The organism is Sphingobacterium sp. UBA7625 (assembly GCF_002484085.1).
Classification (GTDB): domain Bacteria; phylum Bacteroidota; class Bacteroidia; order Sphingobacteriales; family Sphingobacteriaceae; genus Sphingobacterium; species Sphingobacterium athyrii.
Genome location: NZ_DLJD01000003.1, coordinates 1 through 115,343, shown reverse-complemented (window position 1 = coordinate 115,343; position 115,343 = coordinate 1). Strand labels below are relative to the sequence as shown.

At 39.7% G+C, this 115,343-nt stretch carries 102 protein-coding genes and 1 pseudogene (1 of these 103 running past the window's edge); 57 read left to right on the top strand and 46 right to left on the bottom strand.

All coding sequences use genetic code 11. From position 1 onward, the window contains the following. The 15 genes and pseudogenes from B4G94_RS00625 to B4G94_RS00555 form a co-directional block, all read left to right on the top strand. Nucleotides 1-41: the final stretch of a GNAT family N-acetyltransferase gene (locus B4G94_RS00625; protein ID WP_286856527.1), read on the top strand. Its footprint begins 1,471 nt before the window's first position; only the last 41 of its 1,512 coding nucleotides appear in the window; the start codon falls outside the window, past its left edge; its stop codon occupies nt 39-41. Between the two features lie 26 nt (nt 42-67). Then, entirely contained in the window at nt 68-610 is a 543-nt protein-coding gene (locus B4G94_RS00620; RefSeq protein ID WP_286856526.1) for a SidA/IucD/PvdA family monooxygenase, read from the top strand. An 11-nt stretch (nt 611-621) separates the two neighbouring features. Next, nucleotides 622-1,440: pseudogene (locus B4G94_RS00615) on the top strand (SidA/IucD/PvdA family monooxygenase); the annotation flags it as partial. Nucleotides 1,441-1,451: 11 nt separating this feature from the next. Beyond that, a complete protein-coding gene (locus B4G94_RS00610) occupies nt 1,452-2,849 on the top strand; it encodes an MATE family efflux transporter (protein ID WP_286856524.1) in 1,398 nt (465 codons plus the stop codon). A 7-nt stretch (nt 2,850-2,856) separates the two neighbouring features. Further along, on the top strand, nt 2,857-3,096 hold the full coding sequence (locus tag B4G94_RS00605; RefSeq protein ID WP_286856523.1) for an acyl carrier protein: 240 nt from the start codon (nt 2,857-2,859) through the stop codon (nt 3,094-3,096). Between the two features lie 13 nt (nt 3,097-3,109). Then, nucleotides 3,110-4,519, top strand: a complete 1,410-nt coding sequence (locus tag B4G94_RS00600; RefSeq protein ID WP_286856522.1) for an AMP-binding protein — start codon at nt 3,110-3,112, stop codon at nt 4,517-4,519. 519 nt (nt 4,520-5,038) lie between these two features. Further along, complete coding sequence (locus tag B4G94_RS00595; protein ID WP_286856521.1) at nt 5,039-5,629, top strand: RNA polymerase sigma-70 factor; 591 nt, start codon at nt 5,039-5,041, stop codon at nt 5,627-5,629. An 89-nt stretch (nt 5,630-5,718) separates the two neighbouring features. Further along, nucleotides 5,719-6,945 (top strand): FecR family protein, encoded by a 1,227-nt coding sequence (locus tag B4G94_RS00590; RefSeq protein ID WP_286856520.1) that lies wholly within the window; start codon nt 5,719-5,721, stop codon nt 6,943-6,945. Between the two features lie 251 nt (nt 6,946-7,196). After that, entirely contained in the window at nt 7,197-10,730 is a 3,534-nt protein-coding gene (locus B4G94_RS00585) for a SusC/RagA family TonB-linked outer membrane protein (RefSeq protein WP_286856519.1), read from the top strand. An 11-nt stretch (nt 10,731-10,741) separates the two neighbouring features. Then, a complete protein-coding gene (locus B4G94_RS00580) occupies nt 10,742-12,121 on the top strand; it encodes a RagB/SusD family nutrient uptake outer membrane protein (protein WP_286856518.1) in 1,380 nt (459 codons plus the stop codon). A gap of 130 nt (nt 12,122-12,251) precedes the next feature. Further along, on the top strand, nt 12,252-13,196 hold the full coding sequence (locus B4G94_RS00575) for an ABC transporter ATP-binding protein (protein ID WP_286856517.1): 945 nt from the start codon (nt 12,252-12,254) through the stop codon (nt 13,194-13,196). Nucleotides 13,197-13,208: 12 nt separating this feature from the next. Continuing rightward, nucleotides 13,209-15,506 (top strand): Gldg family protein, encoded by a 2,298-nt coding sequence (locus tag B4G94_RS00570; protein ID WP_286856516.1) that lies wholly within the window; start codon nt 13,209-13,211, stop codon nt 15,504-15,506. Nucleotides 15,507-15,508: 2 nt separating this feature from the next. Continuing rightward, nucleotides 15,509-16,846: a MutS-related protein gene (locus tag B4G94_RS00565; RefSeq protein ID WP_104381384.1), complete on the top strand. Its 1,338-nt coding sequence runs from the start codon at nt 15,509-15,511 to the stop codon at nt 16,844-16,846. After that, on the top strand, nt 16,843-18,192 hold the full coding sequence (locus B4G94_RS00560) for a MutS-related protein (protein ID WP_286856515.1): 1,350 nt from the start codon (nt 16,843-16,845) through the stop codon (nt 18,190-18,192). The genes B4G94_RS00565 and B4G94_RS00560 overlap by 4 nt, the downstream gene beginning before the upstream one ends. Nucleotides 18,193-18,195: 3 nt before the next feature. Beyond that, nucleotides 18,196-21,030 (top strand): M16 family metallopeptidase, encoded by a 2,835-nt coding sequence (locus B4G94_RS00555; RefSeq protein WP_286856514.1) that lies wholly within the window; start codon nt 18,196-18,198, stop codon nt 21,028-21,030. A 109-nt stretch (nt 21,031-21,139) separates the two neighbouring features. Here B4G94_RS00555 and B4G94_RS00550 read toward each other — a convergent pair whose 3' ends face one another. After that, on the bottom strand, nt 21,140-22,357 hold the full coding sequence (locus B4G94_RS00550; protein ID WP_286856513.1) for a hypothetical protein: 1,218 nt from the start codon (nt 22,355-22,357) through the stop codon (nt 21,140-21,142). Nucleotides 22,358-22,757: 400 nt separating this feature from the next. Between B4G94_RS00550 and B4G94_RS00545 the strand changes: the two genes are divergently transcribed. The 9 genes from B4G94_RS00545 (at nt 22,758) to B4G94_RS00505 (ending at nt 29,441) form a co-directional block, all read left to right on the top strand. Next, complete coding sequence (locus B4G94_RS00545; RefSeq protein WP_286856512.1) at nt 22,758-23,615, top strand: AraC family transcriptional regulator; 858 nt, start codon at nt 22,758-22,760, stop codon at nt 23,613-23,615. Between the two features lie 419 nt (nt 23,616-24,034). Next, on the top strand, nt 24,035-24,295 hold the full coding sequence (locus B4G94_RS00540) for a hypothetical protein (protein WP_286856511.1): 261 nt from the start codon (nt 24,035-24,037) through the stop codon (nt 24,293-24,295). 24 nt (nt 24,296-24,319) lie between these two features. Then, on the top strand, nt 24,320-24,898 hold the full coding sequence (locus B4G94_RS00535; protein ID WP_286856510.1) for a Crp/Fnr family transcriptional regulator: 579 nt from the start codon (nt 24,320-24,322) through the stop codon (nt 24,896-24,898). A gap of 115 nt (nt 24,899-25,013) precedes the next feature. Further along, nucleotides 25,014-25,871 (top strand): SDR family oxidoreductase, encoded by an 858-nt coding sequence (locus tag B4G94_RS00530; RefSeq protein ID WP_286856509.1) that lies wholly within the window; start codon nt 25,014-25,016, stop codon nt 25,869-25,871. Nucleotides 25,872-26,080: 209 nt separating this feature from the next. After that, nucleotides 26,081-27,088, top strand: coding sequence for a VOC family protein (locus tag B4G94_RS00525; protein ID WP_286856508.1), 1,008 nt, complete (start codon nt 26,081-26,083; stop codon nt 27,086-27,088). Between the two features lie 132 nt (nt 27,089-27,220). After that, on the top strand, nt 27,221-27,664 hold the full coding sequence (locus B4G94_RS00520; RefSeq protein WP_286856507.1) for a nuclear transport factor 2 family protein: 444 nt from the start codon (nt 27,221-27,223) through the stop codon (nt 27,662-27,664). 67 nt (nt 27,665-27,731) lie between these two features. Next, complete coding sequence (locus tag B4G94_RS00515; protein WP_286856506.1) at nt 27,732-28,364, top strand: NAD(P)H-dependent oxidoreductase; 633 nt, start codon at nt 27,732-27,734, stop codon at nt 28,362-28,364. Between the two features lie 23 nt (nt 28,365-28,387). Beyond that, a complete protein-coding gene (locus B4G94_RS00510) occupies nt 28,388-28,765 on the top strand; it encodes a putative quinol monooxygenase (protein ID WP_286856505.1) in 378 nt (125 codons plus the stop codon). Between the two features lie 151 nt (nt 28,766-28,916). Further along, the gene (locus B4G94_RS00505) at nt 28,917-29,441 is read left to right on the top strand and encodes a TetR/AcrR family transcriptional regulator (RefSeq protein ID WP_286856504.1); all 525 of its coding nucleotides are present in this window, start codon (nt 28,917-28,919) and stop codon (nt 29,439-29,441) included. 109 nt (nt 29,442-29,550) lie between these two features. On the opposite strand, the gene B4G94_RS00500 is transcribed toward B4G94_RS00505, so the two are convergent. The 5 genes from B4G94_RS00500 to B4G94_RS00480 form a co-directional block, all read right to left on the bottom strand. Beyond that, nucleotides 29,551-29,964 carry a nuclear transport factor 2 family protein gene (locus tag B4G94_RS00500; protein ID WP_286856503.1) on the bottom strand — a complete coding sequence of 138 codons (414 nt, stop codon included), beginning with the start codon at nt 29,962-29,964 and terminating at the stop codon, nt 29,551-29,553. A gap of 344 nt (nt 29,965-30,308) precedes the next feature. Continuing rightward, nucleotides 30,309-31,199 (bottom strand): helix-turn-helix domain-containing protein, encoded by an 891-nt coding sequence (locus B4G94_RS00495; RefSeq protein ID WP_286856502.1) that lies wholly within the window; start codon nt 31,197-31,199, stop codon nt 30,309-30,311. Between the two features lie 39 nt (nt 31,200-31,238). Beyond that, entirely contained in the window at nt 31,239-32,063 is an 825-nt protein-coding gene (locus B4G94_RS00490) for an SDR family NAD(P)-dependent oxidoreductase (protein ID WP_286856501.1), read from the bottom strand. Between the two features lie 158 nt (nt 32,064-32,221). After that, complete coding sequence (locus B4G94_RS00485) at nt 32,222-32,911, bottom strand: LytR/AlgR family response regulator transcription factor (RefSeq protein WP_286856500.1); 690 nt, start codon at nt 32,909-32,911, stop codon at nt 32,222-32,224. Then, nucleotides 32,908-33,717, bottom strand: a complete 810-nt coding sequence (locus B4G94_RS00480; RefSeq protein ID WP_286856499.1) for a sensor histidine kinase — start codon at nt 33,715-33,717, stop codon at nt 32,908-32,910. The genes B4G94_RS00485 and B4G94_RS00480 overlap by 4 nt, the downstream gene beginning before the upstream one ends. A 130-nt stretch (nt 33,718-33,847) precedes the next feature. On the opposite strand from B4G94_RS00480, the gene B4G94_RS00475 reads away from it, so the two are divergent. From B4G94_RS00475 to B4G94_RS00455, 5 genes are all read left to right on the top strand, one after another. Next, on the top strand, nt 33,848-34,249 hold the full coding sequence (locus B4G94_RS00475; protein WP_286856498.1) for an ATP-binding cassette domain-containing protein: 402 nt from the start codon (nt 33,848-33,850) through the stop codon (nt 34,247-34,249). Between the two features lie 317 nt (nt 34,250-34,566). Next, nucleotides 34,567-35,124 (top strand): YeeE/YedE family protein, encoded by a 558-nt coding sequence (locus B4G94_RS00470; RefSeq protein ID WP_286856497.1) that lies wholly within the window; start codon nt 34,567-34,569, stop codon nt 35,122-35,124. A 242-nt stretch (nt 35,125-35,366) separates the two neighbouring features. Then, the gene (locus tag B4G94_RS00465) at nt 35,367-35,780 is read left to right on the top strand and encodes a DUF6691 family protein (protein ID WP_286856496.1); all 414 of its coding nucleotides are present in this window, start codon (nt 35,367-35,369) and stop codon (nt 35,778-35,780) included. A gap of 12 nt (nt 35,781-35,792) precedes the next feature. Beyond that, a complete protein-coding gene (locus tag B4G94_RS00460) occupies nt 35,793-36,422 on the top strand; it encodes a Crp/Fnr family transcriptional regulator (protein WP_286856495.1) in 630 nt (209 codons plus the stop codon). Between the two features lie 160 nt (nt 36,423-36,582). Next, entirely contained in the window at nt 36,583-37,965 is a 1,383-nt protein-coding gene (locus B4G94_RS00455) for an MBL fold metallo-hydrolase (RefSeq protein ID WP_286856494.1), read from the top strand. A gap of 60 nt (nt 37,966-38,025) precedes the next feature. Here B4G94_RS00455 and B4G94_RS00450 read toward each other — a convergent pair whose 3' ends face one another. From B4G94_RS00450 to B4G94_RS00425, 6 genes are all read right to left on the bottom strand, one after another. Further along, on the bottom strand, nt 38,026-38,205 hold the full coding sequence (locus B4G94_RS00450; protein WP_286856493.1) for a hypothetical protein: 180 nt from the start codon (nt 38,203-38,205) through the stop codon (nt 38,026-38,028). Beyond that, a complete protein-coding gene (locus B4G94_RS00445; RefSeq protein WP_286856492.1) occupies nt 38,186-38,422 on the bottom strand; it encodes a hypothetical protein in 237 nt (78 codons plus the stop codon). The genes B4G94_RS00450 and B4G94_RS00445 overlap by 20 nt, the downstream gene beginning before the upstream one ends. Before the next feature lie 438 nt (nt 38,423-38,860). Continuing rightward, nucleotides 38,861-39,265: a DUF5675 family protein gene (locus tag B4G94_RS00440; RefSeq protein WP_286856491.1), complete on the bottom strand. Its 405-nt coding sequence runs from the start codon at nt 39,263-39,265 to the stop codon at nt 38,861-38,863. A gap of 1 nt (nt 39,266) precedes the next feature. Next, the gene (locus B4G94_RS00435) at nt 39,267-39,911 is read right to left on the bottom strand and encodes a DUF6266 family protein (protein WP_286856490.1); all 645 of its coding nucleotides are present in this window, start codon (nt 39,909-39,911) and stop codon (nt 39,267-39,269) included. A gap of 615 nt (nt 39,912-40,526) precedes the next feature. Continuing rightward, nucleotides 40,527-40,973 carry a helix-turn-helix transcriptional regulator gene (locus tag B4G94_RS00430; protein ID WP_286856489.1) on the bottom strand — a complete coding sequence of 149 codons (447 nt, stop codon included), beginning with the start codon at nt 40,971-40,973 and terminating at the stop codon, nt 40,527-40,529. Beyond that, the gene (locus tag B4G94_RS00425; RefSeq protein ID WP_286856488.1) at nt 40,936-42,129 is read right to left on the bottom strand and encodes a hypothetical protein; all 1,194 of its coding nucleotides are present in this window, start codon (nt 42,127-42,129) and stop codon (nt 40,936-40,938) included. Before B4G94_RS00425 ends, B4G94_RS00430 begins: the two co-directional genes overlap by 38 nt. A 274-nt stretch (nt 42,130-42,403) precedes the next feature. On the opposite strand from B4G94_RS00425, the gene B4G94_RS00420 reads away from it, so the two are divergent. The 3 genes from B4G94_RS00420 (at nt 42,404) to B4G94_RS00410 (ending at nt 44,582) form a co-directional block, all read left to right on the top strand. Further along, nucleotides 42,404-42,805 (top strand): hypothetical protein, encoded by a 402-nt coding sequence (locus B4G94_RS00420; protein WP_286856487.1) that lies wholly within the window; start codon nt 42,404-42,406, stop codon nt 42,803-42,805. A 50-nt stretch (nt 42,806-42,855) separates the two neighbouring features. Further along, nucleotides 42,856-43,866: a helix-turn-helix domain-containing protein gene (locus tag B4G94_RS00415; RefSeq protein ID WP_286856486.1), complete on the top strand. Its 1,011-nt coding sequence runs from the start codon at nt 42,856-42,858 to the stop codon at nt 43,864-43,866. A 494-nt stretch (nt 43,867-44,360) separates the two neighbouring features. Next, nucleotides 44,361-44,582, top strand: a complete 222-nt coding sequence (locus B4G94_RS00410) for a hypothetical protein (protein WP_145328470.1) — start codon at nt 44,361-44,363, stop codon at nt 44,580-44,582. Nucleotides 44,583-44,637: 55 nt separating this feature from the next. Here the strand turns inward: B4G94_RS00410 and B4G94_RS00405 are convergent, their stop codons facing one another. The 4 genes from B4G94_RS00405 to B4G94_RS00390 form a co-directional block, all read right to left on the bottom strand. After that, nucleotides 44,638-45,840 carry a TlpA family protein disulfide reductase gene (locus tag B4G94_RS00405; protein WP_286856485.1) on the bottom strand — a complete coding sequence of 401 codons (1,203 nt, stop codon included), beginning with the start codon at nt 45,838-45,840 and terminating at the stop codon, nt 44,638-44,640. Further along, entirely contained in the window at nt 45,841-47,127 is a 1,287-nt protein-coding gene (locus tag B4G94_RS00400) for a RagB/SusD family nutrient uptake outer membrane protein (protein ID WP_286856484.1), read from the bottom strand. 99 nt (nt 47,128-47,226) lie between these two features. After that, the gene (locus tag B4G94_RS00395) at nt 47,227-50,706 is read right to left on the bottom strand and encodes a SusC/RagA family TonB-linked outer membrane protein (RefSeq protein ID WP_286856483.1); all 3,480 of its coding nucleotides are present in this window, start codon (nt 50,704-50,706) and stop codon (nt 47,227-47,229) included. A gap of 15 nt (nt 50,707-50,721) precedes the next feature. Further along, nucleotides 50,722-51,096 (bottom strand): hypothetical protein, encoded by a 375-nt coding sequence (locus B4G94_RS00390; protein ID WP_286856482.1) that lies wholly within the window; start codon nt 51,094-51,096, stop codon nt 50,722-50,724. 957 nt (nt 51,097-52,053) lie between these two features. On the opposite strand from B4G94_RS00390, the gene B4G94_RS00385 reads away from it, so the two are divergent. From B4G94_RS00385 to B4G94_RS00345, 9 genes are all read left to right on the top strand, one after another. Then, complete coding sequence (locus tag B4G94_RS00385) at nt 52,054-52,629, top strand: hypothetical protein (protein WP_286856481.1); 576 nt, start codon at nt 52,054-52,056, stop codon at nt 52,627-52,629. Nucleotides 52,630-52,737: 108 nt separating this feature from the next. Next, a complete protein-coding gene (locus B4G94_RS00380; RefSeq protein WP_286856480.1) occupies nt 52,738-53,598 on the top strand; it encodes a hypothetical protein in 861 nt (286 codons plus the stop codon). 4 nt (nt 53,599-53,602) lie between these two features. Then, nucleotides 53,603-54,832: a DGQHR domain-containing protein gene (locus tag B4G94_RS00375; RefSeq protein ID WP_286856479.1), complete on the top strand. Its 1,230-nt coding sequence runs from the start codon at nt 53,603-53,605 to the stop codon at nt 54,830-54,832. After that, nucleotides 54,786-56,576, top strand: coding sequence for a DNA phosphorothioation-dependent restriction protein DptF (gene dptF / locus B4G94_RS00370; RefSeq protein WP_286856478.1), 1,791 nt, complete (start codon nt 54,786-54,788; stop codon nt 56,574-56,576). Before B4G94_RS00375 ends, dptF begins: the two co-directional genes overlap by 47 nt. Before the next feature lie 7 nt (nt 56,577-56,583). Next, on the top strand, nt 56,584-58,020 hold the full coding sequence (gene dptG / locus B4G94_RS00365; protein ID WP_286856477.1) for a DNA phosphorothioation-dependent restriction protein DptG: 1,437 nt from the start codon (nt 56,584-56,586) through the stop codon (nt 58,018-58,020). Beyond that, complete coding sequence (gene dptH / locus B4G94_RS00360; protein ID WP_286856476.1) at nt 58,001-63,211, top strand: DNA phosphorothioation-dependent restriction protein DptH; 5,211 nt, start codon at nt 58,001-58,003, stop codon at nt 63,209-63,211. Before dptG ends, dptH begins: the two co-directional genes overlap by 20 nt. A 61-nt stretch (nt 63,212-63,272) precedes the next feature. Next, on the top strand, nt 63,273-64,634 hold the full coding sequence (dndC, locus tag B4G94_RS00355) for a DNA phosphorothioation system sulfurtransferase DndC (RefSeq protein ID WP_286856475.1): 1,362 nt from the start codon (nt 63,273-63,275) through the stop codon (nt 64,632-64,634). After that, nucleotides 64,621-66,696, top strand: coding sequence for an AAA family ATPase (locus B4G94_RS00350; protein WP_286856473.1), 2,076 nt, complete (start codon nt 64,621-64,623; stop codon nt 66,694-66,696). The genes dndC and B4G94_RS00350 overlap by 14 nt, the downstream gene beginning before the upstream one ends. Further along, nucleotides 66,689-67,069 carry a DndE family protein gene (locus B4G94_RS00345; RefSeq protein WP_286856472.1) on the top strand — a complete coding sequence of 127 codons (381 nt, stop codon included), beginning with the start codon at nt 66,689-66,691 and terminating at the stop codon, nt 67,067-67,069. The genes B4G94_RS00350 and B4G94_RS00345 overlap by 8 nt, the downstream gene beginning before the upstream one ends. 17 nt (nt 67,070-67,086) lie before the next feature. Here the strand turns inward: B4G94_RS00345 and B4G94_RS00340 are convergent, their stop codons facing one another. From B4G94_RS00340 to B4G94_RS00325, 4 genes are all read right to left on the bottom strand, one after another. Then, on the bottom strand, nt 67,087-68,253 hold the full coding sequence (locus B4G94_RS00340) for a cysteine desulfurase family protein (RefSeq protein WP_286856471.1): 1,167 nt from the start codon (nt 68,251-68,253) through the stop codon (nt 67,087-67,089). Nucleotides 68,254-68,388: 135 nt separating this feature from the next. Continuing rightward, entirely contained in the window at nt 68,389-69,054 is a 666-nt protein-coding gene (locus B4G94_RS00335; protein ID WP_286856469.1) for a hypothetical protein, read from the bottom strand. A gap of 370 nt (nt 69,055-69,424) precedes the next feature. Continuing rightward, nucleotides 69,425-71,524, bottom strand: coding sequence for a glycosyl hydrolase family 28-related protein (locus tag B4G94_RS00330; protein ID WP_286856467.1), 2,100 nt, complete (start codon nt 71,522-71,524; stop codon nt 69,425-69,427). Between the two features lie 257 nt (nt 71,525-71,781). Then, nucleotides 71,782-73,503: a hypothetical protein gene (locus tag B4G94_RS00325; protein WP_286856465.1), complete on the bottom strand. Its 1,722-nt coding sequence runs from the start codon at nt 73,501-73,503 to the stop codon at nt 71,782-71,784. An 80-nt stretch (nt 73,504-73,583) separates the two neighbouring features. Between B4G94_RS00325 and B4G94_RS00320 the strand changes: the two genes are divergently transcribed. Together B4G94_RS00320 and B4G94_RS00315 are read left to right on the top strand one after the other, a co-directional pair. Then, nucleotides 73,584-73,847 carry a hypothetical protein gene (locus B4G94_RS00320; RefSeq protein WP_286856464.1) on the top strand — a complete coding sequence of 88 codons (264 nt, stop codon included), beginning with the start codon at nt 73,584-73,586 and terminating at the stop codon, nt 73,845-73,847. A gap of 165 nt (nt 73,848-74,012) precedes the next feature. Further along, complete coding sequence (locus B4G94_RS00315; RefSeq protein WP_286856462.1) at nt 74,013-74,408, top strand: (deoxy)nucleoside triphosphate pyrophosphohydrolase; 396 nt, start codon at nt 74,013-74,015, stop codon at nt 74,406-74,408. A gap of 237 nt (nt 74,409-74,645) precedes the next feature. On the opposite strand, the gene B4G94_RS00310 is transcribed toward B4G94_RS00315, so the two are convergent. The 4 genes from B4G94_RS00310 to B4G94_RS00295 form a co-directional block, all read right to left on the bottom strand. Further along, nucleotides 74,646-74,987, bottom strand: coding sequence for a hypothetical protein (locus tag B4G94_RS00310; RefSeq protein WP_286856461.1), 342 nt, complete (start codon nt 74,985-74,987; stop codon nt 74,646-74,648). Nucleotides 74,988-75,171: 184 nt separating this feature from the next. Continuing rightward, the gene (locus B4G94_RS00305) at nt 75,172-75,921 is read right to left on the bottom strand and encodes an SDR family NAD(P)-dependent oxidoreductase (RefSeq protein ID WP_286856459.1); all 750 of its coding nucleotides are present in this window, start codon (nt 75,919-75,921) and stop codon (nt 75,172-75,174) included. A 66-nt stretch (nt 75,922-75,987) separates the two neighbouring features. Continuing rightward, nucleotides 75,988-76,434, bottom strand: a complete 447-nt coding sequence (locus tag B4G94_RS00300) for a nuclear transport factor 2 family protein (protein WP_286856458.1) — start codon at nt 76,432-76,434, stop codon at nt 75,988-75,990. Between the two features lie 17 nt (nt 76,435-76,451). After that, entirely contained in the window at nt 76,452-77,411 is a 960-nt protein-coding gene (locus tag B4G94_RS00295; protein ID WP_286856457.1) for an NADP-dependent oxidoreductase, read from the bottom strand. 183 nt (nt 77,412-77,594) lie between these two features. Between B4G94_RS00295 and B4G94_RS00290 the strand changes: the two genes are divergently transcribed. After that, entirely contained in the window at nt 77,595-77,975 is a 381-nt protein-coding gene (locus B4G94_RS00290) for a winged helix-turn-helix transcriptional regulator (RefSeq protein ID WP_108633473.1), read from the top strand. Between the two features lie 193 nt (nt 77,976-78,168). Beyond that, nucleotides 78,169-78,543, top strand: coding sequence for an HIT family protein (locus B4G94_RS00285; RefSeq protein ID WP_286856456.1), 375 nt, complete (start codon nt 78,169-78,171; stop codon nt 78,541-78,543). A gap of 346 nt (nt 78,544-78,889) precedes the next feature. Here the strand turns inward: B4G94_RS00285 and B4G94_RS00280 are convergent, their stop codons facing one another. From B4G94_RS00280 to B4G94_RS00255, 6 genes are all read right to left on the bottom strand, one after another. Further along, complete coding sequence (locus tag B4G94_RS00280) at nt 78,890-79,351, bottom strand: hypothetical protein (RefSeq protein ID WP_286856455.1); 462 nt, start codon at nt 79,349-79,351, stop codon at nt 78,890-78,892. Between the two features lie 254 nt (nt 79,352-79,605). Beyond that, nucleotides 79,606-81,531 carry an AAA family ATPase gene (locus B4G94_RS00275; protein WP_286856453.1) on the bottom strand — a complete coding sequence of 642 codons (1,926 nt, stop codon included), beginning with the start codon at nt 81,529-81,531 and terminating at the stop codon, nt 79,606-79,608. Continuing rightward, nucleotides 81,521-82,048 (bottom strand): ABC-three component system middle component 5, encoded by a 528-nt coding sequence (locus B4G94_RS00270; RefSeq protein WP_286856452.1) that lies wholly within the window; start codon nt 82,046-82,048, stop codon nt 81,521-81,523. The genes B4G94_RS00275 and B4G94_RS00270 overlap by 11 nt, the downstream gene beginning before the upstream one ends. Then, entirely contained in the window at nt 82,036-82,611 is a 576-nt protein-coding gene (locus tag B4G94_RS00265; RefSeq protein WP_286856449.1) for an ABC-three component system protein, read from the bottom strand. The genes B4G94_RS00270 and B4G94_RS00265 overlap by 13 nt, the downstream gene beginning before the upstream one ends. Continuing rightward, on the bottom strand, nt 82,611-82,799 hold the full coding sequence (locus B4G94_RS00260) for a hypothetical protein (RefSeq protein WP_286856448.1): 189 nt from the start codon (nt 82,797-82,799) through the stop codon (nt 82,611-82,613). Before B4G94_RS00260 ends, B4G94_RS00265 begins: the two co-directional genes overlap by 1 nt. 18 nt (nt 82,800-82,817) lie before the next feature. Next, nucleotides 82,818-83,420, bottom strand: coding sequence for a Mu transposase domain-containing protein (locus B4G94_RS00255; protein ID WP_286856447.1), 603 nt, complete (start codon nt 83,418-83,420; stop codon nt 82,818-82,820). A gap of 446 nt (nt 83,421-83,866) precedes the next feature. Here B4G94_RS00255 and B4G94_RS00250 point away from each other — a divergent pair, with 446 nt between their 5' ends. The 7 genes from B4G94_RS00250 to B4G94_RS00220 all read left to right on the top strand — a co-directional run bounded on the left by B4G94_RS00250 (nt 83,867) and on the right by B4G94_RS00220 (nt 96,202). Next, nucleotides 83,867-86,710 (top strand): SNF2-related protein, encoded by a 2,844-nt coding sequence (locus B4G94_RS00250; protein WP_286856446.1) that lies wholly within the window; start codon nt 83,867-83,869, stop codon nt 86,708-86,710. 8 nt (nt 86,711-86,718) lie between these two features. Continuing rightward, nucleotides 86,719-89,667, top strand: coding sequence for a DNA methyltransferase (locus tag B4G94_RS00245; protein WP_286856445.1), 2,949 nt, complete (start codon nt 86,719-86,721; stop codon nt 89,665-89,667). Between the two features lie 35 nt (nt 89,668-89,702). Continuing rightward, entirely contained in the window at nt 89,703-90,224 is a 522-nt protein-coding gene (locus tag B4G94_RS00240; RefSeq protein ID WP_286856444.1) for a hypothetical protein, read from the top strand. Nucleotide 90,225: 1 nt separating this feature from the next. After that, nucleotides 90,226-90,663 (top strand): helix-turn-helix transcriptional regulator, encoded by a 438-nt coding sequence (locus B4G94_RS00235; protein ID WP_286856442.1) that lies wholly within the window; start codon nt 90,226-90,228, stop codon nt 90,661-90,663. A 1-nt stretch (nt 90,664) separates the two neighbouring features. Beyond that, entirely contained in the window at nt 90,665-91,096 is a 432-nt protein-coding gene (locus B4G94_RS00230; protein ID WP_286856440.1) for a hypothetical protein, read from the top strand. 6 nt (nt 91,097-91,102) lie between these two features. Next, a complete protein-coding gene (locus B4G94_RS00225; protein ID WP_286856439.1) occupies nt 91,103-94,309 on the top strand; it encodes a DEAD/DEAH box helicase family protein in 3,207 nt (1,068 codons plus the stop codon). 345 nt (nt 94,310-94,654) lie between these two features. Continuing rightward, nucleotides 94,655-96,202, top strand: coding sequence for a reverse transcriptase domain-containing protein (locus B4G94_RS00220; protein ID WP_286856437.1), 1,548 nt, complete (start codon nt 94,655-94,657; stop codon nt 96,200-96,202). Between the two features lie 535 nt (nt 96,203-96,737). Here B4G94_RS00220 and B4G94_RS00215 read toward each other — a convergent pair. The 13 genes from B4G94_RS00215 to dinB all read right to left on the bottom strand — a co-directional run bounded on the left by B4G94_RS00215 (nt 96,738) and on the right by dinB (nt 109,921). Beyond that, nucleotides 96,738-97,055 (bottom strand): C-terminal helicase domain-containing protein, encoded by a 318-nt coding sequence (locus B4G94_RS00215; protein WP_286856436.1) that lies wholly within the window; start codon nt 97,053-97,055, stop codon nt 96,738-96,740. 216 nt (nt 97,056-97,271) lie between these two features. After that, the gene (locus tag B4G94_RS00210; RefSeq protein WP_286856435.1) at nt 97,272-98,318 is read right to left on the bottom strand and encodes a putative phage abortive infection protein; all 1,047 of its coding nucleotides are present in this window, start codon (nt 98,316-98,318) and stop codon (nt 97,272-97,274) included. 96 nt (nt 98,319-98,414) lie between these two features. Beyond that, nucleotides 98,415-99,227, bottom strand: a complete 813-nt coding sequence (locus tag B4G94_RS00205) for a hypothetical protein (protein WP_286856433.1) — start codon at nt 99,225-99,227, stop codon at nt 98,415-98,417. A gap of 480 nt (nt 99,228-99,707) precedes the next feature. Next, nucleotides 99,708-101,483 (bottom strand): right-handed parallel beta-helix repeat-containing protein, encoded by a 1,776-nt coding sequence (locus B4G94_RS00200; RefSeq protein ID WP_286856432.1) that lies wholly within the window; start codon nt 101,481-101,483, stop codon nt 99,708-99,710. Between the two features lie 290 nt (nt 101,484-101,773). Continuing rightward, complete coding sequence (locus tag B4G94_RS00195; protein ID WP_286856431.1) at nt 101,774-102,967, bottom strand: phospholipase D-like domain-containing protein; 1,194 nt, start codon at nt 102,965-102,967, stop codon at nt 101,774-101,776. Between the two features lie 172 nt (nt 102,968-103,139). After that, nucleotides 103,140-103,361, bottom strand: a complete 222-nt coding sequence (locus B4G94_RS00190; protein WP_286856430.1) for a hypothetical protein — start codon at nt 103,359-103,361, stop codon at nt 103,140-103,142. Next, the gene (locus B4G94_RS00185) at nt 103,336-104,022 is read right to left on the bottom strand and encodes a hypothetical protein (protein WP_286856428.1); all 687 of its coding nucleotides are present in this window, start codon (nt 104,020-104,022) and stop codon (nt 103,336-103,338) included. Before B4G94_RS00185 ends, B4G94_RS00190 begins: the two co-directional genes overlap by 26 nt. Nucleotides 104,023-104,083: 61 nt before the next feature. After that, entirely contained in the window at nt 104,084-104,470 is a 387-nt protein-coding gene (locus B4G94_RS00180) for a hypothetical protein (RefSeq protein WP_286856427.1), read from the bottom strand. Between the two features lie 11 nt (nt 104,471-104,481). Then, nucleotides 104,482-105,279 carry an SOS response-associated peptidase gene (locus tag B4G94_RS00175; protein WP_286856425.1) on the bottom strand — a complete coding sequence of 266 codons (798 nt, stop codon included), beginning with the start codon at nt 105,277-105,279 and terminating at the stop codon, nt 104,482-104,484. A gap of 112 nt (nt 105,280-105,391) precedes the next feature. Beyond that, nucleotides 105,392-105,865 (bottom strand): hypothetical protein, encoded by a 474-nt coding sequence (locus B4G94_RS00170; RefSeq protein WP_286856424.1) that lies wholly within the window; start codon nt 105,863-105,865, stop codon nt 105,392-105,394. Between the two features lie 19 nt (nt 105,866-105,884). Further along, complete coding sequence (locus B4G94_RS00165; protein ID WP_286856423.1) at nt 105,885-106,718, bottom strand: hypothetical protein; 834 nt, start codon at nt 106,716-106,718, stop codon at nt 105,885-105,887. A 76-nt stretch (nt 106,719-106,794) separates the two neighbouring features. Continuing rightward, nucleotides 106,795-108,759, bottom strand: a complete 1,965-nt coding sequence (locus B4G94_RS00160; protein ID WP_286856422.1) for a PHP domain-containing protein — start codon at nt 108,757-108,759, stop codon at nt 106,795-106,797. Beyond that, nucleotides 108,740-109,921, bottom strand: coding sequence for a DNA polymerase IV (dinB, locus tag B4G94_RS00155; protein ID WP_286856420.1), 1,182 nt, complete (start codon nt 109,919-109,921; stop codon nt 108,740-108,742). Before dinB ends, B4G94_RS00160 begins: the two co-directional genes overlap by 20 nt. Nucleotides 109,922-110,126: 205 nt before the next feature. Here dinB and B4G94_RS00150 point away from each other — a divergent pair, with 205 nt between their 5' ends. The 5 genes from B4G94_RS00150 (at nt 110,127) to B4G94_RS00130 (ending at nt 112,986) form a co-directional block, all read left to right on the top strand. Then, complete coding sequence (locus B4G94_RS00150; RefSeq protein ID WP_286856419.1) at nt 110,127-110,366, top strand: hypothetical protein; 240 nt, start codon at nt 110,127-110,129, stop codon at nt 110,364-110,366. A gap of 130 nt (nt 110,367-110,496) precedes the next feature. Next, nucleotides 110,497-110,892: a (deoxy)nucleoside triphosphate pyrophosphohydrolase gene (locus B4G94_RS00145; RefSeq protein WP_286856746.1), complete on the top strand. Its 396-nt coding sequence runs from the start codon at nt 110,497-110,499 to the stop codon at nt 110,890-110,892. A 276-nt stretch (nt 110,893-111,168) separates the two neighbouring features. Next, nucleotides 111,169-111,606: a RidA family protein gene (locus B4G94_RS00140; RefSeq protein WP_286856418.1), complete on the top strand. Its 438-nt coding sequence runs from the start codon at nt 111,169-111,171 to the stop codon at nt 111,604-111,606. 441 nt (nt 111,607-112,047) lie between these two features. Further along, nucleotides 112,048-112,365 (top strand): carboxymuconolactone decarboxylase family protein, encoded by a 318-nt coding sequence (locus B4G94_RS00135; RefSeq protein ID WP_286856416.1) that lies wholly within the window; start codon nt 112,048-112,050, stop codon nt 112,363-112,365. Then, complete coding sequence (locus tag B4G94_RS00130; protein WP_286856414.1) at nt 112,366-112,986, top strand: DNA alkylation repair protein; 621 nt, start codon at nt 112,366-112,368, stop codon at nt 112,984-112,986. Between the two features lie 15 nt (nt 112,987-113,001). Here B4G94_RS00130 and B4G94_RS00125 read toward each other — a convergent pair whose 3' ends face one another. The 3 genes from B4G94_RS00125 to B4G94_RS00115 are packed head-to-tail and all read right to left on the bottom strand — an operon-like array spanning nt 113,002 to nt 115,003. Then, complete coding sequence (locus B4G94_RS00125; RefSeq protein ID WP_286856413.1) at nt 113,002-113,829, bottom strand: hypothetical protein; 828 nt, start codon at nt 113,827-113,829, stop codon at nt 113,002-113,004. Nucleotides 113,830-113,843: 14 nt separating this feature from the next. Then, on the bottom strand, nt 113,844-114,662 hold the full coding sequence (locus B4G94_RS00120) for a hypothetical protein (protein WP_286856411.1): 819 nt from the start codon (nt 114,660-114,662) through the stop codon (nt 113,844-113,846). Nucleotides 114,663-114,676: 14 nt separating this feature from the next. After that, the gene (locus B4G94_RS00115) at nt 114,677-115,003 is read right to left on the bottom strand and encodes a hypothetical protein (RefSeq protein ID WP_286856410.1); all 327 of its coding nucleotides are present in this window, start codon (nt 115,001-115,003) and stop codon (nt 114,677-114,679) included. Nucleotides 115,004-115,343: the final 340 nt, after the last annotated feature.

Sequence of the window (115,343 nt, the reverse complement as noted above, 5' to 3'; positions counted from 1 at the left end):
AACTCACACAAACCTATTCGGAAGCGACTGAAATCTATTAAGGAAATAACTTACAAAAAGACAAAAAATGGATAACAACACAAATGATACCTATGATTTTATTGGCATTGGCATCGGTCCTTTCAATCTGGGACTCGCGGCATTGACACACCCCATAGCAGACTGTAAAGCCATCTTCTTTGATCGCACCGAGCAGTTTAACTGGCATCTGGGCCTGATGCTCGACGATGCCACCTTACAGGTCCCCTTTATGGCCGACCTGGTGACCATGGCCGACCCCAGCAGTCCCTATTCCTTCCTCAACTACCTGAAACAGAGCGGGCGGATCTACAAGTTTTATATCCGCGAGAACTTTTTTATTTTGCGTCGCGAGTACAACAGCTACTGTAAATGGGTTGCCGACCAGCTGGAGCAGTGCAAATTCGGCCACGAGGTATTGGATATCGTTTATCTTGATCCGAACTACCAAGTCACGGTGCTGAATAAAAGTACGCAGGAGATCAGCCACTATATCACCCGAAAAATCGTATTGGGAACAGGCACATCCCCCTTTTTGCCAGGTTTCATCAAGAACCGTGATCTGGCCAACGTGATCCATACCGCAGCTTAGNNTACCTCTATCGCAAGGAGGAGCTGTTGCAGCAGCGTTCCGTCACCATTGTCGGTTCGGGACAGAGTGCTGCCGAAATAGTCCGCGACCTTCTGCCCCATACCCGCGATGGTCTACAGCTCAACTGGGTGACACGTTCGGACCGCTTCTTCCCCTTGGAAAATCATGCCCGGCTTACCCTGGAAATGACCTCGCCGGAGTACGTGGACTATTTCTATTCACTGAACGACCAAAAGCGCGATCAACTGCTGAAAGAACAAAGCATCCTCTATAAGGGGATCAATTACGATCTGATCAATGAGATTTTCAACACACTTTATACCATGGAAACTGCCGATGGGCAAGTGAATGTGAAACTGATTGCCAACAGCGAACTGCAGGATCTGCAGACCGCTGCCGACGGCAGCTATCAGCTCCATTTTGTACAGAAAGAACAAGAAGACAGCTATGTTATCCCAACCGATTTTGTGATTATGGCTACCGGTTACAAATACCAAGAACCCGCTTTTCTGCGCAATATACAGGAGCGCATTGCACGCACATCCAAGGGTACCTTTCAGGTGGCACGCAATTATGCCATTGACAAGCATCAGCAGGAAATTTTTGTGCAGAATGCCGAGCTCCAGACACATGGTATTGCCACACCCGACCTCGGTATGGGTGCCTACCGCAACTCCTATATCCTTCGGGAAATCCTCGGGCGCAGCGTCTATCCCGTGGAGCAGGCCATTGCCTTTCAGTCCTTCGGAACGACAGCCTTGTCAGCAGCAGCGCTGAAAAAAGACGACAGTAGCGCCGTATTTGCAGATCCACAGATTGAAAAAGCTTAATCCGATCAGGTATGCTACTCAAAATTAAAGCCTTTGTGCAGCTGTTCTGGATTGCCCTGCAGGGAACAGAGCAAAACTTCACGCGGGGAAACGTCAACCGGGCAGCCTTCCTGCTGGCCATTCCGACGATGCTGGAGCTCAGCCTGGAGTCCCTTTTTGTCATTGTCGACCTGCTCTTTGTCAGCAGCCTGGGGGAAAAGGCCATTACCATCGTGGGCATCAATAATTCGGTGCTGATCTTGATGCAGTCCGTCGCAACGGGGCTGGGTATTGCTGCCACGGCGATGATCTCGCGCCGTATCGGGCAGCAAAAACCGAAAGAAGCCGGCCTTATCGCCATGCAGATCCTCTATACGGGACTCTTTATCGGTCTATGCTGCAGCCTGACGGCCTACTTTTTCAGCAGCGAGATTGTGCGCTTTTCTGGCGCGAACGAGCAGTTGATCGCCTACGGCTCACGCTACACCCAGGTGATGTTTGCCGGCGCATTTTTGATGATCTTACGGATTATTTTAAACGGTATCTTCCGTGGATCCGGCGATGCTGCCCGCGCCATGCGGGCACTGTTGATCGCCAATGCGCTGAACCTGATCCTCTGTGCCACCTTGATTTATGGATTGGGGCCGTTTCCGGCTTTAGGAATTCTGGGTGCTGGGATAGCCATGGTAAGTGCCAACTTTATTGTAGTGCTCTATCAGCTCTGGCACCTGCTCTTTGTCAACCGGCGGCTGCGCATTGGCAGACAGCAGCTGCTGCTGGTCCCCGCACAGATCAAGCGTATCCTGAAATTAGCTTCCGCGGGCACCCTGCAGTACCTAATCCCCTCCTCCAGCCGTTTTCTGATGATTATGATTGTCGCCAAACTCGGTGAGAGCACCTTGGCCGGCTACATACTGGCCAACCGCATCATTATGTTTACGGTATTGCCTGCCTGGGGCATCGCCAATGCTGCAGGCGTACTCACCGGACAGAACCTGGGGGCTTCCCAGCCCGAGCGGGCGGAGGAATCCGTGTGGAAGACGGGCAAAGCCAACCTCTGTTACCTCGGTCTCATGGCTGTACTCCTACTTTTTTACGGCGAGTCCCTGGCGGCTATTTTCACCAAAGACCTCCTGATCCTGCAGACCACGGCTACCTACCTGAAATATATGGCCATTGCCTATTTTTTCTTTGGGTATACCATGGTGATTTCACGTTCGCTGAATGCCTCAGGAGCAGTCAACACCGTATCCCTATTAAATATCCTGATGTTTTACGTTGTCCAGTTGCCCCTGGCCTATCTCCTGGCGATCAGCCTGAACTGGCAGTCGACCGGCATTTTCGTCGCCATTACCCTGTCGGAGATCGTGCTGGCGACCGCCTGTGTGCTGGTTTTCAAAAAGGGAAACTGGAAGAAAATTAAAATTTAAAAAAGAAATGAACAATACCGAAAAATTACATCAAGCCTTCGCACAGGGCTTATCCATTCCTGTGAACGCCATTCATACCGATCTAGCCTATCAAGGGATTACCGCATGGGATTCCATGTCGCATCTTTTTCTGATTGCCGCGCTGGAAGAAGCCTTCCAGATCCAGATTGAAACCGAAGATATCCTGGAGATGTCCAGTTACCAGCGTATCACGGCAGTACTAAAAAAATACGACGTCACCATCTAAACTCTGTATTGACATGACAAACACTCCGCACAGCAATTTGTACCAACTGATGAGCGACAACAAGTCCCTCCGATACCTGGATATCCATGGCGATTCTTACAGCCTCAGTGACCTAGCGACTTCACTCGCGCTGCCCTGCGCCCGGGGACTCGCCTTTTTATACCTTGACAACTCAATTGAATCCGTCAGCCTACTGCTCCATTTCTTTCGGGAAAACTGGGCCATTGCACTTTTGCCGCCCAATATGGCCCTTCCTTTCAAAGAGCGGCTTGAGCTGCGCTACCAGCCCAATCTGATCTACGACCCACAGCGTGGCAGTCTAAAAGGATATACCAAAGCACTTTGGCAGCACAAAGCCGGACTTTTTTATGCCGACCGGCAGCTGGAACAGCAATTGCATCCCAGTTTAAAGCTACTGCTCAGCACATCCGGAACAACGGGCTCACCCAAGTTTGTGAAGCTCTCCGAGCACAATATCATCGCCAATGCCCTTTCCATTCTGGATTATTTACCCATAAGACCCACGGATGTAACCCCCTTAAATCTTCCGCTGTTTTATTCCTACGGATTGTCGGTCTTTACAAGCAACTCCATCGGCGGTGGCAAACTCGTCTGTACCAATAGCGAGGTCATGCAAAAAGAATTCTGGCGGGAAATGGACCGTTTCGGCTACACGAGCCTTGCCGGTGTCCCCTATGTCTATGAGCTACTCGCCCGGCTCGGCTTTCTGAAGAAAGACTATCCACATTTGCGTTACCTGACCCAGGCCGGAGGCAAACTCAACAAGGAATTACTGGCCCAATTTGCCCAATATGCACAGGAGAAGCAGCTTGACTTCTTTGTGATGTACGGACAGACCGAAGCGACGGCCCGTATGTCCTATCTTCCTCCCGGGCAGTTGCTAGATAAACTCGGTGCGATAGGCAAACCCATTAAAAATGGTCAGTTTACAATTGATCCGGAGAGTTCCGAACTCCATTATACGGGTCCTAATGTCTTTGGGGGCTACGCCGAGGGGCCGGCAGATCTTCCCCATTTTGATCCGCCCAAGTCCTTAGCCACCGGCGACCTGGCCCGTCAGGATCAAGACGGTTGCTATTATATTACCGGAAGGCTCAAGCGGATTGTCAAACTGTTTGGTATCCGGATCAATCTGGATGAAGTAGAACAATTGCTGACGGCCCAGTTTCCCGGCAAAGAACTGGTCTGTATAGGCAATTCGGATAAATATATCAGTATCTGTTATGTAGACCCAAACGTTCAGCAGGAAACGATCAAAGAATTGCTGTTTAAGCGGGTGCATATCCTGCCCCAGGTAATCCGTTTTCAGCAAGTGCCCACGATATTACGGACCAGCAATGGAAAAATAGATTACCATGCCATGACAATGCTGATCAGCAAACCCAGCGTGCTGGTACAATGATTGTCAGTCGAGCACGCTATTGATAGCGTCTGGCATTCAGAAGGAAAGCGCACTACGGTATGCGCTTTCTTTTATAAATACCCTTCACGGCCTTTTTCGCCATTTGTTATTCCATCGTCCGATCAATCGGCTTGTTGCAAAGCTGACGAGGGTACCCAACGCCGCTGTCAGTACCGTTTGCAGCACATTCCCCAGTAAAAAATACTTTATCAGCAAAACTGTTGTGGCCAGCTTGATGATTGGATTAGTGGCCTATCAGCTTTGTTCCAAAAAGAAAAAATAAGGGATAAACTAATTATACCAAATTCATGCTGGCTTTTTTAATAAAACAACAGCATAAATCTTGCGTATCTTAAGGTCATAACCCAAAGAACTTTGGAATGAAGATGAAATTTTCGCAAAAGATTCATACTTATTTTATTAAAAAGTTATATTTGTGTTATTAATTGATGAAGTTCGGCAAAAAAGACAGGGTCTAGCTTCTGTTATTCACCTTAGAAAAACGTACCTAAATACAACATGCAGGACAACGATTACGCCATACTATCTGATGGAATCTTGGTTGATCTGATTCGCCAGGATGACGAGAAAGCTTTCTCAGTCATCTACCAGCGATATAGTATGCCTTTGTACGTCCATGCCAACAGATTTATCCGTGATCGCGAGGAGACAAAAGATATCCTACAAAAAGTCTTTGTCAAGATCTGGTCGATACGCAACAAGTTGCCAACAGACATCAAGCTTTCCTCCTATCTTTATCAAATCGTTAAAAATGAACTGATCAACTATATTTCACATAGCAAAGTCGTTGATAAATATCTGGAAAGTATGTCCTCTTATGCATCAACCTACATATCAGACACCGATCATGTCATCCGCGAGAAACAATTGCAGGACATCATCGAGCGAGAGATCCAAAATCTACCTGAAAAAATGCGTGAAATATTTCAGTTGAGCCGCAAGCAGTATCTAAGCCACAAAGAGATTGCCGAAAAACTTGGAATCAGTGAAAAAACAGTAAAGAATCAAATATCAAATGCACTCAATTTGTTGCGCCACAAGTTACCCTTACTTCTGTTTATCCTTGCTTTTTTTCCGGACCGACCCTAGTGGTCCAAGTTTTTTTAAAAAAAATCATTTTGATCTGGGACCTGTGGCCGAGTTAACTGTTATACTCCAAAACAACAACACAACAACACGTGAAAGAACCGTTAAAAGTAGATCGCGATTTACTAAAAAGATATACATCAGATCAATGTTCGAACCGAGAGAAAGCCTTTGTGGATGATTGGTATATCAGCTATGTAAACCAGCTGCCTGATTTTGAGCTGACAGCCGAAGAACTACAAGCGGATCTTTCGAATGTATGGAACAGCATTGATGCCGAAATCCACGTACCGCAACCATCCAGATCTCACTGGAAAAAATGGTTTGCAACGGCAGCATCAATTTGTGTTATTGGCTTTTCTTCCTATTATTTCCTTATACACAATTCCTCCACTGCCCCCAAGGGCATTAGTATCAGGATACAGGCTTCAGAAGTTGAAACAGGTTCATCTTCTAAACTAAAGATCCTCCCGATCCCAGCGGCAATCAGCGGAGCCATGTTGATTTTATCGAACGGCGAGCAAATAGCATTGGATAAAAACGGTGGATCATACAGTCGCAAAGATCACGACATCCTTATCGATTGGAGCGATAACAATCAGCTTGTTTACCAAGCCGACGACTCAAAAAGTAACAGTCAGGCTGTATGCAGCAATACACTTGTGGTACCAAAGGGCAATACCTACAAAATTCGGCTTGCGGACGGTACGCAGGTAACGCTCAATGCGGATAGTAAATTGACTTTTCCGGTGCAGTTTACAGGTACAAAACGCGAAGTAACGCTGGATGGTGAAGCTTACTTTGAGGTCAGCAAACGGCAGATCAGCGCCGGCAGTAAAATAATCAAGCAGGAATTTATCGTCCACGCCGGAAAGAACGCCATTCAGGTATTAGGCACAAAATTCAATGTAAAAGCTTATCGTGAAGACAAACAGCAAAGTTTTACCTTGGAAGAGGGGGCCATTGCCTTAAATAATCCTGCCAATCCTGCTCCTATCCTATTAAAACCTGGTCAAAAAATCATACAGACAGGCGACGAATTTACGCTACTGGAAGTTGATCTTTCCAAGGATCTCTCCTGGAAAAATGGCGATTTCTACTTCGATTCGGCGACCGTACAAGAAATCATGGCCCAAATATCACGATGGTACAATATCGAAGTGGAATACCTCGGTCCCATTAACAATCAACGATATATAAGCAGCATATCTCGCAAAAAAACATTACAGGAAGTCCTTGAAATATTAGAGACCACCACAGGTATCAAATTTGATATCCGGATAAAAGGCAAAGAAAGGAGGTTGATGGTAATACCCTAACGAAAGAAAAAACAGGATTTCAAAAAAAATCTAGAGGCGTTGCACCGCCCCTAGAACTGATTTTTGAATTCACGCCTAGCATTTATTACGAAAATTATGAACTGCATGACATGTCTCCTTGTCTGGAGGGACATCCATGTCCAAAAATCAACAAACAAATGTATCAATATTTTTTTGCTAATGAAAAGTATCAGGTAAATCAACCGACCCAAAGACCGCCTATCTTTTCCAACTTTATAATCAAATTGCTTATGCGATTTCAATTATTCTGCATGTTGTTTTTGGTTTTGTTTTTACAAACAGCCACAGCCCTGCACGGCCAAAACAAAATTAACCTAAATGTCAACCGTGCCAGCCTCGAACAGATCCTGCAACAGGTTCGTGCACAGACGGGATATGATTATGTGATCCGTCCCGAGCATAGCAAATCGTTCTCGGCCCTAACGATCAACTTAAGTGAGCTTGAGCTTAACGAGGTGCTCGCGCTTTGCTTCCAGGGACAATCCTTGGGCTTTATCGTGCGCAACAAGACCATTATTGTCACGGATAATCAGCAGCAACGCACGATTAATGGAATCGTTACAGATACGCAGCAAAAGCCCCTCGCCGGAGCAACTGTACGGATCAAAGGCACCCATAATCAAACCCGCACAAATGGAAAGGGAATATTTGTATTGTCAAATGTACCCAGCGATGCGACACTCGAAATCAGCTACTTAGGCTATGAATTACGGCAAATAGACCTCAGTGGTACACCAGCAAGCAACCTAGGACCGTTATTTGTACTCAAGCAACAGATTTCTGCGCTCGACGAAGTATCCGTGATGGCAAATACAGGATACCAAAAACTAGACCCCAGCAAGGCTACGGGTTCGCTCGTCGTCATTGACGAAAAGAAAATACAGGAGAGTCCGGCTTTGAGCCTGATGGAGCGATTGGAAGGTCAAATTCCTGGCGTTCAATTTGATACCCGTACCAATAGGATCCTTGTCCGCTCACCGAATACCTTTTCCAGCACCTCCAGTACTCCACTGATTGTCATCGACGGCTTTCCGGCAATGGAACAACAGTTGAGCAGCAATCCAACGGGCTCCGGTGATCGTCTTTCCGCGACAAGTACAAGTGCCGGAATACTCAATAACTTCAACCCGGACGATATCGCCAGCATTACGGTACTGAAAGATGCCGCCGCAGCCTCTATCTGGGGATCAAGAGCTGCCAATGGCGTTATTGTCATCGAAACAAAGGCCGGCAAATTAGGAAAAAATAGCATCAACTTCTCCTCTACGCTAGGAACCTCTGCCCCGCCCAACCTACATAACTTACGTAGAATGAATGCAGCTGAGTATATAGATTTTGAGAAAGAACTCTTTGACAACAATTTCTTTTACGATCCTACATCCGGCTGGCGCGCACCAAATCGATCCGATGCCATCATGACAATGTTTCGTGCTAAACGCGGGGAGATCAGCCTTGCCGAAGAAAACAGCATACTCAGCCAATTGGGGCAGGTGGACAATCGTCAGCAAATCCGTGACCAGTTGTTGCAGGCAGCACAAAGCCAACAATATAATCTATCTTTCAATGGCGCAGTGCAGGGAGCCCGCTATTATGCTTCGGCAGTGTATTCAAAAGACAGACCGATCTACCGGGAAAACGACGCCAATAATATGTCCTTGACATTCAATGTCGAAAACAGTTATTTTAACAACAAGCTAAAAGTATCCTTAGGGCTCAACCACATTATTCAAAAGAGTAAGGTCAATGGCGCTGCTATCCGTGCAATCAGTCCCGGTACTTTTGGGCTCACACCATACAATCTGTTATTGGATGAAAACGGCAGCAGCATCAGTCGTTATTTTGCTTTCACCCCTCAGGTCGCCCAAGAGCGCTTTGAAAGTCAGGGATATCTACCTTGGTCCTATAATCACATTGATGAACTTAGTCTGAGCAACGATCGGTACGACAATAACCTAACGCGCTTCACCGGTCAACTGGCTTATCACCCGCTTAGCTGGCTGAACGCCTCTTTATCAGGATCCTATCAAAAGGGCCTGCGTAATATGGAGAGCCTCCGCGATCGCGACAGTTATGAGATGCGCGACCTGATCAATAGTGGTACGACAATCGGCAGTACAGGAAAACTCATCTATGGCGTTCCTCTAGGGGGCAAATACGTCACTTCCAACAACAAAACAGACGATTATTCGCTACGTTTCCAGTTGGATGGATCAAAAAAAATTAATGATATCCACCAGATAGACCTATTTGCCGGAACCGAGATCCGCCAGAGTCAGACAATGGGCTATCTACAGACACGCTACGGTTTTGACAAGGACACCTACCAATCTACTGTCATCAATCCAACCGTCCCTTACAAAGATATCTATGGAGCCAACAAAACATTAAATATACAGGATGCTCCAATCAACATTGACCGTATACGTTACCTGAGCTATTACGCCAATGCAGGGTATACACTCCTTGAAAAGTACTTTTTAACAAGTAGTTTACGTTTTGATGATGCGACGATCATCGGTGTTGACCGATCAAAGCGTGCCAAACCCTTTTGGTCTACAGGCCTGCGTTGGGACCTGCACAAAGAAAACTTTATGCGTGCGCTACCTTGGATAAATACCCTTAGCTGGCGTGGGAGCATAGGTACAGGAGGCTCGGTACCGCGTGACGGCACCTCCTACACTTTATACTCAGCTTCGATCACCGATTTTTATACCCAGCTGCCTACTGGATCTATCAGTATTCCTGCCAACCAGCTACTGGGCTGGGAAACAACACGCACATTTAACACAGGACTAGATTTCAGCGCCCTAAACAGCCGATTAACGGTCAACATTGATTATTATACAAAAAGGTCTTACGGTATTGTTGCTTCCGTACCGTATAATTCAACCTATGGTTGGTCCAGTTTGTCCTTCAACACTTCCAATATGAAAAGTCAGGGTATTGACCTGAACATCCAGGGCCAGCTTATTCATGGACCACGCTGGCGGTGGAACAGCGCATTCAATCTCGCCTATAGCAGCAACGAAGTGACGGACGATCGCTTTCCAAATACATTGAAGACACCAGGCCAAACCTCCACTCCAATCGAAGGCTACCCCATCGACCAGCTATTTGCTTACCACTGGGAAGGACTTGACAACAAAGGGCGATCCTTAATTCGTGACGGTCAGGGCAACATCTTGGATTCAGAGGCATCAACCGATGATTTCCGACCTACCGATCTACGCTATATGGGCCGCATGAGTGCGCCATATTTTGGTGGTTGGACAAACACATTGTCTTACAAAAACTTTAGCTTAACAGCGCGTATGACCATGAAATTCGGGCACAAGGTACGTTGGAAAGAAGTCAATTCTACACAGTATCCTACCAATACAGCAGGTTTTGACGGATACCTTCCGAACAGCAAGGCTTTGGTAGACCGTTGGCGCAAACCCGGAGACGAGGCGCATACCAACATCCCCGGTGTCATCAATACCAACCTTAACAGCATACAACGCTTTGAGTATGCAGACATTAATGTCATCGATGCCAGTCACATCCGACTGCAAATGCTGGCCTTGAGCTATAGTTTTCCAGCGAGCATACTAGGCAGCAATAAAGCCATTAAATCGTTGAGTATAGGGGCCACGGCCACCAATCTCGGACTTTTATGGAAGAGGACAAATCGGGATATCGACCCAGATTATATGTTTGACGGCAGTTATGGCAGCATGCCACCCGTTACGAGCTATGTTTTCCGCATCAATATGGGATTTTAAGAATTATGAACATGAAAAACAAGATTATCACCTTCAGCCTTGCCACCATATTCGTTTCCAGCCTGGTTTCCTGCCGGAAGTTTGTGGAGATAGACCTGGTCGGCAAACGTGAACTAAAATACACTCAGGACTATCAGAGCCTGCTTAATAACAGTACCTCAGTGGAAAAATCGTACTACTGGCCTGTATTGGCCAGCGACGACATCTATGGATCGGATGAGGCCTATCTCAATACACTTTTACTGACCGACGCCAATGCCTATTGCTGGAAAAGTGATCTTGTGGGAGACAATAATGAGGATCCAGATTGGGCGGACCAATACCAGCAGATTTATCTCTTCAATCAGGTCGCAACCGAGATTATGGACAGTCAAGGCGGAACGGATGCCCAAAAGAAAAATATATTGGCCCAGGCTAAGGTACATCGCGCACTCAATTATTTCAACCTTGTCAACAGCTATGCAAAGCAGTATAACGCTTCAAGTGCCAATACCGATCTGGGTGTACCCCTATTGACGAGTCCTGATCTTTACGCCAAACTAGACCGTAAATCGGTTGAAACAGTATACGAACAGATTATTGAAGACCTCAGTTCGGCTATTCCAGACCTCCCGGAACAGGCAAACTTTAATATACTCGCCTCTCAATCAGCTGCGCAAGGCATCCTGGCACGCGTTTATCTCCAGATGCGCGACTATGGAAAAGCCCTGCAATATGCCGAGCTTGTACTTGCCAAGCCATATTATAAACTGATCGATCTCAAACAGTACAAAGCGGCACCCAACAGTTACCCCAATATCCTGGATGATACGGAAGAGATTTTTATAAAAAGCTTACGCAATTCATTCCCCACATTATCTTTAAACCCCGATCTTCTGGCACTGTTTGAGCCGGGCGACCTGCGTGCTACCCTCTTTACGGTTGACGGTAGCGTATTCACCTGGACGCCTTTTCAGGGCAAAGCCTACAACAAACATCGCATTATATCGGCCAATGCCAAAATTACCAATGGCCCTACGCTTCCAGAGATGATGCTGATCAAAGCAGAGGCCTTGGCCCGGGACAACAGCCGTTTCGCTGAAGCGGTAGCTGTATTAAACAGCCTCCGAAGCAAACGCTTTGACGACAATGCCTATACCCCGTTACAGATTACCGATCAACAGGCTATCCTCAAGCTCGTCATCAACGAGCGACGAAAAGAACTGATGGGAAAGGGTTTACGCTGGTTTGACCAGAAGCGCCTCGCAGCGGAACCTGATTTTGGCACTACACAGACACGTACTTACAAAGGCGAGTCATTCACCCTGGCACCCAACAGCAATCGGTATGTCTTGCCTATTGCATCCAAATACATTGTCTTAAATCCTGAAATTATTCAGAATCCAAGGTAACAAAAGCATTATCCATATAATCCCCTACTGCTAGCGGACGTACAAAGTATTTCCGCTGGTAGCAGGCACTGTGTACAAAGCAACAAAAACACAGTGTCCGGGGATTACTCATACCAAATTAAAAGATAACATGAGCACAGCAAACGACACTCCTATTGTTCAGGTGGTAGATCTTTCCCATCGGTACAACGTCCAATGGGCTATCCGGGACATTAATTTTGAAGTACAAAAAAATGGTATCTATGGCCTATTAGGAGCCAATGGAGCGGGCAAATCCACGACCATGAATATCATGTGCGGCGTGGTGAACCAATCCCACGGTGAAGTCTATATCCGGGGCATCAGCATGGCGCAGCATCCGGTAGAAGCAAAGAAACATATTGGCTTTCTACCCCAGCAACCACCGTTGCTCCCTGAGCTGACGGTAGAGGAATATCTCATCCATACGGCCAATTTACGTCTGATGGCGCCCGAAAATATCCCCGCCGCCATCGAGCGTGTACTTTCCAAGTGCAGCATTGCCCATTTCCGTCACCGGCTGCTCAAAAACCTGTCCGGTGGATACCAGCAACGGGTGGGAATCGCACAGGCGATTATCCACGAGCCTGATTTTGTGGTATTGGATGAGCCCACCAATGGCCTCGATCCCAACCAGATCCTCGACATCCGGCACCTGATCAGAGAGATCGCTGCAGAACGTACCGTCGTACTGTCCACGCACATCCTTCAGGAAGTACAGGCGCTCTGCGACCATATCTGGATGATCCATGAGGGCCGCATGATATTTTCGGGTTCGCTTGAAGAATTTGACAACCAGGTCGCACCCAATAGTGTTGTTGTCAGCCTGATATCCCCACCAGCTGTGGAGGCATTTCAGCAACTTCCGGGCTTTGTTGATATGGAGCCTTTAGGCAATATCAAGTTTCGAATTCGCTCCACCAACACACAGGAACTAGTCGAAGCCTTAGTAGAAAAAAGCGTCCAGCAAAAATGGAATCTGATCGAGATCTATTCCGAAAAAAGTTCGCTTGAAACCGTATTTGCCGAAATGACACGAAAAAGAAGAAAAGTATAATTCAATCCAAACATGAAAACGACATTAAAAATAGCAAAAACAGAGCTACAGGTACTTTTTTACTCACCTGTCGCATGGCTTGTCCTGATGATCTTTACCTTTCAGATAGGTTATTTATTTTCCGCTTCCTATGCGGGCATGGTACAACTACAGTCCATGAAAATTGACCTTGTCAATGCAACTGAAAGCCTATTTTCATCTGCTTGGGGCGGTATCTATCCAAAGGTACAATCCTATCTCTACCTCTACATGCCTTTATTGACCATGAGCATTATGAGCCGGGAGTATAGCAGTGGTTCCATCAAATTATTGTACTCCTCGCCGATCACCAACAGTCAGATTATTCTCGGCAAATATATTGCGCTGCTACTTTTTGGGCTTGTCCTTACCTTATCGGTATCAATTCTGGTCATTTTTACAATGGGTACCGTGGTTCATGCTGATATCGGCCCAATGATGACAGGCCTGCTTGGACTTTTCCTATTGTTGTCGGCCTATGCTGCCGTGGGTCTTTTTATGTCTTCATTGACCAGCTATAACATTGTCGCTGCCATTGGTACACTCTGTGTATTTGCGATGATGAACTTTGCACGGGGCCTATGGCAAGACATTCCCTTTGTTCGCGAGATTACCTACTGGCTGGCAATCAATGGTCGGGCTGACACCTTCATCGCAGGTTTGATCACGACCGAAGATATACTTTACTTTATCCTTGTTAACATACTGTTTGTTAGCTACTCTATATTTCGGCTTCAGGCCATCAGAAAGAAACAGGCAACAGGCAAAAACCTACTAAAATTTGGTGGTATCACGCTGGCAGTTTTCTTCATCGGATACCTGACTACCCTCCCTTTTATCAAGTTATATTATGACAGCACCTACCGAAAAAGCAATACCCTACGCCCCAGTAGCCAAGCTATCATGGGCAGACTGAACGGTGGATTTAAGATCACTACTTACGTCAATATGCTTGATGGGAACAGTTTTATCGGATTACCTTCCTCGTATAAAAGCGACGTGGGTTCGTTTGAGAAATACATCCGTTTCAAGCCCGAAATAGAAATGGAATATGTGTATTACTACCACCAGACCGAAAACCCCATTCTGGACCGACAATTTCCAAAGCTCAATACCGAACAGCGCCTGGATACCCTGCGGAAATTCAATAAATGGAATTTTGATATCCTTCCCTACGATGCGATCAAAAAACAGGTAGACCTCTCTTCGGAAAACTATCGTTTTGTCCGTGTACTGGAGCGTGAAAATGGAAGGAAGACCTTTCTACGTGTTTATGACGACATGCAACGCGTCCCTATGGAATCCGAAATCAGCGCAGCCATCAAACGTCTGGTTATGGATGAATTACCTGTGGTGGGCTTTGTATCGGGTCATGGCGAGCGAAACAGCAACTCTACCCAAGACCGCGGTTATAAAACCATCACCCAAGAAAAGACGTTCCGTTATTCGATGATTAACCAAGGTTTTGATTTCAAAGAAATTGACCTTTCAATGCCCGTTCCCGAAAATATCAACATCTTGATCATTGCTGAACCACGGCAGGCCTATAATGACCAGGAGTTATCCAACCTGCATTCCTATATCGCCAGTGGCCGCAATATGATGCTTGCCGGAGAACCGGGGCAAGAGGCTATTTTCAATCGCATTGCCACACCATTGGGCGTTAGCTTGGAGCCTGGCATGCTGGTCAAAAAGCAAGAGGCCCTGCAGCCTGACCTGCTGACACTCAAACCAACCAAGGCCGGTGAGGACTTTTCCTATTACCTCAAACCGATGACCCGCCGCGAAGAGGTCGTTACGATGTCCGGTACAGCCGGTATCCTGGTATCGCCACAGTCGCAATTCCAATCCAAAGTACTTTTTGCCTCGGATACGACCGGCACCTGGAATGAGCTTGAAAACCTCAATTTCATTGATAGCAGACCGCTGCTCAACACGACCGCCGGCGAGCGTGAAGGAAGCCGCCCCACTGTGGTGGCGCTATCTCGAAAAGTAGGTAAAAAAGAACAAAAGATACTGGTCACCGGAGATGCGGACTGGATCAGCAATAGCGAACTTTTCATCAAGCGCAATCAAGTCAATGCATCCAACTTTTCTTTGGTCAGCGCAGCTTTCTCCTGGCTTAGTGATGGCGAAGTCCCGGTGGATATGCGTCTACCCGACTCTATTGATAAAAGCCTACGGATCGGCGAAAGCAGCTGGACATATTTTGACTTGCTGATCAAATACATCATACCACTGGGGATGCTGGGTGCTGGTCTCATTATCTGGATCAGAAGAAGGGGGCGTTAATTATGGGATTATTGATAGACAAACAGACGCGGGACGATCTCTCGATCTTTGCCGCTAGAGGAACAGAATCCATCTTTGGACTCTATAACAAAACGGCCACCTCCGGCGGAGCCGAACTACTGGAAGAATGGTTCAATTATCCACTTTCAGATGCTAATGCCATTGGCAAACGTACTGCTACCATCCATTATTTTATGGGGCAGGCAATGCAATTTCCTTTCCAGTCCAGTTGGTTTGACCAGGCTTTATTTTATCTGGATATGGCCGATGAACGTAGCCGTCTACAGACAGGAAATCTGACTTTGAAAGAACGTTTCCAGCAATTTGTCGGTGGCGATACCGATTACAAAAAAGTGGTTTCCGGGATAGTTGCCTGCAGCAAAATCATACACTGCTGGAAAGATCTTATGCGTTCCAGCACCGGCACTGAAATTAGCTTTCGGGAAGAACAAAAAACATGGGCGCTCAAATTTGAGAACAGTGGGATTGACCAGATCCCGCTGCTCAAAGAGAAAGAGCCGCTAAAGCGTGAGACGGTCATCCAGTATGACACGATCCTCCGCTTCGAAGAAAGAGACCTCTTATTGAATATCCTTCGCGATATCTATACCTTTGATGTTTACCTCAGTGTCGCCCAGGTGGCCAATGAGCGACAATTCGTTATACCCCTTGTCGACAGCAGTATGGATCAACAGCTGATCTATGAGGGTGTCTTTCATCCACTGGTCAGGAATGCCAAAGGCAACGACCATAAGATGGACAGTTTACACAATATCACCTTCCTGACCGGAGCCAATATGGCCGGGAAATCTACCTTTATGAAATCTTTGGGTATCGCACTCTATCTGGCGCATATCGGTTTTCCGGTGCCGGCAAAACGTTTCGTATTCAGTCCCCGGGACGGGATTTTTACCTCAATCAACCTGCCCGACAATATCGCGATGGGCTATAGCCATTTTTTTGCCGAGGTGCTGCGCATCAAAAAGGTCGCTCAGCAGCTTGCTGAAGGGCGCCGGCTTTTTGTCATTTTCGATGAAATGTTTCGAGGCACCAATGTCAAGGATGCCTTTGAAGGTACCGTTGAAGTGGTATCGAGATTATACCATCACCCAAGATGTCAATTTGTATTATCTACCCATATTCTTGAAGCTGGCGAGCAGCTGATGCAGGGGTATCCCGATATCAAATTTGTCTTTTTACCCACAACCATGCTACAAGGCAAGCCAAGCTACAGTTATCAGCTGCAGCAGGGTATCTCGGCAGACAGGCACGGCATGATCATTATAGAAAATGAAGGCATCATTGATTTATTAACCTCTCAAAAACAAACGGGCGCATGAGTTTCATCATTGATAAACAAACACATCAGGATCTCAATATTTCCGGGAAATATAAACGCGATTCCATCTTTTCACTTTACAATAAGACCGAGACCTTTGGTGGGGAGCTGCTGCTGGAAAAACTGTTTCAGCAACCTTTTACCAACCTTGACGCCATTGATCGGCAGGCAGCGCTGGTTTCATTTTTCAGGAGTTTACAGCACACCTTTCAGATCAACGCCAATGATCTGGATATTGCGCAGAGTTTTACCAACAGCTATTCAGATCAGGGCTTTGCCTTGACCCTCGCCCATGCCGGCCGCCGCAAGCTGCTGGCCAGCCTGGGTTTAAAAGAAGAGAAAAAACACCTGGAGTCCGGTATCCGGGCCACCCTCCGGATTATGCTGCATCTGGCCGGTTATCTATCCGAACTTCAACAGCAGGACAACAGCGGCCAGCTCGTAGGAAGCATCTTTGAGCAATCGTGGTTGCGCGCAGAATATGAACAGCTGTTGCAGCTACAGCAGAAAATCGAATCCCATCCGGAGGGTATCCCCCTTACGTTGGCCGCTAGCTGTGATTATCAGTTGCGGCACAAGTGGTCCAAAGAGATCCAGCAAAGCCTCTTGGCCATCTATCACATCGACCTTTATCAATCCATTGCCTCCGTGGCCAATGCACGGGGTTTTGTGCGAGCTGAAGTACTTCCAGCAGAAAGACAACATATTCTGCTCGAAAACGTCTACCATCCAACCATTCCCAATGCTGTTGGCAATGACCTGCTGTTTGATGCCGAGAAGAATCTCATCTTTCTAACCGGAGCAAATATGGCGGGCAAATCCACCTACATGAAGAGCTTTGGCATTGCCATTTACCTTGCCCACCTCGGCCTTCCGGTACCTGCCAACAGGATGCAATTTTCCGTGAAAGAAGGCTTGTACAGTTCCATCAACGTGTCTGACGACATCGATATGGGCCATAGCCACTACTATGCGGAGGTGCTCCGCGTCAAGAAAGTCGCCGAATATGTCAACCAGGGCAAAGATATGGTTATCATTTTTGATGAACTCTTTAAGGGGACGAATGTCAAGGATGCTTTTGAAGCCACCCTGACGGTTACCCGTGCCTTCCAGCAGCATCACAATTGCCAGTACCTGATATCCACACATATTGTTGAGGTAGGCCAGCAGCTACAGCAGGAAGATGGCACGGTTCAGTTTGTCTATATGCCTACCCAGATGCGCGGACAGGTCCCCTATTACACTTACCGGTCCGAACAAGGGATCAGCAGCGACAAACATGGTATGGTACTGATCCAGAAAGAAAAAGTACTTGAATTATTAGAACAAAACAGCAAAAACATTTAAAACATGCGACATAAAACCTTATTTTTTAGTCTTCTGGCCCTATCCATCGGATCGTCAACACCCACAACATACAGCTACGCCCAAAAGACAAAGACCACACATACCGTCAGTTCCAACAGTCCCATCCCGCTCGATCCGGCTATTAAGGTTGGAAAACTGGCCAACGGTTTTCAATATTTTATCTTACGGAATAGCGAACCCAAAGAACGGGTGCTGTTTTACCTGGCCAACAAAGTAGGCTCGTTACAGGAAAACGAGAAACAGCAAGGATTAGCTCACTTTTTGGAACATATGAACTTCAATGGGACAACCCATTTTCCGAAAAATGCGCTCGTAGACTACTTACAAAAGTCAGGTATACGTTTTGGTGCCGACCTCAATGCCTATACCGGGTTTGAAGAGACCGTGTACCAATTACCCTTACCGACAACAGATCCGGCACTTTTGCGCCAAGGTATCCTGATCATGCGCGACTGGGCAAATGGCGCTTTACTTGAAGATGATGAGATCGATCAGGAGCGCGGGGTGATCCTCGAGGAGAAACGGCAACGGGGCGGCCTTTCTCACCGTCTCCAGGAAAAAACATTTCCGCTATTGGCCAACCAATCGCGTTATGCATACCGAATGCCGATCGGAACCGATGAAGTGCTCAATAACTTTAAGCATGAAGAGATCCGGAAGTTTCACAAAGACTGGTACCGTCCTGAGCTACAGGCGCTGATCGTCGTTGGCGATATCGACGTCAATGCGATCGAAAAAGAGATTATCGCTCAGTTTTCGGGGCTGAAAAACCCCAAGAACGCGCCACAATCCAAAAGCTATCCGATTTCATTAACAGGAAAAAACCAATTTTTGGCCTTTACGGATCCCGAAGTCACACAAAGCTCTTTACAGATTTTACATAAACAGGAAGCACGCAAAACACGACAGCTAGACGATTATAAAAACTCCCTGGCCAAAGATTTCTTTGTCCAGCTCTGCAATATGCGTTTGGCGGAACAAACCCGAAAATCTACCACGCCTTTTCTGGCAGCATCGTTGAGTAATGGCGCACTTGTCGGCAATATTGAAACAAATGGCATTCAGATTATGCCCAAGCCCGACAGCTTACAGTCCAGTATCAACGCCGTATACTACACATTGGGCCAGGTTGCCACATATGGCTTCACCGAGGCCGAACTCGAGCGATTGAAGTCCGACTATCGTAGTATGCTTGTACAGAGCCTTAAAGAATATGATAAGACAGATTCCAAATCCTTTATGGATCAGATCCTCGCCCATTACCTCAAAGGAGAACCCGCACCTTCTTTCCAATTTCTGCAGCCTATCCTGCTCAATGCACTAGAGGAAATCCGCATGGCCGACATCCTGACCTATGTTAAAGAATTTGAAGGTCATCAGAATCGCGACATGGTATTGGTTTATAATGACGACATTAAATCCGTTCCCAGCGAGTCCATCTTAAGCGGCTGGATCAGTGCGGCCTCAAAACAAGAGGTCAGTGCCTATCAAGAAGAACAGCTCGCGGATCAATTATTGCCGGCTTTATCACAGCCCGGGCAGATCATCAATGAGCAGGAAGATAAACAAGTAGGCACGCAGACCCTTTTGCTCAGTAATGGCGCCAAGGTTATCCTAAAGCCTACAACATTAAAAAACGATGAAATCCTGCTAACTTCCTATAGTCCTGGCGGATATTCCCAGTATTCACTTAAAGATTTCCAGTCCGCAACCAATGCTGTCAATATCGTCACCAATAGTGGGTTAGGTCCTTTTAATTCGCTTCAGCTCTCCCATTACCTCAATGGCAAAAATGCTACAGCCAGCCCTTTTATCAATGAAATCGGTGAAGGCATTAAAGCACAATCCAATCGTGAAGATATTCAGACTGCATTTGAGCTCGTATACGGCTATTTTACAGTGCCTCGTCTAGACAAGGACATCAATAAAACCAATCTTGAAAAAACAAAACTGTCCCTCAAAAACAGGCAGCAACAGGCCAGTACCTTTTTCACTGATTCTATTGCCGCAGCTTTGTACAACAACGACCCACGTAAAACTGCCCCAACTTTACAAAAAATCGAGGAAATTGATTTTGACCGTTCCTTCGAAATCTATAAAGACAGATTTGCGGACGCCTCAGATTTCACCTTTGTGATTGTCGGCAATTTTGACCGTGCCTTTATAGATCCCTATATCAAGCAATATTTAGCCACCTTACCCAATATCAAACGCAGGGAATCGTTTGTGGACAATGGTACTTATCCGCCACAAGAGGGTATCCGCCGCGCTATTTATAAGGGGAAAGAAGAGAAATCCACTGTAGCAATGGCCTATCTGGGCAGCTATGAAGATTACAGCGAATACAATAATCTGCTGATGGACGCACTGTCAAGCAGCCTGACGATTAAGCTTACAGAGCGGCTACGGGAGAAAGAAGGCGGTATTTACTCCATTAGCGTATCGCCCTCGCTGTCCAAAAATCCGAGAAAACGGTTTGGCATGAATATATCGTTCACAACAGCGCCCGGACAGGTTGACAAATTAGTCGCCGCTGCCATTGAGGAGATCGAACTCATCCGTAAGAATGGTCCATCGCAAGAAGATATTGATAAGTACATTGCTGAAAAGCTTCTGAGCAGCAGTCAGCAGGTGCAATATAACGGCTTTTGGTTATCCTACCTATTGAGCAGCTCGGTCGATCAGCTCGATCCGGCACGTGTCTTTCAAGAAAGTGAGCGGATCAAATCCATAACACCTGTGAAGGTAAAAGAACTGGCGCAAAAATACCTGAAACCAAACCATCTGTTTCAATTTACACTCTATCCAGAGCAATAATTCGCTGTTGTTTATTTTATTATATCAGTCATCTCCGGGTGACGGAGCCGTTTGGGGAAATCTCAAACGGCTTTATCGTCCGTATGGGGAGTGCAGATGAAATTGCTTATCATTCGTCCAGATCGTACAGGTATTTCCAGGAGGTCACATATTCCCAGAGCTGGCCGGGCAACCTGCTTTCCTTTCTATTTTCCTTTCGGTTGAGCAGTTCATCAAAATCTTTTGACATGACAAATACGCGGAGGTCAGCTTGGTCGATCAAGGTGAGATAGTGTGCAAATACCTGTTTTATTTGCACTGCATTTTGGTCATCCTTTACCGCAATATCCCGATCTACTTCCTTGTCAAATAGGGCGTCAGGTACTCCCTCAACAACCAGCTTAATGACTTTACCGTCGGCTTGCCAGGTCAAGGCGATATTGATATGGATACCTGAGATATCCCCATCTTCAAACTTTTTTGGCAGACCGAAATAATTCAGTTTAGCCGATGGAAATTGATTGGAAATTTTATTGAACACTTCCGTAATCGTATTTTTAGGCATCTTTTTCTGACGGAGCCCCATGCCTTGGTTATGTTTGTTGGCATCTACGTAGAATTCGAGGTTATCGAAGGAGCTATTTCCGATTTTGGCGGCAGCACTTTCCGACAATTGCCTATTTTGGATGCCAAAAGTTTTGAAACGATGCAGCGAGTCATTTTTGCTCAGTAGCGCAGATTGATAGACAATAGCCGTTTTATTGGATGATTGTGTTAATTCGTCTGCAAGTTGCATGGGATTGATCAAATCCATGGTTTCCATATCCTGCAGATAAAGCGGCCGACTTTTATTGAAGTCTAGTTCTGTCGCGTCCCAGGGCAGCCTACTTTCCAACACTTTCCCACGCTCCTGTTTTAGCGCAGCGGTCGCCTTTTCATAGTCAGCCTTTGAGATAGGAATATAGTTGAGTACAAATTTTTTATCTTCATCGCCTGTTCCCTGATAATAAAAATTGATGCAGAGCGTATCTTTGCCGGCCTTTATTCCATAGATACTGTCCAATAGACTATTGTTGAGCAGTTTTATCCGCGTATTGGTAAACGAAGTAAATTCCTGTTTTTGCACCCTCTTTACATCAGGATAAGGGATGAGAATATCATTTCCATTAACGGCCAAATAAGGGTAAGCTTTGGTCAGCATTTCCATGTAGCTCAGTGTTATTCCGCGCATAGGTTCGCGGTTGATCTTATGGGAGGATACCGCCACCCAATAAGATTCCTGAACCTGTGCCTGACAAGCTGTCGAAGAAAATAAAATACTGCATATTAAGATTCCGATGTATTTCATGGAGGAGAGCATTATATGGTAACGAAAATAGACAAATTATCTATTAAACAGCTTCTATTGGGAAAAAGTTCTGATCTGATCAACCAAAGAGATGCGCTTGTCTCAACGGGCGACCTGCCCCAAAACTGACGACTTTGCCGATCTACTGTCTACCCCCTTGCAGGCAAAAGTTTCACATTACTTTTGTTATCAATATTAGGTAAAAGACATAGAGAGTTTATAAGCCATCCTAGAGCCAGGTACAGTTGCTGGTTTGCTAAAAGATACGGTCTCGCTAACGGCCGCCTATTTATGGCAACAGCTCCGTAACGGCGATGCTCGCCCGAAAAAAGACTGTGAGAAATTGGCTTCTAATAAGAATCCCGTTCCAATCCCTTATTTTTGTAAAAAGATTTTTTGTATGAAATTAGCGAAGGAAATTTTTGAGGAACCCGAAGTCGCCAATTCTTTTCTGATCGAACCGTTTGGTGAGTCGATGCTAAGTGCGACAGCATCCAGCCGCCTACGTTATCATCAAATCTTGCTCTTAGAACGGGGCACGGGCAGTCTGACGATTGACAACAATACCTTCGAAATAAGCGACAATTGCGTTTTCCTGATGTCAAAAGGCCAGGTGCTCACCTTTAATTCGATAAGGGATACCGACGGATATAAAATTTCTTTTGGCGATTGTTTCTGGGAAAAAGCACCACAAAGTGCCAGTAACTGTAAAGCAGTGCTGTTTAACAATACAAATGCCAACCATCAATTGCAGCTCAGTCCCACAGAATTCGGTGAACTGTCCTTTCTATTCCGTGCCTTGCATGCTGAATATGGCGCCAGCAACTATATCAACCAACAAGACGCCCTCGCCGCATACTTAAAAATCATTATGATAAAACTGGCCAATGTAAGGCTGACTGAAGAGGCGACTTTTGACAGCCAGGATTATATGCTGTACCGGAATTTCATGGAGCTGCTCAGTTCCCGTTATCGCAGTCATCATGCCGTGATCGAATACGCTACACTGCTCAATATCACTGCACGCCGGCTAAGCGAACTATGCAAAAGATGCAGTGGGCTCGGTGCCAAAGAATTGATCAACGGCCAAATTATTGCCGAAGCCAAACGACGCCTTCAGTTTAGTTCCGCCACTATCAAGCAGATCGCCTACGAACTGCATTTTAATAGTCCCGAGCAGTTCAGTCATTTTTTTAAGAACAACGTAAAACAGTCGCCTGCAGAATTCCGCTTGCGAGCTGTCGGTATTGGGGCATGATCCATGTAGGTCCCAGGTGATTTTGACATGCCAAACGTATTTATTGGCATTATCCGGTGCCTACCAAGACGATAACTTTGTAAAAAATTTGAGCACAAGACCGAAACCACTTTTGGGAATATCAAGGCCGATGTGTGTGCGTTTATGATCCCCAATTTTAAAAGAAAAAATTTCTGCGATTGCATCCTGCACTCGCCATGGAGCGAATAAGTTTATTCCCAGTACAGTTCATGGTTTTTCGCAGGCCGGCAAACCATGAACTGTACCTCCTTCCAAGTTGTCTGATCGCTTTGATCCGCCTCGGAGTGAAGGGACCGGCAAAAGTTCGGCGTCCATCTGTATCGCAAACGCAATCTTCCTAATTTTGACCAAAGCTTGAACATGCGGGCATTCTTTTGCTTTGCTAATTAAATTGTACGATGAACACAGTTAAACATATCGGTAAAAATATTGAATCACCAGAACTGCAGGTCCCATCTTTTTCTATGGTAGCTATCCTCTCCCTAGGAACATTCATAATATTGATTGCCGCGCAGTCACTGGCCTTTGATATGACACATTCCCTTTTTGCGGCAATTATTACCACACTATCGGAGCGCAAAGGGGTTGCAGCGGACAGGCGGCGTTACAGCCGATCATACGTTTTAAATTATCACCAATTATTTGCGTATAATAATTAAATTTGTTCCATAACAATGAAATAAATGTTCGAGATTTTCCAAAAATACCTTACTGATAAAATAGAACTTTCCGATGAGGAACTGCAGTTAATAGCATCTGTTTGCAAACAAAAAAAACTCCGCAAGAAACAGTTTCTTTGTCAGGAAGGAGATATTTGGCATTATAATGCTTTTATCTGCAGAGGTTTGGTAAAAACCTTTTCCATCGCTGAAAACGGAACAGAACACATCATCAACTTCGCTCCCGAAAATTATTGGACAGGCGACCGGGAAAGCCTCCACAGTGGAAATCCCTCAAGGTTCAACATAGACGCTATCGAGCCTACAGAAGTGATTTTGATTGAAAAATCAAATTTTGAAAAGCTATGTGCAGAAATTCCGCAGTTAAACCAGCTGGTTAATCAGATTATTCAGAAAAGCTTTATTGTTTCACAAGGCCGAATTTTAGCGAACATCAGTTTCACTGCAGAGGAAAAATATCAAAATTTCCTTGAAAAATATCCTCATATCGTCAATCGTATTCCGCAGCACATGATTGCATCTTACATTGGAATCACTCCCGAAACCCTTACCAGACTTCGTAGAAACATGTTCAAGAAATAAAACATTCATTTTCATTGACATTTGTTTGCTATTTTTTCGAGCTTTTGTCAATGGAAGAAAGCCTGCTGTTCTTGCATCTTTGTCTTATCAGAATAACAATTAAAAAGTAGACAAAATGGACAAAATAGTTTTTATCACAGGAACAAGCACAGGCTTTGGAAAATTAACAGCAACAACACTTGCCAGCGCAGGATACACCGTCATTGCAGGAATGCGAGGCATTTCAGGAAAAAATAAAGCCGTAGCCAACGAGTTGGGAGCACTCCCAAATATAGAAGTCGTTGAAATCGATGTAACCGATGATTCTTCGGTAACCAATGCTTTCGAAAAAGTGCTTCAAAAATATAGTAAAATTGATGTATTGGTAAATAACGCCGCCGTTTCAGGTTTTGGATTACTGGAAGCCTATAGTTTGGACAGCATCCGACAAATGTTTGAAGTAAATTTCTATGGCGTTATCCGAACTTATCAGGCTGTACTGCCTTCTATGAGAGCACATCAAAGCGGTTTGATTATCAATATCAGTTCCGGTGCAAGCGCACACACCTCTCCTTTTATGGTTCCGTATTTTGCTTCCAAGTTTGGCGTGGAAAGTATTACGGAAGGTCTGCAGGACGAATTAAAACAGTTTAATATCGACAACGTCTCCATCCAGCCGGGAGTTTATCCAACCGAAATGAATACAGGCGAAAAAACAGGCGTCAATGCAGATAAACCTGAAATCGCAGCACACTACGATCCGGTGGCAACTGAGCAATTCAATGCCATTGGCGCAGCATTATTCGGCAAGATGAAGGAATTCAATATGAATCCCCAAACTATTGCAGACGGAATTTTGCAATTGATTCAAATGAAAGAAGGTTCCCGTCCGCTGCGTTTCCCGCTGGATGCAGTAGCCCAGGGAACAGATTTGGAGTTCATCAATGCAAGAGCCGACTTGAAGGCTAAATGGCTTGCAAAATATAGCAATTAACTCATTACAAAATATCCAAAAAAAAGGTTGAAGCATTTACGCTTCAACCTTTTTTTATTTCTAAACATCAAAGCCAAAGCTCCATTGAAGCTTACATAAAGTTCAATTTCATTGACATTTGTTTGCTTTTTTTTCAAGCTTTTGTCAATGGAAAAAGGCTGCAGAATGTTGGAAATTTGCTTTATAAATAACGACAAAAGATTATCACAATGAGCAAATTAAAAAAACACATCAAAGCCAACGCAGCAGCAGTAGCAAGTGCACTTTTATTATCGGCAACAGTTTCAAACAGTTCGGCACAGGAAAAAGCAGGAATCCTTGGAGTGGACCATGTGGGAATCAATGTTCCGGATATGGAACAGGCCGTAAATTTTTTCACGGATGTTTTGGGATTTTCAGCAGTAACAAGTTTAGGCCCTATCCCTTTGGACGATGCATGGAAAAAGAATAATCGTATGAATCCCAAAACCGGTCCGGTATCCTTCAAAATGGTAAAAGCCGGAACGGGAGCCAACATCGAATTATTCGAATATCAGGATAATAAAGGAAGTTCACAACAGCCCGGAGGAGACGATATCGGGGCGAGCCACATGGCTTTTTATACCAATGATATCAACAAAAGTGTAGCATATCTTAAAAGCAAAGGCGTACAATTTTTAGGAGAACCGTTTTTGATGCCATCAGGAGATACAGAAGGCGAAACTTGGGTTTATTTTGTCACACCTTGGGGTTCTAAAATGGAATTGGTTTCTTACCCGAACGGAAAAGGCTACGAGAAAAAAAATCCAGCAACGATTTTATGGTCACCTAAAGATGCTGTGAAAAACCAAACTGAAAAAACAGATTCAAAACCATTTTCTGAAAATGAAATAAAATCTTTAGTAGAAGGACATTTAGCCATTTGGAACGAAAGAGACCTTAAAAAACGTGAAGCTTTGATGGCAAAAATTTATGCTGATGATATTGAAATGGTAGACAGTCATTTTATCGCAGTTGGTCACAAAGAAATCAATGGTTTTGTGGATGGATTACAACAGAAAAATCCACATGCTAAATTTTCTCATCTCAAAGCGATAGACGTTAATCACAACATTGCACGGCTCTACTGGCAAAACGGAACTCCCGAAAAACCCGATGCCGTAACAGGAATGGATCTTTTCGTTTTCGAAAACGGTAAAGCTGTGAAACTATATGTTTTTGTTGACAGCAAAAAATAGTTTCTCTCTTAAAATCTTAAACAAACTTTAAAGATAAACAAATCGGTGAATGAGGATTCATCAACAAGATTCTTGTTCAATTATTCAAAAATTTTATCAAACTCCATTTTTTAACATTTAAAATAAAATAGTATGAAAGCATCAGTAATCAATCCAAATTCAGCCAACGAAACACTCATCCGTGAATTGTACAGAATCGCAGAAGAACAGGATACACAAGGTTTTGTCGATCTTTTTGCAGAAGACGGCTATTTCTGGGACGTATCTGCAGGGACCAAGTATTATGGGCAAGACATCGGCAAAACTGTAGATGTTTACGCAACAGCTTTTCCGGACATGCACAGGGAATTGTATGATCTCTATGTCTTGGAAAACGAGGATACTGTAGTCGTAGAATTATCTTTAAACGGAACTCATAAAGGCCCGCTTGAGTTACCTTCCGGAACTATTCCTTCGACAAATAAAACAATGCAGACACCGTGTTGTGATGTTTTCAAAATCGAGAACGGAAAAATAAAATCATTCCATTGTTACACTGCCGCAACGATACTTTTAGGTCAGCTAGGCATCTTCTAAATACTTTAAACCCATCAAGGCAAGTGACGAATCATTTGCCTTGATCTAAAAATTAAAATCAAATCAAATGAAGAATATAATAGAATTATTGAATTGGAGGTATGCCACAAAAAAAATGACGGGAGAGAAAATCCCTTCTGAAAAAATTAACACTATTTTGCAAGCGGCTCACCTCGCTCCTTCCGGAATTGGTTTACAGCCTTACGAAATCATCGTTATCAGTAATCCCGAAATCAAAAATAAAATATTGCCCATCGCCATGCATCAGCCTCAGATCGTAGAATCTTCACATCTTTTGGTTTTTGCAGTCTGGGACGAATACTCGAAAGAGAGAATTGATCACGTATTCGATTATCTGACAGAAAAACGTCATGTTGATTCTGCTAAATATGACAAACAGAGAGAATTTTCTAAGCGGTTTTTCGGAAATATGAGTATCGAGGAAAATTTTCATCATGCAGCCAAGCAGGCGAATATTGCTTTAGGTTTAGCAATTGTTCAAGCGGCTTCTGTAGGAATAGATTCTACGCCGATGGAGGGTTTTGATCCGATAGCGCTTGACAAATTTTTGAAACTTCCGTCCAAAGGTTTAAGAAGCTCGATGCTGCTTGCTTTGGGATACAGAGACGCGGAAAATGACTGGAATCTCAAACTGGAAAAAATTCGCAAACCCTTTGAAGAGTTTGTGACCTTTCTTTAATCACTAATTTTAAATAAAATAATATGAATCATTCACAAAAAATTGGAACATCCACTAATCACGATAAAACACAAACCACAGGCATTACGGTGAGCGCTTACTACAAAGTACATCCCGATGACAGACAGGTTTTCATTGATGCCGTTATGCCTGAAATGATTGCCGCAAATGAGCTGGAGGGCTGTATTTATTATGCTTTTTCACAAGACTTGACTGATGAAAATACATTTCATCTTTTGGAAGGCTGGAAAGATGAAGAAGCCTACGAACGTCACGAAAATTCGGAAACGTTTCTGAAAGCTTTGAGTACGGTTGTGAAAAACGTGAGAATTCTTGACCGTGAGGGAGTTCGCTACGACGTGTCAAAAATTCATATCGACGACCCGCGCGGAAAGGTATGATTAAGATTTCAATGAACGCCTGTTCACTTTAATGTAAAAAATCAAAATTGTCATGCGGTAGTCCTAATCATCAATATGAGACAAAAGTACAGACCAGTTTGTCTATTTAAAATTTTAATTGTTAACTTTGTGTAGTAAAATAATCAGTATAATGTCATTACCAAAAGAAAGAATTCTAGACAAAGCACTTGACCTTTTTGCTAATCAGGGCTATAATTCAACTGGAATAAATCAGATTATTTCTGAAGCAAATGTCGCTAAAGCAAGTTTTTATCAGCATTTCAAATCTAAGGAAGATCTTTGTGTCGCATTCTTGGAGGCAAGACACAAGTATTGGTTTGATCAGCTGTACAATTTCACAAATGACAAAACTGACGTAAAATCAAAAATTATTTCCTCCTTCGACTTTTTGATCCATATGAACGCAAAGGAAGATTTTAGAGGCTGTAGTTTCTTAAATATCCTTGCAGAAATACCCAACGATAATATGAAGATCCTGAAAGTAATTCAGGAGCACAAAAAAGATCTGAAGGACTATTTTTCCTCACTTGTAAGTGATGAAAATAGCTCAGAACATATCTATTTGCTATTTGAAAGTTCCATTATGGAAAGCAAAATGTTTAAATCAAATCAATTGATCGAACGGTCAAAGATGATTGTCGACCGTTTGATTTAGAAAAAAAGTCACTTATAGTGGTAAACAAGTGACTTTGGAGTTTGAAATAAATAAGTGGAACTAGCTAATCCAAACAATTTGTTGTCAGTTCCACTTATACAAATCATGCCTATTTAAATTTGCGATCCTCTTCATTTATCGCTAAGTCGTTGATACTTGCGTACCGCTTTCTCATTAAGCCATTTTCGTCGAATTCCCAGTTTTCGTTACCATAGGCCCTGAACCATTGACCATCCTTATTCATATACTCGTATTCAAATCTCACAGCAATACGGTTATCGGTATGCGCCCAGTATTCTTTTTTTAGTTTATAGTTCAACTCTCTTTTCCATTTGTCGGAAAGAAACTCGACGATGGCTTCTCTTCCATTGACAAATTTGTCTCTATTCCTCCATTCGCTGTCAATTGTGTAGGCTTTTGAAATTTTCACTGGATCCTGTGTGTTCCATGCATCTTCTGCAGCTTGAATTTTTACCAATGCAGTTTCAAATGTAAACGGCGGTAGTGGGTGTTTCTGTTCCATTTTTTTAAAATTTAATTGTGTCAACTATTTGTTATATATAAACATCCGATCGTAATTTCCTTTAATTCTTTGATCAGTTTGGCAATTGCGATAGGACAAATGTATAACAAAAATACAAAACAGACAAACTTGTCTGTCTATATTTTAAAATAATTTTATTTTTAATAGAATTAACAGCAGCTGGACCCCAAAATCAATGGTCGATAACAGGTTCTCAATCGATAAGCAGCAGTGGTAAAATTAACGCCTCCCCAGGTAGAGGGAGGCGCGATATGAATAGCAGCGTGGAGTCACAGGAAAATCGTGTTATTTCCGGTGAATTTAAACAGTAACATTGGAATCAATCAGTTCAGCTGGGACTTTCTGAATTCCAGCGGTTTCATCCCCGTCTGCTTTTTAAAAAGCAGGGTAAAATACGATGGATTTTCAAAGCCTAGTTCATAAGCAATTTCAGCAATACCTTTTTCGCCCAGCCGCAGTAAGTTCTTCGCTTCTGAAATCATAAAAATATGGATCAGCTCCATGGCCGTCTTGCCCGTTTCCTGCTTCAGCAGGTCACTTAGGTAGCGTGGCGACACAAAGAGCTGATCGGCCAGAAAGGCCACATTGGGCAGGCCGCTTTTCGCCAGGAGGCCCTGATTTACATAATTCCGAAGCTGATCGTTAAACTTGGATGCTGTTTTGCCGATCACCTGCGCCCGATCAATAAACTGTCTTTTGTAATAGCGCTGCGCATATTTCAGGATGGAGGAAACATGGCTCAGCATAATTTCACGGCTGTATTCGTCCGGATTATTATCGTATTCGTCCTGGATTTTTGCGTAAAGTTCCAAAATTAGCTGTTCCTCTTTTGGGGAAAGATGCAGCGCCTCGTTCACTTCATAATCGAAAAAGCTGTATTTTTCAATTTCCTTGAACAGCTCATGCCCATGCAGGTAGTCTTCGTGAATCATCAACATATAGCCCCTTTCTTCGAACTCCAGGTTTTTCATCTCGATGATCTGCCGCGGTTTCGCAAAGAAGAGACATCCGTTATCGTGATCGTAGCGCGTACGGCCGTACATCAAATTGCCGGATTTAATTTTCTTGAACGCGATCACATAACAGTCGGTGGTAAATTCCCTATCCCCCAGCTTACAATCGGAAAGACAGCTGACCATGCTGAAGAGTGGATGCTGCGGAGCGTCCCAAAGATTGCCCAGGTGTAATTCTGTCAGGGTTCTATAATGTTGCATCGGTTTTCATTTTATTAAAGTTAGAAAATATTCTGTTTTTTAATGTCCGTGCGCTGCAATACTGACCTCTTTCCAGCTTTGGATGTCTTCAAGCCTTTGCGTATACACATCATTCATGGCCTGATAGGCAATTTTACCGAACAAAATGCGCTTGGGCGGATTTTCACTGTCAATAATGTTTAGCACAGGTGCTACTGTAGCTTCCGGTTTGCCCCAAATAGCGGGATTGTCTCCGGTCGCTGCAAAGGCTGCACGCACGGGCTCGTAATCCGTAATATCCGAAGAAGTTTGAGCGGCAGATGCTCCCGCCCAGTCTGTTGCAAAACCGTTGGGTTCAATCAAGGTCGTTTTGATACCCAGGTGCTCCGTTTCCGAACCGATTGTTTCAATCAATCCCTCTACGGCAAATTTCGAAGCATTGTATAAACCCAATAACGGAAGCGTAGTAAGTCCAAGAAAACTGGAAACCTGAATAATGTGACCGCTCTTTTGTGACCGCATAATCGGCAATACAGCCTGCGCCACCCACAAAGATCCGAAAAAGTTCGTTTCCATCTGATCACGGGCCTGCTGTTCGGAGGTTTCTTCGGTGGTACCAAATAAGCCAAATCCCGCATTGTTGATCAGCACATCGATGCGTCCAAAATGGTCTTTGATCTTGTTAACTGCGGCAAAAACATCTTCACGGTTGTTCACATCCAATTTCACTTCGAGTATATTGTCGCCATAAGCAGCTTTCAGATCTGCCAGTGCAGCAATATTTCTTGCTGAGGCGGCAACTTTATCGCCCCGTTGAAGTAAGGCCTCAGCCCATAATTTTCCAAATCCTTTGGAAGCTCCTGTTATAAAAACTATTTTGCTCATCGTTATTCTTTTTGTTTATCCAAAATTACCGTTATTGGTACGGGGAGACTAACTCATTTCAGCTGAAGAATAGCACAGATTTACGGAGGTCAATGGTTCTAACGTTTTTATGAAGCCAAGAAAAATGTTTTTTTTTGAGAAGAAGGGAAATAGAGAAACTACTTTAACAATTTAAGCATATTCATTTTATAAATTTTTCCAATTGGAACCTGATAATTTGATATAAAAATCATGTTGCCTTCCACACTGTTGATCTGCTTAGGGGCAACTGCAAATGATTTATGTACCTGTACAAAATCATTTTTAGGTAACTGTTCCAAAAAAGCAGAGAATTTTTCACGAATGGTAATAGGCCCGGTTAGGGTTATTATTTTGGTGTAGTTGCCCGTTGCTTCAATGTATAAAATGTTTTCTGTTTCCAGTTGAATGTGCTTTTTATTGCTTTGAACAAAGATTCGATTTGGAACGTCATCTTTTTCAGCGGGAACCTTTTGACCGATAGAACTCATCGATTTATTAACAGCTTTTAAAAACCGTTCAAAACCAAATGGTTTTAGCAGATAATCCGAAATATTATGCTCGTATCCTTCGAGCGCAAATTCCTGATAAGCTGTTGTCACGATTACCATTGGTGGGCTTTGCAAGGTTTTCAAAAATTCAAAACCTTTTAAAACAGGCATATTCAAATCTAAAAAGATTAAATCCACTTCATTTTTGTGTAAGTATTCCAGGGCTTCCAACGCATCATAACAGTTTTTCATCAAACGCATATTTGGTATCAAATCGCAATATCCTTTAATGATATCGTGGGCAATATGTTCATCGTCGATGATTAAATAACTGATCATAATTGTTTGAGCACTAGTGTTACTTTATAAATATTTTCATTCACGGAAAAAGTCAATTCATGTTGATCTGGATAAATTAATTCCAATCTCCTTTTGAGATTTTTTAGGCCAATTCCGGATTCTCTATCTCTTTTTTCAAAACTGTTTTCAATGACGAAGCAGATTTCTTTTTGTGAAGTTATTAAATTCATTTTTATATAAGCATTCTCTATCAAATTTTCCACGCCATGTTTAAAAGCGTTTTCTAAAAGTATGATAAAAAGCAAGGGAGTAACTGTTCGATTTTCATCAATATTATATTGAAAATCGACGTTTATCAGCTTATGGTAACGCATTTTGTGGAGTTCGATATAGTTTTCCAAAAATTCAATTTCTTCCTGAATCTGTACTTTTTCCTTTTCGCCTTCGTAGATGCTGTAACGCATCATATCTGAAAGTTTTAAGATCAATTCTTGCGCTTTTTGAGGATCCTTTACCACCAGGCCATACAAATTGTTGAGTGTATTGAAAAAGAAATGTGGACTCACCTGGCTTTTCAGCAGCATCAATTCCGCTTTCATTTTTTCATTTTTTAATTTAATGATGGACACAATCTGTTTGATCAACCAATAAACTCCTAAAGAAATCAAAGCCACACAGAGCAAGCTATAGAAACCAATAATTGGAATACTGATTTTCGAACTGAAATTTTCGAAAAGAACCACAGATTCTTTTTTCGATGCTAATACCATAAAGAATATGACTATGATTGGTGTTATTGCTAAAACCACAGCACTCGCTGTAAGCATATTCGTCCTTTTGTTCATTCTTTTTAAGATCATAGTCACAAAAGTAAATCATTAAAATCTGTCGGTAAAAATAAGTTGATAAACAATCGATAGCAGGTTTTGAACGTATGAAAATACATGATGAAAGCACTTTAAGTCCCCGTTATCCATGTTTGCCCCAAATGTCGAACAGTTCGTCCCATTTATTTTACCGGGACTGAAAGTGATCATAGGTTTGTTCAACACAAATCGAATCAAAATGGACAATCTTAGTATTTCAAATCTTTCAAAAACCTATCCAAATGATATAAAAGCACTACAAAATATAACGCTAGAAATTCCTCAGGGAATGTTTGGTTTGTTAGGGCCAAATGGTGCCGGAAAATCCACACTAATGAGAACAATAGCAACATTGCAAGAGGCAGACTCCGGTACTGTGAAACTCAGAGAACTGGATGCGCTAAATTTACATGCTTACACAGTGCCACATCAAAAAGACCATTTTTGCATCTTCGTGGTCCGGGAAGACGAGCTACAACTACAGATCGAAGACCTACAGTACATCCTATAGCGGAAATACGGATATCATTCAACTAGAATCTAAAGGAACTTTATCGTACTAGCTCCACTGGATTTTATATTTCTTTTATCCGTTGATTTTCTAATCATGAATTGATTGGACAATACAACTTTTTTAATAGTTCGTTCATGCGCTGTTTCAGCCAATCTTTTTACCATCTGACACTTTCTATTTCAGAACATCATATATCTGTATTGGAATAAAATGATGAAAGGTGAAGGTATTTAGTCTTGTGTAACCGATGTAACAGACTATCTCTTTTTATAAGCTGAAATTTGTAACAATAAAATAAATAAATAATATAATTTATGGAATGGATTTTAGAACCTTGGCCGTGGTATGTTAGCGGACCATTGATTGCATTGACGATGTGTATCTTGCTTTATATAGGTAAAAATTTTGGAATGTCGTCCAATTTAAGAACACTATGCACTATGTGCGGTGCCGATAAAACCTGTGATTTTTTCTGTTTTAATTGGAAAGCACAACGCTGGAATTTATTGGTAATGACCGGAGCTGTCATCGGCGGCTTTGTAGCTTCAACTTATCTATCTGATAATCAGACACCAGATCTAAATCCAAAAACAGTTGAGCATTTAAAGGAAATAGGTTTTGAAAGTGCAGGGAAAGCGTATGTACCCAGAGAACTTTTTGGACCGGAAGCTTTTTCAGATCCTAAAACATTCGCTCTACTATTGATAGGAGGCATATTGGTTGGTTTTGGAGCACGTTACGCAGGTGGCTGCACATCTGGACACGCGATATCAGGTATCAGTAATTTACAGTTACCGTCGTTGATTGCTACCATTGGATTTTTCATTGGCGGGTTGATTATGGTCCATCTTATTTTTCCTTTAATTTTTTAACACGAATGAAACGGCTGGTTGTAACTAAACTTTCTCAACCAATAATGGCACAAGAAAACCACGCAAAATTTTCAGCTAGATGTTTCCGTGATATTTACTTACAGCTGTTTTTATCTGACTTGAAAAAACCTTCCGTTATATGTATGGCAACAAAACAAAAACGAGCATAACATACAATTGGCTGCACAAAAAAGCGATTACAACCAATTAAATCTAATAACAAATTTTAATTTCTAAAAACAATGAAAAACATAGTTTATCTTATTATAGGAACATTTTTCGGGATTGTTATGTACAAATCCGAAGCCGCATCGTGGTTCAGAATTTATGAAATGTTCCAGTTCCAATCCATTCACATGTATGGATTAATGGGAACAGCTTTAGCTGTGGGGGTTATTATTGTTCAGTACATCAAAAAAAACAAAGTAAAAGACGTGAATGGGAATCCTATTGTCATCGCAGATAAAGACAAAAGTATTCCACGCTATTTAATCGGCGGTATTCTTTTTGGTTTAGGCTGGGCATTGGCAGGAGCTTGTCCGGGTCCAATGTTTGTATTGACCGGAGCTGACTATATCCCAATTTTAGTCGTAATTTTAGGAGCACTATTAGGTACTTGGTTCTATGGTCTGATAAAAAACAAACTACCACATTAAATCAAAATAGATATGGAAGAGTTAATCCGTGAAACCTATCGGGGAATATTCGAAAAAGAATTAATTGAAGAAATCATTTCTGTCGCTAAAATTGTCGAATTTAAAGAAGGCGATGTATTGATCGATATTGGCAAGTACATAAAAACCATACCCCTGTTGATCAAGGGAGCCATTAAAATCATGCGGGAAGATTTTGATAACGGCGAACTTCTGTTATACTTCCTAGAAAAAGGCGACACCTGTTCCATGACACTTACCTGCTGTATGGGTGATAAAAAAAGTGAAATTCGTGCCGTGGCAGAAAATAACGGTCTGGTAGCTATGATTCCAATTGGTAAAATGGAAGAATGGATGGGTAAATATAAAAGCTGGCGTGCGTTTGTTTTTAAAAGTTACAACAACCGTTTTAATGAAATGCTGGCAGCAATAGACAATATTGCCTTCATGCACATGGACGAACGCCTTTACAGCTATCTCCTGGAAAAAAGCAAGATCAACAATTCGAGTATTATCACTAAAACCCACCAGGAGATTGCTTACGAACTGAACAGTTCGAGAGTGGTAATTTCACGATTACTGAAAGCATTGGAAAATGAAGGTAAAATAAAACTAAACCGCAATAGCATAGAATTGTTAAACTAACGCCATGGATCCAGTAAATGCTTCATTAATGGTGCTAAAACACCATTGTTTGGACATAAACTTTTATCTATTATAAAAAAATAGTCTTGTAACATATGTTACTGTATAGGATATAAGCAGTTTATAATTTTGTAATGTAAAATTTAAAATCTTAAACATTATGTTTTTTCAACACGTATATGATAAAAGTTTAGCCCAGGCAAGTTACTTTATAGGTTGTCAGGCTAAAGGTGAAGCCATCGTAATTGATGCTCAACGAGATATTGATGTATATCTGGAAATTGCAAAGCAAAACAACATGAAAATTACCCACCTTGCCGAAACACATATCCATGCCGACTACCTGTGTGGATCGAGAGAATTGGCCGCGGTAACAGGAGCCCAGATGTATCTTTCGGACGAAGGTGGCGAGGATTGGCAATATCAATTTCCGCATGTAGGATTGAAGCACGGAGATAAAATTAACGTAGGTAATCTTAGCCTGGAAGTATTGCACACACCTGGTCACACACCAGAAAGCATCAGCTTTTTGTTGACGGATCATCCGGCGACGGACAAACCGGTTATGGTATTCACAGGAGATTTCGTTTTTGTAGGCGACATCGGCCGTCCCGATTTATTGGAAAAAGCGGCAGGGCTTATCGGTACACAGGAAAAAGGAGCTAAGCAGATGTACCAATCCATTAAGCGTTTTGCCGAATTACCGGAATATATACAGGTATGGCCGGCCCACGGGGCAGGTTCGGCCTGTGGTAAAGCTTTGGGCGCAGTGCCGAGTTCTACGGTAGGATACGAAAAAATTCGCAACTGGGCTTTTCAATACGAAAATGACGAAGCCGGATTTATAAAATACCTGTTAGAGGGTCAGCCGGAACCGCCGAAGTATTTTGCGATGATGAAGCATCTGAACAAAGTAAACCGCAGCCTACTGGTTGAGGTTCCGAAACATCCTAAATTGTCCAAAGAACAGTTTCTGACAGCATATAACAACGGACTTAAAGTTATTGATGTACTCGCAAAAACAGATTTTGCCAAAGGATTTATTCCCGGAAGTATCAATATTCAGGGCAACAACTCATTTTCCACATGGGCAGGTTGGTTACTCAATTATCAGGAACAGTTCGTTTTAGTTGCCGACGATCATCAAATCGAAGATCTGACCAGAAAACTGATGCGGATAGGCCTAGATAACATCTACGGATATATTTCCAATGTGGAAGATTTAGGACTGGAACTGGAAACCGGAGACATTATCGGTATCGAAGAATTCAAATCTTATATCAGTAATCCAGAAGCTCAGATCGTGGATGTGAGAGGTAGTTCCGAGTATAATACGTACCATATAGCGGGAGCGGACAATGTTTTCGTAGGCACATTACCTGATCATTTAGACAAGTTCAGTAAAGACAAACAAATCGTTATTCACTGCCAAAGTGGTGATAGAGCTACGATTGCCCAATCCCTTTTAGCTAAATATGGTTTTAAAAATGTAAAAACCTATTCTGCCGGAATGAAAGAATGGATGGAGCAATCAGTTATGTAGTGGTAATAAAAGCTTGTGTATAATGCCAGGAATTGATCCCCCCTGGCATTACTTAAAACATTACTTTCGTTTGAATTTTGACCATTTACCCAGCAACCGGCTCGTAGCAAAGCTCACCAGCGTACCCAGGACAGCAGTCAGCACCGTCTGCAGTACGTCGCCCAGCGAGATGCTGGCCCAGATGGAGCAGAGTGTGCCACCGATTGTTGAGATACGGATATCATTTAGTTTCATCCCCATCCCTCCTTTCCTCCAAGACGATATTACTTTGATCACCTTTGGCTTCAGGCCGATCCAACTGTTCTGGCGGTGGCTTATCCTCTTCTAAAACCTGCTCCACGATCCCCAGTCCCAATGCAATATACTTTAATATATTTCCGGCTTTTCCCGGCAGTTTGACCGGCGCCAGCAGGACCACCTGCAGCACTGCTCCTATTTTGTTTAAGATTTTTTTCATGATTTTTACTTCTTAAATAGACAGGATGAGTGATCATTCGCTATATTCCTTGGTGCAATTGCTTTTGCCCAAAGGCTAAATGAATTCAAACTCACTTCTTTCAAACATGAATTCATTTTTAACGCCCTTGGACTTCATCAATTTGCAGTCGGAATTTGAGGCTACTGATCCCTCATCCTGTCCTTTCCCAACAACTCGCTTCGATAAATATGAAGGGCCAGGGATAGAAATATAGCTTTCGCCCCATCACCGCCCTCTATATTCGAGCAATATAGGAGGACAAAGAATTGACAGCATAACGTTCCGACTGCCTATCGCTGATGCAATATGACGGTAGCATAAATCACTGTCCGAGCACAGCGAGTTTGATTTATGCCGTCATCTTGCTAAGAAGATAGCACAAAGGAATGCAGCGAAAAATTCATGTCCTCCCAATTGTTATCGAATATTCAAATACACCTCATCACCCCTATCCCACAGGCTATACACCAGTGCTTTTAGCTTAGCCAGCGCTTTACCGCTGTAATCCCCCGTACCCTCACCGGTTAGCGTAGTTACTGGAGCGATACAGCCCTGCAGTTCGCGCAATGCATTGTTGGCCGCATGGATCAGGATCGCTTCGCGTCCCAGCACATTGGGAATTCCGATCTGCTCCCCATGCTTAGGATAGCGCCGTTTTTCCAGCTTGTACCGGCCTACCGGAATACAGCTGATCCGCGGGAGGTTGTTATGATCCGGCAGCTCGATGCTGTGGCAGATATGCTCACCCCGATAGCTGATTGTTCCATTAGTTCCCTGTGCTCCATACTTTCGTAGGAGCAGCAGGGTTTGTTGGACAGCCATATTAGCTAATGGTTAGTTCGCCAAGGTGCAAACTCGGTGAGGTCTTGACGCCATCCCGGTGACCGGTAAAGACCCAGCCTTCGAGCACATCACCCGCATAGCTGGCCGGTAGCGTAAAACTCAGACTTGCATCCGTTCTGGTCGAAGACTCCAGAATACTAAAGAAATTTTTGTTCTTGTTGTACATCAGGAGAATGACCGAATCATCCGCAAAGGAGTTGTATTTGTTGAGCTCCGATGTCCAGGTCAGCGCTATCTCCTGCGGAAAAGGCTCTGACCATTCCGGCGCCATCAGGTTGGACAATGAGCCCTTGGCAATAACGATCTTTGAATAATCGATTTCCAGCGTTGGATAAGTGCCGGTGACACCACCATTGTTCAGCAGATATTGCAGCGCCTTGTTATAGCCCGTTGCTTTGCCCTGGAGCTTGTCCGAATAGCCCAGGTTAAGCAAGTCCATGATCGGCGACAGAAAAGCTACTGCCATCGCAAATTTAGCGCGCTGAGCGATCTGTCCTTCGCTTGCTTTTTTGTTTGTAATCTTGGAGAGTGAGCGGACATAATCCACACCTCTCCAACTGCTTCCTATTACACTTCCTACTTTCCCAGAGTAGGCACCGTGTATACCTTTTAAGAATCTTGCCATGTCTATACATGTTTGATTTATAAATAATTACGACTGGCATGCGCAGTCTTTATTTTGCTAGCAAGAGCTAAATTAAGCGTACTTTTGGCTTTGAGCGAAAAAGTACAGGGAATGATTTTAAATGATTGGAAGAGCTGTCATTGCCTGTCAGGTTTGAACAATATATGGAGCATCTGACAGGAGACCGGCATAGCCATTCAAGGTATCCGGCAGGCGAAAAAACTGGGAGCTGTCATTCCGCTCGCGGCCGATTTCCCGGCGACGATTGGGGCAGTTATCGGCCGTCCTTCGGGTTATGTTCGGTCCTTGTTGCGGACAGGTTCGGCACCGCCTCGGCTGCTGTTCGGGTGCTGTTCGGCTGGAAGTCGAAGCCGAGCCGAACAGCTCCCGAAGCCCACCCGAAGGAGACTCGAACATGAGTCGAAGCAGTCCCGAAGCGGAGCCGAAGGAAACCCGAACGAGAGTCGAAGCGCTGTCGAAAGCCAGCCGAATATCAACAAATCTTTGCCGGTAATCAAGCACATCACCCGACGATTAAGAAAACTATTTACAAACCGGCATTGGCAAAGGCGCGCAACCAGAAAGAGGAGCCAGTCGGCTCCCCTTTCGAATAAACTAAATCCTCCCCTTTTGCCTACTCTCCTCAAGCTGCTCATGCAAGTCAGACAGGTAGTAATAATGCCGCTTGCCGAGCTTCCTCGGCCTGAGCTTTCCATCACGGACCAGCCGATAATACTTTGATTCAGAAATGCCCAATTTATCAAGTACTTCATTGATTTCAAGCATACGGTCCAATTCGGCAGGTGTATCCGCCGGTTCCTCGGGAATTTTATTCATTTCCTCTGTTATATATCCCAAGATTGCCTGTAGCAAAGAAACTATTACCTCCAGAAGGTCGCATATGCGATTCATTAAATTTAACATGACCACGCAATTAAAAATGCCGGTCGCCGAAACCCGCTGCATCACACAATTTACATTGTGCAGCAGCGCCATTACCACAGCGTTATACAATACATCCGTTTTACACCAGATTAAACCCTTCGTCCAGTTTTGATTCATCCAGTGTTTTTAATATTCCCCAAAATTCATTTATATTGCTGCTCAAAGCACGTGAGGGCGTCACCAGCTTTCTAAACCTCTCCTCAGGCAATAATCGCTGCAGCTCACTTCTGACACTCTCATTGAGTTCCAGTTCAGTCGGGCGGTTTACAGGCACCCGAAAATAGAGCATGTTGACATATACTTTTGCGCTTATCTTCACCAGCCAGGGGTTTGCCCGCAATACTTTAGTCGTGACATCGATACGGCAAAATTTACCATCGTTCCTATACACATCCGCCGAGCGCTGCTCTTTGACGATGATTACGGCCTGTAGGCATTTAATCGTATTTTGCTCCGGGAGTTCTTCCTCCTTCAACTGACGCAGCAAGTATACCATCAATGCCGGCCTATTCCGATCGCGCTGCCATAAAGCCAGCAGGGGATCCGATGATACCTCATCATCTTGCGGTACCGCGTCGGGATCTGACGGTCCGGTGGCCTCGGGCAAATCAGCCGTTCCACCCTTGCCGATCTGAACAAAAGAATCCTGATTTTCACCCGCCGATTGATGTTCGTTGTCTACTGATCCCAGCTGTAGTAACAATTTGTTAGGTTTCACTGTAGCCGCAGGTTCTGGTGCTGTCATATGGATTGTTATCTGGCCATAGGGCTGCCATTGTATCAGAGCCCATTCGGGAAACCTATGGATAAAAAGGATATACAAGAACACTGGCGGAAAGAAAAACCAGAAGTCCGTCGTCAGGTAGGCATACGATAGCAAGACCAAGCCTTCGCTATCCGGCAATAAAACCTCGAGTATAAGGCCATGAATGGCCAGGATAATGGATGAGGCGTACACTAAATAGGTGATAAAATTCAGCTTTGCATTGGATGAGAACCGCTGTCGGACTACCAATGCGGTATGGATATATTTTATCAGAATAGCATAGACCAACAGCAGCAGAACGGTACCGATCCAAACCGGTATAAAGCGCTTACTTGCCATGCGTTCGGCCGAGTCGAGCCCAGCGGATCCCAAATTTATCCATAGCGAACAGATGCTACATAAGAAAAGGTAAACTACGTAATGCATGATCCTTCTCCATCTGAGCGAAGTATCTTTTAATAAATACGAAAATAGTCTTTTACTTTTCTTTAGTTTTTGAGATAGCATAGTTACGGAACATTTAATCGGTCATTGGCTCAAACATTAATACAGGCGGCTTTTAGAGGGATTTGATCAGGCTGTTTAATTTCATGTTATCAGCCCCTAAAATCAATCCAGCAAAAAAACACTTATCTCAAATTTACAAAATTTCTTTTCATTACCAATATTTTCTAGCTGAAACATTTTGTCAAAATTTGCAAAATCCTGTTATATTTCATCCAAGGGCTTGTTTTATGCAGTTTTTACAGATTTATTTGTGGTTTTTAATTAAACAGAAAATATGAAAAGAACATTTGACATGCCGGGTGTACTTGACCTGCAACAAGAAGTTTTATCGAGCGATTATGCACAGCGTCTGTACATGATCAATTTTGTGATGAGCGATTTCGTCGGCTTTATGCTGGCTTATTTTGCCCTTCGCGCCAGTCAGATCCAGTATCTGAACACGATGTCCGCAGCACTCATCACCTCCCTGAGCATTGGTATCGCCGACAGCTGGAACAACGGTCTTGCCGTTGACTTCCAAAAGAGCAGCAGCTCAGTCGATGAGAAGGAAGACACACCAAAGGACATCATCCTTTCACGATACAATTCATCCAGTGACCGACCTGTCGTAGGCAGCTTATTGCCGACAGGTTATTTTTCTATCCGCATTGTTTACCGGAATGCAACAAGTAGCTAATCCACGTTCCTCCGAAACCAACGTGGAAATTCCCCAAAATCAACAGCTATATGCAAACCGAATCATTCAAGTTGATAGAAGCAGAAATGGATTTTGTGAGCAAGAACACGCTCACAAAATCCTTTCATCAGCGGCTACCAGGTAGCCAGGCCCGACTGCTTTGCAATAATCAGATCCGTCTTTTTGAGGAGTACCTACAGACAGGCAATCTGGAAAGCTACAGTTACCAACTGGAAGTAACCAGCCCAACGACGATCAAGTTTGAGATCTGTAGTCCACAGACACATCTGCTCTACCACCTCAACGGCCGTACTCCGATACGGTACAGCCAGCCACAGGTCAAGGATGAATTTATCTTCCGGCCCCGGCACGGTGCATTTTTCTATGCCCCTAAAACTGAAATTGCACTAAAATTTGAACCCGGCAGGTATCATATCCAAGGGTTTACACTCCCTTTGGATCTGCTGCATATTGGCGGAGTTTCCGGCTTTGAGTATCTCGCCAGCCTTATCGCCGCACACAAAGGCAAACTTGCACATTACCGCGTCAGCCTTGACTTTGAAGCTATGGAGCAGACGCGCCGGATATTTGCTGAATTGACGGATGAGCTCAACAAAAAACCACTGATCCCCCAAAGCATTATCCTTCACACAATTCAGGAACTGCTCCTCCTGAGCAAAAATAAAATGAAGAAAGCCGCGGGGCTGTTGAGCCACCATGATCTTCTGGTCGAACAGGCGAGAGAACTGATCAGCAAGCGCATTGCTGAAACCGAGGAAATGGTATTGATCAAAGATATCGCTGACAGCCTGCATATACAGCAAGATCAGCTCAACAGATACCATATGCAGCGCTATGGAGAAACGCTATTGCAATACCGTAATCGGGAATTGCTAAAAAAGGCAAAGCACCTGCTGCGTCAGAAGCTACGCGTACATATCGTTTCAGACCTATGTGGTTTTGGTCAAACTTCCAGTTTCAGCCGATTTTTCAAAAATGAGGCCGGGCTATCGCCAACACAGTTCCAAGATCAGGTATGCTCTGAAAATGATTCCAGCTAGCCCGTAGATTTGCGGATTTTGTCAAATCATCGTACGGATTCTGTCAAATTTTGGGAGAGAGATCTATCTATCTTTGAATTATGAACCATACACCCTTAGGACTGGGTGAATTTATAAACTAGAAGGTATGATCAAGCAAGAGCATATACAGCGTACAGGACGAGTCAGGATACATTCCATAAATGAGAAACCATTCGCCGCGGATTTGAGAACCCCGCGTCGGCAATGGCCTTCACAATTGGTGCAGCGAAAGTACTCCGGCTTGGCTAAGATGGAGCTTTTGCAAGCAGCCACCTGTTGCTGTGCCGGCCCTGTACGTGACCGGCACGGGCGCAGGTTTACCACATTCCCGTGTGGCGGTACGATACAGCAATACTCAAAAAGGACTGGCCCAGTGAGGCGTTTCGGCCAGCCCCGGCAGGATCTGTGAAACCGGATATATCTCAGCTGTATCTGATTAATTAACAGAAATTGACTAATTAAAATTTTGCAAAATGGCTTTATTTCAATTAAACAATCAAAGTGCGCCAGCAGACGAAAGTAGCTATTCATTAGCTTCCGGTACTCCTAGTTGTGTCGGCGACCAACGCATTTGTACAATTACTGCAAATGACAATGGTGCGGGACAACCAGAAATAGATGAAAATCTATTAAGCGAAATGGTTACCGCTTTGAATACGCACAGTAATACGACAAACGTTAAACTGAAAGCTTAAGCTCGCAAGTTTAATTTTTTAAAGGCCGAAGTAAATATCTTCGGCCTTTCTGCATTTATTTAGCTAAGTTTTTAACAACAATTTTTTCAATCCTTCGATCCTCTTGTGACACTGTAAATCCAATTGCCTGCATACTGTTTTTAAAAGACACATAGTCTGTAACCGCACCGAGCTTCACTTTTTCACTCATATCATTGACATCCAAAATAATGGGAGGAAAATCAGGATTGTTTATTTCTAAAAGTGTACAGACCATTTTTATACTCATGCCGTCACTAGTTTTATTAATATTATTTGACGTCCGTTTTGTTACCAACCATACTTTACTGTCTTCCAAAGCAAATGACACGTTCAATCTCATCCTGTTGGTCATATCGGCTACCAGCGCATTGATACGCTGTTTTTCCGTCCACGTTATCGGCCAAAAAGATTCATAGCAAAACCCGTGATCTTTTAACCATTGTGATTTTGATTGGGCCTGGTAATCCAAAAAATCTGCCTCCTCCAAACCAATTAGTTTCACTCTTTCTTTTTTCATTAAGGGTAGCTTTCTCACATTGGAATAAGCATAATACAAAGCGGGAAGAAGCGATACATTAGCCATTCTGTACCAGATCTTATCTCCTATCGTATCCCGATGATATGTACTCGGTACGCCATTCTTATAGGGCGACAATGTAGAGGTCAAATCTGCGTTATCATCAAAAAATTGGAGCTCCTCAAAATCATTCTTGATCGGCCATTCCTTTGTACTTTTACCCGCCAAAATCTCCTCTATCGATTTTTTGCTAACCATATCACCAGCAGTAATAGCTATAACTTTTCCTTTGTAAATCCATACCACATGAGGGTAACCTGTATGCGGAAATAAATTTTTAAAAGTGCTGTCTTCAACTACGACATCCAATTTGTTATTTTTGGTGTATGCATTCTTATTGAAGAAATTACTTACTACAGCTCTGCGTTCCGGTGATATCGGAAGTATCTTTATAGCATTGCCAAACGCTGCTTGTAGCCTATTGTTTTTTGGAAAAGCTTCGATACAGGCCGTACAGTTGGTCATAAAAAAATCCATAATAATCAAATCAGGTTTTAGACTCGTAAAGTTGATTTCACCTGTTATCGTTTTCACCTTTTGATGAACTTCAAATTTATCTCCAATTTGAAGTGTTTTATTAGCTTGATCCTGGGCGTATAAGTATACATTACTGAACAGATACAAGGTTATTAGAGACAGCAAATTTATTTTCATTTTCATCTATCGTTGATTTTGTTTTATTAAGGAATTATATTCTATTACCTTTTTGGGGATTAAAAATGCGTAGCACAAATCATTTGGTTCTATAGAATAAATGTCATTGTCAATTATACGGCGAAAGGTCTGTTGAAATCCACTGTCTTGATTTAGTCTTTTCATGTCCATCCACCTTAAGTTGCGCATGATCAAAGATTTATTGCGTTCGGCCAGCACTTCTTTCAAGACGGATTTTCTATCGGCTGAATTGAAATCCAGATAACTATCTTTGACATATCTAGTTCTTAATAATTTATTTAGATATCCAATAGCATCCGCTATCTTATTATTTCTTACTAGCGCTTCCGATAAGGTTAGGTAGAGCTCATCCGTTGCGATCCCACAAAATGTTGATGCGTTAACAGCGCCATCATATCTTCCCTTGAAGGCGTATGTACCGTTATTATTGCTTTTGAAATACAGCGTCTTTCGCAAATCATCATTTTTATAGGACTTGATTAGATTGGAATCGATTTTTGCTATTGTCGGGTTAATACAGGGATTTGTAAAAGTGACTGCATGAAAAATCACTTCATCGTTAAAACGCACAAAAGGTGCAGATGCCGTCTTGCTCAGTGTATTGTAATCAATCAGAACGGCATATATACCCAATGCTTCTTTTGCTTTCTTTTCAGCGATCACATAGTCACCCATCATTAACCCCAGGCGGGCTAAGGTTGCTAAAGCAGCAACCTTTGTTGGCCGGGTTTTGGCTACAATTTTTTCAGGAAGTAACGGCACTGCCTCTTCCAGGTCTCTTTTGATCTGCTGATAGGTATCTTCAAGAGAAGACCGAGATTCGACATAGTCAATATCCGGATTTAACCTTAAAACCAAGCCAAGGATATCCTTAGCCTTTGCGGCATCATACCCTACTGTAAATACATTCAGGAGCTGCATCCATGAATAAGCTCTAAAAAACAGCGCTTCGCCTTTTATGCGATCATAATCCGTAGGGTTAGCTTTACGATCGATATCTTTCAATAAAGTAAGCACCTGGTTAGCAATGAGGACCACTTTATATGGAGCCTGCCAATGATTTGTTGCCAGTTCAGTCATTGGATTCCATACATGAGCATTTCGGTCTTCACTATTTGCCATTGCGTTAAAATTGGCTGCAGTAAGGTAATAATGGTCAGAAGCGATATCCGGTACGGGAGAAAAGCTTGAGTTCATCGTACTTCTATTATCGAGCAAGGCATCACAGTCTGCCAATGTCTTTGGTATGAGCATTTTTTGATCTGGCTTCACATCCAGATATTTATTACAGCCTGCAAGTGTTAAAAAACTGCAGGCTAGGAGAAAAATTATCTTATTTAGTTTCATATTATACTTCATTAAAACATTCCATTATAATTCAATCTTAGCGCCCAGCGACAAGGTAAATGGCAGCGGAATCGCATCCCTATATTCAGGATCTATATTAAGCTTATTTGCTTTCCAAATAATCCAATTGATATTTTTGGCAAAGGCTGTCAATGCAAGCGATTTACAGAATCCCGGCTTTGGCATTCGATAGGATAAATAAAAATCCTGTAGGCGCAAATTATCGCCTTTGATGACCAGTACTTCGGACTTTTTATAGAATTCATCTCGCAGTGAATTCAAGGGATATTGTAATGATGGGACTACCGTTGTGACTTCATCACCTGGATTCTGCCATCTTTTCAGATAATCATCATGTCCCACACGATTGAGCGCGAAATCCATTTCAAAAAAAGATTTGCGAAATAGATAGTGTCCCCATCGAGCCTGCAAATTAAAAGCGAAGGATAAGTTGCCGATCGAAAATTCGTTCTCCAGTGAGCTGTAAAAAACGGGACGGCCAGGTCCGATATATTTCATATTGTCTAGCGAACCGTATAAAATACCGTTATAGTCTGTAGACGCTTCACCATTCAGATAACCGCGCGGATCACCATTCTGCGGATCAAGACCCGCGGAAGCAAAAGCAAAGACTGCTCCCTCTTCAAATCCTTCGCGCAGAAAACCGCCTGCCGAACCCGAAGTAGTCACGTAGGTCGCCGGACTTGACCATTTATATGGGTATTTGGCAACTTTAGTCCTATTTTTACTCACTAGCAGCTTATTATTCCAGCTAAAATTTCCATGTCGGATATTTTGGCTCATAATTGTGAGCTCAAAACCTTTCCCCCGCAATTCACCACCATTCTTTGTAACCGATTCATACCCCATGGTAGGGTCAATAGGAATATTTGTGATCAGATCTTTTGAATTCTTGTTGTAGTATTCGAATGTTCCAGAAATTCGGTTCCGAAAAAGACCAAAATCCAAAGCCAAATTCATCGTCTGTATCTTTTCCCAGGTCAAACTAGGATTAGGTGCAGAACTTAGCGATCCATACGGTAAATTTGTATAAGAGTCTGCTCCATTATAATAAATAATTGGATAGGCACTATATGATGTATTAGCCCTACCGGCGAATCCATAGGTAAATCGAAGCTTTAACTGATTAATGTGATCATTTTTCGCAAACCATTCTTTGTCCATCCTCCATGAAACACCTGCGGACCATAGTGGCTGCCATTTGTTATTGGCTCCGATTCCAAATATGTTGGAGGCATCCTGACGCAAACTACCTGAGACGATATACTTTTCTTTAAATTCGTAATTAGCATTAGCAAAGAAAGATACAAAGCGATTTTGCTGTAGCATCAGATCCACCCCATCCTCAATGGTACTGCCACCATAACCTTTATTCAAAATCGGAAAAACCGAAGTATAATCTACAGGCAGATGGTTTAGATTTTCGCGGTTAAAACCATAGAGGATATTTGCATTTCGGGTATATTTCCTATCTCTTATCTCGCTGCCACCCAGCAATTGTATGCGATGTAACTGGTTGGGGGAAAGCCAGCTGTAATTCCCCTGAAAACGCAGGGTATGACTTTCTGTATTATCGTTGACGTAGTTCATACGATCGCCGACAGGAATTGGTCTCTTTAATACACTATTATCATTCCACTGAGAATAAAAATTGATCATATTTCTTGTTGCATAGGAGTCAATTCCTACCCAGTCTTCTACCGGATTTTGAAAATTCTGATAAATATAAGCAAGGTTCAGATTGAGGTTATCGATCAATCTGTAGCTTGCCGAAAAATTGATCAGTAGATCTTTTGGATTGGCTAGTTGATGGTTCGCATTTATTTCCTTTAGTGGGTTGAAATGCCAGTCCAACAATTTCCCGTTGCCAGCCGTGTCCCTATAAACCTTTCGTATCGGCACAATGTCCACATCTACTGGCTGACCATTATCATCTACCAGCTTAAGGTAAGGCCACTCACTTCCATTTGCATCCGATGCACCGTATGAGATTGTCTGTAAAATACTCTGATCTCTGGCTTGTACCTTTGTGTATCTTATGTCCGTATTGATCTCTAGATTAGCAATAGGCTTGGCCTTAACCGAAGACCTGAACGTATATCTATTATTTTTAGAGGCTATATTTTGATTTTTGTTGATATCAGTTCCCAAAGAGAATAAATAGGTGATTTTTTGATTGCCACCGGATACATCCAAATTATACTGTTGGAGGAATGAGTTTCTATAAAAATAGTTGCTGTAGTCATCACGGACGTCATATCGCTTAAAATTTTCGATGGCGTTATCGACATCCTTTTGTACCGCATTCCCACTTCTCAACGCACCAAGCAATTCAATAACCGGGCTCACGGTACTGTAACTATTCCTGTCATTCAAATAGTAATCATAGTAGCCATTATCAAATAGATATCTTTCGTAATCTATAAAATTGGGGCTGGACATAAATGGAAGCTTATAAATGTCAGGTTTGCTTGCAAATGTCAAATTAGACGTAAAATTTACCCTTCTAGGTTGGCTGTAGCTTCCGCTTTTACTTGTCAGCACAATGACGCCACCGCCACCGGCTGTACCCCAGATGGACGAAGCTACCGCATCTTTTAAGATCGTAACACTCTCAATATCATTTGGATTAATATCACGTACATCGCCTTCATAAATCGCATTGTCCAATACTACTGTCTGTTTAAATGTTCCTGATATCGCTGATCTGCCGCGCATTAAAAGGTTGTTGGGCGGTGTAGCATTATATGGCGATCGGTCAGCAAACTGATAATCTTTATCAATCCGAAGGCTTACACTAGCGTTTTCTAGACGGTCTAATATATTACCGCCAACGCGCTTATTTAATACCTTATTATTGATCAGCTCAAAGCTCCCCGTCGCCCGTTCCTTCGGAATTTTTTGGTATCCCGTAGAGACCACCTCCACTTCGTCCAATTGATTCTCCAGTGGTATCAATTTTACAGTCAATGATACTCCGGATGTATATGGAATTTCTAAACGCTTGTATCCCACGTGGGAGAAGGAAAGTATACCTTTAGGATTGGAAACGGACAGGATAAAAGATCCATCTTTATTAGAAGAGGTCCTACCCTTTTCGCCTTCGGCTCGGATGGATACCCCCTGGATCGGTTTACCGTCGCTAGACGATACGACTATACCGCTAATGGAAAACAACCCATCCGCCCCGCTGTCCTTGCGGGGCGTCTGAGCCGATAAACTAAACATATGGAAACTAAAAATCATAAGGGACAGGATTAGAATTGCCCTTACATGAAACTTTCCCTTTCCGCTCCTTGGCATCAGCACAGGGGTACATGCCGACATCATTTGCCTCAAGCTATATACTATACAATCGAGGGCGTACTTTTTATCCCATGCAAATTGAACTTTTTTTGAATTATTTTTCCTAGCATCATTTATAGATGCCAGATGTGCTACCTTATCCAATAAGGCAGACACCAGATTTGATCTGTTTGTCATCTGCTTATTGTTAAGTTATTCTTTAATTAGACAGAAAAAATTATGGATTCTTTTACTGACAGCTAGCTCAGCCCGGCTTATCTGTGTAGTTTCAGCATCGAAGATGTCAACGTCATTAATATTACTATGACTTGTATGTATCGTAAAATAAGCGATCAATAGGCGGAATAGATCAGCTAAGAAGACCTTCTTATGGCAGATTACATAGAGTTCATCCATGTAATTGCTGTCAGTGTGGTTTTTCAATAGTAAATGCAACGTATTTTGGATACAGATAAGATCATATTTTTCCCAAAAGTCAGTGATCTTTTTGATGGGATCGTATTCCGCATCATGAATTTCATAGAGTGCAAACTCTAAAGCGAGCACATTTGAATATTTTTGATTCATTTTTAAGGTTCATAAAGATGACTTTGGTGATGTCCTAACGTTTGAATCGGACATACCTTCCCCCATTGCAAAAAATTTGCATTCCAAAGAGGTGTCATTGCAGGGAATTCACAGTCCTTGCAGGTGTCACAAATTAAGAATTAACAAAATCCCGAAAAGCAGCTCAAAACATTTACAAGGCATTGATTAGGGGGAAATTATGCTGCTTCCTATCGGGAAAGATAAAAAACCGACCTGTATTTTATAGAAAAACTATACAAAAATTCCTTTATTTATTTGCAAGAATAAATTTTAAATGCTAATTTTAAGTTGTCTAGGCTCTAATAGAGCAATTAAATTTATTATTAACCTGATCACAAGGGAATGTTGTATAACAGACAGATCGGAAAAACCTTCAACGAGGGAATACTTATTTGTACACTATCGGCACATTACAAATTGGCGATAGCAGCCCTCTCCTGTTTCGGTTTTTAATATTTTATTATTCTATGCCGGTGCACGGATAGCGTTCTTTATGGGAATGACGTGGGCGTACCAGTGGCCTACCTCCTGGAGGTAGATTGGGTACTGTTGGGGTGTGTTTTCTAGTCGTTTCATAATCATTCATTTTGGTTATCAAACGATGGAACTCTCAAGCTTGGAGAAGGTCGAATTGGCCGAAAAACCAATAAGGCGAATCCCAATGCTCCGTTAGTGGTGCCGCTAAGTACCTCCATGATCAAAACCATGGTTCCCCGGAGACTGACAAGGGAATCGCCCTATTGGACTTATATCTTCAAAGATAAAAAATTCCAATAGAAAGCGAACCCAAGGTCGACTCATAGGGAAAAATTTAGCGGCTTCCTAATATGAGTGACATCGTTTAAGTAGAGTTTTCTTCTACCCTAGTTGTCGCTATATGTTGCTGAAACAAATATAGGCAATAAATATAAAATATAAAAATATTTTCAATAAATAATGAATAGAAACGTAATTGATGAGTATATAGATGTATTACAATATTATCTGGAATTTTATGGCCTTTACAATATAGACATTAAAAATCTTCTTAATACCTCCACGGACATTGTTCAAGATATAAAAAAAGGCAAAAATGGTCCCACGCTGAAAAAATTAGATGCCATAGCTCAGCTTTTTGGTTTAAATTATTATGAATTTGGAAATCCCGACTTTAAGCTGCCTAAAAAAGAGAATTTGCCAAGACCTACCCTAGAAAAGATCTTGTGGAGAGATGAAGTAGGTCCGCCTGAATCGAAAAAATATAATAAACTTGACTTAAACAATGCTGTTGTTGACGCATTGACAGCTTTTAAAGACATAGAAAAATTTCTTCCCTCAGAAGTGTATGATAGTTTGTCTCAAGAATTAAAAGAAAAACTAAATTCTGCAATACGAATTACTGGTCTTTTTTCTGATGAACTCAAAGAAAACGTAGAAAAAACTGGGGAAAAGCTCGACAAAAAGGGAGTTGGAAGAAAACAAGAATATTATAGAGTAATTTCTTTAAAGAAAGCCAGTAAGGATAGAAAATAAAAATTATACAAGATGAACCATCAAAGACTATAAAAAATATTGCTTAATAATAAAAAATGCAATTAAATATATCAGTAGATTAATATAGCAAAAATTACCTATCAATTTATGAATCAAAAATTCTACTCGGCAGTTGACTTGAAAAAAGCTGCTAGTTTAGTTCAAAAGTATTTAAAAGAGAACAAATTTAATTACATCAACATAGAGGAGGCACAAATCCTTTTGGATAAAGAAAATATTGATATTGATTTAAAGTATTATTTCTCATCCTTGCCATACAATGTTGTGTCTGACACGCTGATTTATGGCGCTCATAAATACTATTTAAATAGGTGGAGGATTTTTTTAGATAACAGGAATAATACTATTCTTAACGAACGAGAACGATTAATGTGTTTTCTATATATCCGTCTGAAAAAGGGGAAAAACTCATTTAAGTTCTCAGCATTTTTCTTCATTATTATTTTTACAATAGGACTTTTGGGTTCTTTTCTAGGCAACTTGGAAATTATGCTAACTGTTTTAAAAAATCTAACTGGAGAAAATTTATGTAGGAAATTGACTTATTTATTTAACCATTTTGATTCACATGAATTAGCGAAAATATGCATTGGCTATTCGATTGTTTTAATTTGCTCTTCCAGTGGAGATTATCTTTTTCCAAAGTTAGATAACGGGGAAAAACACTTTAGTGACATAAAATCATTGATTAGAATGACTGGGTTCCTTGTAATATTAATAAGTATCATACTTTCTTTAATATGTTATTTCATTCCATATTCTGTCGTCAAATTAATTCTTTCACTTTTTCTAGTGATTTTATCAATGTTAGTTTGGTTTGTCGGAAATGCGAGATATGGAACCTTTATTACTGAACCAAAATTTAATGCCGAAAATGGTATAGTACAGCTTACGGGGGGCAGCGCTAATGTAATAAATGGGCAAATACCCCCGGAATTTAAATTTTAAAATCATGCCGCTTAAAATAAAAGCACTAAAAATAGAACAACCATTCTCTCAATTCTTCGTTTTCAAAATGAAAGCGAGAGATTTGTTGGCACTATGTTTTTCTGATCCTATTAGATATAAAGATACAGGAGAACTTACTGGCAGTCAGAGGTCACTTGATGAGGAAAATCGTCTAAAAAGTATTACTAGATATGTCAATTCAAAAGATCTAGCGCTACCAAATTCAATTGTGATAGCTGCAAATTATAGTAAAGAGGGATTCATTGAAGAAAATGAAAACCTGAGATGGAGTTATAGACAAATTGAAGATGATTTGTATGAAATAACTATACCTGAAAATGTAAAACTAGCTTCTGTTATAGATGGGCAACATAGATTATTTTCATTCATTGAAGCGAGTGAACAAAGAAAAGATACAGATTTGGTAATATCGGCCTATTTTGACCTACCATTAGCGTACCAAGCCTTCATATTTGCAACGATAAATTACAATCAAAAACCAGTAAGTAAAAGTTTCGCGCTTGAACAATTCGGCTACTACCTTGAAACAAATGACCCTAATACTTGGACTCCAGAATTATTAGGAGTATTTTTCTCAAGAAAGCTCAATCTCGATCAAAACTCCCCTTTTTACAATAGAATTAAAGTCGCTCCTCAGGATGACAACTATTTGTTGACCTATAATCAAAAAGACCTTGATTGGATTATCTCTATGTCAACTTTAGTTTTTGGTATTATTAAGTTATTTACCACAAATGCGAAGAGAGATGCAGATACTTTGGCACAATATAATTTTGAAATAAGAAAGCGTTCGCTTCTACAGGACGTGAGAGACAAGTCAGTCCTAAGACAATTTTATTTGGATGGTAATGATGTATTTGTTTATACTGTTATTAACAACTTTTTTATTGCCTCAAACGATTTACTAATATCTACAGCAACTAAAGAATCTTATATAAAAAAGACAACAGGGATTTCTGCCTTATTTAAGCTATTGGAATTGCTTCTTAAGAATCATCTTGAATCGAGAGATATTAGCGTTGATTTCTTCAAAGAAAAGATCGAAAAACTTAGAAATATCGATTTTTCCGACACTTATTTTCAAGTACCATCTTCATCTGGCACACTTCGTTTTTTTAATACGATGCAGATAAAATTAGGTTATAAAGACCTCGATTCTTTAAAGAATGAATTTGATATTTCAAATATCTCAAGAATACTTAATCGAAATTAGTATGATAAACTCAAACTTCTTAATCGAATTAAAAAAACTCCGTGAATCATCTAAATACGCGGTTGCTCAAGGGAATTCAAGTAACTTAGATTCATTTAAGGAATATCTTCATATAGAACGCCCTGTTGAACAGAAGCTGAAAGATATTATCATCAATACCTCTACTTGTACAAATGCTCAATTGCTCTTAGTCTGTGGCAATGTGGGGGATGGCAAATCTCATATTCTTTCCTATCTTAATGGTATTATTCCGGATAAAATGCAACATTTCGTAATCCACAATGATGCAACAGAATCCCACAATCCAAATGAAACTTCAAATGATACATTGTTTAGATTGTTAAATGGATTCAAAGATGATAATATAAAAACATCAAAAGATAAAATTATTCTAGCCATCAATCTGGGTACACTCAGTAAATTTTTAGAGGAGCGAGGTGATGAGTTTAATACGTTACAGGAATATGTGGATAAAAATAAAATCCTCGAAAATACGTTGTCAGAAGAAAAGAATTTTGACAGAGAGCAAAATATACAACATGTAAACTTTACAGACTATCATCTCTACTCATTGTCTGAAGATGGAGCTGTTTCAAAGACAATTTCCTCTTTATTTGAAAAGCTCGTCAGTGACTCTAAAGACAACAGTATCTACCAAGCATACATAAACTATAAAGAGCAATATAGCGGAAAATATTATTGTCCAATTTTGTACAACTATGAGTTTTTGTTTAATAGCAATAATAGAAATATCATCACTCAGCTTATTATAAAATCAGTAATAAAAAGTAAGGAGATCATTTCGGTAAGAACTCTATTAAATTATATTTATGATATTATAGTACCATTTGAATTAGCTACGTTGTCGAACGAGGAATACACTCAAAAAATAGAAAAAATAGAGCCGAATGCTTATCTAGCACTACTTGTTCCCAACTATTTATTTGAACACGCAGAATTGTCCAAAATCTTTGAAAAAATCAGCGAGCTAGATCCATGCAACTCGAGAAAAGAAGATGTAGACAGTATACTTTTAAAACTCGCAAATACAGAGAAACCTACAGTCCTATATGAAGAACATATTGATAGTACCTACATCCAATCACTTAAAGCATTAGATACGTTACTCGCAAACGTATCTCGAGAAGAAACGTCAAAACTGTTCATTCGTTTAAACTTTTTCAGCAATTACACCAAAGTAAATTATCTGCAAGATACGACCTATAAAGAGTACATTGAATGGTTGTACCACTATAATAACGGAAACATATCTTATATTCAAAAAATATATAATTTGGTCATTCTTGCTATCAAAAAATGGAACGGTGATACCAAGTCCGATAACAAAGTTATCATAAAAATAGGTCGTCAGCAGAATAAGTATCGAATCTTTAAAGAAGTAACACCACTACCCTATTTTAAAAAGAAAAATGCTGTAAACCAACAATTGATCCATCGCTTTAAACAGGAGTTTTCTCTTGAGTTTGACATTACATTAGTGAATAGACTTAAAGTAGACATCGACTATAGTCTGTTTATCCTCTTGAAAAAAATAGCAAATGGCTATAGACCAAATAAAAAAGATAATAACGATTATGTGTATTTCGTACAAACGATAAATAAGATCACCAACCATAAGAGTGCGACATCGGCACTTTATATAGATGAGGTCAATGTCGGTAAATCCATCGACTATAAATTTTCTAAACAGATGTTTGATGGCTACACATTTGAATTAATCTAAACAAGTAATGAGTAAAATAGAGCTAACTTTAGAACAAAAACAAGGCTATGCACACAAACCTGGCAAACAAATTAGAATATTTCCATTTGTATCCAATCCTGGAGCAGATAGACTTAGCGAAGATTTAAAATCATTTCAGGGTGTCGTAGGTGAAGTATTTCGATCTCACCATCAAAAAGGTTTGTTAAAAGATCTTGAAGCCAGTGAAACATTCCACGAAAGGCTAAAACAAACTATATTAAATGCCGCTCTTGCACAAGTAGAGACAGATGTTCCCCATGATTTACGACGTATTTTGACAGATCTATTCTTCACGGAAAAAGACAATCTAGTCAAATTTCATACAGAAACATTGTGCTACTTAAACTTCGTTAGTGCGGAGGGCGCACTTAAGAACTTAGGTAAATTTATGTCGGATGTATTTTTTAGTTCGTCAAGTTTAGAAAACTCATTTTCAGAAGAGGAAGATAATCTTCTTAACAAGTTGATGCTTGATTCTTTGCCTCCTCTGCCCAATATCAGCAAGTCGAAGGATATACCACACATCAATCTACTACCTCAACTAATTGAGCAATTTAACGCGGATTTTGATCTCCTTAAAAACAGTAAAGAGCTTTTTTTAAAACACATCGAAGACTTATCAAAATTTTATTTTTTTCAATACTTTTCCCAGGTCTTGATCAATTTCAAATCATTTGGTCAAAAACAGATCTCTATAACACCAATCAGCTTCAGTCTAGAATGGGAGATCCTATCAAATAGTAGATTAAACAGCCATACCATATCTTGGAAAAACAATTTGTCTAACTATTGCTTATCTACATTCGTCCATGCAAACGTATTAGAGCTACTGAATCATATTTATGTAGATGACATACAAATAAAGGACTATCACAACATTAAAAATGTATACAATTGTCTTGATCAAGCAGGAAAAGATGAAATGGAAAACGCTATTAAACAAGTTTGCAAGATCTACACTAATAGTATTACAAATTTTTATCCAGGGTCCAGTTGGGAAAATTGTATGGAGAAGCTCGCTATTGATTTAGAACTACAAACATTTGACAACAAGTGTGGGAAACTAATATATGAACTGTGGTATAAAGTAAAATATCAATTTGACAACTCAGACCGCCATGCCGCAGACATACGCTATGTAAGTTGGTTTTTTAAATTTTGTCAAAATAATTTCTTGAAACATCGTGGAAGATTAGGAAATACACTTACTATGAACCAAGAAATACTCTTATTCTTAACACGTCTATGCGTAGGCAATAATGACAAGATCCGCTTAAAACTTCTTTGGCATGAGTTTGAGAAAAGAGGAGTCCATTTTGATGAAACATCAAAGTCTGAGATTGTGAAATTATATGAAAAAATCAATTTAATCGAGAAAAAAAGTGATAGTGGAGATGCACAATATGTCAAAGCAATTATATAAATATATTGGTGATTTAATAATTCGGTACTTCCGAATTCACCAAATACAACCTGGAGAACGGTTCAATTATTATCTTGAGAGCAATGATGCGATTGACTCCCTATACGAAGCCCTAAAAACGTATTACAGGGAATACATCGAACCCTTTGATTATGTGCATCCTGATGGAGGCTCACCATATTATACATTCGCCATTAATATAGATGGCACAAAAGTAATTGTCGCTTCCGCTACGTCTGCTTCTGAAGATTATTTTACGATGTTAAGGAATAGAGTAGCTGATCAAAAAGATGAATTCAGAGGATATGCAATCTTAATACTATTCAGTGGTAAGCTCGATAGCCTCCTAGGAGGTAGTGGTAGTTTATCCAAAGAAGGGATGCCATTGCATCACTCTGTGTTTATAGAAGGTTTAAAAAACGAGATTAATCAGAAAGATAGTTTTACAGAACATGATGGGACTATTTTACATTTCCTATTGAATAAAAAGGTTAAAAGTGTCGTAGAAGACAATACTTCCATCTTTGATTTCGAAGAGATTATTGGTATAATCGAAAAAGGATCAATTGAAAAAAAAGATTATAGAGATCTAGGCTTATTTCCCCATGAAGAGCTGTCTTCAAAAACAGGAGACATAAGTAGAGACTTGGAAGATAATTTCAAAGACTTTGATCGATTTAACAATATCTTCACAAATGGTGATCCGAAAAGTCAACTTGACGGAGAATTTTCATCAGATCAAATCAATAAATTTATAAAAGATGGCTGGGCAGAAACAGACTTTGCTGTCATACAACGACTAAGACAACAAGAAAAAGAACTTAATCCTCCTATTTTTCAAGGAATCGAATATGAAAATTTGCCTCTCGTCCCCTGGGCTAAAACGGATGGTCAGAGAACAGCTAGTCAGCAACGAAATATTAACGTTATTGTATTCAACCCTACACTACAATCGGAATTTTCGGTATCGATAAAGTTCGATCAACATATCAAATCTAGAAATCTTAAGTATTCGAAAAAAGAAGGTATATCGATTGATACGTCCGGATATCGTATTGTTATGACTGTTAGAGATTACGACTATTCAGATTTATTTTATCTTATTGAATACAAAGACTCTGAAACTAGGAAGAATTATAAGATCAAAATTCTACTCATTCCATTAAATACCGCCCTTCTGTCTAACTACGAAGGAAATTTTCAGATCAAATTTTCAAAAAATTTCCCTCACTTGTATTTAGGATATACTAGTCCTATTATTTTAAATCCATTGGGCGATAAAATTCAGGAAGAGCATGTTGTTAATGATGCCTCCTATATCTGCGAAGAAGGTCAACAACTTAAACTAACTCTAACCGCCGCTTCATCTCAAGATGAGACAATTAAATTTACTGTTTCTCAAAGTGGAGTTTCTATACCTATTGTTGTCAATTTTGAAACTTCAATACCAACGAGTATCACGGGATTGGAGGTGTGGAAAAATAAACGTTTACTGAAGAAAAGTTATAAATTTCATCAAGAATTAGATATTATCAAACTAATTTTCAACAATGAAGAGAGAACAGTACGCGAGGAATTTAGAAACAATCTTTTACAAGAAAAACAAATTTTAGATTCACAAAGTTACAGTTGGTATTTAGTAGAAAACAATCAACTTAAGCCAAAATCTATTTTTATCAATGAAAACATACGATTAAACTTTGATAAGCTACGTGCTTACTATAAAGTAAGAGACTCTTTACCAAGTCTAACCCATATGGATGAGGAGCTCACTTTGCTAGCACAAGAATTTGTACATTCCTATATCGATGCTTTGGAATCCTTTACAGAAAATATTCCATTGACTGATGATCAAAAAGATTTGCTATGGCTAGGGGTAGTAAAAGAAGAAAAAGGAGAAGAAAAAATCAAACTAAGTCCATTCCACCCTATTAATGTAGCTTATCAATTACAATTAAATGACGTCATTAAGGAAGAACAAATTTATGATGCAATATTAAAAAAGTTAAGTCCTATAAACCTTGTTCCTAATATTGCAATTGAGAATGGAAAGATGTATACACCTGTTGAATCTCCCCATTCTCCTGAATGGCTTTATTATAACGTATATCTTAACGGCGAACAAGCACCTTCAAAAGATTTTGTATCAGATTTAGTCCGTGATAAAATTAGAGACTTTACAAATAATTTCGACTTTCTGTTTAAGATATCTAAAAAATCTCCTCTAAAAATAAATGCTGTTAATTTAGGTGACTGCAAAGAATTACTACAAGGGGTATTTAAATACTACAAACGTCATTTAGATTTCAACTTAGATGTTCGCCCAAATGACTTATTGAGCATAGAAATCTGTATATACGGATCAGATAAAGTTGTTACGAAATTTGAAGAACTTGCTTTTTATGACAACATAGCGGCTGTAGAAAAAAATCTGCAAATTGATCTTTCTACAAAAAACTTTGAAGAAGATGATTTATTGAATATTTTCTGGGAGAAAGTAACTTTCTATTCCAGAAAAATAGATAAGAATAATCCTAAATATGAATATGCCCATATTGCATTCTATCAGTTTGATATTAGTAAAACTGAAGTTAGTTATGATGATATGCGCCAAATTAAAACAGGTGTATCTTTCAATAGTTTGCTTGCTGACGTCTCATCTACGCCTACTAAAGACAGTTATAGAACAGGATTTGGGATGGTAGATTTACCAGATACAAAATCAGAACTAATACACTTGTCCTCCCTATTAAATTCTTTTGTCAGAGTCTATGCGAACAGTCATCCATATGAAACATACAAAGCTTTGAGCACAAGTATTGATTTTAGCGTACGAGATGAACTAAATCTCCTTTATCAAGATGCTCAATGGATTACTTATATCGATCCAAAAGTTGACTTAGATTTTTTCAAAGAAAACAAAGACTTAGTAATCATTCACTATAGTGACCAATACAGTAATTCAAGTGGCTATGATGCTATCACAGTTAGCAGAAAAACAAGTGAATATGAATTTATAGTAAAAGAATTTTTAGAGAAACACAAAGTACAATTCAACCCATCTATTGACTGTGGAGAGATCATTAACTTATTTAATGCTGTTAATGGAGAATGGTTACTTAAACTGCTTAAACAAAACAATCAATTCCCGAGAGAGAAACTAAGTCTGCTTTCAGGTGTCAAAGTAGCTTTGACATATCTTTATCATCCTGATATAATATGGATTCCAATATCGCTTGAAGAAATTTTACGTGTATCAGGAAATGTTGGTCTTAACAAAGATAGTGGTCTACTGTCCGCTAAAAACCTTGGAATTCAAGGGTCAATGAGTGATGATCTACTTTTCATAGGTTTAGAAAACTATAAAGGGCAGTTACTCATGCATTTTTATCCCGTAGAGTTAAAAATCGGAGGAAGCAATCTCCTTAAAAAAGGAATTGAACAAGGCAGAAGAACTGCTACAATAATCAGAGAGCACTTACGGCAGGAATCGTTCTTAGCAGAATTTTACAAAAACTTTTTTGCTAAAATCGTCCTTGCAAATGTCAAAAAATTAAAAATATTTCACGTCTGGGATAACCAAAATTGGAATATCGTATTAGATAACTATAGACAAAAATTATTGAATAATGATTTTATAGTTAGTAATCGATTTGATCAATCTATTGGTAAATTCGGCGTTTTTCATTTTGGTACTGACAATTTTAAAAGAAATATCTCTATAAATCCTGAATATATACAATTTGATCTACAAGAAACAGATGGTTACAATTTCTTGGTAAAGTCTGTCGATGAATTAATCAAATTATTTCATAACACAGAAACCTCTATAGATAAAAATAAACTGTTCATTTATCTCTTTAAATATGCGAATGAAAAAGAATACACACCTGATTTATTAGACGAATCTGAAATCGATTCAGGCTTAGATAAACCTGAAACATACGATCAAGATACATATTCTGGAAATACGTTTAAAGAGGAGGAAGTCAAGATTGAATGGTCGCTTGATAACGATAGAAATAAAGTTAACACCCAAGAAGGAATTGAAATATTATTTGGAACCAATTTAAACGACCATAAAACTATAATTTGGGAACCCAATAATACGAATAAAGTGATGCATACCAATACAGGTATCATCGGTACTATGGGTACTGGGAAAACACAGTTTACAAAATCTGTAATTTCGCAACTCATAAATAATTCCAATAAAAATATTGGCAGTAGCAAATTAGGAATTCTCATATTCGATTACAAAGGTGACTATATCAAAGAAGATTTCGTAAAGAATACAAATGCTACAGTCTTACAACCTTATCATTTGCCTTATAATCCGTTAGCGCTGGATGCAGAAAAAAATACAAAACCAATGCTTCCTTTGCATACAGCAAATGATATTAAAGAAACTATATCAAATGCTTTCAATTTAGGCAATGTACAAAAGCAAAAACTAAGAGATATTATTGTTGAAGCATACGAAGAAAAGGGAATTAGCAAAAGTGACAAGAGTACTTGGCTCAACACACCACCTACTTTAGGTGATGTTTGTGACCTCTATTTAAGCAGGGAAAACAACGCCCAAGATAGTTTATACGCAGCAATTTCTAATCTATCTGATTTTGAAATTTTTGAGCCAAATGTTTCAAAAACTCAATCATTATATTCTCTGATTGAAGGCGTAGTAGTCATTAATCTATCTGGTTACGATGAATCCATTCAAAACCTTATTGTGGCAATTACATTAGATGCATTTTACACACAAATGCAAAGACATGGTCATAGTACCATTAATGGTCATTTAAGAGAGTTAAGAAAAATGATACTGGTTGATGAAGCAGACAATTTTCTAAGTAAAAACTTTACTTCTATTCGAAAAATTTTGAAAGAGGGCCGAGAGTTCGGTGTTGGAACAATACTTTCTACACAGTTTTTGAGTCACTTCGCTACAAGTGAAAATGAATATTCCAATTACATCTTAACTTGGGTCATCCATCGAGTAAATGAAATCAAAATGAAAGAAGTAGATAGTTTATTTTCCCTAGACAACAAGTTAATAAAAGAAAATCTCATAACAACTATAAAAGGTCTTGAAAAACACCGAAGTATAGTTAACCTTGCCGGGTCACTCCCTATTTTAATTAAAGACTGTGCGTTTTGGGAACTTATTCAGAACCAAAATAATGAGTAAATTTGATTTTTAGTGGAAAACTTAGTATAGTTTATGGTATCTTTTATGTTTATCTTTGTCTATGGCGTTTAACAAAAAAGAGCTTATTGAAGAAATAAAAGAGCAGTTTCTGGAAGATGACAATCGTCGTCCATGGATAGTTGCTTTTAGTGGTGGGAAAGACTCTACTACATTATTGATGCTCGTATGGGAAGCTGTTGCACAGTTAAATGAAATCGAAAGGAAGGCAAGACAGATTTACGTAATCTGTAATAATACACTTGTCGAAAATCCGAGTGTCTTACAATTTGTTAATAGACATTTGAGAATTATACAAAAGAAAGCTATTGAACAAGGCTTACCTATTAAAGTGGATCATACCACTCCTCAACTTGAAAATAGCTTTTGGGTAAATTTAATTGGTAAAGGATACCCTGCACCTAATAACTTCTTTAGATGGTGTACGGAAAGACTTAAAATATCCCCTACCACTCAATACATAAAGGATAAGATCGCAAATTTCGGCGAGGCTATTATCCTGATCGGAACACGATCAGATGAAAGCGCTGCTCGCGCGAACTCCATTAAGAAGCATGAGATGAAAGATGAGCGCCTTCGCTCCCATCCTCTTCCGAATGCGAAAGCCTATGCGCCTATTAAAGACATGACTACGGATGAAGTTTGGAAATATCTTCGACTTACAGTAAACCCATGGACAGAGGATAAAAACCTAGAAATCCAAACTTTATATAGTAATGGTAGTGGGGGCGACTGTCCTATTGTAGTGGACAATTCTACTCCAAGCTGTGGTAATTCAAGGTTCGGATGCTGGGTGTGTACGGTTGTAAAACGTGACCGCTCAATGGAAGCACTTGTAGATAATGGAGAAGAATGGATGCGACCCTTGATTAATATTCGTGATTTCCTATACAAAACCATCGATCGAGAACGAGCTGATTACGATGCGGAAGAGTTTAGAATGCCAATTCGTCGAAATAAAGCTGAAGGAATTGGCCCATATTGGCCGAAATGGCGTTACCATGTATTAAAGATGGTGTTGGAAGCTCAAAAGGTAGCTACCGAAGTAGATGAGGATAATCAATTAATCACTTTACAGGAGCTTGCTGCAATACAAGTAATATGGAATAGGGATTATATATATGAATATTCCGTAACCGATGCCTATAAAGAGGTATACGGTGAAACTGTTGAGTTTGGACAAAAAACACTAGACTCCAATCACGAAAAAGAATTACTAAAAGAAATTTGCGGTAAAAATGAGGATGATGTCCGTTTAATTAACCAGATGTTAAAAGCTCAAAAAATGAAAGGGCTTTTGGTAAAGAAAATGGGCCTTCAAAATGATATTGAAAATATCTTGCAAGAAGCTGCTCGTCCTACATTTACAAACTTCAAACAATACAATCCTAATGCAGATCAGTAAGATCACTTTATATAATTACCGTATCTATAAAGGAGAAAATCAAATTACATTTGATGAGGATCCTTTGAGAAATATACATATTGTCTCGGGCTTTAACGGTTTTGGAAAAACGACTTTCTTAACCTCGCTCGTCTGGTGTCTATTTGGATCACAGATGCAGGAGGTTGACGAAGCTTATAAAAAACGTATTAAGGAAGTGGGCGGCTATCCTAAATATCTAGAAGATGGTCTAAACCGCCTAGCATATTTAGATCTGGAAACAGATTATTATGTGGAAATAAAATTCACCAAAATTGATATTCCAGGCATTATAACGGAGGAACTAACGATTCGGAGAACATTCTATAGTGGAGATAAATCGGATACCCTACAGATCCTCTTAGATGGAAAACCTAATGAATTGGTACAGGAGGTTGGCTACGAATTATTTATTCAAGATTTTATACTCCCGAAAGAAATAGCAAAGTTTTTCTTTTTTGATGCTGAGAAAATAACCGAATTGGCTGAAATACAAAATACAGATCAGAAACGTCAATTAGCTAGAGCATATTCTGAAGTCCTTGGAATAAAAAAATATGTAGACCTTCGGACTAGCCTTCATGATCAACGTACAAAATATCGACGTTTATCAGCTAATGAAGAACAAGAAAAATTGTTTCTCGGCTTAGATGAAGAGATTAAAACTCTTGAGAACAGAAAAAGCGATTTAGAATCTTTGAACAAACTAGTAGATGAGGAAGCTAGGGGATTAAAAAAAGAAATCAAAGATATTCAGGAGTCTCTAATTAGATCGGGCAATGTTCTTACATTAAAAGAATTTAAGGGGTTAAACGATAAAAAAGAAGATCTCTTAGCGCGTGCTGAACAACTAAAGGAAGTCTTTAAGAAAAATTTAGATTTGGCTCCTTTCGCTATTGCAGGTAAATTATTTATGCAACTAGCTAAACGTGTATATAATGAAAAGTCTAATTTTAAAGGGAATAGTTCAGAACTATTACTAAAATCCATAGAAGATCTAAAGTCTAAAACCTCTTTAGTAAAAGACTCTATTAGTAAGCAGCAGTTAGATCTTTTGTTACATTCCTTATTCGAGATATATGATAGTTCAGCGAATGGAGGTAACTCTAACGACACTGATAATAAAATTGGTCTAAGTGAAAAATCTATTTTGATTATAGAGCACATTGAGGAACAGCTTCATCACAAGTATCAGGAAGACATTAGATGGGTCACTGATGAAATGAAACGGAATCGTTATGAGCTTAATGATGTGACGACAAAATTAGCTCGCGCTGAATCGAAAACAAATGATTCGATCATCAATCGACAAGTTGATCTTCTTGACCAAAAACAACAACGTCTGCAGGATGTCAATAAGGAGTCTGGCTCTATTCAGAATCAACTTTCGGCTTTAGTAAATGAACTGAATGCAAAGAAAAAAGTACAACAAGAGAATCAGAAAAAGGTTCATTTACAAGAAGATCTAATAGAAAAAGATAAAATAGCAAAACGTCTTATCTCAGAGTTGAACCAATTTATTTTTAAGATCCAAGAGCAAAAAAGAAGCACATTGGAGGCTAGTATTAAGGAAAATTTGACAAACTTAATGCACAAAACAAGCTTTGTAAAAGACGTTCAAATAACGATAGAAAACGAGATCATTGATATCGAACTAGTCAATAAGGCTGGAAATATCATTAATAAAGAGACTCTATCTATGGGTGAAAAGCAGCTATACGCAACTGCCATTTTACAGGCTTTAGTTACAGAGGCTAGCTTTGATTTTCCTGTATTTATAGATAGCCCAATGCAAAAGTTGGATGCAACACATGCAAAGAATATCATTACTTACTTCTACCCTACTGTATCTAAACAGGTTGTATTGTTGCCTCTTTTGCAGAAAGAAATGTCTGAGAAAGAATTTGATTTGTTGGAACCTTATGTAAAAAGTGCGCATTTGATTTATCATAAGCCTGAGGAATCAGCTTCAACATTTATCCACATAGACAATGACCAACTTTTTGAAACTATAAATAAGTTATATATTAACGATCATGTTTAATTCAGTTACGACATCGGAAAAGAGCAAAGGAATTATCGTAAACCTAACCAATAAATTGGGGCTGGGTGCTGAAAATGTGATTGCTCGTTTAGCATTCGCCTACTCGTTATCTAAAAATGAACGTCTTGATTTAAATAATATTTTAGATAGCAAAGGAAAACTTTATCCCGCTAAGGTATTGTTTGGCGACTATCAAGAAATATATCTAGGAATGCTATGTGAAATGTATGGGATAAAAATGATTGATAGTAATCTTCCAAGATATGTAAAAATGCATATTGATCATGGGCTTGAAATTATGGCTCCCTATGCCAATAATGATGGCTTTGATTTTCTCACAAAGTGTATTGAAGAAGGAATGGCAGCGATTTAGTCGCTGCCATTTTTATTTTATTGAAATGCTTTTAGTCCTTCTACAGCAGATTGAAATGAAGATACAATCTTAGGAACATCTTCTATTTTCGTGAAGCGCCCTATACTAAGACGTAGCGTAGCATACGCTAAATTAACATCATTTTTCATCGCCATTAGGACATGTGAAGGCTTGATATCTTTTGAAGTACATGCTGAGCCATTAGACACCGCTAGATCATTTTTAAGATCAATAATTAGAGCCTCTGCATCTAAAGTTCCGAAGTGGAAACTAATGATGTTTGGCAATTTGAACTCTGTTTGAGTATTCAGCTGAAAATCTTCAATAGACGATAAGCCCTCAATAATAGCTGCTTCTATTTTGGCTAATTCAGCCTGTTCCTTCATTCCTTCTTTTTGAGCAAGTTCGCATGCAGCGCCAAAACCTATTATTCCTGGTGTATTTAATGTCCCTGATCTAAAACCTCCTTCATGTCCGCCACCGTGCATATGAGGCATCAACTTATTTTTGCTTATTTTAGATCTATTAATGTATAAGGCGCCTACCCCATTTGGCCCATAAATCTTATGTGCAGAACAAGCTAGTAAATCGATCTCCATTTCTTGGACATTAACAGTTATCTTACCTAGAGCCTGAGTTGCATCTGTCATAAAATATGAAGTACGCTGATGTGCAATCTTAGCAATGTCCTGAATGGGTTGGATAATACCAGTTTCATTATTAACATACATGATTGATACAAGCTTTGTATTTTCTTTGAAGGCACTTTCGAGATGCTCAAGGCTAATTATACCATTTTGATCAACATCGAGATAAGTAACATCAGCGCCTTGAGACTCAATATATGCACATGTATCTAGAACAGCTTTATGTTCTGTTTTACAAGTTATCATGTGGAAGTCTTTACGACCACTTGCTTCAAACAGTCCAATGATAGCTAAATTGATTGCCTCCGTAGCCCCAGAGGTAAAAATAACGTCCTCGCTCTTTTCTGCATGAATCAGATTAGCCACCTGTTGTCTCGCGTGTTTAACCGCATCTGATGCTTCCTGACCATAAAAATGTGTACGGCTAGCTGCATTACCAAACTTTTGTGTAAAGTATGGCAACATAGTCTCTACTACCCTCGGGTCTGTTGGCGTAGTTGCAGCATAATCTAGATATATGATATCACTGTTGTCCATGTCTGATCAATCTTTTGAGATTAATCAAAGTTAAGGGTTAAACTACAAAATGTAGTTTAAAAGTTCACAAAACTGAAACTTTTCACGCGAATTTGAAACTTCTCAGTCTTTTTATCAACTTTTATAATCATTTTATCAGGGATTATTGCTATCCAAATATTTGGGTTTTCTTGATTCATTTTTTTTACTTTGATGTTCAGATAATGCCTTTTCGATTGCTATTGCCATACACAATGGAGATATAAGATACAACAAATATATCCCACTGAATATTGATATGGTTGTCAAACATACGAGCTCTAAAATTTCCTTTAACTCAAACAAGCGAAGATCATTGGAGAAATAAATTGGGACTGCTAACCCAACAAAAATAATAAACAAAGCACCGATCAATATTATCTGAGCCATTTTTTTTAAAAAACCACTAATTTTAACGACGATTTCATCGTTTTCAAATTTTAGGTATGGCAAAGCTTTTTTTATACTTTTCCAAGTAAAATTTTTCTTTAATTTTTTCTTCAATTCGAGATATTGATAAATTGATTGTTCATTAGTAATTATCCCAGTCTGGAGGTAAAAATACCTTTCTTTAAAATCATTTACAACAAACCCATTTCTAAACTCTACATCAAGTTCATCAGTTAAGGTTTTATACTCTTTCACATTATTAAGTCTTCGTGTTTTTCTATCTCGGGAATTGCTAATAAAATATTTTAAAGGCTCAAAAAAAATTGCACTCAAAATAACGGTAATTAATGCGGAAAGCTTGGAAATAGTTTCAATAAGGGTCGTGATATCCATCTATATATAGTTTTGGTTAGTAATTTTCAAACATATAAATTTTAAAACATAACTGAATATAATTGTAGTCTCCTAAATAAAGGAAGTATTAAGTAAGCATTATGCAAGAAGTCCTCGAAAAGATACTTCTTCTATTGTTATCCTTCAAAAAATAAAGGAAATGATTAAAGACAAAAGAGCCCCCCTTAACGCAAAGAGAGGCAATTGGACTATTTTTTGATTGTTACTTGCTATAGTTATAAATCAGCGATTAGACCTTTTGTAAGTAAAAATAGACATATCAGATGGAATATTTATTGATCATTTCCGAGAAAATATTGATCAAATCCGAACCTTCCAAAATTAAAATGAATGAGATTATCTCACTTGATCAAAAAGACTGTAACCCGCTTTTACGATCGACGGCTAGCTTAGCGTTAAGCTGCGCTTTTAGTGTATTTACAAGTGGAACTATCAAATTATACTTAGATTTCATCACGTTGACAGTCTCTATAGCCAGATTAAGTTTTGCCTTTAGTTCATTGACAAGCACCTGTGTACTCGCTGGGTCAATTGCATTTGCAGTAGAAATCGTTGCGATATCATCGGACGCAACCAGCGTAGAATCTACCTGCGCAACATCAAACACCGCTGCAGATTGCTTTACTCTATAAACTCCAATCAGTACCATTCGGCGATCATCCAATACTAAAAAGTCTAATCTCAATCGTCCACTCCTGGAAATATTGCTGATATCAGCCTGATCCAAAACCACATTGGTACCGGCAATGACAGAATAGCTTCCCCCATTACTTAAAGCAGCATTGACATGAACTTCTATCCTTTGTCCAGGTACGACGCGGCTATTATTAGCATTGTCGATTGTAAGCATATAATTATTATTGCTATTTATTGTTAAATTATACCGCGTGGTACCTGTCTTCAATGTAGAAATATCAATGCTATTATTCGCATTACTCTGAAGATTCCCATCTGCGTAGTCAGTAATATAAAACGGGCTTTTAATAACCTCTTCTGCTGTGTAATTGCGTATTTTACGATTTCCCATTTCATAAAGAGCACTGTTATTATACCTATTGATATTAGTATTGAAGTCAACAGAAACCGAAGAATTTCGGTAGAGTGGTCTATTGGTATCGTCACCGATCTTTTCCAGATCAACCTTAAAAAGGTTGGCTCGTGAAAGTTGTATAGTAAATAGTGGCTTTGAAAAAATAGTATGATCGGCATTGTAAGTAACTTTAGTCCCAATTAATCTAAACTCGCCCGTGATAGTACTTAAAATTGATCCGCGCCAATTTTTTTCAGCGGTGGCGGTCGTATGTCCCTGAATCATATAACCGGAAACAAAGGTAAAAAGACAGTTGAGTCCAGCGTAGACATGAACTCCGTCTATCGCTTCTGTATAGATACTATCAAATAGCCAATTACAGTTTGCTTCAGTCAAAATTCCCGCGCATAATGTAGTTGAATCAGCGAGTTCAAGGTTATCCAAGATGTTCTGCGGAACACTAATTTCAGTAGGGATATTCCATTCTTCATTCGCTATTTTGACACGCAAGTCTTCGATAATTGGAGAGACGAATGTATTGGAAGTGAAAGACGACCCTCCAATACTACGGCGCTGATAAATGCCGATCCGCACGCTTTCTATCATCAACCCGGTGAAGTTACACCCATTAACGGGTCCTATATCGCCATCCATAAATAGTCCAATGCCACAACGCCTGATCTTTAGATCGTAGTAGTTTTCCCGCCAACAGTTCCCCATGATAATTCCATAGCCATTTGTGAATCCTACTATCGCAATCTGACGTAGCCCCCATGAAGTCGAATTTATCTTAATTCCGAAAGCATTGGCGGTAGCATTTCCTTCTATCGCGATATTTTCGATCAATCCGCCGACTTCTCGAGCTACATTGTTATTGCTACATATAAAACCTGAAGATCCGCTCTTGACACGAATAGTTGAGGCATTCGTGTTTATGGTCGGAGCCCCTACAATATATTGGATACCTTGAGCGCATGGGCTTGCACCTGTCCCCCGAAGGGTTGTGTTTGGTGGTAGCGTGATATCTCCAACGACATATTTGCTACCCGTCGGTGACACTTTAACATAAGTCTGACCTTTGGCTTTTGATAGTGCTTTAACAAAGGCAGCAGTGTCGTCGGTAAGATTGTCCCCTTTCGCCCCATAATACCGCACGTCAATCCCGTCCTGAAATAAATGCAGTAATTTTAAACCTCCAACTGCAACGATACTTCCACCGTCATCTGGACCTGGATCCGGCTCATTTAGTAGATCAATGTAGTGGTAGATAATCGGTGTCGGGGTATCCCCTTTTTCGTAGTAGCCTAAGAGCTGAACACCCGCATAAGTTGGATTGCTTCCTTTCAATCCATCGATTTCCGTTGTTGATAGATTGCGCATTGCATCCATCGTTTCCTTAACTAAAAATTGATTTGCCATATTCTTTTGTTTTTATATGTATAGCAAAAGTACGGTGGTGGTAGTGGCTATCTGAGTAAAAGAAAGGTTATGTAAGCGGTAAGTGGGAGATACCGAAAAGTCTTTATGAAACAAAAAATGCGACACCCTGGAGGATGCCGCATCAGCTGTTAAAGCTATGCTTGTCGGCTCAATTTTTCAGCACCATGCCGAAAGCTACTGATAACCTATTTACAAAATGGAGCAGAAAAATTAAAACTTCTCTCATCTCATTAGTTCTATGTCGCTCTATACGAAATTCGAATCCTAAAAGTCCCAGCAGCGTTCGGCTGCACTGACGGTTCAACAATGAGCGTGTTTAACAGATTCGGATTAATAGTACCACCGTTCTGATAGGTCTCTTTAACCGTCGCTGATCCATTAACATACACCAATGTCCCTAAATCTAAATCATTAACATAAGCATTGTTATTGACCGAATTCCCGATCTTTAACTTCGCACCTGAGACATCTCCTTGCTTATCGACAATTTGGACGACATAGATTAAGCCACCAAACTCCAACAAAGATTCCTGGATCCACGAACCTACTGAAAAACCTTCATTCGCTTTGATAACAGGTGAGATATATTCTCTTTCTTCAAGGCTTCCATAGACACCTTTACCTTCAAAAGGCGATTTAATAGACCTGAAAAAATTCCTTCCGCCCAGAGCGGCAATCAATCCCTGATTGGATACAAAGTCCCCAGTCAATTTATATAGTGGATTGGAAGCTCCCCGAACGATTTTATTGCCATATTCTGATATATTATCTTTGGTTTCGCTGGTCGCATTATTTAGCATAAAGTTGATAACCGGAACAAAGCCCTGGTTAAAGTAATTGTTTCTGATCTCTGTCGTCTGTACACGGCCGATTAGTATAACACTATCGTGCTCAGAACTAGGAATTGCACCTTCGAATGCTGTTGTCATAAAGTTATTGGCCACAGTGCCTGCAGCCAGGCCAAATTTAGCCCCTAGAGAAAGATGCAGGCTCGCCGTTTCGGAATAGTTATTAGATACAACATAGCCATTTATGCTACCGTCATTAGGCTTGTCGGTACCACCCAATACGATCGCTTTACCATTGATTTCAAGAATATTGTCTTGAATAGATATATTTTGCGCTTGGCCTACCGCAATACCGGTACCATATCTTCCCGCGGAAACCGTATTGCCATGGACTTGAAGACCATTCATATTGTCCAAGGCAAGCAAGGCATAAGAGTTGGTACCTACCGCACCTAACCAACAGCCTCTTATTTCTGCTCTATAAGAGTAAGTAAGATAGATGCTGATCGCATTTGGCCAGGAAGAACACAGACGACAGTCTATCGCCTGAAAATTGGTACTGGCTAAAATATGGACGCCATCGCCAGTACCATTGTTAACGATTACCATCCGATCAAGTGTGACATAGCTGATACGGGGCGAAGCAAACTCAATTTTCCCATTGACAGTAGTTGTACCACTACCCGAAATAAAAACTGGATCCGCCATCGCAGCCACCAGTCCTTGTTGAACAGCCGAACTGTTTCGATTGTGCTGGTAATCGCCTCGGTGAATTTGGTTTGTCTTGCTTCGCAATGACTGTGTAATCTTATACTCGACAGGCGGTGTAGGATAGTATACATTCAGTCCCGTATCAATAGCATTTTGTATAAATTGGGTGTCATCTTGTTGCCCGTCTCCTTTGGCACCGAAGTATCGTACATCAACCTCAGATCTGTAGACTGATTCAAATTTCAATCCCGAGGTTTGGATAATATCTCCCCCATTATCCATGCGCGAAGAATTGCTCTTATAATAAAATACCGAGCTAGGTAAATCGCCAACGCGATAATATCCCAACAATTCGATACCCAAATAGGCTGGAGTAGTTCCTTGAAATCCAGCAATTTCAGCTGCCGACAGATTTCTCATCTCTGCCATGCTGTTCTTAACTAAAAATTGATTTGCCATATTCTTTTGTTTTTATGTGTATAGCAAAAGTATGGCTGTGGACTAGGCTTTCTGAGGAAAACAAGCAGTAAGTAAGCGGTATGTGGGAGATACCGAAAATGGATACCACCAATATTCCCTATAGTTTTGATAATGCCTCTTTCTTAAAGAAAGTAAAATGTCCTGTGATTATTTTCCATGGCAACAAGGACACAGCGGTATATTATGGTTCTTCTGTTAAGCTCTCAAAACTACTAAAGGCTACTGATCAATTTATCACATTGCAAGATGAAAGCCACAATGATTTCTCGAAAAACGAGGCTTACCTAAGTTCAATAAAGTTAATTTTGGGAAGGAATAAATAGGCGCCGGTCGTGAACAAGTACTTTCTCCTTAACCTAATAATGCATTCATAGTTTACAGAATTCAAATGTTGGCGAGAACCAGCTGGAGTTTATTTGTAGGTTGCTTTCAAACGGAAGTTTGCGATACCTATATCATCAATGAAAATTCACTACTTTTGAACCACTATGCTGCAAGTAACCTGTGCGATTATAGAGCACGCCAATAAAATACTGATCTGCCAACGATCTGCTTCGATGAAACTGCCATTGAAATGGGAATTCCCGGGTGGGAAGATCGAAACCGGAGAATCTAAAGAAGACTGCCTACGCAGAGAGATCAAAGAAGAACTCAATATTGATATCACCATACGCAAAACGCTCATGATGGTGGAGCATCAATATGCTGACATTTCGCTGCAGCTCTACCCTTTTGTATGCAGCCTACAATCTGGAGAGGTAAAAGCGCTGGAGCATGCTCAGGAAATATGGGTAGCAATAGATCAATTGCTAAGCTACGACTGGGCAGAAGCTGACCTGTCTATTGTAAACGAGTATATCGCTTACGCTACATCAATTAAATAATAGCAGCTATCTGCGTACATAAAAGCCCTAAAACAAAAAGAGCTTCCCTCGAACCGGCAGAGGGAAGCAATTTGGCTACTTGGTCGATTCTATTAGCCTTGAAACCAACGCGTGGTTTTCTATCTATAAAGATAAGCAGGTTATGTGAAACAGCTATTGTGCATTTTATCGAAAATGTTGATCAAAACACTAAAACTTTAATCATCATCCAGACTCTTAGCGAATAAACAGAGGTCATTATGTTGCTAAAATCCCCGCTGTTCTTAATTTGTTCTTTAAATCCCGAAGTTCAGACAATATGGACTGGATTTCCATCTGGGTATATGCGGACGATGGGTTACCTGCGCTATCAGGAGAAATTGCGGCTTGACTTACAACTCCTTTTGTGGTAGATGAGGCATTAGGAACTGCAGATCTAAAAGCAAATCCATCCCAGATCATAAGTGTATTCGTATCAGTATTAAACCAGTCATAGGAACGCAGTGATCCCTGATCCAATAAAGGCATATTGGCTGTTCCACCTATATTCTGAAAATCATTGAGCATATAATTTTTTAGTTTTTTAAGATGATTGCCCATGTAACTGGTCTTTTGATTGAGTGAACTTAAAATACTTTATTTCGTGTAGAATAGAGTAAAGCTTTTTTATTGGCAATCTACATCATTAACCGCATTTCGAAATAAAAATACCACCTTATTTAATATCAGGCGGCATTTTTATTTCGAAATGCGTAATACTTATATTTCAGTAGATGCTATTTCCTTAAGCGGAGATACCACCATCGATGGTAAAACTGCTTCCAGTAATATATCCTGCTTCATCCCCTACCAAGAAATTAACTAGCACTGCGATCTCCTCTGGCTGTGCAAAACGCTTTAAAGGTATCGCGTTCATATAATGTTGTCGGACAGCCTCGTCTGCTTTTTGTAGCATATCTGTATCCGTCGCTCCGGGCTCTACGCTATTGACCGTAATTTGTCGAGGTGCTAAGTCCCAAGCCAATCCTCTCGTATATGCAGAAATAGCAGCTTTGGTCGCAACATAATCTGATAAACCTGGCCCTCCGATCCGGATACCGCCAACGGAGGCTATATTTACGATACGCCCGCCATCTGGCATATACTTTTGCGCAGTACGCACGGCTTCGGTCACCGAACGGATATTTACATCGATTTGGCGATCGTATTCGAGCGATCTTTCGTCAGACGTTTCGATAGTACCTCCCACCGATAAAGCAGCATTGTTCACCAGTATATCTATCTTCTGAAATAGACTTACTGTGTCTTCAATTGCTCTGCCAACTGCTCCTTTTTGTGAACCATCTGCTTTGATTGCGAATGCTTTGCCACCATTTTGATTTATCTCGTCTACAATCTGCTGTGCTACCTGATCAGAATTTAGGTAGGTAAAAGCAACTGTAGCACCTTCTTTTGCTAGACGCTCCACGATGGCACGTCCCATACCACGTGTTCCACCGGTAACGAACGCTACTTTTTCATTTAATTTTGACATCTTATTTGAATTTAATTTTTTACTCCAATTTTATTAAACGGATATATCTGGGCAGTAAATTGGTCCTTAGGTAATGTCCAGCTTTAGCCTTTTTAATTTGACCTCACGAATTTTCCATTGCCCGTCAACGTATTCATAATGGTTGTAATAGAAGCCAAATCCGTGAAATTTCTTAAATGGACTTTCTTTGTCTGCATCAAAATAGATCCGATCTTCCATGGCCACTATAGCCTTAGCCTGTGTCTCTCCGATCAGCTGTATCTCCGCATGATGAATTTGATGGATGGAAACTGCTTCCTCAATTGTTTTACACGCTTCAATGAATTGATCACTGCTATGAAATTCATATAAGATAGATCCATCAACCGCATAAAAAGTTAATGTTGGCTGCTGTGAAAATAATCCCTTTAGCTGATCCCAATTTTTCTGGTCAACAAATCGACAGTATTTGGCTTGTAAATCTTTAATTGCGTCTACAGCCAGTATATAGTTTATATTCGTTATATCTTTCATATCCGAAATTCTTGTGTTTAGAGAACCTTGATAATCACTTTTCCTGTGGTATGATTGCTTTCTATCGCCGAATGCGCCAATGGGATTTCATCGAGTCCAAATCGCTTGGATATGTGAGGCACTAATTTTTGTTCTTCCAACAATCGGGCAAGTGCTTTCATATCTTGTCCATTTGATACTACGTTATTGTAAAATGCATTAATATTGCGCTGAACAGCCAAATCTGCCCACTTACTGTCTACGATATGATCCCAGAGGCTAAGCAAGGTTGCACCATTCTTAAGCGCCTGCATAGATTTAGCAATATGCTCATCACGTAGTCCTTCGATGACATAATCAACCGGAAACAGGATGTCAAGAAAATTGGTAGTCTGATAATCTATAAACTCATCGGCTCCCAATCCCAAGACGAACTCTCTTTTAGCGCCTGATGCCAATGCGATAACATAAGCCCCAAAATATTTAGCGAGCTGAACTGCGAAATGGCCTACACCGCCGCCGGCTGCTGTTATAAATACCCGGTCACCAGGCTTGATCCTGAACTTATTCAACGGCTGCCACACCGTTAATGCAGCCATTGGTACTGCGGCGGCTTCTTCATAGCTGATATTCGCTGGCTTGAGCGCGATATCATTGATACTTGCCACCACGTACTCGGCGTAGCCTTTGGCATGTCCCGGTGTCGTATAGGTCGGAAAATTCAACAAACCAAATACCGCATCACCTACTTTGAAATGTGCTGTATCCGCTCCTATCTCCACGATCTCCCCAGAGATATCCCATCCAAGGATCTTCGGTGATTCTCCATTGAAAATATAATCCAATCGACTATCCCGCCTAGCATACACATCAGTCGGATTGATGCCTATGGCATGAACCTTTATAAGTACCTCACCGTTTCCGGGACGTGGTATAGGGATATCTGCCATCATCAATTGTTCTGTGCCTCCCTGGGATTTTAAAATAACTGCTTTCATTGTGCAATCAAAATTTATTTATAGCACAAAGTTACTATGCTCATTACTGGGATATGGAATTACTATCACCGATGATACCCACTGGCTACAAACCCACCTTAAACACTTTGATCAATAGGGGCACAAATTGCTTAAATGAACTAAAAAACTTAATTTAGTACCACAGATATTAGGTTACATATAATGGCTGAAAGTGCAAAAACTAAAATAGATAAAGATGATGTACAGGCGTTACAGGATACCATCTATGTGATTGGTGGTAAATGGAAGCTACCGATCATCTATTCAATTTGTTGCGGCAACAAGCGATTTACTGATATTGAGCGCAGTATTCCGGGTATCACAACAAGAATGCTTTCCCGAAATCTGAAAGAGCTCGAGGACAATATGCTGATTACCCGAAAAGTAGACCCTGACTTCACGACTATCATTGAATATGAGTTTACCGAGCACGCCAAAGCCTATGGCAACTTGATATTGCAAATGATTGATTGGGGTAAGCAACATAAACAACTCATCATTAAAGAGAACAGGTTGCAAAAACAAAAAACACCAATTTTTTAAATAAAGATCTGCAGATCCTATGCTTCCAAAGGAAGAAGTTGATTCGAACATAGAATTGTTGATGAATATAATTGATGACGCATTGAAAAAAGCAAAATCACTTGTGGCAAAATAAAACTGGAGTTATAATAGATTAAGTACAAACTCCTTCTCTATTTCATGATGAAAAAAAAAACGCTATAGAAATTTAGCCATGAGCAGTATAAAAAACTTTTTAGAACTACCAACCGACAAACAAATCGGAGAAACACAACATTTCTTCTTGATCCGAGATGGCTTTCCAGTTAGCCCTGGTCATACATTAATTATTAACAAAGCGCTTCGTGAGGATTATTTCAAGCTCACTACTGATGAAAAAGCTGACTTAGATAATGCGATCGGCCTAGCCCGATCCTTGGTAGAATCTGAGTTCACCCCCAATGGCTACAACATCGGCATGAACTGCGGTGAATCTGCCGGACAAACGGTGTTCCATTTTCATTGCCACCTGATCCCTCGTTATATTGGAGACATGGAAAATCCTAGAGGTGGTGTGCGGCATGTGATACCGAGTAAGGGGAGTTACTAGATGAGGTGGTCGTATATATTTTTGCACTGGGGTAGTACTATACTGCTAGCTGCATTCTTACTTCCGACATTTGGACTGTTTGACGACGATGTAATTTATAAAGACCTTTGGCTTTTTCCTTATATATTCATCGGCGGTACTATTCTTTCACTACCTACTTTGTTCGCTTATGTAGTAGTATTTTTTCTATTGGATCATTACAAAGTCAATAGAAAATGGGTAAAACCGATTTTGATTTCACTAACAGTAATTGGAATTTGCATAACATGCTTTCTATTGTCGAATACTTGGAACCTAAGATTTGCGTTGATGTATTCCGCTATCGCAATTTTTTGTGGGATAATATTTAAGGTTGAGAAAAAATGATATGTTCATCATCTGTTTGTGCAAGTAGATGCACCATATCAACTCTGAATCTTTCTTTATCAAAATCTTTCACCATTTTAGGTAAACGATCCAAATTGAATAAAGATTCTAATATTTTGGCTTTAACGATTTCCAAACTATGAAGATCAGTTCCTGAAACAAAATCTTCATACTCATCAGGCTCAATTACTATATTATCTATGAATAGTCTGTACATATGGTGTTGCTCGCCTGTAAATCTATTCTTAGTTGTCCTATCAGAAACATATAACGGCTTCTTCTTCTCGAAAAAATGTCCAAATCCTTCTGGAGCCAATACGCTGGTAAAACCTAGCGTATAGTTTAGAAGATCAGTACCATAATCCTTGTCTTTAAAACATTCTTTCAAATAGATCGAAAGATTCGTTAGGATATGGCTCTTACCTCCTGCCCTAGTGTCCATTGTTAAAGCGATACTAAAATGCATAGATAAGTTGGTTGATTTGTGACTCGCTGAAATTGCTCTCTTTCATTGTCCCTAATTTATAAAAAACTACATTTATTTGTGTAGCGGTTTTTAGGGAAGATTACAATAGCGCGGTAGAAAGTTTTTTCAAAACACTGGTGTAAGCCCAACGATTGCTTTTTATGAACTGCTATGGTATTTCCATACTTGATAATCGGTATAAAAAGAAGTTTGCCACTCCTTTTTATACTTTAAACAATATTCTTAAGACTTGGATTATGTTTTGTGTAATAATCTCCTACAATAAATTCTACTTTATTTAGTTCCGTTGGTAAATAGGAAGTAGTGTAGATTAATTGGTATGAATCTTTATTGTATTTAAGCGCTTCTTTGATAATTATCTCTTGGAAATTATGGGCGCGCTTGGGCTCAATTCCTTTATCTTCCATATTATCACAAAGAATAAATCTAGGATATCTCATATTTTCCATAACTAATGAACCAAAAAATATAGCATACCTTGCTGTAGTTTTTAAATAAAAATTTGAACTTGCAGAATATTTAGCATCCTTATCAGCTATAAAGGCGATATTATTACGGTAGTCAATATGGAATTCTTTAGCTGTAGTAAAGTCTTGTTGTCTATCCAAATCATTATTTAAAAGGTAAAGTGCTTTTTTCTCAATTGCTTTATTAATTGATTTTTTAGTTTTGTCCTGACGGTCTTCCTCCTTTTCAATAAAAACCTTTAAATATTCGCTCTCACTTTCCAAACTATTCTTTTTATCAATTAGCTCTTGATAAAGTTCAGCGTTTTCAAGCATAGTTCGTAATTGCAATATTTCTCCTTCAGCAAACCCTTTATCAACATACAAACTATCAATTTTCTCATCTCGTATAGACTTAACATCTTTTAAAGTACTATTGACCTGGATTTGAATTTGTTTAAGTTTAATTCTTTCTGATTCCAACTTTGCTGTGATCTCCAATAAATGTCTGTCCCTTTTAACCATTAGATTTTTGGACTCTTTAATTTGGAAACTTAATTCTTGTTCAATTTTTCTTGCCTGCGTTATTCCGGAACTTTGATCTACTGAAGTTTTACACAATTTACACAGTGAAGCATTTTCAGTAGCTTTTATATCGGATAAGCATTCTGGGCAATAATCCAAAGGAAAATCACCCAAAAACTCTCTAGTCAATATTGAATTTTTGATTGCTTTTATTTTCGATTCTAGAGTTTCAATAAAAAAATTGGAATCTTCAATATCTAATTTTAATTCACTAACCTCTGTTTCTAAGTTTGCGACAATATTCCTTTGGCTAATAGCCTCATCATTAAGTTTTTCAAAAGCAAGCTTTGTTTTCGCGGTATATTTAACAGTTCTATTCTTTTCCGTTAGCTCTAAAAGTTTCTCGTCAATCGCTTGAATTTCTACTTCTTTATTTTTTATTTGAGTTAATAAATGCGCTGGAAATAGGTTTATTTCATTTGTGACATACCTTTTTATAACTTTAATTTCTCTCTTTAATTCATCCAGCTCCTTATCGACATCAATTTTTCTAATTTTTGCATCATAAAGATCTTGGCTATAAACACCTAATAATAAATCTGATACCGTTTCTCTAATCAAAGAAGTATCAAATTGTTCATATAAATAAAGTGAGCTAGTTGGGGATTCTTGATCAACGTATAAAAGCCTTAAGATTTGGTGCATTGTAATGTTGCTATCAGTCTTTACAATTGGCAAGTCTAATTTCTCAAAAAAAACATTTGAAAAGCTTTTCTTTTCAGTGGTAGAATTATAATTAAATTTTTGCCATTCAGTTTTGACTTTACCCCGGCTTTCTTCCAGAGGTCCCCAATAAATAAAAATGGGCTCACTTGGATTTCCCTTATTTGTCTCGGGGTTGATGTTAATTTCTCTCTTTACGGTGAATGTGGCTTCATTCATAGTAACTTCAGCGACAACAATCCTACACCTCTTAGCTTCTTTAACCCAATCATTAAAATAGCCGCCCAATACATAAAAAATAAAATGAGATATAGTTGATTTACCACTACTATTGTCACCATGGATTATATTAACCCCATGATGAAATTTTTGATCATAGGCAATCTTATTTCCTTTAGTAATTATAATAAGCCTATTTAAAAATAAATTATTATGCATCATACTTGCTTTCTAATAATTGTGTTCGGTCTTTCAAACCGTCAACTCCATATAGTGACATGTAATAAAAATGTGAGGTCAAGAGACTTATTGCATTACTCTCCTTCACACTTAGAGGCTCAAATTTAGAAGAATATGTAGCTAAAATATCTTTAGACACAATAGTAACTTTATTCAAAGCTAAATAATCCTTATTTATTATTCCATATGATGCTAAACACTTCAAAGCACCAAGCTGAAATGGCTTTATTTTTTCAAAAATTTTCCTGGTGTCTAACAACAAATCATATGGATTATTTTCTTTCCTTATATGTGTTTTAATTAGCTCTTTAATATCATTTTCGGACCTCTTTAGTTTAATGGAGGATATTTTATCAGGAAAAAGTAAATAGAAATCCCAAATTCTTAGTCTCTCAGTTTCAACATATTCGTCACGTTTAAAGTGCGTTAATATTTGTAACATTCGATAAACCGAATGATAAAGATCAAATGCGGGGTGATAAATTATCATGACTTCCATCTTATGTGACATCTTCCAGTAAGAAAGTATATCATTCCATCAATATCTGTTGAGTTTAGTCCCATAACATCGTTGCATCCTTCTTCACTAATTATTTTCAATAACGGGTCATTAATTTCACAGGAAATCGTCCTTAAAATTTCACTTTCACTACATCCATTCCGAAACAAGGGATAAATCAAATTTCTAAATTTCTCAATTATTATTGCTAATAAATATGCATGAATATGTTGAGCAGGCTCATAAAATACATATTTAGTTAACTTTTTAGAGTACTCTTCTTTAAGCCATTCAGCATCGTCATATAAATGCCTTAAGTTACCATCAATAAGCTTCTGTTCTAATCCTATTTGATCGCGATCTAAAAGATAGCGCTGTAAGTCATCATGTACATCATCAATCCGATTATCTTCATTAAAAACCTCCCTTAACCTATCAAATAATTTGGATAGTTTAGTCTCCCTAGTATAGTTAGGAAAATAGTTGTTATTGGAATGATCATCTCCCGCAACTATTTTGCCTGAACCCTCAACGACATTACCCTTTTGAACAGGACCAAACATTATATATTTATTGACTTATCATCTCCACCAACAACTTTTCCAGATCCATTAATCGTAATGTTCTCTTGTTTAACATCGTTCGAACGTTTCTTTGAAATTTTAATTGCAATAAATGATGCTCCAATTAACGCAACTAGAACCGTAATAGCTGCAAGAATAATCTTGGTTGTATTTTCGTCAAAATTCATTTTATAAATCAATCAAGGTTAATAAAGTCCAAAAATACTCAATTTCATGAATAATCTACAATTATTTATCTTAATATTGGTACCAACTATAGGCATTAGTATGGTGCGGAATATGCAATAATCATGAAAGATCTCTACGCGGCTCCTTGTGTAATGAACCATTGTTTCCTTTCCGATATACCGGTATGGAACGCTATAATAACACTTCTCGGGAGAAAAGTATACGTAAGCCATCTTCTGTACTTTGGTCCATTTGTAATCTTTCAGTTCATATGTATCAGTGGGAAGGGCTTTGAGATATTCTCGTTCAATGCACTGGAAGAGCTCGATACGGCTCGATTCTTTTCGTTTGAACAATAGATTGTTATAACGCTCCAGTAGTACTTTAATTTCTCCATTGAGATCTTCCAGCGAGGAGAAAGTCATTTCATGTAATGGGTAATTGATACGCTGGTAGGCCAGATGCACCGCATTCTCGACCAGCGCCTTGTCCTGTGGAGAGTAACTACGCGTTGGGTTGATGACACAGTTATAATAACGGGCAAAGTCCTTGAAGCTACGATTGATGTCCGCTTCATATCTGCTCGATCTATTGACGGCAGACTTTAGATTGTCGGACACTATCGCTTTGGACTATCCACCATAAAAACGAAGTGACGCAGTGCAACAGGATATCATATCTTCGCGTTTCTGGCTCCTGCATGCCTGGATATAGGTGTACTGGCTGCACGGTATAGCCACAAATACTTCAGTATTCTCACTTTAACTAGCTATATTCAAAACAAAATAATTCCAAATTTACAAGTCGGAAATAAATACATTATATTAAGATTAAGTATATTTACATAAAAAATAATATCATGCCGAAAAAACCAATAAACAGATTGAAAGTAGTAGATGTAGAACAGGGCTGAAACAGTAAATGGCTAGACGAGCAACCTGACAAGAATGGAGCAACAGTTTGCCCGTTGGTGTACCAATGAAGTACAACCGAATTTGGATAAATTCTCGTAGATAGCTGTATTATTAGAAATTGATATCAAAGAATATTGAATTCGAACAAACAGATGAGCGTAATAAATTCTTACCAAGCAAAATATTTTGCTTTTGAGTTGTCGAAAAAAGCTACCGCAGATAGTCCCGAAAAATTTGGTGCGACATTGATGGATGCCAAGGTGGAATTGAATCCACACCAAGTCGAAGCGGCTTTATTTGCATTTAAGTCGCCATATTCTAAAGGGGCTATTCTAGCAGATGAAGTTGGATTGGGAAAAACCATAGAAGCTGGTATTCTACTTAGCCAAAAATGGGCAGAAGGAAAGAGAAAAATATTGATCATTTGCCCGTCTTCCTTAAGGAAACAATGGGCGAATGAAATAGAAGATAAGTTCTACCTAAGAACAGAAGTCCTCGATAACATCTCTTATAACAAAAAGTCAAAAGCTGGTATTAAGAATCCGTTTGATAATGAAGCGACCATCAAAATATGTAGCTATCAATTTGCCCGAAAAAGAGCAGGAGAAATCCGGTTGACGTCTTGGGATCTGGTGGTGTTGGACGAGGCGCATTATCTACGAAACGCGTATAAATATGGGAATGTAACGGCACAAACCATTCAAGACGCTATTCGAGATTATAAAAAGATACTGTTGACGGCTACCCCGTTGCAAAACAAGTTGGATGAGCTATTTGGCTTAGTATCTTTTATTGACCCCGAAATATTTGGAGACATCAAGTCGTTCCGACAAAACTATATTTTAGAGTCTGGAAGTAAAGATATTGACGGATTAAAAGATAGACTGGGCGATGTCGTGCATCGTACCTTGCGTAAAGATGTAAAGGAGTTTATCAATTACCGTGAACGTATCCCGATAACACAACAGTTTACGCCTACACTAGAAGAACAAGAGCTCTATGAAAAGGTATTGGACTATTTGAGACAAGAGGTAACCTATGCTTTTCCTCCGGCTCAGAAACACCTGATGCAGTCGGTTATCTTCAAATTGTTAGGCTCCTCTACTTTTGCCATTAGTCGTACATTGGAAGCATTGATCAAACGCTTACGTAATATTTTAAAAAACTCCAAAATCGTAGAAGATGATCTATATGAACTGTTTTTTGAGGAATATGAAAATCTGTATGATGAAATCGACGAAATCGACGAAGGAGGAACGAATGAGATAAATGAAATTACTATTGATGATAAGATAGCCATCGAGGCTAAAATTAAACAATTAGAAGAATTTTTATTACTTTCGACCAGTATTCAACATAACGAAAAAGGCGAAAAACTTTTAGTGGCTTTACACCGTGGTTTTGAAAAATTAAACGAGTTGGGTGCAAAAGAAAAGGCCCTGATTTTTACCGAATCCACGCGCACGCAACAATATCTTTTTGAACGCCTGTCCAAGGAGAAATATGCTGGGAGGATCTTGCTTTTCAATGGCAGTAATGCAGATCCCTTATCGAACCAGATTTACAGAGACTGGTTGGCGGACGACAAGAATGCCGGAAAGATTACTGGCTCCAAAGCCGTGGATATTCGTCAAGCTTTGGTCGATACGTTTAAGAATGATTGCTATGCTATTATGATCGCTACGGAAGCGGCAGCAGAAGGCATTAACCTACAGTTTTGCAGTATGATCGTCAACTACGACCTCCCCTGGAATCCTCAACGTGTGGAGCAACGGATCGGCCGATGCCATCGTTACGGTCAGGAGTACGACGTCGTAGTTGTCAATTTTTTAAATGCGTCAAATACGGTAGAAAAGCGAGTTTTTGAGTTGTTAGAACAAAAATTTAAGCTTTTTGAAGGTGTTTTTGGCTCCTCAGATGAGGTGCTGGGGAAAATAGAAAGTGGTGTGGATTTCGAAAAAAGAATTATAGAGATCTACGAAAAATGCCGTACCAAGGCAGAGATAGAAAGCTATTTTGCGAAGCTGCAAGCTGAATTTGAAGACCAGATAGACGAGAAAGTAAAGCATACCCAATCCAAACTTTTTGACCATTTTGAAGCAAGTGTAATCGAAAAACTTAAAATTACTCTGTCGGAAACCAAAGTATTTATTGAGAAGTTTGAAAAATGGCTTTGGGAGGTCACGCGCTATTACTTACACCACAAAGCACAATTCCTCTACGATGATTTCACGTTCGTCTTGGACAATGGCGAAAAATATACTCTGAATAAATTCCGTGAAGACGCGAAGCGTTTTCTGGTCCATGGATCGATAGCACAAAAACTTATTCAACAGGGAAAGAAGGAGTATACACCATTTACCCACCTTGGATTTGATCTCAGCTCATCTAAAGCAAGTTATAGCGACATCAATAATTTAAAATCCAAGTCGGGTATAATTAAAATCAGTAACCTTGAAGTTTCTTCGGAGATAGAAACACATAGTGTACTGCTTTTTTCGGGGGTAACTATGGCAAATGAACGTTTAAATGACGATATTTGTCGTTTTATTTTAGGCTTGCCTTCTTGGGTGGATGTTTCCAATAAAGGAAATCCCTTGTCTGTCGAAGACATCCATCTGGAAAATAAAAGCCAAAGATTAAAGCATCTTGAGGATACAGATGCTTTCTTGATGCAACGTGAATTCAAGAAATTTCACAATTGGGCAGATGACCGAATTGCTTTCCTGGAAGAAGAATTAAAAGAGGCCCGAAAAGTTGAAAAAGAAATAGACCGAGAAGCGATGCGCGAAGGTCTGTCTACCAGCGAAGCTTTGAAATTGCAAGAAGACTTGGCCAAGGCTAAACGAAAAGTAAGCAAACTGAAAAGGGAGATGTTTGATCGGGAGGATAAGATAAACGAAGAACGCGATCAAATGATCCAGGATGCCAAAAACAAATTAAACAGAACAATCACGGAAGAAGAGGTATTTACCATTTCTTTTGAACTGATATAACGACAAAAATGAGCAACTATAGCAAACTGCAAGACGTACTTAAAGAACTGTTTGAAATGGATAAGACGGATCTCGATTTTGGGATTTATCGCATAATAAACCAAAAACGAGATCAGGTGATGGACTTTATAGATCGGCAATTGCCTAAAGACATCAAATCAATACTGGCAACAGCACAATCCAAAGACGGCATCGATCTACAGTGCGAACTGGAAAGCATGGGCAAAGCGCTGGATGCCGCAGGTGTATCCCGTGAAACAGCTCCCAATTATATTGTTTTGAAGAGCAGGTTGGAAAATTCCATCGATACCAACGCGTTGGAACAGGAAGTATTCTCCCATTTGGCGAGTTTCTTCAAACGGTATTACAAGGAAGGAGATTTTATCTCCATGCGCCGCTACAAAAAAGATGTGTACGCCATTCCATACGAAGGCGAGGAAGTAAAACTGCACTGGGCAAACCACGATCAATACTACATCAAAACATCCGAATATTTAAAGAACTACGCCTTCAAATTGCGTGATGGAAAGAAAGTGTACTTTCAATTGAAAGAAGCCTCTACCGAGCAGAACAACAATAAAACACAAGGTGATGCCGAGCGTCGTTTTGCCATATACAAGGAGCAAGCACTGGAAGTAGTCAATGATGAACTATACATCAATTTTACCTACGAACCACATAAAAAGACGATCAAACAGGCCGAATTGGCAGAGCAAGCCTTGGAAGTAATACAGGCAAGCATACCGGCTGCGTTTGCATTGGCGTTTGACAAAGCACCTACGGAGAAAAAGAAGAATCGTACGCTTATCGAAAAGCATTTGGACGATTTTATTTCCCGAAATAGTTTTGATTACTTTATCCATAAGGATTTGGGCGCATTTCTACACCGTGAACTGGACTTTTATATAAAAAATGAGGTACTTTATATTGACGATATCAACACCGAAAACCCGACCTATTTCACAGCACAGCTGTCAAAAATTAAAGCTCTAAAAACGGTAGCCACAAAAATCATCGCTTTCTTGGCGCAAATAGAGAATTTCCAAAAGAAACTATGGCTCAAAAAGAAGTTTGTGGTCAGTACAAATTACTGTATCACCTTAGATCGTATCCCAGAGAAATATTATGCAGAGATCGAAGCTAACGAAGCTCAACTAAAGGAGTGGGAAGCATTATACGACGTCACGCTGAGCGGAGCCGACGCGTTGAAAAACGAACCTTTCCTTGTCTTGGATACCAAATTCTTTTCTGAAGAATTTAAAGACCGGCTGATAGGCGAATTTGATAATCTGGATGAGGAAATCAATGGTTTGTTAATGAATTCGGAAAATTTTCAGGCGTTGAATCTGCTTGAAGAAAAATACTCGGAGTCGATTAATTATAACTATATTGATCCTCCATATAATACAGATTCTGCACCAATATTATACAAAAATGATTATAAGAAGTCTTCTTGGCTTTCGCTACTCAATGATCGAATGCATTTTGCTAAACGGTTATTAAATCCCAAAGCCGTTAAAACAATAGCCATTGATGATACTGAGGTGTCAAGTTTAAGTATTTTATGTAATGATCTTTATTCAAATTACAGGCAATCAAGAGTCACTGTAATTCATAATCCTAAAGGATCGATAACAAAAGATTTCAATAGAGTACATGAATATGCAATTTTCCTGACACCAGAAGGTGAAAGTAAAGTAATTGAGCGAACATTAACTGAAAACGATAAGCCTCGAAAAATGAGAAGATGGGGTGAAAATTCACTTAGAATAGAAAGAAAATTGTCTTTTTACCCTATCATAATAGAAGACGGAAAGATCGTCGAAGTTGGAGAAGTTCCAAATGACGATTTTCATCCTAAAAGTAAAAATATTGTTTTACAAAATAATCGTATTGCGATTTACCCGATTGATCAGGAGGGGGTAGAAAGACGTTGGAATTTCGGGTTGGATTCAATTAATGAAAATTTAGATAGAATTGCAGTTATCAAGAAAGACGGAGAATACGATTTATTTGTGACACATGAGCAAAACGTACCTAAAACAGTTTGGAATGGGGGCGAATATGATGCTGGTAATTATGGCAATACATTATTGATTGGTATTTTAGGTCGAAAGATTTTTGATTTTCCCAAATCAATTAATTTAGTTACGAACTGCTTAAAGCTTACAACCAAAAGTATATCTGACGCCTTGATTCTCGACTACTTCGCCGGCTCTGGCACCACAGGCCACGCCACGATAAAACTCAACCGTGAAGACCAAGGTAAACGCAAATATATTTTAGTGGAGATGGGGACATATTTCAATACGGTTACCAAACCCCGCATCCAAAAAGTAATCTATTCGGACACCTGGAAAAATGGAAAACCACAGGATAAAAAGGGAATCTCACAGCTATTCAAATACCAAGTCTTAGAAAGCTATGAAGACACGCTGAACAATCTGAAAATTAAGAAATCGAATGAAGCTGCTTTATTGCAGTTTACTGAGGCAGCGCAGGAGGAGTTTTTGCTCCATTATATGCTGGATGTAGAGACGAAAGACCATTTGTTTGACGTGCAGTTGTTCCGCAATCCCTTCGATTACCGATTGAACGTGACGGAAAACAACGAGTTGGTACCGACTAAGGTCGATCTGGTCGAGACATTCAACTACCTGATCGGTATGTATGTCGATCGCGTACAGCGAGTCAATGACATCAAGCTGGTGGAAGGTAAAACTCGAACTGGAGAGAAAACGCTTATTATCTGGTGCAATCTAGATACTACCACGCAAGAAGAAATAGCGCGAGTATTCCGCAAGTTGTACGATGGGCTTCGCTCACAGCAGTTCGATCAGATCTACATCAATGGCGATCACCATTTTGAGAATTTCCGCACAGGCGAAGACAGGTTCAAAGTAAAACTGATTGAAGAAACCTTTTTCAAGCAGATGTTTAATATCTCAGAATTGTAAAGATTGAGCGAAAAATAAACTTATAAGTTGATTTAATGAAAATTGTCAATATATTTGCGTATCGATTATTTGCTTTCCATTATGAAGGAGAGCTGGATAATGAGTATGATCGATTGATGGATCTATGGTACAATGCAGAATATGTTTATGATTTTGTTAAGGCAAATAAAAACGATATTCCAGAAAATAAAAATGTAAAAAAGGTTTCAGAACAAATAATGGATGATGCGATCTTAATTGATGAGACATTAGTTGAAATAACTAAATCAGATGATAGATCATTGTCACAGTTTTTTAAACCGCTACACAATCAAGAATATAAAGTAAAAGTTTTGTCCTTACAAAAAGGAAGAGAATCATACCTTAGGATTTATGCTATTCGGATAGATGAAGATACTTTTGTAATAACAGGTGGGGCGATTAAGCTTCATCATCTCATGGAAGATAGAGAGCACACCAGAGAAGAATTAAGCAAATTGGACAGTGCAAAAGACTATTTAGAAAGTAAAGGCATTTTTGATGAAGATTCATTTTTTGAATTTTTAAACGAAGATTAAGATGACCAACAAAGAAAAATTTCTGGCTTTAGTTTCAAAAGAAGAAACTAAATCGGTAGAAAGAGCCAAAACGAGGCTTGCTTATAAAAGATATAGCAAGTTGTCTAATCTGATTGCTTTTGAGATTTTAGAGCGATTGGACGAATTGGGGTGGAAACAAAAAGATTTAGCTAAAAAAATGTCCGTATCTCCCCAGCAGGTAAATAAATGGGTGAAAGGAAATGAGAATTTCACTTTAGAAACTTTAGTGGGTTTAAGTGAAGTCTTGTGTGTGGAATTGATTGCTGTTGCCCCTAAGAAAGATCGAAAACTTGTGCAAGAGCTAAGGTTTACACATGCAGAAGAGTATTCTATTTCGATTACTCGAAAGCGCTTAGTGCCTCGTATCACGATGAACGAGAATACAGTTTATGAAAACCCGTACGCTATAGCTAATTAATATGAGTAAAAAGAACTTGCCGATTCGTTTTAAAATTGTAAAGGTAGAGGAAAATCAGTTTTCTGTCTTTGAAGATACGCTCGTGGTCGATGCCCCCATTCAGCAACAGATTGGATTTGGGTTCGGTATCGATATAGATAACAATGTGATTGCGGTATCTATGGAGTTTTTATTGAATAAGAATGACCTCCCCTTAATAAAACAAGAGATAACCTGTTATTTTGAAATTAAAGAAGAAGCGTTCAGTAGATTGCTACAAAAAGATAAATTGATTTTGCCTTGCGGCCTTGGGAAACATTTAGCCATGGTTGCTACTGGAACAGCAAGGGGAGTTTTGTATGCCAATACGAAGAATACTGAGTTCAATAAATTCCTGATTGGGCTAATCAATGTCGATAAAATGTTCAATGACGATATCGTTGTAGAAATCTAAATATATATGGCAAATTTCCACGATAAACTCGTATTGAATAAATACATGCTGTCTCTTTTTGGAATAGACAGTATCGGAAAGAAAATCATGGGCAAGAAGAATGGTAAGCTCTTAGAGATTTTTGCCGAATTAAAGTATTCGATCAACGAAGGTTTAACCGAAGAAGGCAATACAAAATACCTACAGGCAATGCTTAGCCATCTGTACGGTTCGGAATATTTAACGCCTACTATGCTACAAACCTATGATGAAAACATTGTTCGATATACCCGGCAAATATCAGAGAAACGCAGTGAGCTAATTACATGGAAGTATTTTCAGTATCTATCCCTATTGTTCACCGAAATTTATTTGGACAAATATTTCCAAAACAAAGTGAAGCTTTTGGCCGATCTGAATGAATATGTGGTTACATTCAATCAGAAGCAATATGAGGTAATCGCGAAGCTCGGGAGTAAGAAAGCGAAAGATACATTTCTTGCAAAGTCATTTGAACTGAAAGACTTGAACAAATTGGCATTTTGGAATGCGACTGGTTCAGGCAAGACGTTGATCATGCATGTGAACATCAAGCAGTATCTGCATTATGCCAATCAGTACAATCAGCATCATCAAAATAAAGTGCTGCTCATCACACCCAACGAAGGACTGTCCAAACAACACTTAGAGGAATTTAAACAATCGGACATCCGAGCCAACAGTTTTTCGAGGAATGATACGGCGATGTTTTCGGGCAAGCAAGTCGAGGTGTTGGAGATCACTAAATTAGCAGAGAACAGTGGTGACAAAACAGTAGCGGTGGATAGTTTTGAAACCGATAACTTGGTTTTGATTGATGAAGGTCATGGTGGGATGTCCGGCGATTCGTGGAAGCGTTTTCGGGATAAATTGAGCGAGACCGGATTTGCTTTTGAATATTCGGCCACGTTTGGCCAGGCTATAAATGCAGCATCGGGAACGAAGAAAAGTGAATTTACCCAAGAATATGCCAAAAGCATCTTGTTTGACTATTCTTACAAATACTTTTATGAAGACGGCTATGGGAAGGATTACCGCATTCTGAACCTCAAACAGGATGATGAAACGTATAGAAAGCTATATCTTACAGCTAATCTGGTTTCTTTCTTTCAACAGCAGCTATTGTTCAAAGAGCAAAAAAGTAATCTACGGGATTTTCTATTGCACAAGCCGCTTTGGGTTTTTGTAGGTGGTAAAGTCAATGCCGTCCGCAGAGAAGGAGGAAAAGATGTGTCTGATGTACTGGAGATCATCTATTTCCTAACGGATTTTCTCAAGCATCCAACAGAATCGATTGAAAACATTGATGCAGTTATCCACAATAAAGCCGGATTGGTAGACAAGAATGGCTATTCCATTTTTGAAACGTCATTTAGTTATTTGATTGGTCAAAACTTGGATGCAGCGACTATTTTTACCCAGATAAACACCTTGGTTTTTAACAACACAACCATTGGTGCGAATCTGTATCTAGACAATCTGAAAGGTGCTGATGGCGAGTTGGGGCTTCGTGTGGGAGATAGCGATTACTTTGGTGTGATCAATGTCGGCGACGAAAAGAGCTTATATCAGCTTGCTATAAATAATCATGTAGTAGGTGCAGAGAAAGATTTTTCGGAATCCTTATTCAAGCAAATAAACGAAGATTCGTCCACCATTAATTTATTGATTGGTTCAAAAAAATTCTCCGAAGGTTGGTCGTCTTGGCGTGTTTCTTCTTTGGGCTTGATGAATGTCGGGAAAAGTGAGGGTTCACAGATTATTCAATTGTTCGGACGGGGTGTGCGGCTAAAAGGGTATGATTTTTCGTTGAAACGTTCTACCAGTTTGGATGACTATCAAAAACCAAACAATATAAAGGAACTCAGGTCTTTACTCCGTCATTTGGAGACTTTACAGATTTTCGGTGTTAAAGCCGACTATATGGAACAATTCAAACAGTTTTTGGAAGAGGAAGGTTTACCGGTCAACGATTCGTCATGGATAACGATCAAGGTCCCAACAGTCCAAAAAGAAATCGTCCAGCAGAATAAACTGAAGCTGATCACGGTTAAAGACTCAGAAAATTTCAAGAAGCAAGTCATCCTTCCATTGGAATACAAGGAGCAATTGTTTAACGGGAAACTGGTGGAGATCGATTGGTATCCTAAGATTGATGTCTTGGAGAAAAGGACGTCTAAAATAGCTATATCGAAGTATCAAGGATATTTAAATGAAAGTCATTTGTCCATGCTGGACTGGAATGCCATTTACCTGAATATTCAGAACTTTAAATCAGACAAGGGCTATTACAATTTGGCAGTTGACTTAGCTCCATTGAAGACGATATTGAAAGAAAACGCTTGGTACAAGCTCTATATACCGGAGTCTAAATTAGGTTTTAGCCAATATAGCCATGTCCTAATTTGGCAAGAACTAGCAATCACATTATTGAAAAAGTATATTGAGCAATTTTACTTGTTCTACAAGAATCAATTTCATTCAGATCATGTTGAGGCTGTTTTGTTGAATGGTACGGATGATAATTTTGTATTGGAATATGATTTTCGGTTGAATACCGAAGAGGATATTGAGCAATACAAGAATAAAGTCGAGGAATTGAAAAGTACGGTATTAGAACCGGCATTTTCAAGCATACAAATTGCGACGGAGGCGAGTGCATTTGATAACCTATTGCATTTGTACAAACCACTGGTGTATGTCGGTAAAAATTATCAGAATCAAATTCAAGTATCTCCAATAGCATTAGACGCATCGGAGAAGCAGTTTTTGGACGATTTGGTGGATTTCATCGCGAAGAATTCCAGCATAATGAATGAGGCAGAAATTCATGTGTTGCGCAATCAAAGTAAAAAGGGGTTGGGTTTCTTTACAGATGGAAATAACTTTTATCCTGATTTTATTCTTTGGGTGATCAGGGGTGACAAACAGCGGATCAAGTTCATAGATCCTAAGGGAATTCGTAACTCTAGGGGAATCAGCGACCCGAAAATACAGTTCCATAAAGTATTGAAAGAGAAAATTCAACCACAGGTTGCAAATGCTGAGATTGAGCTTGATTCATTTATTGTCTCAAATACATCGTTTCTGGAGGTACAATGGAAAGATACATTGGGTATTGAAGATTTTAACAAAGCGCATGTTTATTTCCAAAAGGAAAATGCAAATAGTTATATAGCGAGTATATTGCTGTAAAAAATTAGTGGGCAGTAATCGTTGAGTTCTACGTTTTCTGTTTTTTGCTGGAATTGCGGGGTAACCCAAAACATTTTAGTTTAGGTAATTTCTAATATCAAAGGAATCCCTGGAATAAAGTTACTAGATAGGAGAACAAATCCCAATACTAGAACTGATACCCATGAAGGAATCTTGAGCTTCTGTTGTTTAGTGGTGTTTATCATCATGTCGCAATATAGGTATAATATTGAACTACCCAGATAGAGGAGCGACAAAATTAGGTTTACCTAACTGAGTCGATATATGCATGTAGAGCTCTATCGGAATGCTCCACCGGGGCTGCCCACTTTTATTATTTTTTGTATGAAAGAGAAAAAGAAGAAAGATTGGTTTAAATTGAAGCGATACCCACATATAGGTTTTCCATTAACAATGTCGGACCGCTCTTGGGTGCTAAACTACATTCAAACCAAAACATCTACACACTCTTTCTTACCTTTTATCCATAGAACTTCAAAAGTTCGGAGGTTTCGTAAGCAATATTGTGAGAATACGGGCATAGTCCTAAATGAAGGATTACGCGTTGCTAGTGTTAAGCCGCGGGAGTTATATTATGCAAGTCATTTGGATTCCGCAATATATAGTTATTATACACAGGAGATAAATGACCGATACGAACGATTCCTTTCAACAGCTTCTTTTCAAGAAACTGTATTAGCCTATCGTCAAATACCGGTTAACTCTTCTAGGGGACTCACACAAGTTAATAAATGTACCATTGACTTTGCAAAAGAAGTATTTGATTATATTGTCCATTTCGATCATGATCAATTTGTTGTTATGACATTTGATGTATCGAGTTTTTTTGATAATCTAAACCACAAGCTATTGCTCAAAGAATGGTGTAAACTATTAAACGTTGATAAACTCGCCCCTGCTCATTTTAATATATACAAAAGTGTAACTCGTTTTAATTATGTAGAACTAGTTGAGTTGTTCACAAGATACCAAGATCAAATAATTACAGAAAAAAATAATAATGTTGGTAAGACATTAGGACGTCGATCTAAGCGAGTCTCTGCGATAAAATACTTACGGAATCAAAATGCTGTATCATTTTGTTCAAGTCAGGATTTTTTTAAAAACAGTAAAGATTTGATAAAAAGTAAGCGTTATCAAGTTAATGACGATGGCAAGTTTAAATTAAATGAAAAGGGCGAAAAGATTGTTCGAAATTTTGGTATCCCGCAAGGTACCCCGATAAGTGCCTTATTGTCGAACATATATATGATACCGTTTGATGAAACAATTTCGACGTTAATTGGTGTTAATGGTTTATATCGACGTTATTGTGATGATATTATTATTGTGTGCTCTAGAGATAAATACGTTGATATTAGAAATAATGTATATGAAGCAATCAAAGAACGTAAATTAGAAATACAAGAAAAAAAGACGCAAACCTTTCATTTGCACAGGGAAACAGGTGGTATTTCCTTAGGTCAGGAGTTTTCCGAAGACATAAATTATAATAAGAAGCTGACCTATTTAGGATTTGAATTTGATGGCCGTACGGTTCGATTAAAAAGTGCTAGTCTTTCTAGCTATTACAGGAAACTGAAACGGGGCACGAGAAGAGGAAAACACTATGCTTCTAAATTATACAATGGTGTGCCCCAAGAATTATTTAAAAACAGGTTGTATAAGCGTTATAGCCATTTGGGTGCAAAACGGACAAGACTTTATATTCGAGATAAATCCAATCCTGAGAAATTTATTCCAACGGAACGTTATAATTGGGGAAACTTTTTGTCTTATGTATATAAAGCTGATAGTATATTTAAAGAGGCAAAAATTAGAACGCAGGTTAAGCGACACTGGACTGTGCTCAACAAACTTATAATGTCTTAGGTAACTTTTTGATTACTGTAACAAATAAAAGAGAACGTAGCGTGTTAAACGTTCAAGACCTTTTGTAAATGGTAAATAACAATGCAGCATAACTGGCAATTTGGAATGAAGCACCTTTGGCGCTTTTTATAGATTGCTAGGAGGCGGTATTATTGGATCAACTGGAGTATTAGCACATATCCTATAAATTCTGTGATGGGTATCCGCATCGGAATGGGCAACGCGTTCTTCCCTACCCCTCACCCTAGATGATAGCGCAGTTATACCAAATTGTTATATTTCAATTGTATTTAATCAGTTTTAAAATTATCCACGTCATACAATGCGACTATTTTATGTTTTATTTGCGGAGGCAAGGAGTTATCTGTAATTTTCTCGTCAAGACTGCGCTGGTGTCAAAATTATTTTTTTCACCGATAGCATTAAAAGTTTCGGTGAACCGATTGATATTGGTCAACAATTTAGAAACCTGATTGATCTCAAAAGATTGACTTAAATAGGGATAAAACACATGTAGCTTATTGGGAAAGCTCAACTACTGGCTCGTATTCAGTTTACGAAAGCTCATCGAATTGATACGGTCAATCCGCCCCGTACGCTGCTCCATGTCACTTGGATTCCAGGCTACTCCATAGTGGTATATATTCTGACAATAGGTATGTAGATCCTCTCCTTCTCTCAAAATATCAGTGGCAACCAATGCATAGGGAAATCCGGGCATGCGAAATTGGGCCGCGACAAGACTGCGGTTGCGCCTACTCTGACCACTGATACCGATAACAGGGCTCAATGAACGCATCATGATATTAATTTCTTGTTCAGACTTATTTCTAAAATTAACATTTAATAGCAACCTAAAATCCTTAAGTAATTTTTGATTATATATTTTAACGGAAAACCGTAAAATTTCAATGTATAAAAAGTTGGGAGTATATACTGGAAGGCTCTCGATACACTGTTCTTGACTATAATACGTGCGCTATCCAATAATTTGGTTAGTGGAAATATTACTCAACCCAATATTTATTTCAGATTATACTCGCACACATAGGTTAGACATTAAAATCGTCTACATCTCAAATTCTATATTAGGAAAATCATTTCTAACATCCTTACCAAAGGGGATAAGCAGAGAAACAGGTAGATTTTTAATCAGATGATATTTTTCAATTAATTTTTCGTCTATCCAGATTTTTCCCAACGGAGAATATGCATTAATGATAAAAAGAGCAATAGAATGATTTGAAAATTGGCCCCTGATATTTTTCGCATAATTATATCGTTCAAAAAAGTAAAGAGTAGGAAATTCATCTATATAGGTTATCGTTTGATACAAATGACGATAATAATGGCCTAAATCAGATTGATGGCCATCTAAAATACATTTTAATTTATACTCAGAGCTCCTCTCTCTAACACTAAAAGTATATCCTAAAACATTAATCTTTCTAGAAAAATTGTGTTCAGTATACTTTGACTTTAAATCTGTTAAATAATTAATAACTTCATCAACCTCATTGTTAAAGTTAGGATATTTTTTTTGAATATACTCTCTAACAATTGGAGTTGACGTCCTACCTAATCCGAAAAAAACAAATAGATATGACCATTCAAGTCTATAAGCTTGATATGAATTCGTATTTGAAGGAAAATTTGTATAAACATAATTTAACTCTTTTAAGATGTCAATAAACGCGTCATGGCCTCTCTTACCTCGTGTTTCTATCTGTTGTATATTCTCTCTATGAATTTTAAGGTATTCAAAGAAATTAGTTCTGAAATTCTGCTTTTTACTTTCTCTAAGTTGGAACAACAAGGTAAACACTACTCCAAAAGCAGTCACTATTCCAATTATCAAATTGGCATTCTGGCTTAGTATTTCCGCACTATCTTTAATAGAATCAGCAAATTTTTCCGAAAGTGGGAATTTAATCACGTCTTTGGGTGATAAAGATTTAGTTTGGCCCTCAGTGTTACTTAGATATCCCCAGTGGACTCTGAAATATATAAAAAAAACAAACAAGAAAAATAGTACACCAATAAAACTATAAAATATGATAAGATGGTTATGAAAAACATAATGTAGGTCCTTAATTATTTTGTCTTTTTTTTTCATAAAATCATTATTATATTACTGGAATTATTGATAGCCTAGAATAAAGTTTATATTTCGAAATTAAGATATTATTGCCCCATGTCCATTATAAAAAAACTATTTTAAGCTAGCAAAGCTCCTGATAAGATCAAATGAGTAGCAGATTTTTATTCCCAAAGATGGGATCAATTTATTCGTAAATATTTTATTATCAGACTCATTAAAAGAGGTTTGGATTTGTCCATTTATTTTATATTCCTTATCTCCATTCTGAAATTCATCTATGAACCACTTTTTCGGCTGTTTTATGGAAAATAGTTCTCCTACAGCATAAATCCCGATACCAGAAGCTGTTTTAAAGCCTACACCTAATCCGAAATTACCTAAGTTAAAATTCTCTTCAAGATTTGAGTTTCTTACTAAAGAGAGTGGATTAAAAAATGCTACGTATGAAATACCCCATGGAACAGAATAACCGTCTGGATTTTCGTGATCAGTAATAAGATAGCTGTAAGGCGTATAAACAATTCCAAAATTGGCAGAAAGCCTTGCTTTTTGTCCCTTTTCTATTTTTACTTTATTGTCGTAGTCGCTTACTATTGGAGCATTATATAAAGTATTCAAAGAGTTTGAATACCCTATTCCAACTACAAAAGATAATTTAGGATTTTTTTTAACTTCATCTTTTCCAAGTATCTCATCCCTTAACTGCTTCAACGAATCTATTTTTTTTTCAATTAATAGAGCGTTTTCAATGTCAAGCTGATTTTTAACAAGAATTAGTGAATCAATTAATGAACGATCTTTTTCGTTTTGGATTTTCATTTTTTTGATTCTTTTATCAATATCATCCCTGTTATTTTTAGTCTGGGCAACAAGATTCGAACTCATTAGGATCCCAGTGATCAAAGAAAAAATTAAACTTTTCATAATTATTTAAATCTACTTAAGTACTAAAATGGTTAGCAAATGGCTTACTGAGTTAAAAACTCACTTTTAAAGATAAAAAATATTCCATTTATTTTGTTTCAAAAATGAATTAAAATTTATCCGTCTCTAGAATATCCTTATAGCGATATCACCTATACTAGTAAAAGCCTATAGTTTCTTCTTGGCTATCATTTTAAAAGAATATGGGAAGGATCGGAAAGTCGTTTTATTTTTCTGAAGCCATATTGATGCCTCAAACAAAAAGAGCTTCCCTCGAACCGGCAAAGGGAAGCAATTTGGCTAGTGAGTTGGTCTGCATAGCCGCAAACTATATGTAGTTTGTCTTTATATAAAGATAAGCACGTTATCTGAAATAGCTATTGTTCATTTTATCGAAAATGTTGATCAAAACATTGATTTTGCTAAAATTACCTCATCTATAAAAATCTTCACAGATTAAAGCTGCTTACTTTTTCAAATCTAGACAGTAAAGTTTCCAAACGACTGATAATTTGTGACGAGATTAATATTTATCTCTGTACCAGCGGTACAATCTTTAAAGACATTTCCTGACGAAATGATATCCGAAGTATTTGAATTATACAAAATCCCTCTAGCTGATGTTCTGATCTTATTATTAAAGATCTGTACATCCTTAATGGTATAGTTCTGTGAAGCAAGTCTGATGGCCTGAGTAGTTGCATCATATAATTTGTTGCCCATGATCTGTATATCCTCTGCCCTATCCAAATAAATACTGGTTGCAAACCCACTTATGCTATTATTACATATCATAATATCTTTTCCATAACAGATGATCCCATATAATGAAGCATTTATATTTTTTAAAATATTCCCAGTAATACTTATGTCTTTGTAATTTTCATTCTGAGTAGCATAAATAGGATATGATGTAGAATGACTCGTGTCAAATATATTATCTGCAATGACCACATGACGACTTTCCCGATAAATGTGAATATTTTCCTTCGGAACATCCTTAAATAAATTCCCATTAATTTGCACATTTTGCGAATACCCTATAATTATAGCCGTCTTTTTACCTCGATGGAATTGGTTCCCGACTATAGTAATATTATGGACTCCTTTCTCAATAGAATGTAATTCCCCTTCTCGTTCTTCGGTATGTTTAATACTTATGGCAGATGAATCTGAGTCTGTAAGTCCACAATCTTCAAAATAATTCCCTGAGATAGTAATATTCCTCGTTTGTCGAGTATCTATTATTGAAGTTCCATCATCGGGATTAGCTCTATAAATTGTCTTTATATCCATTCCCAACGCTTCGGGTTTTAAAACAATATTATTTGAAAAAACAATGTCCTCCCCATCTGTAAACATATCCACCGCATCACGCCAAACGTTATCAAATACATTATTAGAAATAATAGTCTTATAACCTCCTTTTAGATTATCGAAAGTGGTGGCTCCCGAACTCATTTTAATACCGTCTCCAAGGGGAATGACTGCGTATCCAGAGGAATTTAATACGCCTCGTGTACGCCCCCTGGTAAAATAATTACCCGTGATACTGTTATTAAAGGAATCTCTTAGCAAGATTCCATAAGATTTATCCTCAAATCGGCAATTTTGGACAAAGTTGCCAGAGCTTTTCTCAAATAAAATTCCAGCATTGCTCGGTGATCTAAAAATACAATTGGTAATGGTATTATTATTTGATTGCCTGAAAACGAGATCTCCTGTTTGATTGCTTACATATTTTCCCTCGACAATTAAATTCTCAACTTTATTATAGCTTGCAACAAATTCAATCAGATCGGATGAAATAGTATTTGATTTGATTGTTCCATTATTACCATTGATAACTATTGAAGAGGCTACAAGCAATTTAGTAGAAACAAGTAAAATTTGATCGGGAGGTAAACTGAGGGAGCAACCTTCATTGGTCTCAATATAATTCAGCGCATTTTGAATAAAAGTTTGGTTGTTTGCATTCTCACTCCTCGCACCAAAATATCTAACATCCAATTCACCATTAAAAATGTGATAAAGCTTCGCTCCTACAACTAAAATCACACTCCCGCCATCGTCCGGTCCCGGATCAGGAGTCGTTGGGGCTAGATAATAAATAATCGGTGCTGGGGTATCCCCTTGTGCATAATAGCCTAATAACTGGATACCCTCGTAAGTTCCAGTTTGTAATCCCGTGATCTCTGTAGCAGATAAGCCGCGCATAGCTGCCATTGTCTCTTTAACTAAAAATTGATTTGCCATATTCTTTTGTTTTTATGTGTATAGCAAAAGTATGGCTGTCGTCGTGGCGATCCGAGGAAAACAAGGCGTATGTAAGCGGTATCTGGGAGATACCGAAAAGTCTGGGATCTCATGTTTTTAAAGCAGTATTACATTATATAACAAAAGCAGTATTTTGAGATACTGCTTTTGTTATATACTATTAGAAAATCTAAGAGGCCAAAATACCTGAGACTCTCAGCAGAGGAAATAATTTTTTGTCGATTTAACTTTGAATGCGAATTTTCATAAGTCTCGATATTTAGCAATTTTTACCTTAATTTACCTTTTGCTTTTAAATTCTGATATATGTTATTAAAAAAATAGTCTGCAGCGAGCATACTTTTTAAATCCAATTTCTCAACGATATCCATTACGATATTATTGTATTCCTCATAATCTGATCCGTTGAATTTTTGAGAATGGTCTTTCAGCCCGACACAGCCTTCCTCAATCAAAACAGTAATAGGATTACGGTTGATATTAGCAAATTTGTTCGGTGCATAAGTCATCATGATTTCGCCAACAAAATTAGGTCCAACTCCTTGGAGTGAATTTATCCTTTCCCTTGCTCCTTGATAAACGAATGCTGGAGTCTTATCAAGATTAGTTTTAATAAAGTTTATTAATTCTCGAAATCCTTTTTGCTGCTTAAAAATTTTTGTTTTGTGCCGGAACATGCCGTTAGAGTACCATAATCCATGTTGTCCAGGTCTTCCCACGAGGTCTTCCAACAACTGTTTAAATTTAATGTCCGAATGGTGTACAGACTCAATCTCATTCAAAACAACAAGGGCTTCAGCGTAGTGACGTTTTTTCTCCTTAATCCCTTTCCTTATCTCGTTCTGATCAAAACTATTGTATAGGAATTTCAGCTTCTCAAAATCATATATTAAGCTATCGCTGATATCAGGAAACTCGTCAATACTTTTGTTGGCGCTCCGTTGTTTATTATAATAGCCAGAATATAAGCCTATGATCCGATCATTTAGGGGGTCGGCATTGTCCAAATGAATGCAGCGATCAAAATACTCCTTGGAATCTTTCCATACATTATCACTCACCTTACACTCTGTATACAGAGAACATTCATTATTGCCTTCGAGACCACCTCCAGTCAGGTTTGCCGAACCAACAATTATATGTCCGCAACTTCCGGAACGGAAGAGATACATTTTAGGATGAAAGATTTCCTTAGAGCTTAATTTATTGATATATCCAGAAATATTCCCGCGCTCAGTTGATAATTTTAGAATTTGTTTTAATGCTGCTGGCTCGGTCAATCCAAAATTCGCTCCTGCAAGTATTTGCACATTAGAAAGTTGTTTGAGCTTAGGTTCGATAAGTCTCAGACCAGACGACTTTAGGAAGGCTATCATTATGAAAGCCTCGTCAGATTCTGACATCAATTTGTTAATGAGATCAAAGTGATTTTTATCCAAAATATTCGAAATTAGTTGGATCATAATATATTATTAAATGGCACGCTCTAAACATACTATAGTTATGCAAGGCTTATTACTTCTCCAAGGAGGTTTTCTTCAATTTAAGCTCATGTTTATTGATCTTGCATAGCTGCGTTTTATTCTTCGGATTCATTAAGGTCTTTCGTCCGCTTCTCCCTGTCAGGACAGTTATTTATTTGGATTTGTCATAGAATGATTGTAACTCATCTTTTGATTCCGTGAATTTAAAATATTTTGGCTCGTGCAAAATAGAATTGAAATAAATTTCTTGCATCCTTTTCTTGTTCTGTAATTCAGCAGATGCACTAAACTGTGCAATCAATGTACTGTAAAATCCTCCAATGTGCCATTTATTGTATCCTACTGTTTTATCGTATCCAATCAAAATCTGCATAATCAAAGTTTTTAAAGTAGAAGTATTCCTTGCCATTAAACTTTGGAAGCTTGTCGCAAAACTCAAGTATCTTTTTGTTGTTCTTCATCATCCGAAGCACTTTGAATCGTGATCCAACCAAAGCGTCCATCATATTTAAAAAGAAGATTGCCTTTTCAGTTTCGTCCTTAAATCCTAAACTGTCCATATTGAAATTGTACTTGCTCAAATCAGCTTCGTTAAACAATGAAGTTATACCTCCATGGATACGATAGTAGTAGTTATCAAGCAACCATCGACTATCAATCTGCTTGGAAAGTACTTCATTTGCTACAGCTACAACTGGTCTTGCCTTGACTTTTTCGTTTGTCCTATTGTAATGGATTTCGCGGATAACATACCATAATACCAACTCTTCATCATTTGGTCTTGCAAGAAAGTGCGTTTCTAAAATTGTATGGTCACCTTTGCCAACCGCAATTAAAGCATCAACAATATGATTCAGCTTAGGTGTCCGTAATGAGTCAATTGATTTGGCAAATTTAGCTCCTCTTGCATCTGTATTATAGGAATAGAGTTCAGCAATAGCTATTAAATTATTGAGGTCTTTCTGATCAAGCTTTATTTGGGCTTTAGTAAAAGTCGTTGCTACCAAAAGGATAAGACTTAAAAAGTATTTCATCAATATCTGTCTATGTGTTTGTATATTTTTCTATCGGCCTCCAATTTAGTTTCGTAAAACGTTACATCTTCAGCGCCAATGGCCCATCTTTAGTAACCAAACTGGACCAACCCGGGCGAGATCCATCATTAAGTTTTGCTATCAATCTGGATGCTAGAAATATCTTAGCCACTACTTCTTCCCCAAAATCCCAGGTTACTTCGACAGACGAACTTGCGCTAAATGGTTTAAGATTCTCCTTGACAAATTCAGCAGGATTTAAAAATGGTAGATTTTCCTTGTTATTCCATTCAGGTTCGCTTGGAGTCGGAGCGCTATTATACAACCATATATCTCCAACTATTTTTTTCTCTTTCCATAAATATGCGTAGCAGACCCTATCGTCATCTTCGATATAGACCGCGAACTTTGGACGATCATTTGAGACATATTTTGTTAAACTTGCCATAGGCTGCGGCGTTAAAACAACGAAGTCTGCACGGTATCACTTCCTAATGGTGGCAATCCTTCCCAGTCAAATTGCTCATAACGATGCTTACCATCTGGGCGGTGTGGATACCCTCTCAAAGTATAAACGGGGTAATGCTTCAGCTTTTCATCGGGCATTTCAAATAGGAAAATCGGTGGCATATCGTCCTCCTGAATATCCTCGATCCATTGACGCTCGAGATCCTCCGGCAAGAATAAGGGCATACGGTGTTTATTCGGCCCATCGTTATGAATATTGGCCATCACTTCATTGGCTGCCCGAGTAAGCATTCCAAAAGATCCTGCGCGTTCGACTACACCATCTTCATCTACCGTCTCATGCCACTGATACAAGCCTGGTAGATAGAACAGCTCCCTGCCCTCCGCGCCAATAAAATAAGGGACTTTCTTTTTCCAGCCTTTCACCGCACGATGCTCAAAGGTACCACTCACCGGGATAAGGCAGCGCTGCTTGCGCAAGCGGTACCAATAGGATTTTTTATCTTCCAGGATGCGCTCGCTACGTACATTGATCATATTGCGCCTGCGATCGGCCTGCAGCTTGGGATCGTCTATATAAGTGGGCAATACACCCCACTCCATCTCGGTCAAGGCCAGCTGGCTTGAGTCCTTGTCCTTATACAGGATCGGATACTTGGGAAAGGTAATGGCCTGAACATTCTCCAGGTAGTCATAATTGTAATCCAATTGACGACGCTCATCCCGCAATTGCGGAAAGGTCTTTTTGATAATCTCAATATCGGTATGGAGGCTAATATCCCAACACATAATGGTATCCTTTCTTGTTTTGGCTTTGACACGAATATACGCAATTTGTGCTGTAAATAATGATTGCCCTACGACAAGAAAATTGTGCTTTTCAGTTTGGACTAGATCGGGCCTACCGAAGGATGTCTATAGCAAATACTTTCTTTTGGGCCTGTCCATCGGTAATGGTCGCTACTACTCGACCATATTCTAAGGAGAATAGGATATCGATGGGATTTTTACGCTGAAACCTGGTTTTGGTACGTAGGTAATTGACAATATTTTTCTCATAGAGCTTAAGCATGCGCTTATCCCAGTTCTCTTCCTTGATACGGTTAAGAAAAATACGATAGCCTGATCCTGTTGCTAGCAGGCTTTCGATCTTATCTGCATCTTGCGGCAGCTGCAGGGCTCTTCCCTCCTTTACCCCCAGGTGATGGGCATGCTGATCGGCGCTTTCCTTGTCATCATAAGGCGTGAGTAGAAAGCCTGCCTTCTCCTTGACATCGGGCCACTCAAAACGCTGCAACACAAAGTCGGCATAGCCGGACTCGACGAGCTCGCGAAATGAACTTTTGGTGACTTGTTCAAAGGGATTGTACAGCATAAGGCTAAGATAGGATTTATTATTCACTCCTTGGATCGGGCTTTAAAGGCATCTTAGCACAGCGGATCACCTCAATGGAAGGGCAACCATATTCTAAAACGACTTTGCCTTCAACCAGATAGATTCCCGCACCACGGAGTGGGTATTTTACCAACGTTTGCGGAAAATGCACCGTATCAAAAAAACGCCCCTCGGCATCGAGGAAAGTGCCAAATTTCATCAGGTCACCACGCTTGGTCTTCACAAATTTCTCGCAGACAAAGTCCCCTACGACACGGACTATTTTTCCTTCATGAAGATGAAGTTCGCTAGCAGGCATATCGCCCCGGTAATCGCTTTTGGTGAGGTCGAAAAGCGTCCCCGTCACGCAAAAGCCAATCAGCTCCATCTCGTCGTAATAGTCCTCTAAGATATCTTCTTCCAAAGGGGGAAGAATCGGCTTGCGGCTCTCGGTCTCAAACAGGGCCATACCGACCGCCACAGGCTTATGCTTGCTCATCATCAGATGGGCTTCCCAGAGTAATTGCTTCTTCCCTGTTCCCGTAAAGCGCAAGGCACCGACACGGATCAAGATAACGACCTGCTCAATACCGGCCTGCGTCCTTTTGACAAAGTTTTCCAGACTACTGTACCTGCCATTGGCTTCGCGCTCCTCAATAATACGATGCGCCAGTTTACCTTCCAAATTAAGCAGGCAGTCAAAACCCAGGTAAATATCTTTGCCTTGTATGGAGGTATTAAAGACCGATTGATTGACACAAGGCAGGCAGATATTGCCCCCTGAAATACGCGCTTCATTGACATAAACTTTACGGTTGTAGAAGCCCCCATAATTGTTGAGCACCGCAACCATAAACTCTAGTGGATAATAGGTCTTGAGAAAAAGACTCTGATAACTCTCTACGGCAAAGGATGCTGAGTGGGCCTTGTTAAAGGAATAACCGGCAAAGCTTTCCATCTGCCGCCAGATCTCGCGGCTNNTGGTCTTTGCTGCGATATTTGCCAGACATCATACGCCGTAGCACATCAGCATCGGCCATATCGAGTCCACCATAGGCATTAGCGATCTTCATCACATCTTCCTGATACACCATCACGCCGTAGGTCTCTTCGAGCTGTTCCTTAAACACGGGGTGTGGATAGACGACCGTCGTGGGATCGTGATGCCGACGGATGTATTCGCCCATCATACCCGAACTGGCCACACCGGGCCGAATAATCGATGAAGCGGCCACTAAAGTCAGGTAATCATCGCAGCGCAGCTTGGTGAGCAGCTGCCGCATCGCCGGACTCTCGATATAGAAGCAGCCGATGGTATTGGCCGATTTGAGCTGCGTGGCAATATTGACATCCTGAAAAAATCGCTTGGGATTGTCGGTATCAATGACCACGCCCAAGTTTTCCCGCACAATGGTACGGCAATCTTTGATATGGCCGATACCTCGCTGCGAAAGGATATCAAACTTCTCGAAGCCTATATCTTCGGCCACATACATATCAAATTGCATAGTAGGCAATCCTTTTGGCGGATTGTCCATTGCTGAATAACAGGTAAGCGGTTCCTCGGAAATCAGTACGCCACTGGCGTGGATGGTGCGCTGGTTCGGGAAATCGGCCATGCGGTTGTACACACTCAGAATGGTATTGGTCACTTCATTCTTGTTGAGCATATGCTCGGGCTCATGCACCAGGCGGTCGATCTCGGCCTTGGGCAAGCCATATACTTTACCCAATTCACGTAGGATACTCCGCGAGCGAAAGGTACTCATGGCGCCCATCAAGGCGGTATGTCCTGTCTGATAACGGTTGAAGATATAGTCGTACATCTCGTCGCGTTCATTCCAGCTAAAATCAACATCAAAATCGGGCGGACTCTTCCGCTTGGGATTGAGAAAACGCTCAAAGGGAAGCTTGAGGGCAATGGGGTCAACATCGGTAATCCCTAAGCAATAAGCCACGGCAGAGTTGGCTCCCGATCCACGGCCTACATAATGAAAATTGCGTCCACGTGCGTAGCGGCAGATATCGTCGGTAATCAGGAAATAACTCGAGAACCGCAGATTTTCGATAATCTCGAGCTCCCGCTGGATGCGTTCTGTCGCAACCCGGTCATGACGGCCATAGCGCCTGGTAAAGCCATCCATGCAGTACTTGTGCAGGAGCTGCTTATCGTTGTAGCGATTGCCGGTAAAGGTTGCTTTATTCTTGACACTGGTAAAATCAAAGCTGAAAGAACATTGTCCCAGTATACGGTTTGTGTTGGCCAGCAATTGGGGCAAGTCGGAAAATAAGCGCATGAGCTTGACCCGGGGGATAAATACTTCGTCGTCGGCAGCGAGCTGCTCATTGCCGAGCTGCGAAATCAGCAGATTGTTGTCAATGGCCCTTAGTTGGCGATGTAAGGTATAGTCGGCCTTTCGGAAACTGACTGGTGCGAGTATCACACAGCGATCGAGCACCTTGCGGTCCATCAGCTGCGCGCGGGTACGTTCGCTGGGCCGGATGCCGATGTATTCATAGTCCCTTAGTGGAAAGGCATTGAGTTTGCTAAAGGGATAGATTACAAACACCTGCTCAAAGTCTGGTGATCGCTCCGGTGTAGGGCGATTTTCCATGTTGAGCTTGGTGCGGTATTCGTTGATCTCGCGAAAACCCTGTTCGTTCTTGGCGATGGTGACAAAACAAAGCTGATCGCCGTTGCGAAACTCCATTCCCGCGAGTAGGTTGAGTCCGGCAGTGCGGCCCAGTTTAATAAAATCCAGCGATCCCGAACTGTTATTAATATCGGTAAGCACAGCGGTGTCATAGCCCCCTGCCAGCATACCCGAGACGAGATCCTGCAGGCTGAGGGTACCAAAGCGCAGGCTATAGTAACTATGTAGATTTAAGAGCATGCTCCCCTCCTTTCTCTGGCGGCGGTGCACAGATGGCCTTCATCAGAAATTCGGCGCCATAGCGTTTTCGGATCTTGTCCATAGCCTGCATGAGGCTGACCTCCTCGGCGCTATCGTCAAAGAGGTCGGTCTGATAGGATCCATATATGAGGCCCGAAAACTTGATCCCGATAAGCCGGATCAGCATCCTGCGGCTGTAGAGTTTCTTGAAAAGCGAAAGTACCACGTCCGTAAGCTTTCGGTCCGAATTGGTATAACCGATCTGCAGTTGTTGGGTATGTGTATCGAAATTGCTATAACGGATCTTGAGCGTGACACAGCTCGTTAGCTTCTGATCTTTGCGCAGATCAAAAGCCAGTGTATCGACCATGCTGATCAGGGTCCGGCGGAGGATATCCATATCGATGGTATCCTGCTGAAAGGTGCTTTCCTTGGACATGGACTTCTGTTCGCGAAAAGGCAGCACGAGTGAATCATCCAGCCCATTGGCTTTGCGCCAGATGTTGACTCCATTCTCCCCGAGGACTCTTTGCATAGTCACTAGCTCCATCTGTTGTAAGGTTCCGATCTTGGAAATGCCCATATTCCGGAGTAAAGTGAAGGATTTCTCGCCGACCATAGGAATCTTGCGGATGGATAGCGGAGCCAGGAAGCCTTTTTCGGTCCCATTCTGTACCTGCTTTTCGCCACAGGGTTTGGCCGTACCCGTGGCAATCTTGGAAACGGTCTTGTTGACCGACAGGCCAAAGCTAATGGGCAGCCCGGTCTCCCGGATAATACGCTGGCGGAGCTCCTGCGTCCATTTCCAGCAGCCAAAAAAGCGGTCCATACCGGAGACATCGAGATAATGTTCATCGATACTGGCTTTTTCAACGATGGGCGTTTCCTCCTCGATGATTTGCGTGACGATACCGGAATAGTGACTGTACATATCGTGATCGCCCCGCACCACGACGGCCTCGGGACACATGCGCAGCGCCAGCCGCATGGGCATGGCGGAATGCACGCCAAACTTACGGACTTCATAGGAACAAGATGCAACTACCCCACGGTCACTACTTCCTCCGATGAGCACGGGCACTCCGATGAGCTTGCTGTTCTGCAAGCGCTCGACTGATACAAAAAATGTATCGAGATCACAATGTACTATACTCCTCTCCATGTTTTTTCAATTATATCAAAAGCCCTGTATTGCGCCTTTTGATTTTTGGTAGTTGCTGTATTCAAAATTACTAATATTATTAGCAAACAATCAAGACGCTAGATTGATTTAATTTTTATCACATTCATTGTCAGTGATATAATTTATAGTACGATGTCGGCTTAAACAAGATGTCGGGTGTTCTGTTTATTACAAAACGGGACCTATGAACGAAAAGATACTTAGCTATTTGAAGCGTGAAGGATTTACTTATTTATGGCGAAAATTCGGTGAACATGCCTATAGACCCATGAAAGGAAATCTCGAACAATTGCTCGCTCGATCCAGCATAACGCCACTTTGGGAAGATGATTTATTGTCGATCGACGATGCGTTATTATTGGCAGGCACCGAAAATGCGCAAGATGATTGGATCGTACTGGTAAAGCAGAAGAGGGGAAAATAGAAAACCTATCATACAGAGCGAGCAGGTCGGACACGATAATAAAAATTTTATAATAAAGCCCCAAATAACTGAACACCGTTGTAAGTACCGACCTATATCATCAATGAAAATTCACTACTTTTGAACCACTATACTGCAAGTAACCTGTGCGATAATAGAACACGCCAATAAAATATTGATCTGCCAAAGATCGGCTTCGATGAAACCTCCGTTGAAATGGGAATTTCCGGGAGGAAAGATCGAAACCGGAGAATCTAAAGAAGGCTGCCTACGCAGAGAGATCAGAGAGGAGATCAATATTGATATCACCATACGCAGATCGCTCACGATGGTAGAGCATCATTATGCTGACTTTTCGCTGCAGCTCTACCCTTTTGTATGCAGCCTACAGTCTGGAGAAGTAAAAGCGCTGGAGCATACACAGGCAATATGGGTAGCGATAGATCAATTGCTTGACTATGACTGGGCAGAAGCTGACCTGCCTATTGTAAGGGAGAATATTGCATACGCTACATCAATTAAATAAATAATAGCAGCTATCTGCGTACATAAAAGCGCTAAAACAAAAAGAGCTTCCCTCTAACCGGCAGAGGGAAGCAATTTGGCTACTTGGTCGATTCTACTAGCCTTGAAACCAACGCGTGGTTTTCTATCTATAAAGATAAGCGCGTTATCTGAAACAGCTATTGTTCATTTTATCGAAAATGTTGATCACTGAAAAGATGTAATCAATTCCTAAATTTCTTAATTTAGGAAAATAACTAAGCAATGAAGATCTCTATTTAAATAAACACCAAAAATTATGAAATACCTTATTTTACTTCCATTTCTATTAATTTTTAGCAATACTTTTTCACAGGAAAAAAATATCAAAAAAGAAAAATGGCATTGGAATAACAACAAAATGCAACAGGATACAACAGCAGGATATTGTCAAGTTTTAAAAGTTGATAACGTTCTTTATATATCTGGCGCCGTAACAACGGAGATTTCCCCTAAAGGAATTCAAGCAGTTTACAATGATTTAAAAGCTTCCTTGGCCAGTTTTGGAGCTACATTTGAAAATGTAGTTAAAGAGAATCTATATACAACTAACATTGAAGAAATGAAAAAATTTAATTACATCAGGAAAGAATTCTACATCAAGGATTTTCCCGCTGCCACATGGGTGCAGATTGAAAAGTTATATATGCCAGATGCTAAATTGGAAGTTGAACTAACCGCGCATCTCCCCAAATAAATTAATGATTGCACTGAATTCACCCAGGCGCCAGTTACTTCAATTGCTGCAAATTTAACTTCATCCCTGACTGGAGCAATTTGGAGCAATAAATGTGTCCATATTTTCAATATTAACAAGGTGCATTTAAATAACTGAAAAAGAATCACTAAATTGAGAAAAGTACAGACATATAACCAATAATAGATGCCCCTTTAAAAAGAATAAGTTTGCGAATGAAGTTAAAACCCCAAGAATTGCTGTTATTGAGCATACAGTAAATAATCAACAAATCTTGCGCTTAGTATTTGCTAATAATGGACATTTTTGGAAAGGCAATAATGAACTATGATTTTTTGGAAACAGATATGCCTCAAACAAAAATAATATATAACACAGACATGTTTCATTTTTATAGCTTTTAACATCCTTAACCATAAACAGATTAATATATCATCGATCATGGAAAAACAAAATCCTTTCGTAACATTTAAACAAGAAGCACCAGAAGTATTTGCTGGCTTCAATGGACTCGTAGAATCTCTTATGGGTACTACTGCCCTGGATGCTAAAACTAAACAGCTCATTTACCTCGGAATGAAAGTTGCCCAGGGAGATGCTACAGCAGTTATGTTTCATGTACCAATGGCTAAGAAACTTGGGGCTTCACGAGACGAAGTCAAGGAGACGATCCTCCTTACATTAACAGTATGTGGTCTTAAAGGAATCAATACCTCACTAATTCAGGCTTTGGAAATCTATGACAATGACTCTTTATAGATGGAGGAAGTAATTGAAAGAATCATAAAGGTCGAGCATGGTTTTAAGCCGTTCGAGCAAGAGGCTATCAAAATTATCGACAGCCATACTGCCCAAGAAGACAAAAATATAGCGCTCCAGTTATTGGACAATAAATTTTACCAGGTCCGCTGTCTATCGGTTTTTATATTGGGCTATCTTGCTGTTAAGGATCTCACCTGTCTTGAAACTTTAAAAGCACAGGCACAATTGGATAAAAGCTGGCAGGTCCAGGAAATAATCGCAAAAGCTTTTGATCAATACTGTAAGGATAACGGTTATGATAATTCTTTGTCCGTGATTCAAGAATGGATAAATCACAGCCACCCTAATGTATGTCGTGCAGTCACCGAGGGATTACGGATCTGGACGGGGCGGCCCTATTTCAAGCACAATCCAACCAAAGCGATTGAACTGATCAGTGTAAATAAAAGTAGCCCCAGTGAATACCTTCGCAGATCTACAGGGAATTCTTTACGGGATATTGCGAAAAAGTATCCCGATCTGGTTACAGCGGAAATCTGCAATTGGGATCTATCAATTCCGGAAATCGCATCCACCTATAGTTCTGTTTACTCCAAAATTGCTTGTCAGACTTTATAATGATCTGTAAAAATATTAAAATACTTGCAAAGGATCATTTGGACCGCCTTCATAACCTTTAATACGCAACTTCCTTTCTCGACCACTACCATTAACAGTAAATGTTTTATCCGGATTTAAGCGCACAAAAATCTCAATAATACTAGTAAATGGGCGGCCTCCTGAGAGATATGGCAAAAACAATCCTTTCTCATTTAGATTAGCTTTGTTTTCTTGATTATAGTCCTGATAGTTATCGCATATATAGCTATATAATTTATCATCTTCATTTCCGTGCAAAAGCATTTTTTTACCTAGAGTCCCGTCTTTATTGACAATGGCTTGAATAATTAAAATCGAATCCCCCGACGGAATTATTCCGTCTTTAAAATGGTTATTTAACAGTTTTGTAAATTCCAGTAACGATGAGTGTCGAAAACCGCAATAAATCGGCTCCGTATCCGACAGTGGTTTGATCGAAGTGGACAATGGTTCTACAACTAAAACAAAATTCCTTTCCCTTTCATGGACTTTAATATTATCGGCCAATCTATTGCTTCGCACAAATTTGTCTATAAGCGGAAATTTCTTTTTCAAAAAAAACAGATCACCAGAATATTTGAGGGAATAATAAGTCTTATATTTTGATCCTTTCAATATATTGTCTTTATTTTTCCCAATTATATAAATTGATTCGGCGATATCATTTCGAAAGTTTATTTGCAAACCATATACATCAGGATAATTTTCAAATATATTAACGATATCCTTCTTCAAATGTTTGTTTCTAAAATCAACTTTATTTTGAGCTAAAACTGAAACAAAACAAATAAAAACAAGCAGTAGAGAACAAATCAATCTCATATATAAGCGGAGTTTTAGTTTATTTTCTTATATGATCTAGGACGTCTGTGATAACCACATGCAGAAATTTCCACATCTTCTCCCCTTACCTCTACAAAAATATCCATATTACTTTTCACGTGCTTACCACCTTGTGTAGCAGACTTCCACGGTTTTCCTAAATTGACTAACCACTTTTTTAACAGATTCTCATAGATACTATTATCACCAATAATCGTTTTAACATTGCTCAGGCTCCCATCCTCATTTACAAGACCCTGGAATAGAAATACACTTCCATTTTTAGGTATTTTACTTTTCCCCAAAGTCTCCATAAAAGCGCTAAAGTCCTGTTGTAATTTTTTACTTCCTTGGTAATAATTCGCTGAAAATGTTACCATAGTAGGCTCTCTAAAGGAAGGATCGTTTTCGGCTTCGGTTATTATTGATTCATATTTAACGGAGTCACGATACAGTGTCGCACGGGTATCCACTTTTCTTTGTTTTAGGATTTCCTTTTTATATGGTGGTAGTATTAAGGCTATTCTTGGACATTCAGGAATATTAAATTTCCCGAAGGCTAAGTTCAATAAGTAACGATCGCCCGGAAAATCTAGGTAATAAAAATCTTCAATAGAGCGTTTTACACTATCTAAATAATAAAAACGCAAAGAAATAGGGAGACGGTCCTTGTATACAACGATGACACTATCTACCTGTGTGTCTTTTTTTAGAAATGTATTGTATTCGCCATTCTTTTGGTTTATATATATTCTACCTATATCTGTTATAGATTGAGCAAAACAATATTGAAAAAGGATAACATAAAATGCAATAATGATAAACCTTTTCATATCTTTTTAAATTATTAAAAATTACGTTTATAATATGCTATTTCGTAAGAATAAAGGTTTGAATCGCTAGGAAGATGTCCGTCAGTAAATCCCTCAAAAGTGGCTATTCCATGCATGCTATAGTCTGATTTTTGCATGTATTTATTCGTACCATCCACTATAGCGGAATGTGCAATAAACCGTTCACCCGTACTTTTATCGGTCACCATATTACAGCTACGTAGGCATTCGTACTTCCTATTTGTTTTTGATTTATTTTCCAGATCATTACCTAACGCGTCAATATCTGAAGGACGCATTTTAACATCAATAGTTTGAATTAAGTTCGGATTAAATCCCATATTAAAAAGGTGTAGGAGTCGTTAATATAATTGGCTACGGAAAAAAAATAACCCTCTTAAGGAGCTATTAATAAAAGATCGATCTCACATAGAGCTACAACACCGCTTAATCAAGCAAATTATTGCACAGATACTTTAATTATAATAAATATACAAAAAAACAAAACAAAAAAACAGAATTATTTTATCTTTAAACATATCGCAATAGATTGACACAGAAATTTTATTATGTATATATATTACTTTATTTACCATACGCCCCCCGAAATCCGTTTAATTTTCTTACATCAAAGCAATATTTCAAAAGAAATAGCCACAAATAATAATTCTTAATCTCTTT

Coding starts and splice junctions, on each gene's coding strand:
- B4G94_RS00620 (WP_286856526.1), top strand. CDS start 68: ATGGATAACAACACAAATGATACCTATGATTTTATTGGCATTGGCATC.
- B4G94_RS00610 (WP_286856524.1), top strand. CDS start 1,452: ATGCTACTCAAAATTAAAGCCTTTGTGCAGCTGTTCTGGATTGCCCTG.
- B4G94_RS00605 (WP_286856523.1), top strand. CDS start 2,857: ATGAACAATACCGAAAAATTACATCAAGCCTTCGCACAGGGCTTATCC.
- B4G94_RS00600 (WP_286856522.1), top strand. CDS start 3,110: ATGACAAACACTCCGCACAGCAATTTGTACCAACTGATGAGCGACAAC.
- B4G94_RS00595 (WP_286856521.1), top strand. CDS start 5,039: ATGCAGGACAACGATTACGCCATACTATCTGATGGAATCTTGGTTGAT.
- B4G94_RS00585 (WP_286856519.1), top strand. CDS start 7,197: ATGCGATTTCAATTATTCTGCATGTTGTTTTTGGTTTTGTTTTTACAA.
- B4G94_RS00580 (WP_286856518.1), top strand. CDS start 10,742: ATGAAAAACAAGATTATCACCTTCAGCCTTGCCACCATATTCGTTTCC.
- B4G94_RS00575 (WP_286856517.1), top strand. CDS start 12,252: ATGAGCACAGCAAACGACACTCCTATTGTTCAGGTGGTAGATCTTTCC.
- B4G94_RS00570 (WP_286856516.1), top strand. CDS start 13,209: ATGAAAACGACATTAAAAATAGCAAAAACAGAGCTACAGGTACTTTTT.
- B4G94_RS00565 (WP_104381384.1), top strand. CDS start 15,509: ATGGGATTATTGATAGACAAACAGACGCGGGACGATCTCTCGATCTTT.
- B4G94_RS00560 (WP_286856515.1), top strand. CDS start 16,843: ATGAGTTTCATCATTGATAAACAAACACATCAGGATCTCAATATTTCC.
- B4G94_RS00555 (WP_286856514.1), top strand. CDS start 18,196: ATGCGACATAAAACCTTATTTTTTAGTCTTCTGGCCCTATCCATCGGA.
- B4G94_RS00550 (WP_286856513.1), bottom strand. CDS start 22,357: ATGAAATACATCGGAATCTTAATATGCAGTATTTTATTTTCTTCGACA.
- B4G94_RS00545 (WP_286856512.1), top strand. CDS start 22,758: ATGAAATTAGCGAAGGAAATTTTTGAGGAACCCGAAGTCGCCAATTCT.
- B4G94_RS00540 (WP_286856511.1), top strand. CDS start 24,035: ATGAACACAGTTAAACATATCGGTAAAAATATTGAATCACCAGAACTG.
- B4G94_RS00535 (WP_286856510.1), top strand. CDS start 24,320: ATGTTCGAGATTTTCCAAAAATACCTTACTGATAAAATAGAACTTTCC.
- B4G94_RS00530 (WP_286856509.1), top strand. CDS start 25,014: ATGGACAAAATAGTTTTTATCACAGGAACAAGCACAGGCTTTGGAAAA.
- B4G94_RS00525 (WP_286856508.1), top strand. CDS start 26,081: ATGAGCAAATTAAAAAAACACATCAAAGCCAACGCAGCAGCAGTAGCA.
- B4G94_RS00520 (WP_286856507.1), top strand. CDS start 27,221: ATGAAAGCATCAGTAATCAATCCAAATTCAGCCAACGAAACACTCATC.
- B4G94_RS00515 (WP_286856506.1), top strand. CDS start 27,732: ATGAAGAATATAATAGAATTATTGAATTGGAGGTATGCCACAAAAAAA.
- B4G94_RS00510 (WP_286856505.1), top strand. CDS start 28,388: ATGAATCATTCACAAAAAATTGGAACATCCACTAATCACGATAAAACA.
- B4G94_RS00505 (WP_286856504.1), top strand. CDS start 28,917: ATGTCATTACCAAAAGAAAGAATTCTAGACAAAGCACTTGACCTTTTT.
- B4G94_RS00500 (WP_286856503.1), bottom strand. CDS start 29,964: ATGGAACAGAAACACCCACTACCGCCGTTTACATTTGAAACTGCATTG.
- B4G94_RS00495 (WP_286856502.1), bottom strand. CDS start 31,199: ATGCAACATTATAGAACCCTGACAGAATTACACCTGGGCAATCTTTGG.
- B4G94_RS00490 (WP_286856501.1), bottom strand. CDS start 32,063: ATGAGCAAAATAGTTTTTATAACAGGAGCTTCCAAAGGATTTGGAAAA.
- B4G94_RS00485 (WP_286856500.1), bottom strand. CDS start 32,911: ATGATCAGTTATTTAATCATCGACGATGAACATATTGCCCACGATATC.
- B4G94_RS00480 (WP_286856499.1), bottom strand. CDS start 33,717: ATGAACAAAAGGACGAATATGCTTACAGCGAGTGCTGTGGTTTTAGCA.
- B4G94_RS00475 (WP_286856498.1), top strand. CDS start 33,848: ATGTTTGCCCCAAATGTCGAACAGTTCGTCCCATTTATTTTACCGGGA.
- B4G94_RS00470 (WP_286856497.1), top strand. CDS start 34,567: ATGGAATGGATTTTAGAACCTTGGCCGTGGTATGTTAGCGGACCATTG.
- B4G94_RS00465 (WP_286856496.1), top strand. CDS start 35,367: ATGAAAAACATAGTTTATCTTATTATAGGAACATTTTTCGGGATTGTT.
- B4G94_RS00460 (WP_286856495.1), top strand. CDS start 35,793: ATGGAAGAGTTAATCCGTGAAACCTATCGGGGAATATTCGAAAAAGAA.
- B4G94_RS00455 (WP_286856494.1), top strand. CDS start 36,583: ATGTTTTTTCAACACGTATATGATAAAAGTTTAGCCCAGGCAAGTTAC.
- B4G94_RS00450 (WP_286856493.1), bottom strand. CDS start 38,205: ATGGGGATGAAACTAAATGATATCCGTATCTCAACAATCGGTGGCACA.
- B4G94_RS00445 (WP_286856492.1), bottom strand. CDS start 38,422: ATGAAAAAAATCTTAAACAAAATAGGAGCAGTGCTGCAGGTGGTCCTG.
- B4G94_RS00440 (WP_286856491.1), bottom strand. CDS start 39,265: ATGGCTGTCCAACAAACCCTGCTGCTCCTACGAAAGTATGGAGCACAG.
- B4G94_RS00435 (WP_286856490.1), bottom strand. CDS start 39,911: ATGGCAAGATTCTTAAAAGGTATACACGGTGCCTACTCTGGGAAAGTA.
- B4G94_RS00430 (WP_286856489.1), bottom strand. CDS start 40,973: ATGAATCAAAACTGGACGAAGGGTTTAATCTGGTGTAAAACGGATGTA.
- B4G94_RS00425 (WP_286856488.1), bottom strand. CDS start 42,129: ATGCTATCTCAAAAACTAAAGAAAAGTAAAAGACTATTTTCGTATTTA.
- B4G94_RS00420 (WP_286856487.1), top strand. CDS start 42,404: ATGAAAAGAACATTTGACATGCCGGGTGTACTTGACCTGCAACAAGAA.
- B4G94_RS00415 (WP_286856486.1), top strand. CDS start 42,856: ATGCAAACCGAATCATTCAAGTTGATAGAAGCAGAAATGGATTTTGTG.
- B4G94_RS00410 (WP_145328470.1), top strand. CDS start 44,361: ATGGCTTTATTTCAATTAAACAATCAAAGTGCGCCAGCAGACGAAAGT.
- B4G94_RS00405 (WP_286856485.1), bottom strand. CDS start 45,840: ATGAAAATGAAAATAAATTTGCTGTCTCTAATAACCTTGTATCTGTTC.
- B4G94_RS00395 (WP_286856483.1), bottom strand. CDS start 50,706: ATGACAAACAGATCAAATCTGGTGTCTGCCTTATTGGATAAGGTAGCA.
- B4G94_RS00390 (WP_286856482.1), bottom strand. CDS start 51,096: ATGAATCAAAAATATTCAAATGTGCTCGCTTTAGAGTTTGCACTCTAT.
- B4G94_RS00385 (WP_286856481.1), top strand. CDS start 52,054: ATGAATAGAAACGTAATTGATGAGTATATAGATGTATTACAATATTAT.
- B4G94_RS00380 (WP_286856480.1), top strand. CDS start 52,738: ATGAATCAAAAATTCTACTCGGCAGTTGACTTGAAAAAAGCTGCTAGT.
- B4G94_RS00375 (WP_286856479.1), top strand. CDS start 53,603: ATGCCGCTTAAAATAAAAGCACTAAAAATAGAACAACCATTCTCTCAA.
- dptF (WP_286856478.1), top strand. CDS start 54,786: ATGAATTTGATATTTCAAATATCTCAAGAATACTTAATCGAAATTAGT.
- dptG (WP_286856477.1), top strand. CDS start 56,584: ATGAGTAAAATAGAGCTAACTTTAGAACAAAAACAAGGCTATGCACAC.
- dptH (WP_286856476.1), top strand. CDS start 58,001: ATGTCAAAGCAATTATATAAATATATTGGTGATTTAATAATTCGGTAC.
- dndC (WP_286856475.1), top strand. CDS start 63,273: ATGGCGTTTAACAAAAAAGAGCTTATTGAAGAAATAAAAGAGCAGTTT.
- B4G94_RS00350 (WP_286856473.1), top strand. CDS start 64,621: ATGCAGATCAGTAAGATCACTTTATATAATTACCGTATCTATAAAGGA.
- B4G94_RS00345 (WP_286856472.1), top strand. CDS start 66,689: ATGTTTAATTCAGTTACGACATCGGAAAAGAGCAAAGGAATTATCGTA.
- B4G94_RS00340 (WP_286856471.1), bottom strand. CDS start 68,253: ATGGACAACAGTGATATCATATATCTAGATTATGCTGCAACTACGCCA.
- B4G94_RS00335 (WP_286856469.1), bottom strand. CDS start 69,054: ATGGATATCACGACCCTTATTGAAACTATTTCCAAGCTTTCCGCATTA.
- B4G94_RS00330 (WP_286856467.1), bottom strand. CDS start 71,524: ATGGCAAATCAATTTTTAGTTAAGGAAACGATGGATGCAATGCGCAAT.
- B4G94_RS00325 (WP_286856465.1), bottom strand. CDS start 73,503: ATGGCAAATCAATTTTTAGTTAAGAACAGCATGGCAGAGATGAGAAAT.
- B4G94_RS00320 (WP_286856464.1), top strand. CDS start 73,584: ATGTGGGAGATACCGAAAATGGATACCACCAATATTCCCTATAGTTTT.
- B4G94_RS00315 (WP_286856462.1), top strand. CDS start 74,013: ATGCTGCAAGTAACCTGTGCGATTATAGAGCACGCCAATAAAATACTG.
- B4G94_RS00310 (WP_286856461.1), bottom strand. CDS start 74,987: ATGGGCAATCATCTTAAAAAACTAAAAAATTATATGCTCAATGATTTT.
- B4G94_RS00305 (WP_286856459.1), bottom strand. CDS start 75,921: ATGTCAAAATTAAATGAAAAAGTAGCGTTCGTTACCGGTGGAACACGT.
- B4G94_RS00300 (WP_286856458.1), bottom strand. CDS start 76,434: ATGAAAGATATAACGAATATAAACTATATACTGGCTGTAGACGCAATT.
- B4G94_RS00295 (WP_286856457.1), bottom strand. CDS start 77,411: ATGAAAGCAGTTATTTTAAAATCCCAGGGAGGCACAGAACAATTGATG.
- B4G94_RS00290 (WP_108633473.1), top strand. CDS start 77,595: ATGGCTGAAAGTGCAAAAACTAAAATAGATAAAGATGATGTACAGGCG.
- B4G94_RS00285 (WP_286856456.1), top strand. CDS start 78,169: ATGAGCAGTATAAAAAACTTTTTAGAACTACCAACCGACAAACAAATC.
- B4G94_RS00280 (WP_286856455.1), bottom strand. CDS start 79,351: ATGGACACTAGGGCAGGAGGTAAGAGCCATATCCTAACGAATCTTTCG.
- B4G94_RS00275 (WP_286856453.1), bottom strand. CDS start 81,531: ATGATGCATAATAATTTATTTTTAAATAGGCTTATTATAATTACTAAA.
- B4G94_RS00270 (WP_286856452.1), bottom strand. CDS start 82,048: ATGGAAGTCATGATAATTTATCACCCCGCATTTGATCTTTATCATTCG.
- B4G94_RS00265 (WP_286856449.1), bottom strand. CDS start 82,611: ATGTTTGGTCCTGTTCAAAAGGGTAATGTCGTTGAGGGTTCAGGCAAA.
- B4G94_RS00260 (WP_286856448.1), bottom strand. CDS start 82,799: ATGAATTTTGACGAAAATACAACCAAGATTATTCTTGCAGCTATTACG.
- B4G94_RS00250 (WP_286856446.1), top strand. CDS start 83,867: ATGAGCGTAATAAATTCTTACCAAGCAAAATATTTTGCTTTTGAGTTG.
- B4G94_RS00245 (WP_286856445.1), top strand. CDS start 86,719: ATGAGCAACTATAGCAAACTGCAAGACGTACTTAAAGAACTGTTTGAA.
- B4G94_RS00240 (WP_286856444.1), top strand. CDS start 89,703: ATGAAAATTGTCAATATATTTGCGTATCGATTATTTGCTTTCCATTAT.
- B4G94_RS00235 (WP_286856442.1), top strand. CDS start 90,226: ATGACCAACAAAGAAAAATTTCTGGCTTTAGTTTCAAAAGAAGAAACT.
- B4G94_RS00230 (WP_286856440.1), top strand. CDS start 90,665: ATGAGTAAAAAGAACTTGCCGATTCGTTTTAAAATTGTAAAGGTAGAG.
- B4G94_RS00225 (WP_286856439.1), top strand. CDS start 91,103: ATGGCAAATTTCCACGATAAACTCGTATTGAATAAATACATGCTGTCT.
- B4G94_RS00220 (WP_286856437.1), top strand. CDS start 94,655: ATGAAAGAGAAAAAGAAGAAAGATTGGTTTAAATTGAAGCGATACCCA.
- B4G94_RS00210 (WP_286856435.1), bottom strand. CDS start 98,318: ATGAAAAAAAAAGACAAAATAATTAAGGACCTACATTATGTTTTTCAT.
- B4G94_RS00205 (WP_286856433.1), bottom strand. CDS start 99,227: ATGAAAAGTTTAATTTTTTCTTTGATCACTGGGATCCTAATGAGTTCG.
- B4G94_RS00200 (WP_286856432.1), bottom strand. CDS start 101,483: ATGGCAAATCAATTTTTAGTTAAAGAGACAATGGCAGCTATGCGCGGC.
- B4G94_RS00195 (WP_286856431.1), bottom strand. CDS start 102,967: ATGATCCAACTAATTTCGAATATTTTGGATAAAAATCACTTTGATCTC.
- B4G94_RS00190 (WP_286856430.1), bottom strand. CDS start 103,361: ATGCAGATTTTGATTGGATACGATAAAACAGTAGGATACAATAAATGG.
- B4G94_RS00185 (WP_286856428.1), bottom strand. CDS start 104,022: ATGAAATACTTTTTAAGTCTTATCCTTTTGGTAGCAACGACTTTTACT.
- B4G94_RS00180 (WP_286856427.1), bottom strand. CDS start 104,470: ATGGCAAGTTTAACAAAATATGTCTCAAATGATCGTCCAAAGTTCGCG.
- B4G94_RS00175 (WP_286856425.1), bottom strand. CDS start 105,279: ATGTGTTGGGATATTAGCCTCCATACCGATATTGAGATTATCAAAAAG.
- B4G94_RS00170 (WP_286856424.1), bottom strand. CDS start 105,865: ATGCTGTACAATCCCTTTGAACAAGTCACCAAAAGTTCATTTCGCGAG.
- B4G94_RS00165 (WP_286856423.1), bottom strand. CDS start 106,718: ATGGTTGCGGTGCTCAACAATTATGGGGGCTTCTACAACCGTAAAGTT.
- dinB (WP_286856420.1), bottom strand. CDS start 109,921: ATGGAGAGGAGTATAGTACATTGTGATCTCGATACATTTTTTGTATCA.
- B4G94_RS00150 (WP_286856419.1), top strand. CDS start 110,127: ATGAACGAAAAGATACTTAGCTATTTGAAGCGTGAAGGATTTACTTAT.
- B4G94_RS00140 (WP_286856418.1), top strand. CDS start 111,169: ATGAAATACCTTATTTTACTTCCATTTCTATTAATTTTTAGCAATACT.
- B4G94_RS00135 (WP_286856416.1), top strand. CDS start 112,048: ATGGAAAAACAAAATCCTTTCGTAACATTTAAACAAGAAGCACCAGAA.
- B4G94_RS00130 (WP_286856414.1), top strand. CDS start 112,366: ATGGAGGAAGTAATTGAAAGAATCATAAAGGTCGAGCATGGTTTTAAG.
- B4G94_RS00125 (WP_286856413.1), bottom strand. CDS start 113,829: ATGAGATTGATTTGTTCTCTACTGCTTGTTTTTATTTGTTTTGTTTCA.
- B4G94_RS00120 (WP_286856411.1), bottom strand. CDS start 114,662: ATGAAAAGGTTTATCATTATTGCATTTTATGTTATCCTTTTTCAATAT.
- B4G94_RS00115 (WP_286856410.1), bottom strand. CDS start 115,003: ATGGGATTTAATCCGAACTTAATTCAAACTATTGATGTTAAAATGCGT.